103 protein-coding genes and 12 pseudogenes (2 of these 115 running past the window's edge) are annotated in these 115,343 nt (G+C 40.0%); 72 read left to right on the top strand and 43 right to left on the bottom strand.

Annotation, left to right across the window (positions count from 1 at the left end; genetic code table 11):
* The 3 genes in view from C3F22_RS07105 to tusD are tightly spaced (at most 44 nt apart) and all read right to left on the bottom strand, a layout consistent with a single transcriptional unit that may run on beyond the window.
* Positions 1-13 carry the beginning of a DsrH/TusB family sulfur metabolism protein gene (locus tag C3F22_RS07105; protein ID WP_004785940.1) on the bottom strand. Its footprint begins 272 nt before the window's first position, so only the first 13 of its 285 coding nucleotides appear in the window; its start codon is at positions 11-13; the stop codon falls past the left edge of the window.
* Positions 14-30: 17 nt separating this feature from the next.
* Positions 31-381, bottom strand: a complete 351-nt coding sequence (locus tag C3F22_RS07100; RefSeq protein WP_004785939.1) for a hypothetical protein — start codon at positions 379-381, stop codon at positions 31-33.
* Between the two features lie 44 nt (positions 382-425).
* Entirely contained in the window at positions 426-794 is a 369-nt protein-coding gene (gene tusD / locus C3F22_RS07095) for a sulfurtransferase complex subunit TusD (protein ID WP_004785936.1), read from the bottom strand.
* 69 nt (positions 795-863) lie between these two features.
* On the opposite strand from tusD, the gene C3F22_RS07090 reads away from it, so the two are divergent.
* The 7 genes and pseudogenes from C3F22_RS07090 (at position 864) to C3F22_RS07065 (ending at position 6,542) form a co-directional block, all read left to right on the top strand.
* The gene (locus C3F22_RS07090) at positions 864-1,874 is read left to right on the top strand and encodes an NAD-dependent epimerase/dehydratase family protein (RefSeq protein ID WP_004785933.1); all 1,011 of its coding nucleotides are present in this window, start codon (positions 864-866) and stop codon (positions 1,872-1,874) included.
* Positions 1,875-2,013: 139 nt separating this feature from the next.
* The gene (gene fumC, locus C3F22_RS07085) at positions 2,014-3,408 is read left to right on the top strand and encodes a class II fumarate hydratase (protein WP_034171469.1); all 1,395 of its coding nucleotides are present in this window, start codon (positions 2,014-2,016) and stop codon (positions 3,406-3,408) included.
* 235 nt (positions 3,409-3,643) lie between these two features.
* The gene (locus C3F22_RS18260) at positions 3,644-3,808 is read left to right on the top strand and encodes a hypothetical protein (protein ID WP_004785929.1); all 165 of its coding nucleotides are present in this window, start codon (positions 3,644-3,646) and stop codon (positions 3,806-3,808) included.
* Between the two features lie 343 nt (positions 3,809-4,151).
* Complete coding sequence (locus C3F22_RS07080; protein ID WP_004785927.1) at positions 4,152-4,643, top strand: hypothetical protein; 492 nt, start codon at positions 4,152-4,154, stop codon at positions 4,641-4,643.
* A gap of 415 nt (positions 4,644-5,058) precedes the next feature.
* Positions 5,059-5,661: pseudogene (locus C3F22_RS07075) on the top strand (nitroreductase family protein).
* Between the two features lie 131 nt (positions 5,662-5,792).
* Complete coding sequence (locus tag C3F22_RS07070) at positions 5,793-6,158, top strand: hypothetical protein (RefSeq protein ID WP_004785922.1); 366 nt, start codon at positions 5,793-5,795, stop codon at positions 6,156-6,158.
* 15 nt (positions 6,159-6,173) lie between these two features.
* Positions 6,174-6,542 (top strand): hypothetical protein, encoded by a 369-nt coding sequence (locus C3F22_RS07065; RefSeq protein WP_004785920.1) that lies wholly within the window; start codon positions 6,174-6,176, stop codon positions 6,540-6,542.
* Between the two features lie 34 nt (positions 6,543-6,576).
* On the opposite strand, the gene C3F22_RS07060 is transcribed toward C3F22_RS07065, so the two are convergent.
* Positions 6,577-6,858: a type II toxin-antitoxin system RelB/DinJ family antitoxin gene (locus tag C3F22_RS07060; RefSeq protein ID WP_004785917.1), complete on the bottom strand. Its 282-nt coding sequence runs from the start codon at positions 6,856-6,858 to the stop codon at positions 6,577-6,579.
* Between the two features lie 681 nt (positions 6,859-7,539).
* Between C3F22_RS07060 and C3F22_RS07055 the strand changes: the two genes are divergently transcribed.
* Positions 7,540-8,307: an alpha/beta fold hydrolase gene (locus C3F22_RS07055; RefSeq protein WP_104426154.1), complete on the top strand. Its 768-nt coding sequence runs from the start codon at positions 7,540-7,542 to the stop codon at positions 8,305-8,307.
* 64 nt (positions 8,308-8,371) lie between these two features.
* On the opposite strand, the gene C3F22_RS07050 is transcribed toward C3F22_RS07055, so the two are convergent.
* The 5 genes from C3F22_RS07050 to tssH all read right to left on the bottom strand — a co-directional run bounded on the left by C3F22_RS07050 (position 8,372) and on the right by tssH (position 15,486).
* A complete protein-coding gene (locus C3F22_RS07050; RefSeq protein ID WP_004785911.1) occupies positions 8,372-9,298 on the bottom strand; it encodes a M15 family metallopeptidase in 927 nt (308 codons plus the stop codon).
* A gap of 184 nt (positions 9,299-9,482) precedes the next feature.
* The gene (gene icmH / locus C3F22_RS07045) at positions 9,483-10,295 is read right to left on the bottom strand and encodes a type IVB secretion system protein IcmH/DotU (RefSeq protein ID WP_004785910.1); all 813 of its coding nucleotides are present in this window, start codon (positions 10,293-10,295) and stop codon (positions 9,483-9,485) included.
* A gap of 8 nt (positions 10,296-10,303) precedes the next feature.
* Positions 10,304-11,668: a type VI secretion system baseplate subunit TssK gene (gene tssK, locus C3F22_RS07040; RefSeq protein ID WP_104426992.1), complete on the bottom strand. Its 1,365-nt coding sequence runs from the start codon at positions 11,666-11,668 to the stop codon at positions 10,304-10,306.
* Between the two features lie 7 nt (positions 11,669-11,675).
* Positions 11,676-12,797, bottom strand: a complete 1,122-nt coding sequence (gene tssA, locus C3F22_RS07035) for a type VI secretion system protein TssA (protein WP_104426153.1) — start codon at positions 12,795-12,797, stop codon at positions 11,676-11,678.
* Positions 12,798-12,834: 37 nt separating this feature from the next.
* The gene (tssH, locus tag C3F22_RS07030; protein WP_034590192.1) at positions 12,835-15,486 is read right to left on the bottom strand and encodes a type VI secretion system ATPase TssH; all 2,652 of its coding nucleotides are present in this window, start codon (positions 15,484-15,486) and stop codon (positions 12,835-12,837) included.
* A gap of 352 nt (positions 15,487-15,838) precedes the next feature.
* On the opposite strand from tssH, the gene C3F22_RS07025 reads away from it, so the two are divergent.
* From C3F22_RS07025 to urtE, 18 genes and pseudogenes are all read left to right on the top strand, one after another.
* Entirely contained in the window at positions 15,839-16,498 is a 660-nt protein-coding gene (locus C3F22_RS07025; RefSeq protein WP_004785902.1) for a hypothetical protein, read from the top strand.
* A gap of 14 nt (positions 16,499-16,512) precedes the next feature.
* Positions 16,513-17,016 carry a type VI secretion system contractile sheath small subunit gene (tssB, locus tag C3F22_RS07020; RefSeq protein WP_004785900.1) on the top strand — a complete coding sequence of 168 codons (504 nt, stop codon included), beginning with the start codon at positions 16,513-16,515 and terminating at the stop codon, positions 17,014-17,016.
* Positions 17,009-18,345 (top strand): annotated as a pseudogene (gene tssC / locus C3F22_RS07015) (type VI secretion system contractile sheath large subunit). Before tssB ends, tssC begins: the two are co-directional and overlap by 8 nt.
* A 54-nt stretch (positions 18,346-18,399) precedes the next feature.
* Complete coding sequence (locus C3F22_RS07005; RefSeq protein WP_104426150.1) at positions 18,400-18,903, top strand: Hcp family type VI secretion system effector; 504 nt, start codon at positions 18,400-18,402, stop codon at positions 18,901-18,903.
* A gap of 75 nt (positions 18,904-18,978) precedes the next feature.
* A complete protein-coding gene (tssE, locus tag C3F22_RS07000; protein ID WP_104426149.1) occupies positions 18,979-19,458 on the top strand; it encodes a type VI secretion system baseplate subunit TssE in 480 nt (159 codons plus the stop codon).
* 11 nt (positions 19,459-19,469) lie between these two features.
* The gene (gene tssF, locus C3F22_RS06995; protein ID WP_004785889.1) at positions 19,470-21,278 is read left to right on the top strand and encodes a type VI secretion system baseplate subunit TssF; all 1,809 of its coding nucleotides are present in this window, start codon (positions 19,470-19,472) and stop codon (positions 21,276-21,278) included.
* On the top strand, positions 21,242-22,237 hold the full coding sequence (gene tssG / locus C3F22_RS06990; RefSeq protein ID WP_004785887.1) for a type VI secretion system baseplate subunit TssG: 996 nt from the start codon (positions 21,242-21,244) through the stop codon (positions 22,235-22,237). Before tssF ends, tssG begins: the two co-directional genes overlap by 37 nt.
* On the top strand, positions 22,234-23,697 hold the full coding sequence (locus C3F22_RS06985; protein ID WP_004785886.1) for a hypothetical protein: 1,464 nt from the start codon (positions 22,234-22,236) through the stop codon (positions 23,695-23,697). Before tssG ends, C3F22_RS06985 begins: the two co-directional genes overlap by 4 nt.
* A 33-nt stretch (positions 23,698-23,730) precedes the next feature.
* A complete protein-coding gene (gene tssM, locus C3F22_RS06980; protein WP_104426148.1) occupies positions 23,731-27,570 on the top strand; it encodes a type VI secretion system membrane subunit TssM in 3,840 nt (1,279 codons plus the stop codon).
* Between the two features lie 42 nt (positions 27,571-27,612).
* Positions 27,613-28,572: a type VI secretion system-associated protein TagF gene (gene tagF / locus C3F22_RS06975; RefSeq protein WP_004785883.1), complete on the top strand. Its 960-nt coding sequence runs from the start codon at positions 27,613-27,615 to the stop codon at positions 28,570-28,572.
* 1 nt (position 28,573) lies between these two features.
* Complete coding sequence (locus C3F22_RS06970; RefSeq protein ID WP_228203582.1) at positions 28,574-28,957, top strand: hypothetical protein; 384 nt, start codon at positions 28,574-28,576, stop codon at positions 28,955-28,957.
* A gap of 34 nt (positions 28,958-28,991) precedes the next feature.
* Positions 28,992-29,693, top strand: a complete 702-nt coding sequence (locus C3F22_RS06965) for an IS1-like element ISPa14 family transposase (protein ID WP_001223318.1) — start codon at positions 28,992-28,994, stop codon at positions 29,691-29,693.
* 21 nt (positions 29,694-29,714) lie between these two features.
* A pseudogene (locus tag C3F22_RS06960) lies at positions 29,715-30,137 on the top strand (OmpA family protein); the annotation flags it as partial.
* Between the two features lie 450 nt (positions 30,138-30,587).
* Positions 30,588-31,826 (top strand): urea ABC transporter substrate-binding protein, encoded by a 1,239-nt coding sequence (urtA, locus tag C3F22_RS06955; RefSeq protein ID WP_376745101.1) that lies wholly within the window; start codon positions 30,588-30,590, stop codon positions 31,824-31,826.
* 94 nt (positions 31,827-31,920) lie between these two features.
* Positions 31,921-33,558, top strand: coding sequence for an urea ABC transporter permease subunit UrtB (gene urtB / locus C3F22_RS06950; RefSeq protein WP_104426146.1), 1,638 nt, complete (start codon positions 31,921-31,923; stop codon positions 33,556-33,558).
* A gap of 4 nt (positions 33,559-33,562) precedes the next feature.
* Positions 33,563-34,636 (top strand): urea ABC transporter permease subunit UrtC, encoded by a 1,074-nt coding sequence (gene urtC, locus C3F22_RS06945; protein WP_004785875.1) that lies wholly within the window; start codon positions 33,563-33,565, stop codon positions 34,634-34,636.
* Positions 34,633-35,451, top strand: coding sequence for an urea ABC transporter ATP-binding protein UrtD (urtD, locus tag C3F22_RS06940; RefSeq protein ID WP_004785873.1), 819 nt, complete (start codon positions 34,633-34,635; stop codon positions 35,449-35,451). The genes urtC and urtD overlap by 4 nt, the downstream gene beginning before the upstream one ends.
* An 11-nt stretch (positions 35,452-35,462) precedes the next feature.
* Positions 35,463-36,161: an urea ABC transporter ATP-binding subunit UrtE gene (urtE, locus tag C3F22_RS06935; RefSeq protein ID WP_004785871.1), complete on the top strand. Its 699-nt coding sequence runs from the start codon at positions 35,463-35,465 to the stop codon at positions 36,159-36,161.
* An 87-nt stretch (positions 36,162-36,248) separates the two neighbouring features.
* On the opposite strand, the gene C3F22_RS06930 is transcribed toward urtE, so the two are convergent.
* Entirely contained in the window at positions 36,249-36,953 is a 705-nt protein-coding gene (locus tag C3F22_RS06930; RefSeq protein WP_004785869.1) for a phospholipase D family protein, read from the bottom strand.
* Between the two features lie 249 nt (positions 36,954-37,202).
* Between C3F22_RS06930 and ureE the strand changes: the two genes are divergently transcribed.
* From ureE to C3F22_RS06885, 9 genes are all read left to right on the top strand, one after another.
* Entirely contained in the window at positions 37,203-37,685 is a 483-nt protein-coding gene (gene ureE / locus C3F22_RS06925) for an urease accessory protein UreE (RefSeq protein WP_004785867.1), read from the top strand.
* Complete coding sequence (locus C3F22_RS06920) at positions 37,672-38,337, top strand: urease accessory protein UreF (RefSeq protein WP_004785865.1); 666 nt, start codon at positions 37,672-37,674, stop codon at positions 38,335-38,337. Before ureE ends, C3F22_RS06920 begins: the two co-directional genes overlap by 14 nt.
* 81 nt (positions 38,338-38,418) lie before the next feature.
* Positions 38,419-39,033, top strand: coding sequence for an urease accessory protein UreG (gene ureG, locus C3F22_RS06915; RefSeq protein WP_004785864.1), 615 nt, complete (start codon positions 38,419-38,421; stop codon positions 39,031-39,033).
* Positions 39,034-39,046: 13 nt separating this feature from the next.
* Entirely contained in the window at positions 39,047-39,613 is a 567-nt protein-coding gene (locus C3F22_RS06910; protein ID WP_004785862.1) for a HupE/UreJ family protein, read from the top strand.
* A 43-nt stretch (positions 39,614-39,656) separates the two neighbouring features.
* The gene (locus C3F22_RS06905) at positions 39,657-40,532 is read left to right on the top strand and encodes an urease accessory protein UreD (protein WP_004785860.1); all 876 of its coding nucleotides are present in this window, start codon (positions 39,657-39,659) and stop codon (positions 40,530-40,532) included.
* 162 nt (positions 40,533-40,694) lie between these two features.
* Complete coding sequence (gene ureA, locus C3F22_RS06900; protein ID WP_004785859.1) at positions 40,695-40,997, top strand: urease subunit gamma; 303 nt, start codon at positions 40,695-40,697, stop codon at positions 40,995-40,997.
* Between the two features lie 9 nt (positions 40,998-41,006).
* Positions 41,007-41,318 (top strand): urease subunit beta, encoded by a 312-nt coding sequence (locus C3F22_RS06895; RefSeq protein ID WP_004785857.1) that lies wholly within the window; start codon positions 41,007-41,009, stop codon positions 41,316-41,318.
* A 33-nt stretch (positions 41,319-41,351) separates the two neighbouring features.
* Positions 41,352-43,052, top strand: a complete 1,701-nt coding sequence (gene ureC / locus C3F22_RS06890) for an urease subunit alpha (protein WP_004785855.1) — start codon at positions 41,352-41,354, stop codon at positions 43,050-43,052.
* 108 nt (positions 43,053-43,160) lie between these two features.
* Complete coding sequence (locus C3F22_RS06885) at positions 43,161-43,466, top strand: hypothetical protein (RefSeq protein WP_228203581.1); 306 nt, start codon at positions 43,161-43,163, stop codon at positions 43,464-43,466.
* Positions 43,467-43,495: 29 nt separating this feature from the next.
* Here C3F22_RS06885 and C3F22_RS06880 read toward each other — a convergent pair whose 3' ends face one another.
* Positions 43,496-44,428 (bottom strand): IS5-like element IS17 family transposase, encoded by a 933-nt coding sequence (locus C3F22_RS06880; protein WP_000743268.1) that lies wholly within the window; start codon positions 44,426-44,428, stop codon positions 43,496-43,498.
* 41 nt (positions 44,429-44,469) lie between these two features.
* Between C3F22_RS06880 and C3F22_RS06875 the strand changes: the two genes are divergently transcribed.
* The 6 genes from C3F22_RS06875 to C3F22_RS06850 all read left to right on the top strand — a co-directional run bounded on the left by C3F22_RS06875 (position 44,470) and on the right by C3F22_RS06850 (position 49,358).
* Positions 44,470-45,081 (top strand): DUF2971 domain-containing protein, encoded by a 612-nt coding sequence (locus C3F22_RS06875; RefSeq protein WP_228203580.1) that lies wholly within the window; start codon positions 44,470-44,472, stop codon positions 45,079-45,081.
* Between the two features lie 125 nt (positions 45,082-45,206).
* Positions 45,207-46,172, top strand: a complete 966-nt coding sequence (gene puuE / locus C3F22_RS06870; RefSeq protein ID WP_004785850.1) for an allantoinase PuuE — start codon at positions 45,207-45,209, stop codon at positions 46,170-46,172.
* Between the two features lie 141 nt (positions 46,173-46,313).
* Positions 46,314-46,817, top strand: a complete 504-nt coding sequence (gene uraD / locus C3F22_RS06865) for a 2-oxo-4-hydroxy-4-carboxy-5-ureidoimidazoline decarboxylase (RefSeq protein ID WP_004785848.1) — start codon at positions 46,314-46,316, stop codon at positions 46,815-46,817.
* Positions 46,814-47,134, top strand: coding sequence for a hydroxyisourate hydrolase (gene uraH, locus C3F22_RS06860; protein WP_004785846.1), 321 nt, complete (start codon positions 46,814-46,816; stop codon positions 47,132-47,134). The genes uraD and uraH overlap by 4 nt, the downstream gene beginning before the upstream one ends.
* A 33-nt stretch (positions 47,135-47,167) precedes the next feature.
* Positions 47,168-48,523 (top strand): nucleobase:cation symporter-2 family protein, encoded by a 1,356-nt coding sequence (locus tag C3F22_RS06855; protein WP_004785844.1) that lies wholly within the window; start codon positions 47,168-47,170, stop codon positions 48,521-48,523.
* Between the two features lie 121 nt (positions 48,524-48,644).
* Positions 48,645-49,358 (top strand): outer membrane protein OmpK, encoded by a 714-nt coding sequence (locus C3F22_RS06850; RefSeq protein ID WP_004785842.1) that lies wholly within the window; start codon positions 48,645-48,647, stop codon positions 49,356-49,358.
* Between the two features lie 55 nt (positions 49,359-49,413).
* Here C3F22_RS06850 and C3F22_RS06845 read toward each other — a convergent pair whose 3' ends face one another.
* Together C3F22_RS06845 and alc are read right to left on the bottom strand one after the other, a co-directional pair.
* Positions 49,414-49,911: an ureidoglycolate lyase gene (locus C3F22_RS06845; RefSeq protein WP_004785840.1), complete on the bottom strand. Its 498-nt coding sequence runs from the start codon at positions 49,909-49,911 to the stop codon at positions 49,414-49,416.
* A 12-nt stretch (positions 49,912-49,923) separates the two neighbouring features.
* Positions 49,924-50,928, bottom strand: coding sequence for an allantoicase (gene alc / locus C3F22_RS06840; RefSeq protein ID WP_004785838.1), 1,005 nt, complete (start codon positions 50,926-50,928; stop codon positions 49,924-49,926).
* A 213-nt stretch (positions 50,929-51,141) separates the two neighbouring features.
* Here alc and hpxO point away from each other — a divergent pair, with 213 nt between their 5' ends.
* Positions 51,142-52,299 carry an FAD-dependent urate hydroxylase HpxO gene (hpxO, locus tag C3F22_RS06835; RefSeq protein WP_004785836.1) on the top strand — a complete coding sequence of 386 codons (1,158 nt, stop codon included), beginning with the start codon at positions 51,142-51,144 and terminating at the stop codon, positions 52,297-52,299.
* 85 nt (positions 52,300-52,384) lie between these two features.
* On the opposite strand, the pseudogene C3F22_RS06830 reads toward hpxO, so the two are convergent.
* Positions 52,385-53,737 (bottom strand): annotated as a pseudogene (locus tag C3F22_RS06830) (8-oxoguanine deaminase).
* Positions 53,738-53,776: 39 nt separating this feature from the next.
* Positions 53,777-54,718: a LysR family transcriptional regulator gene (locus tag C3F22_RS06825; RefSeq protein WP_004785832.1), complete on the bottom strand. Its 942-nt coding sequence runs from the start codon at positions 54,716-54,718 to the stop codon at positions 53,777-53,779.
* A 280-nt stretch (positions 54,719-54,998) separates the two neighbouring features.
* On the opposite strand from C3F22_RS06825, the gene C3F22_RS06820 reads away from it, so the two are divergent.
* From C3F22_RS06820 to C3F22_RS18780, 10 genes and pseudogenes are all read left to right on the top strand, one after another.
* Complete coding sequence (locus C3F22_RS06820; protein ID WP_004785830.1) at positions 54,999-56,054, top strand: aromatic ring-hydroxylating oxygenase subunit alpha; 1,056 nt, start codon at positions 54,999-55,001, stop codon at positions 56,052-56,054.
* 124 nt (positions 56,055-56,178) lie between these two features.
* On the top strand, positions 56,179-56,664 hold the full coding sequence (locus C3F22_RS06815) for a nucleoside deaminase (RefSeq protein ID WP_004785829.1): 486 nt from the start codon (positions 56,179-56,181) through the stop codon (positions 56,662-56,664).
* A 116-nt stretch (positions 56,665-56,780) separates the two neighbouring features.
* A complete protein-coding gene (locus C3F22_RS06810; protein ID WP_081402725.1) occupies positions 56,781-57,809 on the top strand; it encodes an IS701-like element ISAba11 family transposase in 1,029 nt (342 codons plus the stop codon).
* A gap of 581 nt (positions 57,810-58,390) precedes the next feature.
* Positions 58,391-59,491, top strand: a complete 1,101-nt coding sequence (locus C3F22_RS06805) for a BMP family ABC transporter substrate-binding protein (protein ID WP_004785827.1) — start codon at positions 58,391-58,393, stop codon at positions 59,489-59,491.
* A 111-nt stretch (positions 59,492-59,602) separates the two neighbouring features.
* On the top strand, positions 59,603-61,204 hold the full coding sequence (locus C3F22_RS06800) for an ABC transporter ATP-binding protein (protein WP_171284720.1): 1,602 nt from the start codon (positions 59,603-59,605) through the stop codon (positions 61,202-61,204).
* A 15-nt stretch (positions 61,205-61,219) separates the two neighbouring features.
* Positions 61,220-62,314, top strand: coding sequence for an ABC transporter permease (locus C3F22_RS06795; protein WP_004785823.1), 1,095 nt, complete (start codon positions 61,220-61,222; stop codon positions 62,312-62,314).
* 24 nt (positions 62,315-62,338) lie between these two features.
* Complete coding sequence (locus tag C3F22_RS06790) at positions 62,339-63,259, top strand: ABC transporter permease (RefSeq protein WP_004785822.1); 921 nt, start codon at positions 62,339-62,341, stop codon at positions 63,257-63,259.
* 25 nt (positions 63,260-63,284) lie between these two features.
* Positions 63,285-64,268, top strand: a pseudogene (locus tag C3F22_RS06785) (amidohydrolase family protein); the annotation flags it as partial.
* 100 nt (positions 64,269-64,368) lie between these two features.
* Positions 64,369-65,331: an IS30-like element IS18 family transposase gene (locus tag C3F22_RS06780; protein WP_005233574.1), complete on the top strand. Its 963-nt coding sequence runs from the start codon at positions 64,369-64,371 to the stop codon at positions 65,329-65,331.
* An 8-nt stretch (positions 65,332-65,339) separates the two neighbouring features.
* Positions 65,340-65,798: pseudogene (locus C3F22_RS18780) on the top strand (amidohydrolase family protein); the annotation flags it as partial.
* Between the two features lie 35 nt (positions 65,799-65,833).
* On the opposite strand, the gene C3F22_RS06770 reads toward C3F22_RS18780, so the two are convergent.
* Entirely contained in the window at positions 65,834-66,136 is a 303-nt protein-coding gene (locus C3F22_RS06770; RefSeq protein WP_004785815.1) for a hypothetical protein, read from the bottom strand.
* A gap of 1,099 nt (positions 66,137-67,235) precedes the next feature.
* Between C3F22_RS06770 and C3F22_RS06765 the strand changes: the two genes are divergently transcribed.
* The 3 genes from C3F22_RS06765 (at position 67,236) to C3F22_RS06755 (ending at position 73,435) form a co-directional block, all read left to right on the top strand.
* Entirely contained in the window at positions 67,236-68,498 is a 1,263-nt protein-coding gene (locus C3F22_RS06765) for a carbohydrate porin (RefSeq protein ID WP_104426144.1), read from the top strand.
* Between the two features lie 166 nt (positions 68,499-68,664).
* Positions 68,665-71,067 carry a glucose/quinate/shikimate family membrane-bound PQQ-dependent dehydrogenase gene (locus tag C3F22_RS06760; protein ID WP_004785811.1) on the top strand — a complete coding sequence of 801 codons (2,403 nt, stop codon included), beginning with the start codon at positions 68,665-68,667 and terminating at the stop codon, positions 71,065-71,067.
* 232 nt (positions 71,068-71,299) lie between these two features.
* Positions 71,300-73,435, top strand: coding sequence for a TonB-dependent receptor family protein (locus C3F22_RS06755; protein WP_004785809.1), 2,136 nt, complete (start codon positions 71,300-71,302; stop codon positions 73,433-73,435).
* A gap of 173 nt (positions 73,436-73,608) precedes the next feature.
* Here the strand turns inward: C3F22_RS06755 and C3F22_RS06750 are convergent, their stop codons facing one another.
* Together C3F22_RS06750 and C3F22_RS18520 are read right to left on the bottom strand one after the other, a co-directional pair.
* A complete protein-coding gene (locus C3F22_RS06750) occupies positions 73,609-74,934 on the bottom strand; it encodes an ISNCY family transposase (RefSeq protein ID WP_104426143.1) in 1,326 nt (441 codons plus the stop codon).
* Between the two features lie 267 nt (positions 74,935-75,201).
* A pseudogene (locus C3F22_RS18520) lies at positions 75,202-75,288 on the bottom strand (tautomerase family protein); the annotation flags it as partial.
* Between the two features lie 309 nt (positions 75,289-75,597).
* Between C3F22_RS18520 and C3F22_RS06735 the strand changes: the two are divergent.
* Positions 75,598-75,888, top strand: a complete 291-nt coding sequence (locus C3F22_RS06735; RefSeq protein ID WP_004785797.1) for a hypothetical protein — start codon at positions 75,598-75,600, stop codon at positions 75,886-75,888.
* A 203-nt stretch (positions 75,889-76,091) separates the two neighbouring features.
* Here C3F22_RS06735 and C3F22_RS06730 read toward each other — a convergent pair whose 3' ends face one another.
* From C3F22_RS06730 to C3F22_RS06710, 5 genes are all read right to left on the bottom strand, one after another.
* Entirely contained in the window at positions 76,092-76,535 is a 444-nt protein-coding gene (locus C3F22_RS06730) for a BLUF domain-containing protein (protein ID WP_104426142.1), read from the bottom strand.
* A gap of 136 nt (positions 76,536-76,671) precedes the next feature.
* Positions 76,672-77,535: an IS982 family transposase gene (locus tag C3F22_RS06725; RefSeq protein WP_004729973.1), complete on the bottom strand. Its 864-nt coding sequence runs from the start codon at positions 77,533-77,535 to the stop codon at positions 76,672-76,674.
* 200 nt (positions 77,536-77,735) lie between these two features.
* Positions 77,736-78,743: an HlyD family secretion protein gene (locus C3F22_RS06720; protein WP_004785789.1), complete on the bottom strand. Its 1,008-nt coding sequence runs from the start codon at positions 78,741-78,743 to the stop codon at positions 77,736-77,738.
* Between the two features lie 34 nt (positions 78,744-78,777).
* The gene (locus C3F22_RS06715; RefSeq protein WP_005235637.1) at positions 78,778-78,978 is read right to left on the bottom strand and encodes a DUF1656 domain-containing protein; all 201 of its coding nucleotides are present in this window, start codon (positions 78,976-78,978) and stop codon (positions 78,778-78,780) included.
* 3 nt (positions 78,979-78,981) lie between these two features.
* Positions 78,982-81,057, bottom strand: coding sequence for an FUSC family protein (locus C3F22_RS06710; protein WP_104426141.1), 2,076 nt, complete (start codon positions 81,055-81,057; stop codon positions 78,982-78,984).
* Positions 81,058-81,480: 423 nt separating this feature from the next.
* Between C3F22_RS06710 and C3F22_RS06705 the strand changes: the two genes are divergently transcribed.
* Positions 81,481-82,275: an IclR family transcriptional regulator gene (locus tag C3F22_RS06705; RefSeq protein ID WP_104426140.1), complete on the top strand. Its 795-nt coding sequence runs from the start codon at positions 81,481-81,483 to the stop codon at positions 82,273-82,275.
* A gap of 362 nt (positions 82,276-82,637) precedes the next feature.
* Here the strand turns inward: C3F22_RS06705 and C3F22_RS06700 are convergent, their stop codons facing one another.
* The 4 genes from C3F22_RS06700 to C3F22_RS06685 all read right to left on the bottom strand — a co-directional run bounded on the left by C3F22_RS06700 (position 82,638) and on the right by C3F22_RS06685 (position 84,446).
* The gene (locus tag C3F22_RS06700) at positions 82,638-83,243 is read right to left on the bottom strand and encodes a substrate binding domain-containing protein (protein ID WP_265735212.1); all 606 of its coding nucleotides are present in this window, start codon (positions 83,241-83,243) and stop codon (positions 82,638-82,640) included.
* 16 nt (positions 83,244-83,259) lie between these two features.
* Positions 83,260-83,748 (bottom strand): transposase, encoded by a 489-nt coding sequence (locus C3F22_RS06695; RefSeq protein ID WP_158651686.1) that lies wholly within the window; start codon positions 83,746-83,748, stop codon positions 83,260-83,262.
* Positions 83,749-83,792: 44 nt separating this feature from the next.
* Entirely contained in the window at positions 83,793-84,041 is a 249-nt protein-coding gene (locus C3F22_RS06690) for a transposase (protein ID WP_248115011.1), read from the bottom strand.
* Positions 84,042-84,110: 69 nt separating this feature from the next.
* Positions 84,111-84,446 carry a LysR family transcriptional regulator gene (locus C3F22_RS06685; RefSeq protein ID WP_228203576.1) on the bottom strand — a complete coding sequence of 112 codons (336 nt, stop codon included), beginning with the start codon at positions 84,444-84,446 and terminating at the stop codon, positions 84,111-84,113.
* Between the two features lie 134 nt (positions 84,447-84,580).
* On the opposite strand from C3F22_RS06685, the gene C3F22_RS06680 reads away from it, so the two are divergent.
* From C3F22_RS06680 to C3F22_RS06670, 3 genes are all read left to right on the top strand, one after another.
* A complete protein-coding gene (locus tag C3F22_RS06680; protein ID WP_004785781.1) occupies positions 84,581-85,009 on the top strand; it encodes a DMT family transporter in 429 nt (142 codons plus the stop codon).
* A 12-nt stretch (positions 85,010-85,021) separates the two neighbouring features.
* A complete protein-coding gene (locus C3F22_RS06675) occupies positions 85,022-85,486 on the top strand; it encodes a DMT family transporter (protein WP_104426139.1) in 465 nt (154 codons plus the stop codon).
* 120 nt (positions 85,487-85,606) lie between these two features.
* Complete coding sequence (locus C3F22_RS06670) at positions 85,607-86,305, top strand: DUF1826 domain-containing protein (RefSeq protein ID WP_104426138.1); 699 nt, start codon at positions 85,607-85,609, stop codon at positions 86,303-86,305.
* Positions 86,306-86,370: 65 nt separating this feature from the next.
* Here C3F22_RS06670 and C3F22_RS06665 read toward each other — a convergent pair.
* The 5 genes and pseudogenes from C3F22_RS06665 to C3F22_RS06645 form a co-directional block, all read right to left on the bottom strand.
* Positions 86,371-86,772: pseudogene (locus C3F22_RS06665) on the bottom strand (flavin reductase); the annotation flags it as partial.
* A gap of 189 nt (positions 86,773-86,961) precedes the next feature.
* Complete coding sequence (locus C3F22_RS06660; RefSeq protein WP_104426137.1) at positions 86,962-87,654, bottom strand: metallophosphoesterase; 693 nt, start codon at positions 87,652-87,654, stop codon at positions 86,962-86,964.
* Between the two features lie 447 nt (positions 87,655-88,101).
* On the bottom strand, positions 88,102-89,418 hold the full coding sequence (locus tag C3F22_RS06655) for a PQQ-dependent sugar dehydrogenase (protein ID WP_104426136.1): 1,317 nt from the start codon (positions 89,416-89,418) through the stop codon (positions 88,102-88,104).
* A 174-nt stretch (positions 89,419-89,592) separates the two neighbouring features.
* Complete coding sequence (locus C3F22_RS06650) at positions 89,593-91,317, bottom strand: bifunctional protein-serine/threonine kinase/phosphatase (RefSeq protein ID WP_104426135.1); 1,725 nt, start codon at positions 91,315-91,317, stop codon at positions 89,593-89,595.
* A gap of 52 nt (positions 91,318-91,369) precedes the next feature.
* Positions 91,370-92,179: a formate/nitrite transporter family protein gene (locus C3F22_RS06645; protein ID WP_104426134.1), complete on the bottom strand. Its 810-nt coding sequence runs from the start codon at positions 92,177-92,179 to the stop codon at positions 91,370-91,372.
* A 279-nt stretch (positions 92,180-92,458) separates the two neighbouring features.
* On the opposite strand from C3F22_RS06645, the gene cynS reads away from it, so the two are divergent.
* The 5 genes from cynS (at position 92,459) to C3F22_RS06620 (ending at position 97,978) form a co-directional block, all read left to right on the top strand.
* Positions 92,459-92,908 (top strand): cyanase, encoded by a 450-nt coding sequence (gene cynS, locus C3F22_RS06640; protein WP_004785763.1) that lies wholly within the window; start codon positions 92,459-92,461, stop codon positions 92,906-92,908.
* Positions 92,909-93,250: 342 nt separating this feature from the next.
* Positions 93,251-95,407, top strand: a complete 2,157-nt coding sequence (locus tag C3F22_RS06635) for a TonB-dependent siderophore receptor (RefSeq protein ID WP_104426133.1) — start codon at positions 93,251-93,253, stop codon at positions 95,405-95,407.
* Positions 95,408-95,479: 72 nt separating this feature from the next.
* Positions 95,480-96,091, top strand: a complete 612-nt coding sequence (locus C3F22_RS06630; protein ID WP_104426132.1) for a DUF4198 domain-containing protein — start codon at positions 95,480-95,482, stop codon at positions 96,089-96,091.
* 45 nt (positions 96,092-96,136) lie between these two features.
* Complete coding sequence (locus C3F22_RS06625; RefSeq protein ID WP_104426131.1) at positions 96,137-96,415, top strand: hypothetical protein; 279 nt, start codon at positions 96,137-96,139, stop codon at positions 96,413-96,415.
* A 3-nt stretch (positions 96,416-96,418) separates the two neighbouring features.
* Positions 96,419-97,978, top strand: coding sequence for a PepSY-associated TM helix domain-containing protein (locus C3F22_RS06620; RefSeq protein WP_104426130.1), 1,560 nt, complete (start codon positions 96,419-96,421; stop codon positions 97,976-97,978).
* Positions 97,979-98,356: 378 nt separating this feature from the next.
* Here C3F22_RS06620 and C3F22_RS06610 read toward each other — a convergent pair whose 3' ends face one another.
* The 4 genes and pseudogenes from C3F22_RS06610 to C3F22_RS06595 all read right to left on the bottom strand — a co-directional run.
* A complete protein-coding gene (locus tag C3F22_RS06610; protein ID WP_004785750.1) occupies positions 98,357-99,250 on the bottom strand; it encodes a copper resistance protein B in 894 nt (297 codons plus the stop codon).
* A complete protein-coding gene (locus C3F22_RS06605; protein WP_004785749.1) occupies positions 99,237-101,129 on the bottom strand; it encodes a copper resistance system multicopper oxidase in 1,893 nt (630 codons plus the stop codon). The genes C3F22_RS06610 and C3F22_RS06605 overlap by 14 nt, the downstream gene beginning before the upstream one ends.
* Before the next feature lie 39 nt (positions 101,130-101,168).
* Positions 101,169-101,594 carry a hypothetical protein gene (locus C3F22_RS06600; RefSeq protein WP_004785747.1) on the bottom strand — a complete coding sequence of 142 codons (426 nt, stop codon included), beginning with the start codon at positions 101,592-101,594 and terminating at the stop codon, positions 101,169-101,171.
* 118 nt (positions 101,595-101,712) lie between these two features.
* Positions 101,713-102,543, bottom strand: a pseudogene (locus tag C3F22_RS06595) (MBL fold metallo-hydrolase); the annotation flags it as partial.
* Positions 102,544-102,626: 83 nt separating this feature from the next.
* Between C3F22_RS06595 and C3F22_RS06590 the strand changes: the two are divergent.
* Entirely contained in the window at positions 102,627-103,508 is an 882-nt protein-coding gene (locus C3F22_RS06590; RefSeq protein ID WP_004282326.1) for an IS982-like element ISAba9 family transposase, read from the top strand.
* A 63-nt stretch (positions 103,509-103,571) separates the two neighbouring features.
* Here C3F22_RS06590 and C3F22_RS06585 read toward each other — a convergent pair whose 3' ends face one another.
* The gene (locus C3F22_RS06585; RefSeq protein WP_004785743.1) at positions 103,572-103,988 is read right to left on the bottom strand and encodes a DUF6691 family protein; all 417 of its coding nucleotides are present in this window, start codon (positions 103,986-103,988) and stop codon (positions 103,572-103,574) included.
* Positions 103,989-104,405 (bottom strand): YeeE/YedE family protein, encoded by a 417-nt coding sequence (locus C3F22_RS06580; RefSeq protein ID WP_104426128.1) that lies wholly within the window; start codon positions 104,403-104,405, stop codon positions 103,989-103,991.
* A 104-nt stretch (positions 104,406-104,509) separates the two neighbouring features.
* Between C3F22_RS06580 and C3F22_RS06575 the strand changes: the two genes are divergently transcribed.
* The gene (locus C3F22_RS06575) at positions 104,510-104,821 is read left to right on the top strand and encodes an ArsR/SmtB family transcription factor (RefSeq protein ID WP_004785741.1); all 312 of its coding nucleotides are present in this window, start codon (positions 104,510-104,512) and stop codon (positions 104,819-104,821) included.
* 62 nt (positions 104,822-104,883) lie between these two features.
* Here C3F22_RS06575 and C3F22_RS06570 read toward each other — a convergent pair.
* Positions 104,884-105,135: pseudogene (locus tag C3F22_RS06570) on the bottom strand (ABC transporter ATP-binding protein); the annotation flags it as partial.
* A 197-nt stretch (positions 105,136-105,332) separates the two neighbouring features.
* Between C3F22_RS06570 and C3F22_RS06565 the strand changes: the two are divergent.
* The 3 genes from C3F22_RS06565 (at position 105,333) to C3F22_RS06560 (ending at position 107,447) form a co-directional block, all read left to right on the top strand.
* Entirely contained in the window at positions 105,333-106,202 is an 870-nt protein-coding gene (locus tag C3F22_RS06565) for an SDR family oxidoreductase (RefSeq protein ID WP_004785736.1), read from the top strand.
* Positions 106,203-106,431: 229 nt separating this feature from the next.
* On the top strand, positions 106,432-106,596 hold the full coding sequence (locus C3F22_RS18345) for a hypothetical protein (RefSeq protein ID WP_004785734.1): 165 nt from the start codon (positions 106,432-106,434) through the stop codon (positions 106,594-106,596).
* 173 nt (positions 106,597-106,769) lie between these two features.
* Positions 106,770-107,447 carry a type 1 glutamine amidotransferase domain-containing protein gene (locus C3F22_RS06560; protein ID WP_004785731.1) on the top strand — a complete coding sequence of 226 codons (678 nt, stop codon included), beginning with the start codon at positions 106,770-106,772 and terminating at the stop codon, positions 107,445-107,447.
* Positions 107,448-107,690: 243 nt separating this feature from the next.
* Here the strand turns inward: C3F22_RS06560 and C3F22_RS06555 are convergent.
* Positions 107,691-109,373 (bottom strand): annotated as a pseudogene (locus C3F22_RS06555) (AMP-binding protein).
* Between the two features lie 282 nt (positions 109,374-109,655).
* Between C3F22_RS06555 and C3F22_RS06545 the strand changes: the two are divergent.
* Positions 109,656-110,919: pseudogene (locus C3F22_RS06545) on the top strand (MFS transporter).
* 92 nt (positions 110,920-111,011) lie between these two features.
* A protein-coding gene (locus tag C3F22_RS06540; protein WP_104426124.1) for an IS5-like element ISAba27 family transposase occupies positions 111,012-111,834 on the top strand; the annotation gives its coding sequence in 2 pieces (ribosomal slippage) (positions 111,012-111,392 and positions 111,394-111,834; 822 coding nt in all).
* Positions 111,835-111,871: 37 nt separating this feature from the next.
* Here the strand turns inward: C3F22_RS06540 and C3F22_RS06535 are convergent.
* The 3 genes from C3F22_RS06535 to C3F22_RS06525 all read right to left on the bottom strand — a co-directional run.
* The gene (locus C3F22_RS06535; RefSeq protein ID WP_004785724.1) at positions 111,872-113,368 is read right to left on the bottom strand and encodes a flavin-containing monooxygenase; all 1,497 of its coding nucleotides are present in this window, start codon (positions 113,366-113,368) and stop codon (positions 111,872-111,874) included.
* 14 nt (positions 113,369-113,382) lie between these two features.
* The gene (locus C3F22_RS06530) at positions 113,383-114,222 is read right to left on the bottom strand and encodes an alpha/beta fold hydrolase (protein WP_004785722.1); all 840 of its coding nucleotides are present in this window, start codon (positions 114,220-114,222) and stop codon (positions 113,383-113,385) included.
* 135 nt (positions 114,223-114,357) lie between these two features.
* Positions 114,358-115,343: the 3' portion of an acyl-CoA dehydrogenase C-terminal domain-containing protein gene (locus tag C3F22_RS06525; RefSeq protein ID WP_104426126.1), read on the bottom strand. It continues 817 nt past the right edge of the window; the window shows 986 of its 1,803 coding nt (coding positions 818-1,803); its start codon lies off the right edge, out of view; it ends in the stop codon at positions 114,358-114,360.

Genomic DNA, 115,343 nt, shown 5'->3' with positions numbered 1-115,343 from the left:
TTTGATCTGACATTTATTTATCCTTTGTCCTTACCAATACAATACGTGATCAAATTTTTGAACGAATTCTGAATTGAATTCAATCAACTCAATCTCCTGTTCGCTTTGCTTTACAAAAGGAGAGTCCTGATTTTTCTGTTCAACCAGAATAGGTGTCAAGTCATAAAATTCGAAACTATCCACCAGATTTGAAGCCAGTTTAAAGGCATGTTTAAGCTGGTCAAACTGGAGTTCAGAATGTAAAAGACTCAAAGCAGCACCTTGTAATAGCACTTTCACCTCAGTGCCGAAGGTCGCCAGTACCATCGTAGCAGACAGGCTTTCATGCACCTGCAAGCTGTTTAAGTTGGCTTGGGTTAATATAACAAGTACAGATTTCACACAAGATTCCTTTTAAAAGCAACACATCCTGAAAAATGAAGCATCTAGAATTGAATTAGACGTTGTGAGGACTGAACAGCATCAGCAAGCTCGCCTAGACCGACCAATTCAAAACCATCAGCAAGATTATGTTGCTGAATATTGTGACGTTGAGCATTTTCCTGATCTGTAATCCCACGTGCTAAGGCTGCACTGACACAAACGGGTAAGCGGATATTCAGATCCTGCCAGGAACGTGTGAGATGACGCTGGTCGTCGGGCACCCATTGCAATGCATTTGCGACCGACACGCCATCTTGATAGAAAAATACACGGAAAGCTTCCTGTTTATGTTGTAAAGCTTGGGCGAGTCCAAGCGCATGCCAGGCATAAATAGAAGTCGGTGCGGAGGTAACAAGAATTAAGGTGCTCATCGAAATTCACTACAGGCTTGATCAACGCGGGATGATGATCTTGGCTACAAAGAAAGTAGGTAGTATACAATGATTTTAGTGACGGGTGGTTTAGGCTTTTTAGGCTCACATATTGCTTTAAGTCTGATGGCACAAGGACTAGAGGTCATTGTGGTTGATAATCTGGCCAATGCCAGTCTGCAGACCCTAGAACGCCTTGAATTTATTTCCGATCGCTATGTGCCTTTTGTCAAAATTGATATCCGTAACACTCCAGCATTAAATAAAGTTTTTGAACAGAATTCCGTGCAGGCTGTCATTCATACTGCAAGCTTTAAATCATTAGAAGAATCAGTTTTAAAACCACTTGAATATTATAATGATAATGTCAGCTGTATCATGAGCCTGATGCGTGCCATGCAACGTACCGGAGTACGCAATCTGGTGCATTTATCTTCATTGGCTGTATATGGCCATTCCGGAACGGATTTAAAAGAAGATCAGGCTTTTAATTACACTTATCCAAACCCTTATATTAAATCCCAGCAGATGGTGGAAGAAATCATCCGGGATACTGCCAAGACGGACAATGAATGGCGTATTGCGATGTTACGTCTTTCCAATGTCGCGGGCGCTTTTGAAAATGGCATTTTAGGTGAATGGGTGCCGCCTTTACCAAAGAATATTGTGCCTCTGGCTATGCAGGTGGGTGCGAAGCAGCGTGAATATTTGGAATTGCGCCGTCAGGCCAAGACCGAAGACTATACGGTAGAACGCAGCTTTTTGCATGTGATGGATGTTTGTGATGCGGTATTCAAATCACTACATTGGCTATCGCAGCAGCAACAATGGACTTGCGAAGCCTTTAATATCGCTGGAGAGCTAATCTCAATGCAGACTTTGCTGGATCAGGTTGCAGAAGTCACTCAATCCGCTGTTCCTACAGTAGAGGCCTTGCCATATCCGCATGCTGAAATGGATCAGCTGGGTGCTAATACGGATAAGGCCCAACAGTTATTACATTGGCAACCACGTTATACCTTGAGGAAAATGTTAGAGGATGAATGGCTGTTCTATCAGAATACGTTAAGAGGGCAGTGATTTAGAATCCTATAAGCTAATTATTGATAATAATTATCATTTGCAAAATTAATCAAACTCATTAAGATGAATGAATGAAGTACAGTATTGAAGCTGCTGTCTAAATGAGTAAAACATGGAATAACAATTGAGGTTGAGCATGCAAACACGTATTGAACATGACACGATGGGAGAAGTCGCTGTACCGAGTGAAGCACTTTGGGGCGCACAAACTCAGCGTAGTCTACAGAACTTCAAGATTGGCAATGAGCATCTGCCGCGCGCCATGATTCGTGCCATGGGCTTGGTCAAGAAAGCAGCTGCAATCACCAATGCCGAGTTAAACCAGATTCCTCATGAGTTATCGACCTATATCATCGGTGCTGCGGATGAAGTGATTAGCGGTCAATGGGATAGCCAGTTCCCCTTAGTTGTATGGCAAACCGGTTCGGGCACGCAAAGTAACATGAACTGTAATGAAGTGATTGCCAATATTGCTAACCAGAAACTGGGCAATCCTTTAGGTGCACAAAAGCCTGTGCATCCAAATGATCATGTCAACCGCGCTCAATCGACCAATGATTCTTTTCCGACCGCGATTCATGTGGCAGCTAGCTTACAGATCAATGAACTGTTAATTCCGGCAGTGACACGTTTACGTGATACCTTGCATGCCAAATCTCAGGAATTTGCCGAGATTGTAAAAATTGGTCGTACCCATCTTCAAGATGCCACACCTTTAACTTTAGGTCAGGAATTCAGTGGATATGTCTCTCAACTGGATCATGCCTTGATTCGTCTGTATCAAGCTTTGCAAGGATTATATGAATTGCCACTGGGTGGAACCGCCGTCGGTACAGGCCTCAATGCCCATCCAGATTACGCCGTTAAAGCCGCCGATACTCTAGCTGAATTAACGGGTTTTCCTTTTGTCACCGCTCCTAATAAGTTCGAAGCTTTAGCCGGTCGTGATGCAGCAGTTTTTGCTTCAGGTGCTTTAAAGACTTTAGCGGTTAGCCTGAATAAAATTGCCAATGATATTCGCTGGTTGGCAAGTGGACCACGTTGTGGTTTTGGTGAATTACGTATTCCTGAAAATGAACCGGGTTCAAGTATTATGCCGGGTAAGGTGAACCCAACTCAAAGTGAAGCCATGACCATGGTAGTTGCCCAAGTTCTAGGAAATGACACGACGATTAATGTGGCCGGTGCATCAGGGAATTTTGAGCTGAATGTCTTTATGCCAGTGATTGCCTATAACCTGTTGCAGTCTATTCAACTGCTGGGCGATGCATGTAACAGCTTTAACGATAACTGTGCAGTCGGAATCGAACCTAATCGTGACAAGATTGAACACTTCCTGCATGATTCATTAATGCTGGTCACTGCATTAAATCCAGTCATTGGTTATGAGAATGCAGCTAAAGTGGCCAAGACCGCCTATAAAGAAGGTAAAACCTTAAAACAGGTCGCAGTCGAACTCGGATTGGTGACTGCAGAACAGTTTGATCAAGTGGTGCGTCCTGAGAATATGGTGGCTCCAAACGTAAAATAAGTCTTCTAATTATGGTTAAATAATAAGGCCCTCTAAATGTGGGCTTTATAATATCTAAGGATAATTAATACAAATTTTAATAAATAACAAGCACATGTTTTTGCTGGAAAATTCTCATTCAATTGAGCTTGTTTATTAAATGCTATGAACCATCTATCGTTCAGGTTTTGACAGATATGCAATGAAGGATTACTAATAGAAATTCCCTGATAACTAGAAAAATGAGGTAAGGGTGATGACTGACTTTGATGATGATTTTGATCTGGAAGAGCCCTATCCAGATAAGGATCTATATCCAGATTATACGAAAAAGAAGTGTAGCAGCTGTAGCGGTACCGGCTATAACGTTGTGGAAGCCAGTGTATCGAATGTATGGGAACCGGAAAAACTGGTGAGATAGATTAACTCAAATTATAATTGTTTATTAAGCCTGCTCTGTGAGTGGGCTTTTTTATTCTCCTCATCAGGAGTTGTTAAGTTTATAGATTCATGAGTAAATAAAAGAAAGAATTTAAAATTACGGGTGAAATCGTATTAGAAGGATGTTTAGAGATAACTATTGAAGTTTTTTTAGTGCTAAAGCCTATCCTCATGACTTCTCATACCGAATTAACATTGAATAAGCGTATATAGCTGCTAAAATGCAGTTCGTTTTTACTGCTGTTTTGTCGTTTATTCAGCATGAGTTTCTATGACTTATGAATAAACATCCATAAAATGGCAGGTTGTTTAAGGAAAATTTAATGCTTGATATTTATTTAACAGATGTTCAAAAAAAGGTTCAATTCAAGGATTATCCAGGTGAGCATCCTGTTAAATTTATTCTGAATTTTAAAAAGATTTTTCCAAGCGTAATGGAACTTCTTTTACCTGTTCTCCCGGAAAATGAAAATCTTGATGAAATGACGTGGGAATCAACCACTCAGGACTTTGAAACGTTTCAGATGTTATTAACAGGGTGGGGCATTATTGAATTGCGTTTAAATGCGATCACCCAGTATAAAGATAAGACATTTGCAGATCAGTTGGTGAAAGAGGCACAGCAAAAACGCAGAGAATATCAGAAGAAACATCTTAAGCTTTCTAGTGTGGATCTGGATTACCTATTTATGCATGATGTGCATGGCTTGATTGATGCTGAACTGGTAGAACTAGGTGAAAAATTCTATTTACCAATCTTACGTGATCTTTGGAAAAATAAAGTCTCTGCTCAAGTGCTTAATGCCAAATTCTAAGTAAATTTAAGCTGATTCATTCAATTTCATCCTCCAAATTGGAGGATGATTTTATATGGCGATTTCTTAGGATTGACATTTCCCTTATAATAAATAGCCTAAGCAAATTTCTATATTTATCATCAAAACAAATTTCTGCTACATCATTGAACATAGTGATTTATTTTAAAACAGAAATTGACTCAGAAAAGGGCATTTATTTTATCATTTGATAAACAATAAATTAAAAAACTATTCTTTATCAAAAGAATATATAAAGATATTACTTTAATAATATAGCTATTCCAGTCATATTTTTTTAAGCTATCAGTACTTGTGAGTAAATGAATCATAGAGTTCTTATTCATTAGAATTCCTTCATAAAAATAAGTGAAGGTTCCAGTTTTCCCGAAGATATATCTAAGGATTTAACCGAATGTCGAATCAGTTTTTAGATTTAATTACAAAACGCCGTACTATTTATGCCATTGGTAAAAATGTAGAACAGTCTCCTGAATATTTAACTGATTTGATTCAAAATGCGATCAAGCAAAGTCCGTCATCTTTTAACTCGCAATCATCTCGCGCCGTTATTTTATTCAATGGCGAACATGAAAAATTCTGGGGCTTTGTCGCTGATAAATTAAAAAGCTATGCCAAAGATGAAGAAAGTGCTGCAAAAACGACTGCAAAAATGGCAACCTTTGCTGCAGGTACGGGTACAGTTTTATTCTTTGAAGATCAAAATGTAGTAAAAGGCTTGCAAGAGCAATTTCCATCTTATGCCGAGAATTTCCCCATCTGGGCAGAACATTCAACTGCTATTGCTCAGTTCTCTACCTAGACAGCATTGCATACTGAAGGCCTGGGTGCATCTTTACAACACTATAATCCAATAGTAGATGAGCAGGTTCATGCAGAATGGGATATTGCAGAAAACTGGAAACTTCGTGCTCAACTGGTATTTGGTTCAGTTGAAGGCGAAGCGCGTGCTAAAGATTATCTGGAAGATGATCAACGCTTCAAAGTTTTCCAATAAGCTTAATTTTTGATCTGTCTTTAATCCTTTTTAAGGACAGATCTCCAGGTTGTTTATAAAAATACGCATTAGATTTTTTAAAACTAGGCTAAACTAAAGCGGTATTTAAAGAATTTAATGAGTCAAACCAAATGTCGAAAAACACGCAGAAGTTATCACCATTACAGGAACTGATTGTAGAGCAGAAATTGCTGTGTGAAGAGGTCGGTTCTGCCTATGTAGAAGTAAGTGGTGATGATGTCGTTGCAGTGGCTGTACATACATTGAAGCAGGATCCAATTGTCGGAATCCGTAGAAAGCCTGAAACAGACGAAAATATTAGCTGGTATATTTATGGTGGTGAACTGGCTTCAAATGAAGATGCTTTTGAAACCATGACTGTGCGTGAGTTACAGGATATCGCCCCTGAAGTTTTACCTTACCTGGCTTTAGAGCAGGGCTACCGCTTCATGATTGATGCAGATGATTATGAAGATGTCTGGAAAGAAGAAAACTAAAAGAAGACCTTCGAAATGATCAAATCCTCATCTTTAATATGTACTTTCTTTATTTGCATGCAATTGAACAATATGGCTTTTGCCGAAAAGCTTTCACAAGCGGATTATGATCAGTTTATTGCTGCGCAAACAAAAATAGTCAATGAAACCAAACATATTTTAGATGAGCCAGATCAGAAAGCAGATGCCCAAAGTCAACGTCAGGCATTCTGTCAGCGTTTAACGGTTTATGAAGAGATTCAAAAAGTTTCTGAAGAAAATCAAGAGCTCAATATGGCGCCTACAATGGCGATGATTGCTAAAAACTTTTTGGATCGACAAGCACAGAGTATGAATAATTCAGGTATGACCACCGCAATATTTTGTAAAAGTAGGGAAGTGTAATTAATCCATAAAAGCAAGAGCATTGTATTGAGTTTTAATAGCCACCATCATCATTTAAAAATGCATCCTTCTGTTCTGGAATGGAAACTTTGACAGTTGGAATAGAATAACTCGCTGCTGTTAATCGAGCTATATTGAAATCCTTAGTTCCTACTTGAGGAATAATAGGTATTTGACCTGTTCGAACAATTTCACCATAAACTATCGTAATTAATTCTGCTGGAGTTAATCCGGCTTCTGTGATCACACATTCTGCTGACTCAAAAACGTCTTGATCCACCAAGAATTCAACGCTTTTTTTAACTAAATTGTTCATAAGATAGCCTTAGAATACATTTTATACACTACTTTAAACTATCAGATATGAAGCATATAGAAGCTAATGAAATTAAATCTTCATATCTTATAGGAATGTTGATCTTGATAAAGGTATAGACGGATAAAAAAGGGTAGGGCCAAAAAATTAGCCCCTTTTTTCGACTTTCAGCTTGCTTATAAAATGCATAAATACTCTGATACGTAGCATATGGATTTCATTGCATTTTAAATTATTCATTAAATAAACTTTATAAAAATCTATTTATATACAAATTTTACCGGGTATATATCAGCTACTTTTGAAATTTATTAAGAAATATTAAATATTTATGTGTTTCTTTTTACTCAAACGAAGGGCGGTAAAATCATTCCACACTAAAATAGCCTAAGCAAATCTCTACTTTATATTAATTCTCACAAAATTCCATATCCCATAACTAAAACTTAATACCCAAATAAACCTCTAAAGCTCGTATATTTCCTAAAAATTTTAAAATATTTTTTATTAATGATTTGATATGACACTCAATTATAAACAGATCTTGCAATTTAGCCTAAGCAGATTTTATTTCCATAAAAATAGCCTAAGCAAAATTTTAAATTATGTCATTGGCAATTGATTAACTTCCAATATAACTCCACTATTAACACCTAACATAGGAAATCACGGAATTCTCAAATGATCCTGAATTATCAAATACAAACCCATGAAACATCAACTTTAGCACCAATGGTATTTATTCACGGTTTATTTGGTAGTTTAAGTAATTTAGGTATGTTAGCCCGACATTTTTCAGAGCAGACAACTACGGTTCAAATTGATGTCAGAAATCATGGTTTATCTGACCATTCTAATGAAGTGAATTATCAAATCATGGCTGAAGATATTTTAGAAACTTTAGCCAGTTTAAATATTAAAAAATTTATTGCAGTCGGACATTCGATGGGCGGAAAAATTGTCATGAAACTGGCAGACCTGGCGCCTGATCAGATTGAAAAACTGGTTGTATTAGATATCACGCCAATTCAATATCAAGAAAACCATCATTCTGAAATATTTAAAGCCTTGTTTGCAGTCCAGCAGGCGCAAGTTGCTTCACGGAATGAAGCAGCAAAAATTATGCTTGAATATATTCAAGAGGAAATGGTCATCCAGTTTCTTTTAAAATCATTCAATAAAGGGCAGTGGTTGTTTAATGTGCAAGCACTGTATGATCGTTATGAAGATATTACTGCTTGGGAGAAGATAGAAAAAAATGAACTTCCAGCATTATTCTTAAGAGGTGGAAATTCATCGTATATCTCTAAACCTGAACATTTTGAAGCCATCAATCAGCAGTTTATTCATGCACGGATTGAAGTGATTGAAAATGCAGGGCACTGGCTACATGGTGAAAAGACGGCGGATGTTTTGCAGCATATGCAGAATTTTATTGATGAAAAATAAATAATAGAAATGAGCAGATGTATCTTCTGCTCATTCTTTATGGCTGGGATGTTATTGCATGAGTTTACAGCTGACTTTCATTTATTAATTGATAAGCCATTTCAGGAGTTTTCTTCAGACCAGACATACGATATTCCGTATGCCCATAATCTTGAATGGTTTTCCATCGTCCCCCCCAAGTGAGTCCAACTGACTCTGCGATTTGTCCATACAGTTGATAACCGCGCATAGCCCATGGATCACGTTCACTAATCACCACTTTGCCATGACGCTTAAAAGCAATATCTGCAGCCAAACCAAACTGATGATAACTCTGAAAGCCTTTGGCTTGGGTAATATTCCTATTGGTCGCCAATGAGTTCTGTCTTTCTGGACTCCGATAACCTTCAAGCAATACCAGTTCATAGCCATACTGTTCCTGCATGATTTTAAATACCATCAATAAACGCTGCTTAAAACGCGGATTCATCTTGTGCCATTTGCGATCAGCTTGATTCAGATCTTGATAGTGATTTAAATGTATATCCTGAATATTAGAATTAAATCGTTGCGCTGAAATTACCGGTTGATGGGCATATTGATCTCCCTGTAAAGCTTCCAGAATGAGAGCCTCATCGACTTCTTCAGGTGGAGTCAAAATTTGACCTTCCAAAAGTGCATATATTTGCGGGTCGACTTTTTGTAAATAACGTGCCTCAGACATACTGGCAGAAACAGGCCGAGTCAAAGAAAAAATCAGGATGCTGATAAACAATATAGACCCGGCAATCAAGATCCACCATTGTTGTAAATACCAATGTGATTGTAGATAGTCTGGAGATCCAGCCAGTTTAAATTGATGTATAAATTGCTTAATTGTGATGAACTGTTTTTTAGTTTGTGGCAGCCATGCAATTAAAGAGTTCTGTATATGCTGCCTAAGCTCATAGAATTGCATCAAAACCAAAATACAGCTGAGAAGAATAAAGCTGCTAATAATGATAAAAATCATCTAGCGGTCATCCCATTCGAGCAGTTTAATATCAGCCTGATATTAAAATATTCATAAATTAAAGCATTTTTTTCCAGGAAGAAATGGCACATTATTTGATATAAGCTGCTTTGTTTTATCTTCATTTTGATTTTAAGTCATTATTTTTTTATTACTTTTTATGGATCATTTATTATAGGCTTCATTAAGGTAAATGAATCGTGATGTAGGCCTGTTCCGCTAGTGCACTCATCACATTCTGATATTGAGTAAAAATTTCTGTAGTTTCACTCGAGAGCATATACTTTAGACCCGCGAAACTCATTAGAGTGAACAAAAGCAAAAATACCAAAATCCATAAAAATGGTAATTCACGATGAATAATATGTTTGATCTTGTCAGGTAGTGCTGCAAAAGGGGAAAACGGCGTTTTCTTACCTTTTAGGTAATCAATCTGTTCACTCACTTGGGTAATCAGCTGATTCAAACTATGCACAGACTCAAGCCGATATTTTCCATGAAAACCTAATAACAGGCAGTAGTGATAGACTTCCAGTACCGCTAAACGTTCATTATCTTTATAACGAATTTCCTCTAGATGCTCAAAGAAACGATAACCTGCAAGTTGAGAACCAAATAAATTTAATTGTAATGGATCCATCATCCAGTAATTTTGCAGATCAAAGAAACGGGCATCCTGCTGCGTGACAATGGTTTCATCTAATAAGGCACAATAAGCATATTTAGCATCCTGAATGTCTTCAAAAGAAAATTGCTGTTTACGTGCCTGATGCTCAAAATAGTTTAGCATTTCCAGAATCTTTTCACGAAACGATGCTGGGGGCGAAGGGATATAATGATTTTTTAGCAAAAAGACAATATAAAATCCGTCATAAAGAAGATCAATCAGATTGGTCGTCACATGAGATTTCTGATCAGTCATTTGAGTAAAAATCTGTCCAGATCCGATCTGGCCATCATCAAATAGTGATGGTGCAGAATTTGTAATTATATTCATAATGATACTTATCCTTTCATGACTGCAATAAGTTCAATCCTGATATCCTGAAATCCATTCGGGATATAAATACAAATCGATTCTGAATCGAACATGCGTTGATACAAATCGTTATTCGGTTCAATTTCGAAATAGCTGACTCCAGAACGAACCGGGATCGCTGTTGGTACCTGAACTAAATGTTGAATTGGAATGGCAGGGAGGGCTGCAATGACTCGCTGTTCAACATCAACTGTACTGCCAACTTTAAAACGGATCGGCACATAAGCAATTAAATCTTGGACAGGCATCGCACTGCTTGAAACAGCCAGATATAGACGCGTATCTCGGGTAATCTTGTCGGTTTCCAGACTGCCAAGCCAATAGGATGGTCGGGTTTCTTTTAAGGAGATGCTGATATAACGATTCGAGATAATGGTATCCAGTAGATTTCTTAAAATAATGTCTAACTGATTGAAGCTTTCGTATAGATGATAGTGCTGATATTTAAGCAGTTGATCGACATCATAAGCAGTCGAAAAAGTTAGCAATGAGCCAGTTAGGCGTAATAGTTCACTATAGAGACGTTCAGGATGAATAATCGGATACTGCAAAATATGGTTTAGGCTCGCATATGCAGTATTTAAGGCATTGACCAGCCAGAAAGACACAATATCCCCAGAGCGGAATTCAATCAGTTTCTGTTCATTTTCCCGATTATTACTCTGGATGGTCTTAATCTTTGCCTGAATGATATTCAAGGTGCGTTGTAAATTAACCAAAAGATTTACATTGGCCTGTATATGTAAAATTGGTGGAATAAATTTATGATCAAAAATAAAATTCCCCGAACTTTGCCATTTAATTCGACCTACTGGAAGATACAGATACCCATCCATATGATGCTGAGGTTCTTGGCTAACTTCAAATATTTTTAATTCAGCACGACGGCGCAATAATGTAATCTGCGCAGTACTTGCATCGGTAAATAAGTCATGAGTTGAACTTAAATGGGAATGATAACGGCTAGGTCGGGCTTGATCAGCATGACTGACATTCTGTTTATTTGGCTGTACCATCGGTAAGGCCAAATAAATTTGCATTTCACTTTGTAAATTTAGGGTATCTAGCTGAACCGGTTCAGGTAATAAATCCTTTGCAGGTGCCTGATAAATTTCCCCATCTTGCCAGATCATTTCAACTTTATTTAATGCCAGAATTTGCATTCCAAGTTGAGCTTCATCAAACTCAATCGACTGAATGCCATGAGCAAAAGGGAAGGTCGCGCGAATAGTGTGATTCAGTCGCTGTTCGTGATAGGCATCCTGTAATTGAAAATGTTGAGGTCTTAAAAACAGACCTTCACCCCAAAGTATTTTTTCTGCTTTAAACATTGAGATTTCACCACTCGCAGCTTGATTCATTTTGGGCAGGGACGCCTAATAATTCATGTAGATGTTCTAAAGGATTTTCATTTTTAATCACTTTGGCCAACCACTCATGTAAAGGCATTTGGCTCCATGTAATAGTCTTTTGCAGCATATAGCTTACCGGGCTATGTGGCTCATTCATCTGAAAATAATCGGCAATTTCTTTCAGAATCTGTATAGCCTGTTCACGATTAAAAATATGATTTTGATTATGGAATTGAACAGATTGCTGGAAAGTTGGCAGCACCTGACCTGAAGAAAGGTTTATTTCATTTTGAGCAAGTATCTGAGCCAGTTGATGATCGTCTGGGGCCGGAGATGCAGATTTCGCTGAACTTATGTCTTTTTTATATATCCGCTGAATATTGGCAAAAATAGATTCTAATTGAGCATCAGCTGTAGCAAAACTTGGCCCATCTATTCCAAGAAGTTCATCAAGTGCAGACTTGAACTGTTGCCATTGATGTTGAATATCTAATAGATACTGATAATTTTGCTGTTGAACTTCTTTAGGAATATTAAGCAATAACTGCTCAAAATGCTCTAACTTTTGCTCGGAGCCTTCTTGTGCTTCTAAATCATCTACTTGTTGTTTACGTTTTTGATTCTGTAAATATAGAAAATTGTCATAGTCTTTCAGACTATAAAAAGGGGATTGCTGAATAAGAGAAACCCGCTTGGTTAATCTCGGAAGTTGAGCAATAAAACCTTCTAATAATCCCAAGCGTTGATCCAGATCATCCTCTTCAATTTTTGGATGCAGTTGCAACCAGTATTGCTTCAGGCTACGATGGTAAAGTTCCAGGCCTCGGGCAATACCTTCAAAACCATATAGATGACTCCAAGCTTCAAGCAGCCAGGTATATAAACGGATATCTTTGGTTTTTTCGGTCAGTAGTTCTATCGACTTTATTTCTACTAAAGCCCAATCTGCTTGCTTGGGTTCGGCAACCCATTCTCCCTGATCCAGTAAAGGATCATCCTGTATTCTGGCACTTTTAATACTTAGAAATTCGTTCGAAAATGAGCAATCTATACCGCAAGGATGCTCTATAGAAATTTCTTCAAATAAATATTCAAATTCCAATGTCATTATGAATCCTAATCATTCTTATTTTAATTTTTGCTGTTTAAGCAACATTTGTCTTATTTTTCTTGGAATGCCTTTTTTTAAGCACTGATAATTCTGTATCCAGATGATAATAGAAAGTATCTTTCTGAACATCGATATGAATCAGTTTTGGCAGTTGGTTTTCACTCATAGCCACCAGTAATTTTGTCGCCAGATCTGGCAATATGGATGCATTTAAAATGTGATCAATATTTCGTGCACCACTATCTATTTCTGTACATCGACTGAGTAATAATTCTAGTACCTCATCGCTATAGCTCACTTGAGTCACATACTGCTGCTGAATCCTCTTGGTAATTTTCCCTAATTTATGCTGAATTATCTGGATTAACAGTTCATCTGAAAGCGGATAATAAGGAACAATTCGCATGCGTCCTAAAAATGCTGGTTTAAACTGCTTATAAAGGCTTGGTTTGAGATGTTCAATTAAGGTATCTGCATCTGGCCATTGATCAACTTCTTGATTTATACAGGCTTGCATAATGACATGTGAGCCGACATTCGAAGTCAGCAATATGGTGGTATTTTTAAAGTTAATCAGGCGACCTTCGCTGTCTTCGAGCACACCTTTATCGAAGACCTGATAAAATAATTCTTGTACATCTGGGTGGGCTTTTTCGATTTCATCCAGAAGTACCACACTATAAGGATTGCGGCGAACGGCTTCTGTTAATACACCACCTTGACCATACCCAACATAGCCCGGGGGTGCACCTTTCAAAGAAGAAACTGTATGTGCCTCTTGATACTCGGACATATTAATCGTGATTAGATGCGATTCACCACCATAGAGTTCCTGAGCAAGAGTAAGGGCTGTTTCGGTTTTTCCAACTCCACTTGGACCGGTGAGTAAAAATACACCTTGAGGCTTATTTGGATCTTCCAATCCAGCCTTGGATGTTTTAATGCCTTGAACCAGTTGTTCTAAAGCATAATCCTGACCCATGACTCGCTGTGAGAGTTTATTTTTTAGATCAAGAATCTGCGAAATATCATCACTCATCATTTTACCGACTGGAATTCCAGTCCAGTCCGAGATAATCTCATTAATAATGTCGGCATCTACACGTTCATAAACCAACGGACTTTGCGCCTGAATCTTAGCTAATGTTTGACGTAGTTGATGAATCTGGTATTGATCAATCGATGCTTCAGATTTAGTTAAGCCATGAATCTCATGAATAAGCTGCAGCTCTTGTTGCCATTGATCATGAGTCTGGTTAATCTCTTGTTCAATGGAATGAATCATATCTGACAACTCTTGTAACCGATCGGTTCGAGATGAAGTTGTCTGTTCTTGATCAAGAAGGTGATATTCTAGCTTGAGATTATGCAGCTGAGCCTGTAACTGATCTAATTTGGCTGGTTGAGCATTTTGGCTCAAGGCCACCCGTGCAGCCGCAGTATCTAATACACTAATTGCTTTGTCCGGTAACTGACGGCCACTGATATAACGATGTGATGCATGCACAGCGGTACGAATGGCTTCATCATCAATCTGGATTTGAAAATGCTGGCTCATCACAGGAACCATAGCACGAAGCATATCGATGGCAACCTGCTCAGTTGGTTCTTCAATTTTGATTACCTGAAAGCGGCGGCTCAGTGCAGCATCTTTTTCAAAATAATGTTTATATTCAGCCCAGGTAGTCGCTGCAATGGTTCTTAATTCACCACGTGCTAGCGCCGGTTTTAATAGATTTGCCGCATCATTCTGGCCAGCTTGGCCACCAGCACCAATCAGCGTATGTGCTTCATCAATGAAAAGAATAATAGGGTGGGTAGAGGATTGTACTTCTGCAATGGCCTGCTTGAGGCGATTTTCAAATTCACCTTTGACACTGGCACCTGCCTGTAATAAGCCCATATCCAATACGTGCAACTCAACTGTTTTAAGAGCATCCGGAACTTGGCCATTTACAATTTTCAATGCTAAACCTTCAACTACAGCAGTTTTTCCTACGCCTGGTTCACCAGTGAGAATAGGGTTGTTCTGACGGCGGCGCAATAGAATATCCAGCATTAACCTGATTTCAAATTCACGCCCAATCACCGGATCAATATCACCACGACGAGCCTTTTCAGTCAGATTAATCGTGTATTGGTCAAGCGCTGGTGTCTTTTTTGGAACACTAGATAAATCAGGGGAAGGAATAGAGGGTTGAGGCACTTTAAGTTGTTCAATACTTTTCTGGCAATGTTCCAGAAATTGATGTTTCATGCTATCCACAGGGAATTGTGCAAAAAGAGAAGATGCCCGAAGAGCCATTTGATAAAGCTCTGGAGAAATCAGTAAAGCGACTAACAAGTGGCCACTACGAATCACTGGGTTTTGATCTGCGGATGCCAGCAACCAGGCCTGTTCCAAGAGTTGAATAATTGATTTGGCAAAAATAGGGGTACGGGAATTTCCCTTGCTAAGCTGCTGGATACTTTGTTCAAGCTGATTAATCAGATGGTCTTTATCAATACAATGTTTTGCTAATAATATTTTTAAATCATTCAATTCTGGATGCTGGAGTAATTCTAGAAAAAAATGCTCGATCTCAATTTCATAATTTTTTTGATGGATACAGGTATTGGCAGATTTCTCAAGACATAGGCGTGCATGTTCAGAAAGTTTCAAAATCAAAATTTTTAAATTATTCATGAGTTTCTCATTATTGTTAGCATACACAACTTTATAATTTTTAAATGGATAGCTGTGTTTTTTTATATTTATTAAAATGAATATTTCTCTATTTTTATCCGGCCCATATTTATACTTTTTATGAAAATTGACCGAACAATTTTGGCTCATTTTACTCAAATAAAAATAAAAGTCTGTATCTTTCATCAGAATTTTGTCAATTCTTAAAATTTTTAGTCACTAAGTCCGTTAATCTTTTTTAGCTTGACTTCTCCTTAATGTTTTATGTTAAATCCGCCAAACGATTGTCAAATAAAAATAATATTTAGACATTAAAAAATATAACAACAAACAAAAACAACTGAGGCTCATTTTGAAAAAGTATATAAGTTTCATATCATTATTTATATTTGGTACAGCCTGTCTTTACCTTCCACAAGTACATGCTGCTGAATTAAAAAAATCATGTATTAAGGCCAATCCTTATGCTGCGGGTGAAACAGACCCAACATTAATTGGCTTATATCAACAGCTTTGTGATAAATCGGCGAAGAAAAATATTTCTTTACAATATGAACTAAATACACAAATTGCTAAACGTTATGTGGAGTTAGGTTCTCATCTCAAAGCACTCAATTTGATTGATCAATTGCATCGTCAACAACAGCATAACCAGACTTTAACAGACTTGGGTTTTATGGCAGGAGTCGCTATTTCATCGAATGCTTTGCAACAAATGCGTAGTACAGAAGTTCGTGCCTTAAATGAAACGACCTATCCTCAAGCTAAACTGTTGGCTGAGAATATTCAGTTTGCAAAACCTGTACCAGCATCGGTTGAGCCTAAATCATATACTGCTTCAAATATTAAGAATATCAAGAAACAGACTGCTGTAAGTATGAAGCGATCTATTACGTCCAGCACTAAAACAAAAAATGTAGTCAAATCTGCCTCTATTAAAAAGACTGAAAATATCAGTACTCGCACCAATACAGCCAGTTCTAATCCATTTGGTTCATTAAAGAATAATTAATAAGGAAACACACAATGGCCAAACGTGAAAGCGTACAGAAAAAATTACAGCGGATCCGACCACCACGTGTGCAGCTAACCTATGATGTGGAAGTAGGTGATGGTAAAGAAACCAAAGAACTGCCATTTGTTGTAGGTGTTTTAGGCGATTTTTCTGCTTCCTCTGAGCTGGAAAAAACCAAATTAAAAGATAAAAAATTTATCAATGTCGATTTAGAAAATATTGATGAAGTGATGGAATCACTTGCTCCGCGAGCAAATTTTCAGGTTGAAAATACTTTAACCCAAGCCGGCGGCACTATGGCGATTGACCTGGTATTCAATGGGATGAATGATTTTCGCCCAGAGCAAATTGTGCAACAGGTGGAACCGTTACGTAAGCTGGTTGAAGCACGTGGACGTTTGACTGATCTGCGTAATAAAATTTCCAATAGTGAACGTCTGGAAGATTTATTGGATGAAGTGCTGAAAAACACGGATCAAGTACAAAAGATCAGTGTGGAGGCTGGTGATGAATAATTATAATGCTGCAACTGCCATAGATACTGCACTTGAAGAACATTCACTTTTGGATTCAATTGTCGAGCGTAGCCGTATTGCTCGTACTGAAAAAGAACATGATCGTGCTAAAAGTTTGATTGGTGAACTTGCTAAAGAGGTTATGGCAGGGACCATTACTGTTTCTGAGAATATGACGCTGGCACTTGATAAGCGTATTGCTGAAATTGATGCCATGATTTCAAGTCAGCTTAGCAAGATTATGCATCATGAAGCTTTTCAAAAAGTTGAGTCTACTTGGCGTGGTTTATATTATTTCTGCCAGGAAACACCAGCACATTCTTTAATCAAGATCCGGATGATGAATACTACAAAAAGGGAACTAATTAAAGATTTCCAAAGTGCGACCGATTTTGATCAAAGTACGTTATTCAAGAAAATCTATGAAGAAGAATATGGTTCATTCGGTGGTGCACCTTATGCAACGCTGATTGGTGACTATGAATTTGACCGCACACCTGAAGATACGTACCTTCTGGAACAGATTTCTCATGTCGCTGCGGCAGCACATGCGCCATTTATTTCTGCTGCAAGCCCATCAATGTTTGGACTAGAATCATTTACTGATATTGATCGTCCACGTGATGTTTCTAAAATTTTTGAAACAGCAGAGTATGTACAGTGGCGTTCTTTCCGTGAAAGCGAAGATGCTCGCTATGTGGCACTGACTATTCCTCGAGTACTGGGACGCTTACCTTATCATCCACGTGAAGGTACAGTGACTGAGGGCTTCAATTATATCGAGGAAGTTTCTGGTGAACATCATAATGAATACCTCTGGATGAATAATGTCCAACAGAAATTGCCATTACCGATCGGCGTGAAAAAGAGCTGAGTGATCTTGGTTTTATTCCTTTAGTCCATTGCAAAAATACGAACTATGCTGCGTTCTTTGGTGCACAGTCTGTGCAAAAAGCCAAAAAATATGACAATGATATTGCTAATGCCAATTCTGCATTATCAGGTCAAATTCAATACATTATGGCAGTTTCACGTATCGCTCATTATTTAAAAGCCATGATGCGGGATAAAGTGGGCAGTTTTGCCTCGGCTGGAAATGTTGAAGCCTTTCTTAATGACTGGCTGTCTCAGTACATTTTACTAGACGACGGTGCTTCACAAGAAGCAAAAGCTCAATATCCGCTTCGTGAAGCTTCGATCAAAGTTGTAGAAAATCCAGCTGAACCTGGTCACTACAAGTCTGTGGTTTTTTTAAGACCACATTTTCAGTTAGATGAGCTCTCTGTATCACTCAGGCTGGTCACTGAATTGCCGCAGTCAAGTCAATAGGACTACTGCGATTAAAGAACTATAAGTATTTATAACAATAGGATAATTATTAAAATGAAAGACATTTACGTCCAATTTCGTGGCAAATATAAAGTCGATGGCGAATCACGCGATTCTGAACATAAAAGCTGGTTAGAAGTAAATTCATGGGCACACCATATCCGTCAGCCTAAATCCGCGACCTCTTCAAGTGTGGGCGGCCATACTGCAGAACGAGTTGAGCATTCTGATATGGTCTTTGTAAAGGATCTGGATGCAACGAGTCCAAAGCTTTGGGAGGCTTGCTCTGCAGGGTATACCTTTGATGAAGTACAAATTGATTTTTATTGTGCCAACGGTGACAAACGTATCAAGTATTTGCAGATCAAACTCAAGCATGTCTTGGTTTCTCAAGTGACACCAAATGTGAATCAGGAAGGCGTTCCAACTGAAACATTTGGTTTGAAATATGCTGCAGTTGAGTGGACTTATAATCAGCAGGATATTAACGGTTCGCAAAAAGGTGCAGTTACCAAGAAATGGTCATTATCAAATAATACTGCTTCTTACGCAGCTTAATTTACATAGCCTGGATAAAGGCTGATATCCCTAGCCTTTATCTTTCTCTTTTAGAAAATATCTAATGAAAAGAATATGAATCTGGATCAACTTTATCCTTATGGATTTAGAAGTACGTTATTCGAACGTTTATTACCTGTAGATGATCAATACAATGGACAAGGTTTGTCTATACAAGAATTAAGACAATCCATTGCCCATGATCTCGAAGATCTTTTAAATAATCGGATGACTCGCCTGAACCAAACGGAAGAGCATTATCCTGGGATAAAAAATTCAATTCTGCAATTTGGAATTATTGATTTTGTTGGCTTGTCGACTGCGAATCCTACAGATCGTGACAAAATTTGCCGTTCAATTGAGCAGTCTATCAGTGCACATGAACCGCGTTTAAAACAGGTAAAAGTAGAGATGCTCATTAATGAAAACAACATGGGTAGCCTGTATTTAAGTATTTCAGCCTACTTAAATATTTCACCTTTATATGAGGCGGTGATGTTTGATGCATTACTTAAACCAACAACACAGCAATACGTTATCTTGGCTCGGAAATAAGCAGGCTGCATGTGATTGAAGATTTACTACCATATTATGAAAAGCAGTTACAGGAGTTTAGCCAGCAATCACGAGAGTTTGCTACTAAATATCCTAAAATTGCGCAACGCTTATCTTTAAATCAAGAACATATTGATGATCCACATATTGAACGGCTGATACAGGCATTTTCGCTGATTTCCGCACGTATTGATAAAAAGCTGAATGACAGTTATGAAATCTTTACACGCTCAATTTTTGAGGTGATGTTTCCACAATATCTAAAAACTTTTCCTGCCTGTTCACTCGTCAGCTTCGAAGATAGCAATAAGACAAAGAACTTAAAAGAAGACTATATAATTCCGAAAAATACAGTCTTAAAGGCGCGCAGTATTCGTGGTGTCCAGTGTGAATACCGTACCGTGAATGATGTCACTTTATTACCAATCCAGTTGAAAGAAGTGAGCTTTAAAACGCATCCTTCTGCCTATATTCATTTGAATCGTAATGCCACACTTATTATAAAATTTGAAATATTTAATCAGCAACTTGAACTATTAGCCCGACAAAAATTGTCTTTATATCTGGATGCGATTTCTAATTTTCCCTTACAGGTTCTCGATACGATTTTTAAGTCTGACACCCATTTTTCTTTAAAATATCAGAATCACGAAGTTGATATTGCTCGTCCATTTGAAGTGATGGGTTTTACTGAGGAGGAAAGTATTCTTCCGATTGATCAACATACACATCAAGCTTATCGTCTGTTGACTGAATATTTCTGTTTTCCAGAAAAATTTAATTTTTTAAATCTCAATTTAAATTTTTTAAAATCTGTGATGGAAGATATTACAGATTTCGAATTGCAGATTCATTTTAAGGTAGACCTGAATGATCAAGCGGTCATCCGAAATTATGCAGAGTTAAATAGTGCAAACTTCAAGCTGTTTAGCACACCAATCGTCAATTTGTTTGAAAAACAGGCTGAACCTCAAAAAATTGATCATCAACAACTCGAATATCCTTTAATCAGTGATGCTCATCATCCTGAATATTTTCAGGTTTACGGCATTACTGAGATGAATCTCTTAAGAGAAAAGAGTGACAAGAATCAACTGATTTATAAAGTATTGCCATTTTTTGCCATGAGTCATTCTCATCAGGAGAACCAACAGTTTTTCTATCAGCTTTTACCAGCAGCGAATAAAAATAACAGTATTGATTTTAAATACTCGATTATTTCCAAGAATTTAAAACCGGGAACGACGACTTCTGATTTTATTAGTGTACGTTTACTATGTACTAATAGGGATTTGCCTTATCAAAGTTATCATCAGGATCAAAACAGTTTATCTCTCAATGAAAATCATCTGGTACGGAAAGGTAAATTATTAAAACGGCCGAACTTACCTTATCGTTTTCAGCAAAAACAGCTAGAACAATGGCGAATCATTTCTCATCTGTCTTTGAATAATTTGTCTCTGATGAAAGGGGATTCAGTTAGTCATATGAAAGAGCTGTTTGAGCTTTATAACTTACCACAAACGAAAGAAAATCAGCACATTATTAATTCAATTCAGGCGATTGAGTTTTCCTTGGGACAAAAGCTGATTGATCATCATCCATTTCCACTGTTTGTTCGAGGGGTTAAAGTCGAGATCCAGCTAGATACCCAAGTTTTTCGGGGTACAAGTATTTATATTTTTGCCCAGATTCTAAATCATATTTTTAATTTAAAAGTTCAGATGAATAGTTATGTGGAGATGACTGTGCTGGACTCAGAATCAAAACAGGAGTTATACCAATGCGTGCAGAACGTTGGTGGCAAGAGACTTCTGTAATTGATCAGCTCTATCAGCGACCGACTGCATTTGAACTGGTTCAGGCAACGCGGTTACTACGACATGATCCTCAGCAGCAAAATCAACAAAAATGGAATAATACTTTTTATTTCTTAAGTTCATTGAATCTGAATTTTCCAGTATCTGAAATTGAATCACTTCAGCTAGACAATGAAAGGGTACAAATCACTAATCTGATGCTGGGGCTGACGGGGATTCAGGGGGTATTACCTTATACCTACACCCATAAAGTCAGACATGCAGTACGCCAACAGCGTGAACAAAGTCTGTATTTTTTAGGGCTGTTTAATAACAAACTCACTGTGCAATATATAGATGCCTGCCTGAACTACAACTTGCCTGTGCGGTATGAAATTGAACAGGATAATCACTACTTAAAAATTTTACATGCCTTAAATGGTTATGTGGAAGAGCAACAAGACCAACAGTACATAGATGATTATTTTGCTGAATTTGCAGGTTTAATGCAGGGACAAAATAATAGTGAATATGCTTTGAAAACCATTCTGTCCTGTATTTTTCAATTTGATTTTGAAATCAAGCAGCTGATGCCAGAGCAATTCCATTTAGATGATCAGCAGAAAAGTTCTTTGAGTGAAGCTCAACCAGTTGCACTCGGCATAAATAGTTTTTGTGGTGAAAATATTACTCAAATAGATGAAAGAATCGAAATTATGATTGGTCCTTTACGCCGAAAGGATTATCTAAATTTCTTAGCCCAAGGGACATACAGCCTTAAATTACAAAAAATGATCAACACTTGGTGCAGTCCGACTATGCAAGTCGATATTCGACTGATTCTGGATAAACAAGATCTTTTATCTATAGAGCTTGGTAAAGACAGTTCAATGACATTGGGTCAAGGGGCCTTCATCATGCCTAAACAGGCTGAACATAATAATGAAACGTGTTATTGCTTAAAGGGGAGCATGGCATGATCAAATTTATCATTTCTGCTTTTCTGGTCCTTACTATTTTAATTGGCACTTTAGTGATCTATTACTGGCGAGATAGCAACTACGATCCATCCCAAATGGATCTGATCTGGTCTTTTATCTTGTTACCAATTTCACTTTGTCTACTAATTCTAAGCCCTTATTTTATTTATAAAACTATTCAATATTTCCGCAACAAAAAACTGCAGCAACAAAAAGATCAGGAATTATCTATTTTAATACAGCAAAAAGAAAAACAAGCTGCGAATTTAGCTAAGCAAACAGCCCAGCATTACACTTTGAACATTTTATCTAGTGCTGCTTGGCATTGTTTTGGAGAAAATGAAGAAATCATACAGTTTATGCAACAGTTTAGAAGCCCTGAACTGGATTTCCAACTGAGCAATAATTATGGCCTGCCACTTTTATCTTATCGTATTACAGCACTCGATCAGTGGCTGGAAAAAACTCAAAATGATGATGAAGATCAATCTTTAATTTTGACTACACGTGAACGACGAATACAGCAGTTAATTTGGCAGCAACTGCAACAGCATGAACATAGCTTGCAAGGGATTTCCCAGCAATTAAAACGTTCTGCACTTTTTTATGAGAGTGAGTTTACCTACCAATACCGTATACATCCCGGATGGAATCCAGAAAATCTTCATGAAAATTTCAATGAGAAAGAGGATATTTCTCATAAAGAGATAGAAACTGTAGTACGTTTAAATCGTCTCAATGTTTATATCTTATTAGCAGAAAATCTGATTCACACTTGGGATGATCAGGCTTTTCAAACTCAACTTTTACAGCAGTTAGAAGATAATTACTCATTCTTGGCAGATCATTTGCATATTGAATTCTATTATTTCAGCCAACCAAAGGCTTATGCTTCTTATATTGAACTTTTACAAGAGATTGCTCAGCAGCCTGGACAAGCAAACCTGATTATTATGGTGGATTCTGAAATCGATCAGGACTGGCTGGATGAACAACTTTGGCAAAATGAGCAATATATTGCTTCAGAATATGCTGCCAGTTGGTGCTTAACTGCTGAACAGGTCGTTCTTGAGGTAGTTCCTGTATTACAAAAAATAAGAATAAGTACTCAGATCAAAGAGTTAAAAAATTATTTAACTGAGCAGCAGTTAGATTTAGCTGGTCAGATCGAAAAAGAACAGGCCTTTGTATTGCTCTTAGATGAAACAAAAAAATCCAAAAACCTTCATCAATTACAGCAAACTTTTATTCCGATTGGAGTTCATCCAGAATTTTTTATTTATATCCAATCTTTTATAGGAAATACGCAATGTTTAGGACATATTTTTGGGATGATGTTAGTGACACAGATGCGGGACAATATTATTACGATAACCTATAGCCTGGAACAAGAAAACACATATATTTATTGTGAAAATAAAGATTTAGAAAAATTTGAAGCAACAGCTTTAGTCGCATAAATAACTAAAAATATAGAATAATTAGAGATTATAGTGAATACATTAATTTATACGATCCTAGGTTATGTCTGGCAATATGTCACTCATCCTAAAGTGATCATGGCCCTATCTTTCTTAGTTGTTCTGATTTCAATGAAGAATACGGTATCTGATCGGATCTTCTGGAGTCTGGCAGCTATTTATATTGCTGTTCTGGTTGGCTGGGGAATTTATGAGCTGATTCAACGCTATCGCCATGGCAAAAAGGGTAAGGCGCTAGCTGAGGCCATGTCCAAAAATGCTGAAGCAGAAAATAAATATAAAAATAAGGAAGAACTGCAACTGATTAATCAGCAAATGAAGCAGTCAATCCAACTTCTCCGAAAATCTAAATTGGGGGATCGTAAAGGCAATGCAGCCCTTTATGAATTGCCTTGGTATATGGTCATTGGCAATCCGGCGGCAGGAAAAAGTTCAGCGATTTATCATTCTGGATTAAATTTCCCGTTTGAAGAAACCCATCGTAAAACGGTGTCTGCTGGTTTAAGTGGTACACGAAACTGTGACTGGTTTTTCTCTACAGACGGTGTTTTACTGGATACAGCCGGACGTTATTCAGTATATAGCGAAGATCATTCCGAATGGCTGGGTTTTCTCAATATTCTAAAAAAGAGTCGTTCTAAAGCACCAATTAATGGGCTAATTGTCATTGTCAGCATTGCTGAGCTGGTGAGCCAGAGCCCGGACAAATCAATTCAACTGGCAAAAAAATTGCGTGCCCGGATTCAGGACTTGACTGAACGTTTAGAAGTTGTAACACCCGTATATCTGATCTTTTCTAAAATGGATCTGATTGCCGGCTTTACTGAATTTTTTGATTGTTATAGCGAGCATGAGTTCAATAAGACCTGGGGTGCTACCTTAGCCTACGATCCTCAGTCCAGTGAGAATGCGGTTCAGCTCTTTGAGAAGCATTATAATATTTTATATGACGGTCTAAAAAATGTCAGTCATACCCATTTGTCTCGTCGTCATTCTCAATATATTTCACCAAGTGTGATGACTTTTCCGCTTGAGTTTAAAAGTTTAAAACCGGTATTAAGAACCTTTATTTCAGCCCTATTTCAGGAAAATCCTTACCAGTTTAAACCAGTATTTCGTGGCTTTTACTTTACTAGTGCCCTGCAGGAAGGAACCATTGAAAGCCCAAAAACCGAACAGATTGCTGAAGATTTTCACTTGATTCGAAGTGAAGATGCTGAATTTGGTCTACCTACACGATCGATATCTCAAGATCATGGATATTTTCTAAAAAACCTGTTTTCAGAAGTGATTTTAAAAGATAAAAATCTGGTTAAACAACAGATTAACCCGCTGCGTAAACGTCAGCGTTTTATCGGGTTTATAGGCACTCTGCTGACAGTTGCGATTGTACTCAGTTTATGGATCTGGTCATATCGTAATAACCAGCAACTAATGAGCGAAATCCAGAATGATTTAAATAAAGTTGTACAGCTGCAACAGCAATCTGGTCATGAACTCTCGACCCAACTGGATGCTTTATTGATTTTGCAAGAACATTTACAACAATTGGATCAATATGAACAGCAGCTTCCATTAAAATACAGTTTTGGACTCTATCAAGGTGATCAAATTCGAGAACAGCTCGAAACTGAATATTTAAAAGGGATAGAGTTGCTGGTACTGCAACCCACACAACAAAATATTGCCCAATACTTACAACAGCTCAAATTAAATGAAGCTCATCTGAAAGCCAATTATATCAATGTACCTGTACAGCAAACTGTTCAAGTGCAACAAGTGATATCAGAACCATCTGAGCAGAATCCGCAAGATGCTTATAATGCCTTGAAAACTTACTTGATGCTGAGTAATCGGCAGTATATCGAGGCGGGACATCTGAGCGATCAGGTCACCCGTTTCTGGCGTTCCTGGTTGGACACCCATCGTGGTGAGATGCCTCGTGCCGAGATGATTCAGAAAGCTGAACAGCTATTAAGTTATGCCATGACCTTAACCAATCGCCAGCATTTTCCTCAATTAAATTCTAATGCAGTGTTGGTCGAGCAAAGCCGTCAGATTTTAACCGCGATTACAACAGGCGTTTCGGCACGAGATCGCGTCTATAACGAGATAAAAATGCGTGCTTCTGTGCGTTACCCCACTTTGACATTGAAACAGATCCTAAAACAAGATACTCAATCCACGATGTTAGGTGGTTATGCCATACCGGGTTTTTTTAGCTATCAAGCCTGGAACGAGTATGTACAACCTGCGATTGAAAAGGCGGCACAAAATCCGACCGAGAGTAAAGACTGGGTACTGAATGTCTCAAAATCTGATGATCTCAGTTTTAGTGGCAGTCCGGAACAAATCCGTAAACAGCTCACAGAGATGTATAAAAAAGAATATATTGCCGAATGGCGTAAGTTCCTGAATGGTATTCATTATGCTAAAGCAGCAGACATGAACCAGCAAATCCGCCAAATGGATATTCTGGGAGAAACAGAACATTCTCCAATCCGAATCTTATTGCAACGTGTTGCCAAAGAAACCAGTTGGGATAATCCAATGGTTCAAGCGGAATTAGCGACGCCACAAAAAGGTTTCATGGCCTGGTTTAAACGAAAAATTTTAAGACATGATGAGAAAAATCTGGCACAAAATGCAGATGCTCATTTGTCTCAAGGCATAATTGCCCAAGATTTTCAGATGCTATACCAAATTGTCCGCCAGCGAGATGACCTGCAAAATAAATCATTACTAGATGAATATCTTGAGTTACTGGGCAAGATGCGTAGTCAGTTTAATGACCTGAAAAGTTCTGGTGATATTGGTCCAGCAAGTATGGCTATACTACGACAAACGATTCATGAGCAGAATTCTACCTTTAATTTAAGCCAGAAATTTGTCACTGAAAAAATGTCGGCAGGAAGCCAGGAACTCGATCAGCAAATCCTGCAAAAGATTTTAGTCGCACCACTGACACAGGCCTTTTCGAGTCTGATTCCACCAGCACAGGCTGAAATCAATAAGTTATGGCAGATTTACGCTTATCAGCCATTTAACAATAGTCTTGCACATAAATACCCATTTAGCAGCCAAGCCAGCCTGCAAGCAACGACGGCCGAGATTAACCAGATTTTTGCTGAAAATGGCAGTATTGCCCGCTTTGTAAAAGAATATCTGGATCCTTTAGTAATTCGTCGTGGCTATCAGCTGACTTCTAAAACCTGGCAGGATTTAGGTGTCGGTTTGAATCCTGCTTTTGTGTCAAATTTTCAAAATTATGTTGCACCTGTACATGGGGTCGCTACAGGTGAATTAAACCAAAGTTCGAATAGAGCAATCTCTTCAAATCAGTCAAATTTCCAGTTCTATCCTTTGGAAAATCCGAATGTATTGTCCTATAGCATTGAGATTGATGGACAGCGTATGCATTTTGAAAACGGCATTCAACAATGGGTGAATTTTATCTGGCCAAATCCCGGAACAATTCCAGGTGCACGGATTAGCGTAGTCGATCTTGAAGGGAAGACCCATACCATTTTTGATGAGCCAGGTGAATATGGGATTAATCGATTAATTGATTCAGCGCAGCGGCAGCAAAAAGAGAATATTTTTGAAATGGTTTGGCAGAGCAAAGCGCAGCCGAACCTAGCAGTAAAAGTTAATTTCCGTCTGGTCAGTGGAGATACTTCCAGTTCGATTGCAGGAGGTGCGGGGTATCACAATTTACAGCTGGTTGATCAGGTCATGTCAAACAAGGCGGTTCGAGTGGTTGCTGCACAGTCGGCAACTAACAATGGTCAGTTAACGTCATCTTTAACGATGGCGACTAGCCAGCAACAGTTAGAGGCAACTGCACCATGATGTGGATCAATTTATGGGAGCAGAATTTTGAGGTGAGTGGCGATGTATAAACTATCGACCCAGCCTTTTTATTATGGAAAATGCCCAGCTCATGGTGACTTCTTAAAATCCCAAGGCCAGCATGGGCTGATTCAATCTATAGACCGTTGGATCAGTAAAGCGCTTGAATATGCGATGCAGTCTAACAATTTCAAGCAGTATTATATCAAATTGCCATCTTTAGATTTTTTCCTAGTCAATCTTCAGGTAGGTCAGTTTTTGGTGGCAAACCTGATCAGCAGTGAAGATTATTCAGGCCGTCATTTTCCAATGGTTTTAGGACAAGTTATTGAAACGGATCAGTCTCATGAAAACTTGATGTATTTAACTTACCGGTTTAAACCGACGCTGATCGAGCTTTATCAGCGTAATCGGGTGATACGCTCGATTCAAAGTCCGGATATTTTATTGGATAAATTAAGTAAATTAACAGATCAAAGTTCGGTATATAGTGCTGAAGATGTTCAGCATTTTTATGATATGCAGACATTGAATTCGCTGGCTAGGCTCATGGGGGGTACAGTATATGAACTGGTACAAACACTGATTGCACTCGGATTATTACTGCAACCCATTATTCAGCAGGGTACAGACCGGTTAAATAAAATTCTGATTTTACCTATTCATAATGTGCCCTATTGCTATGAAATCGCTGCATTTTGGATCAATCTGATTAGCCTGTTTATACAGAAACAGTCTAGTCATTTATTTATTGGATTGTTGCATGCAGATCAACCGGTTTTATTATGTGGCTTCCAAGGTACTGATAGTATAGCTTTGGGCGATATTTTTAATCAAAATATGCAGAGTCAGCATTGGGTGTCCTTGGTGCACGCGGCTTGGATTGATCCTTATCTAGAACAAAATGCAGGACTAGCAGTGTTAGAACAAATACTGAATCAACAACGGATGAGCCTGACTAATATTATTCAAATTTTTAAACAAACATTTATTGAAGAATAAGATGAAAAAAAAGAACTATATTGACCCAATAAAAATACTAATAAGTGTCTTAGGGCTAAGTACAAGCTTTATGATTTTTGCTCAACCGATTGTGATTGAAGGGGTAGTGCCAAATGAGAAAATAAAGACTGAGATTTTGGCTAAAGCTTATAGCATTTATGGACAGCAAAATGTGGTGGATCAGATTCAGGTTCGCCAGGTTACAACACCGAGTGACTGGATAAATACAGTAACGAAAGTGATTAATGATGATCTTAAAAAGGTGAAACAGGGCAATTTAACGGTAAAAGGAACAGAGATTAAGCTGACAGGAAAATTGCCCAACTCTGAAGATTTACAAACAACTCAAGTTAAATTTCAGGTGGTGTTTCAAAAAGTATGCTGAAACAAAGCAGGTTGAATTTTGATAAAATAGAGAAATGCGAATAACTCTAGAAATCAAATGTCCAACCTGCCTCAGTGACAGTATAAAGAAAAATGGCATCAAAGTAGATGGGAAACAAAACTATCAGTGCAAAGACTGTAAACGTCAGTTTATTGGTGACCATGCTCTGAGCTATCTAGGATGTAATTCAGGCATTACTCGAAAAATATTACAGTTGATGGTCAGAGGTAGTGGTATACGAGATATCGCTGAAGTTGAGCGAATCAGTATCGGTAAAGTTTTACGTACTTTAACCGAATCGACCTACCAAATTCAGCCTAAACAAAGTCATTATGAGTCTCTTGAAGTTGATGAGTTTTGGACTTTCGTGGGAAATAAAAATAATAAACAATGGCTTATTTACGCCTACCATCGAGAAACAGGTGAGATTGTTGCTTATGTTTGGGGTAAAAGAGACTTAGCTACAGTTCAACGATTGAAGACAAAGCTTAAACAATTAGGTATTCACTACACCCGAATTGCAAGTGATCATTGGGACAGTTTCATCACTGCTTTTAAAAACTGCAAGCAAAGTATTGGTAAATTTTTTACTGTAGGTATTGAAGGTAATAATTGCAAAATAAGGCATCGAATTAGGCGCGGTTTTAGAAGGAGTTGTAATTTTTCAAAAAAGATTGAAAACCATTTTAAAGCTTTCGACTTAACCTTTTTTTACATCAATAATGGCTTCATTTAATGTCAGCATACTTTTTGAAACACCACCAAATTTCAAAGTTTGATACCAGTAAATTTTCGCTTAAATACCCAGTTTTCACTGAATCAGGCAGAACAGCAGATTATTGATGCTGTATTAAAAAATCGTATTATTGAATTTGAATCTGGTAGTGCAATTTTAGCGGCATCAGGGGTGCAGATTTTAGATGAAATGGCAGTTGTATTGAAACGTGTGCGTGGAAAAAAGGTCAAGATTTTAGGGCATACAGACAGTTCTGGAGATGCTGATAAAAATATCATCTTGAGTCAGCAACGTGCAGATGCGGTTAAAACTTATCTAATTCATAAGAATATTCCGGCTGAATCTTTAAGCACTGAAGGCCTTGGTTCGAATAAACCAGTTGCTGATAACACAACTTCCGAAGGGCGTAAAAAAAATCGCAGAATTGAGTTTGAGGTGCTTTAATAAGAAGAGTGAGTAGTCAAAAAATTTAAAAATATGAACGGATTTTTAGAATAAGCCAAAAAGTTATGCTTAAAAAAGAAACAATATGGAGTTTTAAAATTTAGAAATGAACTCAAGGTTAGAAAACGCATCATAAATAAGCATTATTGAAATTTAAGTTTGAAAAGCCTGCACTTTTTTGAGGTTTTATAGTCTAATTAATTGATTTTCAGCCTCAGACTTTATTTTCTATTTTAGGGCAACATGTATTTATTGGTGCAAAATTTAATCTCTATTTTTATTCGAAGTAGATAATCATAATGAAATTCAGTGGTTTAAAATTATAAATTAAAAGTGGCACAGTATTTGAATAGCTTCTCTCAAATTTTCTAAAAAAGCCTAACTAGGGTTGGAGAGAAGTAAATGAAAGTCGAACAAAAAAAGTTTTCTAAAAATTTAATTGTTGCTGCGATGTTGGGGACACTGACTTTAACAGGTTGTTCGAAGTCGCCTGAAGATAAAACGGCCGCTACCTCTGAGCCGAAAGCAGCTGCAACTAGTGGGGAAACGATTAAAGTTGGTATTTTGCATTCTTTATCTGGCACGATGGCCATTTCTGAAACTTCATTAAAAGATACAGCAATGATGGCGATTAATGAAATCAATGCCAATGGGGGTGTCTTAGGTAAAAAGCTTGAACCGGTTATCGTTGATCCAGCATCTGACTGGCCACTATTTGCTGAAAAAGCACGTCAGCTCATCACTCAGGATAAAGTTGCTGTTATCTTTGGTTGCTGGACTTCAGTATCGCGTAAATCGGTATTGCCAGTGGTTGAAGAGTTAAACGGCTTATTATTCTATCCAGTCCAGTACGAAGGACAGGAACAGTCTAAAAATATTTTCTATACCGGTGCTGCGCCTAACCAGCAAGCGATTCCGGCTGTTGAATATCTGATGAGTGAAGAAGGCGGTAAAGCAGAACGCTTTGTCTTACTAGGTACCGATTATGTTTACCCACGTACCACCAACAAAATTCTCCGTGCTTTCCTGAAATCTAAAGGCGTCGCTGATGCTGACATCATGGAAGAGTACACACCATTTGGTCATAGTAATTATCAAACCATTGTCGGTAACGTGAAAAAATTTGCTGCAGGCAAAAAGACTGCGGTGATCTCAACCATCAACGGCGATTCAAACGTACCGTTCTATCGTGAATTGGGTAATCAGGGCATTAAAGCTTCTGATATTCCGGTGATGGCATTCTCTGTAGGTGAAGAAGAGCTTCGTGGTATTGATACCAAGCCATTGGTCGGTCATTTAGCGGCATGGAACTACTTCATGTCCGTGAAAAATCCTAAAAATACCGAATTCAGCGGTAAGATGAAACAGTATGCAGTGGAATACAAACTGCCTAATGCAGATAAGTTTGTAACCAATGACCCGATGGAAGCGACTTATGTCGGTATCAATATGTGGAAACAGGCGGTAGAAAAAGCCGGTTCTACTGAGGTAGATAAAGTTCGTGAAGCAATGGCAGGTCAGACCTTTGATGCACCATCTGGTTATCAGTTACAAATGGATGCTAACAACCATCATTTACATAAACCGGTGATGATTGGTCAGATTCGTGGCGATGGTCAGTTTGATGTGGTTTATAAGACACCGAAAACCATTGCTGCTGAGCCATGGAGCCCATACATTCCTAAATAATTTTCTCCGAAGCCTGCTGCTTCGGCAGTAGGCCTTTCTTGTTTTTCATTTCCCGGACGGGATAGCGTTAAATATATAAATAGGGAGGGCACTCATGTCCACTCGCCTAAATCTCGCGGCCATTTTTTTAATTTTGAGTCAGTGTTTATGTCTCAATATGGTGCATGCGGAAACTCAATCTAGCGAAACAACCGTATCACAATCATCTCAACAGTCACTTGATGCCATTCAGCAGTTTGTTCGTGGGGACTTTGCCACTCGTCGTGCTTTATTAAATCAGTGGCCAGCCAGTGTTGAACAACTTGATCAGCTGGCAGAATTTGTTGAAAAAGATCAGCTTTATACTGACAGTGCAGGCAATACTTATATTCTGGAAGCAGAAGACAAATTGGTCAGCTATCCGGATAAAAAAGCCGTTGAAACCTGGCCATCTGATGTAACGCAAATTACGTTGGTAAATACCTTACATAAAGCACTGACCTTCGGTTTAGCAAAAAAGAAATTAAATTCAGACGAAGCCTCTCAGCGACTTGAGGCGATTGATATTCTGGAAAGTAACTTGTCTGAACTTGATGCTCAAGCTATCAATCAGATGTATTTAAATGAAAAAAATAATACGGTTAAATCACGTTTTGCCCAGTTAAAAGCACGTCTGGATTATCAGTCTGAAGATGTGCTGACCAAAATAGAAGCGGCAGAAGTTTTAAAAGACTCCAATAGACCAGACGTTCTTGCACTGGTTGAAAATGAACTGGCTCAGCCAAATCTGCATCCCGATTTAAAAGCAGCGCTGGTCGATGCCAGAAGCAGTATCAAAACTCGAATTCAGGCCAGTGAATGGGCTGGACATGTATTTTCCGGTTTAAGTACTGCCAGTATTTTATTGCTTGCGGCTTTAGGATTAGCCATTACATATGGCTTGCTCGGTGTCATTAATATGGCGCATGGCGAGCTGATCATGATCGGGGCTTATACCACTTATGTAGTGCAAAGTTTCTTTAAATCCCATTTTAGTGGTTGGGTAGATTGGTATCTGATTGCAGCGATTCCTGCGGCATTTATTGTCAGCGCAGCGATTGGCATGCTGATCGAACGTAGCGTGATTCGTCCTTTATATGGCCGTCAACTGGAAACCTTATTGGCAACCTTTGGCGTGAGCCTGATCCTGATGCAAGTGGTGCGGATGATCTTTGGTGCACAAAATGTCGAAGTGTCCAATATTTCATGGCTTTCAGGCGGGATCTCGATTACTCCAAGCCTGATGCTACCTTATAACCGTATCGCAATTATTGTCTTTACTATTGGTGTCTTACTGTTGCTGGTTTATCTACTCAATAAAACCCGTTTTGGTTTATTTGTCCGTGCCGTAACGCAAAATCGTCAGATGGCTCGTGCTGTCGGTATACGATCCAGCCGAATTGACATGATGGCATTTGGTCTAGGTTCAGGTCTTGCCGGTCTTGCCGGTTGTGCCTTGGCGCAAGTGGGTAATGTGGGGCCAGATTTGGGCCAGAACTATATTATTGATGCTTTCCTTGTGGTTGTTGTCGGTGGGGTTGGTCAAGTATGGGGTGCAGTTCTTGCCGCTTTGGGACTAGGTGTCAGTGGTACCGTACTGGAAATTGGTATGAGTGCAGTATTGGCGAAAATTATTCTCTTGGTTCTTGTGATTTTGTTTATTCAGAAACGTCCACAAGGTTTGTTTGCCATTAAAGGACGCTTTGTGGAGTAAGCCTATGAAAATCACATCATTACTTTCAGATAAACCTTATAGCACACTCGCAATTGCGATCTGTTTTGTTATTTTACTGGCCTTGCCATGGCTGCATTTATTGCCAGCAGATTCGAGCCTGCATCTGTCTGCTTATTGGGTCACTTTGATCGGCAAGATCATGTGCCTAGCGTTGGTGGCGTTGGCGCTTGATCTGGTCTGGGGCTATGCCGGTATTTTAAGTTTAGGTCATGGCCTGTATTTTGCCTTGGGGGGGTATGCCTTTGGCATGTACTTAATGCGTCAATCAGCAGGCGATGGCTTGCCTGACTTTATGCGTTTTTTGAGCTGGACTGAGTTACCCTGGTTTTGGGTGGGGACCAATCATTTCTGGTGGGCCATGATACTTGTGGTTCTGATACCAGGACTGATTGCTTTTATTTTCGGCTTCTTCGCTTTCCGCTCCAAAATCAAAGGCGTTTACTTTTCGATTATTACTCAGGCGATGACCTTTGCGGCAGCGCTTTTATTCTTCCGTAATGAAACAGGCTTTGGCGGGAATAACGGATTTACCGGTTTCAAAACCATTTTAGGCATGGACATTACCTCAGCACCAATGCGTGCTAGCCTATGTTTTATCACGGCTCTGGTGTTATTGCTGTGCTTTGTTGGTCTACGCCATTTAATGAATAAACCTTATGGTCGTGTGCTTGGCGCAATTCGTGATAGTGAAAATCGTCTGCAATATTTGGGTTACCGCACCTTATGGTACAAGCTTTCAGCCTGGGTATTATCTGCTGTGATTGCAGGTATCGCTGGTGCACTGTATGTACCACAAGCCGGGATTATTAACCCAAGCGAAATGAATCCAGTGAACTCGATTGAAATGGCAGTCTGGGTAGCGGCTGGTGGTCGAGGTACCTTGATTGGGCCGATTCTGGGTGCAGGCTTAATTAATGCAGTAAAAACTTATTTTACTGTCGCTTATCCGGAAGCATGGTTACTAATTCTGGGGGCATTATTTATTGTGGTCACCATCTTCCTGCCTAAAGGTTTGATTGGTTTATTCGACCGTTTTAAAAAGGAGCGTAGCGAATGAGTGAAATTTTACAACCTCATGGCGGCCATGCTTCTGAAGGCTATGGCCGACCAAAAGAGCAAGGGCCAGATTTTAGCCATGGGATCGCACTTTATCTGGAAAAAGTCAGTGTCTGGTTTGATGCTTTCCGTGCCTTAAATGATTTATCGCTGTATATCGAAGAAGGTGAATTGCGCTGCATCATTGGGCCAAACGGCGCGGGTAAAACCACATTGATGGATGTCATTACTGGGAAAACCCGTCCTACTGAAGGTTCTGCATTTTTTGGCCAGACCTATAATCTGGCGAAAATGAGTACTGAAGAAATTGCCGAAGCTGGCATCGGGCGTAAATTCCAGAAACCGACAGTGTTTGAAAATTTTACCGTGATGGAAAATCTGCTCTTGGCTGCACCTAAAGATAAACGGGTGAAAAAAAGCTTTTTCAGCAAGCTCGATCCGGATGCACAAAATGCCTTGGATGAATCTTTACAGCAGATCCGCTTGCAGGAATTTATTCACAAACCTGCAGGGCTTTTATCTCACGGCCAGAAACAATGGTTGGAAATTGGCATGCTGCTGATGCAACGTCCAAAACTGATTTTACTGGATGAACCAGTGGCAGGGATGACTGATGCTGAAACTGAACGGACTGCTGAACTGTGTCTGGAACTGAAAAAGAATCATACCCTGGTAGTCGTCGAACACGATATGAGCTTCATCGATACTATTAGTGAGAAAGTCACGGTGCTGGCACAAGGGGCGATTCTGGCTGAAGGTACATTGGCAGAAGTACAGGCCAGTGAAGATGTTATTGAAAAGTATCTTGGGCGTTAAGGGGCTGACTGATGCTAGAAGTTAAAGACATAAATCAGTTTTATGGCGGTAGTCACATTTTACGTGATGTGTCTTTCAATGCGCCTGTCGGTGAGTGCTCAGTGGTTCTGGGTCGTAACGGCGTTGGTAAAACGACACTACTTAAATGTCTGATGGGGATTTTGCCCATCAAATCAGGTCTGATTCTTTTAGATGGCAAAGATATTGCCAAACTGAGTCCTGAACAGCGCGTTCGGGCAGGTTTGGCCTATGTGCCACAAGGTCGGGATATCTTTTCGACTTTAACCGTTGAAGAAAATATTCTGATTGGCATGGCGAAATTTAAAGGAACCAAAACTCGTAAAGTACCGGAACATCTCTATGAGATTTTTCCGGTATTAGAGGAAATGAAATATCGACGCGGTGGTGACTTATCCGGTGGCCAGCAACAACAACTGGCGATTGCCCGCGCATTGGCATCTGAACCGCGTGTGCTCATTTTGGATGAACCGACTGAGGGGATTCAGCCATCTATCATTAAAGATATTGGTCGGGTAATTCGTAAACTGGCTGATGGCGGTGAAATGGCGATTGTTCTGGTAGAACAGTTCTATGACTTTGCTGAAGAACTGGCAGATGGTTATACCGTTATGGCACGTGGACAAGTGATTGCTCAGGGTGTTGGAAGTGAAATGCCGGAAAAAGGGATTCGGGATCTGGTGGCGATTTAAACTCCCTCTCCCTGACCCTCTCCCAAAGGGAGAGGGAAAGACGCCTCTCTTTATAAAAGGGAGGTTTGGAGGGATTTATAAATATAATTAAATCTCTGTATTCTCACTCCATAAAAAATACATGCCATATTGTCCAGTTCGGAATTCTCCACCTGCAGATTTACCTTCATCTGTTAAAAAATGCTTTCCATTTTCATTGAGTGTTAGATAACCTTTGGCAATCAATTTCTCAAAAGTGTCTGCTGTTTTTAAGCCTAGTTTTGCTGCAAGCTTCGCTGTGGTCAGCTTCGTGAACGCTGTATTTTCTTCTGATTTATTCTCTTCAGTTGGGATGGTCTCTGCTTTTACCTCATCTAAAGTAATACGGACTTCATCACTAATTCGAATAATCCGTTGTGCTTCTTCATAAGCTTCTTTAAATACATCATTATCTTCGTACTTGCGGATTAGAATCCCCATTTCATTGTTATTCACTTGGCTAAATTCATAGAGATTCAGGCTTGAAATGATGCACTCTGATTCATTCAAATAGCATTTTGCATGTAGATTTTTACAAAAACTTAGACGCACATAATCCAGCTTTTGCATCCATTTAATTTCATCAGGATGCAGATCACTTTTACCGTAAACAATACGGATATCAATTTTTAGCCGATCTTTGTCTTCCAATAGCTCTTTAATACGATCATTGAGACGCAAATATGGACTAATTAAAATTAAACGCTCTTTGGCATTTTTAATAAGTTCTTCTAGAAAGAAATTTGTTCCGCTTGTGTTTAAAAATTTTGCCATTTATTTCTCATATTCTTATTTAATCATTGTAGAGATATTAGCTTAAATTTTTGAATCAAGAAAATAATTTAACTTACGGATTAGCTCAACAAAAAAATTTGAGATTTTATCTTTCATTCAATTTTAGATCTTCTAACAAACCAAGTTGGCACGATAACTGCTTTATTTTGATGCAAATTTTAAATGCTAAAAAATATTTGGTTTCAATTTGGAACAAATACAGGATTTATCAGCATCAGTAGGGTAGTTATGAAAATTTATACGCAACGTTTGGAAAACATTGCACCAGAAAGTGATTTTGAGTCTCTTGAACTCACATTCGATACACGACAAAAGAGCCGTTTTCGTGCAACTTTAAAAAATGGTGTCGATATTGGTGCAGATTTACCACGTACTGGAATCTTGCGTAGTGGTTCTTTTATAGCAACTGCACAGGGTGACATTCTTCGGGTCGATGCGAAACCTGAAAAATTGATGCAGGTGACTACAAACAATAGCTTTGACTTATTAAAAGCAGCCTATCACCTAGGGAACCGTCATGTTCCTCTCATGTTAACACCTACTGCATTGTACTTTGAACCGGATCATGTACTGGCTGAAATGGTGCAGGGTTTAGGCCTTGAAGTTCAGGAAGTCATGCACCCATTTGAACCAGAAAGCGGTGCTTATGCACAGCATCAGCATGACCACCGTTTAAGCCCAATCAAGGCTTTACATCATGTCCATCACTAATGCATCTCAGCTACTCAGCTTGCTGACTCTATCTTCAACGGCATTGCCGATTGGAGCGTACTGTTATTCGCAAGGGGTGGAAAGTGCGATTGAAAAAGGCATGGTACATGATGAAGCCTCTTGTGTGAGCTACTTCCAGGAAGTATTGGAAATGCTGCTGGTGCGTTTTGAGCTTCCAGTACTCAAGCGTCTGGTAGAGACTTTTGATGATGCAGAACAGTTTCAGTATTGGGCAGAACTGTATCGAGCCAGCCGAGAATCCAAAGAATTACTGGCTGAATCTCAGCAGTTGGCATTTTCCTTGAATGCATGGATTAGAGATGTTTTAAAACAGTCCCCGAGCGTAAAAAAGCAATTAGGGTTTGTGCCGGTGTATGCACATTTATGTGGTGAACTGGGTTTAGATCTTGCAGATGTATTAACTGCTTATAGCTTTACAGTTTTGGAAAATCAGGTGCTGGCAGCAGTAAAAACCATCCCACTCGGGCAAATGAGTGGGCAGCGGATTATTTGGCAATTACATCAGGAAATTCCTGAAGCTGTACAGGCAGCACTAGCTTTGGACGATCATGAAATCAGCAGCGCATTACCGCAATATGCCATGTTGAGTATGTCGCACGAAACCCAGTATTCACGCTTATTCCGGTCTTAGTTTTCAGATTAGAACAGCAGTAAAAAATTTGAAAAGCATCATTAAAACTGATGCCCAGAAAATGTAATAAAGGAAATCAACATGTCAGAACGTAGTCCATTACGCGTTGGAATTGGTGGTCCGGTTGGATCAGGTAAAACTGCTTTAACCCTGAATTTATGTCTTGCACTGCGTGAAAAATACAATATGGCAGTGGTGACCAATGACATCTACACCAAAGAAGACTCGAACTTTTTAACCCGGCATGAAGCGATGTCGCCTGACCGCATTGTCGGTGTAGAAACAGGCGGCTGCCCACATACTGCGATTCGTGAAGATGCGTCCATTAACTTGGCTGCGATTGATGATTTGTGTGAAAAGTTTGATGGGCTGGAGCTGATCATTATTGAAAGTGGTGGCGATAACCTTGCGGCAACCTTTAGCCCGGAATTATCTGATCTCACTTTATACGTGATCGATGTTGCCGGTGGCGAGAAAATTCCACGTAAAGGCGGTCCCGGTATTACCAAGTCGGATCTGCTGATTATCAATAAAACGGATTTGGCGCCAATGGTCGGTGCCAGCCTCGAGGTGATGGATCAGGATGCGAAGCGGATGCGTGGCGATAAACCATTTTTATTTTCTAATATGAAAACACAAGATGGCTTGAACGAGATTATCAGCTTTATTGAAAAACAAGGTTTATTTAAGTCTTAAGGGGAAATTCATCATGCGTCTATTCAAACAGTTACTGGTCGCAGGTATTGCTGCTTTACCTATGTTGGCAATGGCTCACGCGGGACATGACCATCACAGTGGATTCTGGTCTGGCTTTGTCCATCCTTTTACCGGTTTAGATCACCTGATGATGGCGATTGCCTTTGGTGTATTGATGTGGACTGCAAATCAACGCTGGAAAATTTCGGGTCTCATCGGTCTGGCAGTAGCGATGGTTGCAGGCTTTGTGCTCGGTAGCAAGGGTCTGCTTTCAACTTCACTGGCTGAGTCAGGCATCATCGCTTCACTGGTCATTTTAGCTGTTGCGCTGTGGACTAAATCGAATAAGGTTTTGCCTGTCGCTGCAATCTTATTGGCCAGCTTCCACGGCGTGGCGCATGGAAGTGAATTGGGACAAGGCGGACATGTATCCCTATTAATTATTGGCATGGTTTTAGCAATGGCTTTGATTTATGGCGCAGGCTTGGCTCTGGGTGCATTCGTAAAAAAATATGTGCCTTATGGCAAGCAGATCGTTGGTGGTCTAGCTGCAGTTGTTGCTGTCATTGGCCTAGCTTAATGCCTGGAAAATCATTTTCAGATGAAATTGAGTTGATTTGTTGATGCATGAACTGGCAGAAAAAAGCACACAGCAGAACTTATGGTATGCACGTCTGGAAATGGGATTTCAGGCGCAGCAACAGACTACGCGAACCATTTTGCAGCACCGCAAGCATCATGGTCCGGTACGCATCCAGAAAATGTTATGGCCTGAATCTAACGGAATCTGTCATGCCATTATCGTGCATCCGCCAGCAGGGATTGCCGGTGGGGATCATCTCACTTTTGATATGCAGGTGGATGCCAATGCCCATGCTTTGGTCACAACACCGGGTGCGGGTAAATGGTACAGAACCAATGGCAAGCAGGCTTTTCAGCACATTCATATCCGTTTAAATGACAATGCCATTTTTGAATGGCTACCTCAAGAAACTATGCTATTTGATGGGGCTAATGCCAGTTCCGAAACAATCGTCCACTTAGATACAGCAGCCAGTTTTATTGGTTGGGATATGCTGGTGATCGGCCGTCAGGCACGAGATGAGCAGTTTGTACAGGGGGCTTATCAAAACCGTTTTCAACTTTGGCGCAAAGACAAATTGCTGGTCGTAGATACTTTGAATTTTAAAGGTAATGACCGTTGGCTCAGTTCGTGTCTAGGTATGAATGGACATGCGGTGATGGGCAGCTTCTGGGCTGTACCGCCTGAAAAATACCGTGCGAGTTTTTATCTGGAACAACATCTCGATTTAATTCGTGAGCTCATTATGCGGATGGACGTACCGGTTACCTTGACCTTGCTTGGCGATGTAATCAGCGCCCGTTTTCTGGGAGATGATGTTCGTCAATGCCATGATGGCTTTGCCGCGATTCGCGCCCGTTTAAGACGATATTGGTTCGATCTGGATGAAGCATTTCCGAGAATTTGGCGGACGTAATCCTTTAATTCCCTCTCATTATAGGAGAGGGTTAGGGAGAGGTGATTAAACATTTATTAAAACCCTCCCTCTAACTCCCTCCCAAAGGGAGAGAGAACACCAAATATCGAATCTTGCACATATTTTGCTTAGAAATACATATATATCAATGAGGAACCAGTTATGGAACTCAACCCTACAGAAAAAGATAAACTGCTGATTTTTACTGCGGGTCTGGTGGCAGAGCGTCGTAAAGCCCGAGGTTTAAAGTTGAACTATCCGGAAGCCATTGCCTATATTTCTGCGGCATTGCTTGAAGGTGCGCGTGATGGCATGACGGTCAGTGAATTAATGCATTACGGTACGACCTTATTGACACGTGATGATGTCATGGAAGGCATTCCGGAAATGATTGCAGAAGTGCAGGTCGAGGCAACTTTTCCAGATGGATCAAAGCTAGTCACTGTCCATCAACCGATCGTATAGGAGCAGCATATGATTCCAGGGGAAATTTTTACACCTGAGAGCGATATTGAAATGAATGTCGGTCGGGAAATCTTGAAAGTGACTGTTGCTAATATTGGTGATCGACCGATTCAGGTAGGATCACACTTTCACTTTGCTGAAGCGAATGATGCCTTGCAGTTTGACCGTGAATTGGCCAAAGGCTTTCGCTTAAATATTGCTGCTGGTACGGCGATTCGTTTTGAGCCAGGACAAAAACGCGATGTGGAATTGGTTGCATTAGCAGGTAAACGTGAAGTTTATGGCTTCGCCGGGCGGATCATGGGCAAGCTCGATTCATAAAAATTGCAGCAGAATTATAAAGGTTTATAAATCATGAAAATGTCACGTCGTGCTTATGCCGAAATGTTTGGACCAACTGTAGGAGATCGTGTTCGTCTAGCTGATACTGAATTATTCATTGAAGTCGAACAGGATTTCACCACTTATGGTGAAGAAGTTAAATTTGGTGGCGGCAAGGTCATTCGTGATGGTATGGGTCAATCACAACTTTTGTCATCCGAAGTAGCTGACACTGTCATTACAAATGCACTGATTGTTGACTGGTGGGGTATTGTAAAGGCCGATGTGGGCTTAAAAAATGGCCGAATCTGGAAAATCGGTAAAGCCGGTAACCCGGATATCCAGCCAAATATTACCATTCCATTGGGTGCTGCAACTGAAGTCATTGCTGGTGAAGGACAAATATTAACAGCTGGCGGAATTGATACCCATATTCACTGGATCTGCCCGCAGCAAGTTGAAACGGCACTGATGTCTGGCACAACCACAATGGTCGGTGGCGGTACGGGTCCGGCAGCTGGAACTTCTGCGACAACCGTGACTCCAGGGCCTTGGCATATTGCCACCATGTTGCAAGTGATTGATGATTTACCGATGAATATTGGTTTATTAGGTAAAGGCAATTTAAGCCAGCCAGAGCCAATTGCAGAACAAATTAAAGCTGGTGTAGTTGGATTAAAACTGCATGAAGATTGGGGCTCGACACCAGCAGCGATTGATAACTGTCTGACTGTGGCCGATCAGTACGATGTGCAGGTTGCTATTCATACTGACACACTAAACGAAAGTGGCTTTCTGGAAGAAACTTTGGCAGCTTTTAAAAACCGAACCATTCATACCTATCATACTGAAGGTGCAGGTGGCGGACATGCTCCTGATATTCTAAAAGCCATTGGTCAACCGAATGTATTACCATCTTCAACCAATCCAACCCGTCCATATACGGTAAATACCATTGATGAACATCTGGACATGTTGATGGTTTGTCATCATCTAGATCCAGCGATTGCAGAAGATGTGGCCTTTGCAGAAAGCCGTATTCGTCGCGAAACCATTGCTGCAGAAGATATATTGCAGGACATGGGCGCAATTGCCATGATGTCTTCTGACTCTCAGGCGATGGGCCGTGTCGGTGAAGTAATTTTACGGACTTGGCAAACGGCGCACAAAATGAAAGTGCAACGTGGGCCTTTGGAAGGTGATACTGCCTATAAAGACAATAACCGGGTTAAACGTTATATCGCCAAATATACGATTAATCCTGCAATTACTCACGGTTTAAGCCATGAAATTGGCTCTGTTGAAGAAGGTAAGTTAGCTGATTTGGTATTGTGGAAGCCTGCATTTTTTGGAGTAAAACCATCTATGATTATTAAAGGCGGGATGATTGCAGCAGCGCCAATGGGTGATATTAATGCTTCTATTCCAACGCCACAGCCTGTGCATTATCGTCCGATGTTTGGGGCTTATCCGCGCGGGGTACATAACACCTGTATTACATTCCTCTCACAAGTTGCAATTGATGATGGCGTACATGAAAAATTAGGTCTGAAAAAGTTGATTTCACCATGTAAGGCGACACGCCAGGTCACCAAACAGGACATGAAACATAATAGTTATTGCCCTGTAATGGAGGTGCATCCAGAAACTTATGAAGTTCGTGCCGATGGTGTGCATCTGACCTGTGAGCCAGCAGAAGTGTTGCCGATGGCGCAGCGGTACTTTTTGTTTTAATTGCTTCTAAAATCCCTCTCAAAAGAGGGATTTTTTTCAAAGTATATTTGAGTTATATAATTTAATCTTTAGTGTTAATTTATCAAGACTAAAAAAAATGATTTTATTATGAACTTAGAAAAAATTTTACATGTACTTATGCAAGAAGTCTCAAGACCAGATTATTTAAGGCAATTTGAAAATATTAAATGTGATGATCAGTATTATTATCTCTATAAGCATTTAAGCTTTGATCCAAAGCTTCAAGTGTTAAATTTATTTAAAAAACTTCAATTAAAGTTTACCCATCCTGATAATTTTAATGATCCATATGATTGTATGGCATCTATTGAATTCAATAATGCGCCGAATGATGTTAAAGAAATTCTACATCAACATTTCTCTACAGCTAGGCTTTGTTGCACAAAGATTTGAAATGCAAAGCGCCCCTAATTGAGCCAAATTTAAGGCGTAACTTGGGTAAGTGGTCGACCTAATTCCGTAAATCTGTTGAGGACTGCTACACGTGCATGAATTTCATTCACCTGACTAGGAAAGCTTCTTGCCATTAATTTATCGCCTAATAATTTGATGCAATGCATCTTGGTTTCCACCAAACTGCGGCGATGATAGCCTGACCATTTTTTCCATAATGTCCTGCCTAAACGTTTAACTGTTCGAAGTAATTCATTTCGCTCTAGCGAGCTACTCTTTGTATCTTTCCATGGTTTCGCATTTTTTCTAGGTGGAATCACCGCATGTGCTTGCCGATCTGCAATGACCTGACGGCATTGCTTGGTGTCATAAGCTCCATCGGTATAAACAGAGTCAATCTGCTCATCTTGTGGAATCTGATTAAGTAAATCACCAAGCACCTGTGAATCACTGACATTATTGGTTGTGAGCTGAATAGCGCGTATTTGTAGGGTTTTGGCATCTATACCAATATGTAGTTTACGCCATTGGCGACGATATTCAGCTCCATGTTTCTTGCGTTTCCATTCGCCCTCACCTAGAAACTTCATGCCTGTAGAGTCTACGAGTAGATGCAGCCCATCGCTACTTTTTTGGTAGCTGATTGCAATATCAATATGCTTTTGTCTTCTACAAAGCGTACTGTAATCTGGTGCGGTCCAATTTAATCCGCAAAGTTTAATCAGACTTTGCACAAAGCCAGTGACTATACGTAAAGATAGACGGAATAAGGATTTAATCATTAAGCAGCATTGGATAGCTGCGTCGGAGTAGGTTTGATTTCGCCCTTGTTTGCCTTTTGATGGCGCATACCATTGCGTAGCAGGATCAAACCAAATGGCAATATTTCCGCGACTCATGAGTGCTCGGTTATATGCGGGCCAATTGGTTGTGCGGTAGATTTTGTGTGTAGGCTTCTTCATTTGAAAATTATATCGCTGAAAAAGCCTTTACAGATAGGTTTGTGCAACAAAGCCCTACAGCTATAAAAGCAAAGCTGAGTGTAACTTGTTTTAATAATAATCCATTAAATATGCTTATGTGGTCTCATTATGCTCAAAGCCATAAAGGTTTTTTAGTTGAATTTAAAATCCCACATCCTAATCCTAAAGCTATGGTACATGAGGTATTTAATGTCCAAGCTGTAAAATATCAGAATGAATTTCCAAAAATTCCTTTAGATATATCAAATCCATTAGCAATGTTTGATGTAGCAAATGGAGCAAAATTGCTGAATTTCGTTGCGAATCAATATTTAATAAAATCAACGGATTGGTCATATGAAAATGAATTTAGAACATTAGCACATGATTATGATTCTAGTAATTTTAATTCACTGTTAAAAGAAATTCCTGCAACTTATATATCTTCAGTGATTTTGGGGGCAAAGCTCACTAATCATGACCCAAATAAAATGGCTTTAATTGAATCAATTAATTATTTTAATAAATACTACCAACAAGATATTAAAGTTTATGAGGCTGTTCTAAAACCTAATAGTTTTAAAATCACTGTTCCTAATCACCCAATTCTAGATAAAAATACTAAAACTTTAGCAGCATTTTTATCTAATTAAACTTGTGGAATGATAAGAAATATTAGGAATATTTTTAAATTTCATAGATGTTCTATTATGGCGCATAAATTGCTTGTCACGATTATTCAATTTTACTGTTTGATATAACACATCAGGGATTAAACGTGACCAGCACATATCTACGCGGACAAGAACTCATAGATCAAATTCGAAACCAGCCTTATTCACGTGATTTGATTGGCTATCATGGCGATGTACCAAAAGTAGAATGGCCTAATCAGGCCCGTGTCGCAGTTCAGTTTGTACTGAATTATGAAGAAGGTGGTGAAAACCACATTGAACATGGTGATGCCGGTTCAGAACAGTTTTTATCCGACATTATTGGCGCAGCCAGCTTTCCAGACAAACACATGTCGATGGATTCTATGTATGAATATGGCTCACGTGCAGGTTTCTGGCGGATTCACAATGAGTTTAAAAAGCGTAATCTGCCGATGACTATTTTTGGGGTTGGGATGGCTTTAATCCGCAATCCTTATATAGTCGAAGCGATTAAAGAAGCCAATTATGATGTAGTGTCACATGGTCAGCGCTGGGTGCATTATCAGGACATGCCGATTGAACTTGAACGTCAATACATGGATCAGGCGATTAGCGTATTGGAAACCCTGTTCGGCAAAGCACCGATTGGCTGGTATACCGGTCGGGATAGTCCAAATACCCGTCAATTGCTGGCTGACTTTCCTCAGATTCAATATGACTGCGACAACTACGGAGATGACTTGCCATTTTGGAGCACATTGACCAATCAGGCAGGTGAAACACGCCCTCATTTGATCATCCCCTATACTTTAGAAAGCAATGATATGAAATTTAGTTCACCGGGCGGCTTTAATAGCGGGGAACAATTCTATCAATATTTAAAAGATGCCTTTGATGTACTCTATGCTGAAGGTGAAACTGAACCAAAAATGCTATCGATCGGGATGCATTGTCGTATTTTAGGGCGGCCGGGACGCTTTAAAGCCCTACAAAAGTTCCTCGATTATATTCAAGGTTATGAAAAAGTCTGGATTTGCCGACGGGGCGATATAGCAGCACATTGGTATAAATATCACGCACCAAAATGAGAAAAATATATTAAAAAAGAGAACCTTGAGTTCTCTTTTTTGCTTTATAAATCATATAAAAACACAAGATTAAGAAGATTTGGCACTGATATTGCAAAACCTGTACTGAACAAAAAATGAATATCATCAGGCGATTTAATAGTGCAACTCGTTGAATTTAATCAGGCATCTCCAGAAGAGGCCATTATCTTTTTAAAGCACTGTGTGCAAATACCGAGCTGGTCGACCCAGATTGAAGCAAAGCGTCCTTATGCAGCTGTTGAAGATGTATTGAATATAGCCAGACAACAGGCTGCAACTTGGACCTGGGACGAAATCAAAGCAGCTTTGGATAATCATCCACGTATTGGTGAAAAAAAGGCACAGGCTGAATTAAGCGAAGTTGAAAAAAACTTTTCCAATCGTGAACAGGCTGCGATAACTCAGGACGAAGCAACTCAGCAAGCTTTGCTAGAAGGCAATATCGCTTATGAAAAAAAATATGGCTATATCTTCCTGATTAAAGCGGCTGGTCTAAATAGCCAGGAAGTGCTGAATGCCTTGAAAGATCGTTTAGCAAATGATCCAGAAACCGAAAAAGGTATTGTCCATACGCAACTGGCGGAAATCGCTTTATTAAGACTGTCACAGGAGCTGCAAGCATGATCAGCACTCATATTTTAGATACGCATCTCGGCAAACCTGCATCACATGTGTTGATCAAACTTTTTGATGAAGAAGGTGCATTACTCGGAAAGGCATTTACCAATGCAGATGGTCGAGTCACCGATTTTGGTTTAACCGAATTTGAGGAAGGTGAATACAGTCTTGAATTTGCTACTTCTGATTATTTTGAAGGCTTAGGTCTGGAAACTTTCTTTCCTAAAGCAGTCATTCATTTTCAGGTGAAAGATGCCTCTCAGCACTTTCATATTCCTTTACTGATCAGCCCATTCGCGTACTCCACATATCGCGGAAGCTGATTTTTTATTTAAGCTTTGAGGGAGAGAGAAAGAATGACAGAACAAAGCACAAACATTTCACCTGAACATGAATATCTGGGTGCAGGCAAAAGTGCAGCTTATGGCTTGCAACATGTATTGACCATGTACGGCGGTATTATCGCACCACCACTCATCGTGGGTACTGGCGCAGGTTTGGAAGCTACACAAATCGGTTTATTGATTGCGGCTGCATTGTTTGTTGGCGGTCTGGCTACGATTTTACAAACCATTGGAGTGAAATATATCGGAGCCAAATTACCACTGGTACAAGGCGTTTCCTTTGCGGGCGTGGCGACGATGGTGGCGATCGTAACCACAGGTGGAGGCCTATCAGCTGTTTATGGTGCAGTCATCGTAGCTTCATTAATTGGTTTCTTCTTGGCGCCTTATTTTTCTAGAATTATCCGCTTTTTCCCGCCAGCCGTGACCGGCTGTGTGATTACTATTATTGGTTTATCACTTTTACCCGTAGCTGTTCGCTGGATGATGGGGGGTAATAAAAATGCACCTGAATGGGGAAGTGTTGAAAATATCAGCCTGGCCGTGATGACCTTGGCTATTGTGATCTGTCTAAACTTGAGCAGAAATGCCTCGATTCGTCGCTTATCTATTTTATTGGCGATCGTAATGGGTTCAGTGCTGGCTTATCTGTTTGGTTTTGGCGATTTTAGTAAAGTCGGCCATGGTGCATGGGTACAATTTCCGAGTTTCTTTGCTTTTGGCATGCCGACCTTTGAACTCAGTGCAATCATTTCCATGCTGATTGTGACATTGGTGATTATGACTGAAACAACGGCTGATATTATTGCTGTAGGTGAAATTGTTGGAACCAAAGTAGATTCAGAACGTATTTCCAATGGTCTGCGTGCAGATATGTTCTCAAGTGCAGTTGCACCGATTTTTGGTTCATTCATGCAAAGTGCTTTTGCACAAAACGTCGGGCTGGTTGCCATTACCGGGATTAAAAGCCGTTTTGTGGTCGCTGCTGGCGGTATGATTTTAGTGGTTTTGGGATTACTTCCAATTATGGGCCGACTAATCGCCGCAATTCCGGTTCCGGTACTTGGCGGTGCAGGATTGGTGCTATTTGGTACAGTGGCTGCGAGTGGTATCCGCACCTTGGCGAAAATAGATTATAACGAGCAGAAAAATCTGATTATTGTTGCAACTTCAATTGCAGCAGGCATGATCCCGATTATTGACTATTCTTTCTATGCCAATTTCCCTAAATGGTTCCAAACCCTGTTCCATTCTGGCATCAGTTCAACCTGTTTAATGGCGATCCTTTTAAACATTCTGTTTAATCATCTGCCAATGTTTAAGCCAAAAACAGAGGTTCCGGAAAAAGTCGCAGAAACGCTGCATTAAAGTTTGATTTCCTCCATATGCCCATGCCAGTCATGGGCTTTTTTATCAAAAATTAAAAAAGTTGGCTTTGTTCTTGCTTAATCCAGAATGAGATTTTTAATTCCATTGGGGAACCTTATTTATGAAATTTACTCAAGTTGCTGCTGCAACATTACTTGCATTAGGTGCAGCATCTGCACAGGCAAAACCAGTCTGGCAGGATTTTAGCGTTACTGGGCTTTATGGGGAAAACTATGAAGTTGTAGATGAAAAACAGGCAACCCTAACTGTTGAATACGCTGCAAAAGTTAAATATGCAGATGTCTTCTTTTTCATTGACCGTATGCGTGGTTCCGATGATATTAAATCAAGTTATTTTGAATTTTCACCACGTTTAAGTCTGGGTGAAGTTTCAGGCCAAAAGCTGGCATTTGGTCCAGTGAAAGATGTGCTGGTGGCAACGACTTGGGAAGGTGGTGAAGGTTTTGATAACTTCCTGTACGGTGTAGGTTTCGACCTGGCTATTCCAAAATTCAATTATGCCAGCGTAAATCTTTATCGTGTAAATAACGAAAATATGGAAGACGACTATCAGCTCACCTTGACCTATGGTGTACCATTTAAATTGGGTACTGAAGAATTCCTGGTAGATGGCTTCCTGGACTGGTCAACTGCTGAGGATGATCATGCGAGCGAGATGAACTGGACGACCCAGTGGAAATGGAATGTTGGCAAGCACATTTCTCCAGATACCAATTTATATCTCGGTATTGAGCATTCGGTTTGGAATAACAAATACGGTATTCCGGATGCAGATGAAAATAACGTGAGTGCTTTAGTGAAATATCATTTCTAAATACAACAAATAAGAAATTTAAAAGCCCTTATTGATAAGGGCTTTTTTAATGGGCTTAATTTTCAATAAAAATCTTTTCAGGAAAAGTATAAACGTCACAATTTGGACCAGTACCGATGCGATCGATCACCACAAAATCACTCGGAGCTTCAAAGGTCAGCAAAGGATGATGCCAGGTTCCGGCACGGTAATTTACACCTTGTGTGCCATTACTGATAAAAGCCTGAATTTGACTGAGATCAGGCTTTTCATGATCCAGATTAGGCGCAACCACAATTAAAAATTTCTGGCCATGCATTGGGATGAACGCTTGTGAACCGACAGGATGACGCTCCAGCATTTCGATTGCAAAGGGAATTGCTGTAGTCTGAATATTTCTAAAAATACTTAGACCAACTTTAGCATCTGTTTCAGCAACCGCCAGAGCATGATAACGCTCAGTCTGCTGATCATTAATATGGAAGAAATCATTGCCTTCACAAGCAATGACCTCGCCATAAGGCAAGAAACTTTCAGCAGTTAAGGGCTGTATTTTTATGCTTTGTATGCTCATAGATATAATTACTCAGGCAACTTTTCCCCACAGTCGAATCCGGCTAATGCCACCATCCGGAATCATGTTCACCCGAATATGGGAAATCTTTTCCTGTTTTAAGATTTCTTCAACAAAGCTATGAATATGATCCATCTGCATATCTTGTGCTTCAAGCAGGAATGGCCAGAACATACTTTGCGGAATTAACTGCTGATCAGTCGCATCTTCAATATAAATCGCTTGAATAGAAACTTGTGCAGGGAAGTTGCCTTTAAAATGCGCAGTATCAATCTCAATTTTTTCAATCTGACCACTTTGACCCAGAGCCAAGATACACCAGTCAAAGCCGGGTGCACGACGGCGCTTGGTTTCCCAGCCATCACCCATATTGATGCCACGCCCCGGATTAATCAGATTACGTGGATGGCCAAAGTGCGCATCACTATAGGCAATGACACGGCCGCCATTTTCCAGAGCGACCAGATCAACCACCTGATTGCTGTCCTGAACCTGAATTTTTACTTCACCATAGACTTTAAAGCGCGCCACACCACCGTCAGGGAAAATATTTAGACGCACATGCGTAAAGACTTCGTCTGAAGCAATATTAAAAATATGATGCTGGCTCGGACCTAGTATACTGTTTGGTAAAATTGAGTGCCAGGTTGCAGTGCTTAAGTCACCATTTGGTGCATAGCAGGCTTCAACTGCAGCAGAAGCCGGGTAGTTACCGGTAAAGAACGTGGTGTCGATATCCAAAGCTTTAATGGTTCCAGTCACACCTAGTTTGACAATGGCCCAGTCACAGCCGGCATGGCGCTTGCGGCGAGTTTCCCAGCCATCCATCCATTTGCCATGATCATCAAATTTATCTTCAACAAAAATTGGTGCATCAAATTGCAACATTCGTTTTGCTTCAGCAAAAAAATCATCTGAACATTCAAGAATTTCTGCACCAATCCGGCTATCAGCCAGGTTGGTAAGCTGCTGGATATGCGCAGGGATCTCGAAAATGGGTGCAAATAATGTTGCCATAACTATGTTCCATTCAAATTATGTTTAACGTGAATCTAATTTTTTATAAAAGTCTGTAATTCTGCTGAAAGACCTTATAAAAACAGGTTTTTAATGAATAGATGAATGCACGGCCTGTGCCAACTTTTGAGAAAAATCAGTGCATTATTTTCGAAATGGCACGCTTTTAGCTACACAGGGAGGAAGAAATACAATTTTGAGAGGAGTAAATAGATGGAGATTACAATTATTGGTGCAGGGATGGGGGGATTGACCACAGGAATTGCACTAAAAAAGTTTGGGCATAAAGTCACCATCTATGAACAGGCAGAAAAAATTTTACCGGTGGGCGCGGCAATCTCACTTTGGTCAAATGGGGTAAAATGTTTGAATTATCTGGGCTTAACTGAACAGGTCGCCAAGCTTGGTGGCCAAATGGATCAGCTGGCCTATATTGATGGCTTGACGGGCGACACCATGACCCAGTTTAGTTTATTGCCGTTAATTGAAGAAGTGGGACAACGTCCATATCCGGTGGCACGTGCAGATTTACAAAACATGTTGATGGACGAGTTTGGTCGTGAAGATATTCAGCTTGGCAAGAAGATGGTTGAGCTGCAAGAACAGGAAGATGGTGTTCTGGTTAAATTTGCTGATGGTACAGAAATCAAAACAGACCTACTGATTGGTGCAGATGGAACCCATTCCATTACCCGTACCTATGTACTGGGTGAACAGGTTGCTCGTCGCTATGCCGGTTATGTTAACTGGAATGGTCTGGTAGAAATTTCAGAAAAGCTTACTCCGGCAGATCAATGGACCACATTTGTCGGACAAGGTAAGCGTGTTTCGCTGATGCCTGTGGCAGATGGAAAATTCTATTTCTTCTTTGATGTGCCGTTGCAAGTTGGTTTAGAGAATAATCGGGCGGAATATAAAACCTTGTTGAAACAGTATTTTGAAGGTTGGTGTGCGCCGGTTCAGCATCTGATTGATGCGCTGGATGAACAGAAAACCAATCGGGTTGAAATTCATGATATTGAACCGTTTGCCCAGTTCTATAAAGGTCGTGTCGTAATTGTTGGTGATGCCGCACATAGCACCACACCGGATATTGGTCAGGGTGGTTGTCAGGCCATGGAGGATGCGATCTATCTGGCTCGGTCTTTACAGATTAATACGCTGGGTCTGGAAGATGCCTTGAAACGCTATCAGAACAAACGTAATGAACGTGCCAATGAGCTGGTCTTGCGTGCACGTAAACGTTGTGATGTCACACATATGAAAGATGAAGCCGTGACCAAAGAATGGTATGAAGAACTGCGTAAAGAGCAGGGACCGCATATCATGAAAGGGATTATCAGCAATATTATTGGCAATCCTTTAGATTAATTCTACGTTTAACCTCTTGGCAAAAAGCCCTTCATATTGAAGGGCTTTTTTATATTTAAATATTAGGGATTCGCTAATAGATTTTTTAGGCAGCAAGTAAAGCTTTCGCTGCCTGACGATGTGCAGCCTGAACCGCTTCAAGATCCAGATTTAGAATTTCCCGGTCTTTTACGACCCATTGTCCATTGACCATGACATGTTCAGCACGGTCTGCACCGCACATTAATAGGCCGGCAATCGGGTCATGAATCCCTGAAAAACGGACATCATCTAGGTTATAAAACGCTAAATCTGCCTGAAAATCTGGTGCGATTTGTCCTAGGTGCTTTTCACGTCCCAATAACTGTGCCGAGCCTTGTGTAGCCCAGGTTAAAGCACGTTCAGGTGTAATCACTTCTGCACCATATTTTAAGCGCTGTAAATACATCGCTTGGCGGGCTTACAGAATCAGGTTAGATGCATCACCTGAAGCAGAGCCATCCACACCTAGACCAATGACTGCACCTGCTTCCAGTAAATCTATGGTTGGGCAAATCCCTGAAGCCAGACGCATATTGGAATGTGGACAATGACAGATACCGACCTGAGCCTGTCCTAAGCGTTGGATCTCATCAGCATTAAAATGAATGCCATGCGCCAGCCAGGTTCTGGAATTAAGCCAGCCTACACTTTCCAGATAATCGACGGTACGCATGCCAAATTTGGACAGGCAAAATTGTTCTTCATCCAGTGTTTCAGCCAGATGGGTATGCAGACGTACATCCAGTTTTTCTGCCAGTGCAGCACTTTCTTGCATAATTTCTTGTGTGACTGAAAATGGTGAACATGGTGCAAGCGCAATATTGACCATGGCATCAGCACTACGCTGATGGTATTTCTGCACCAGTCGTTCTGAATCCAAAAGGATCGTATCCATATCCTGTACGGTATGTTGTGGTGGCAGGCCACCAGAATCTTCACCCAGACTCATGGAACCACGGGTCAGCATCACACGAATCCCTAATTGTTTTGATGCTTCAACCTGAACATCAATGGCATCGGACAGCTGCTGTGGAAATAGATAATGGTGATCCGCAGCAAAGGTACAACCGGAAAGCAGTAATTCAGACAATGCAATTTGTGTGGCTAGATAATGCTGTTCAGTATTCAATTTGGCCCAGACTGGATATAAGGTTTTTAGCCACGGAAATAGCGGAGCATTTACCACAGGAGCCCAGGCACGGGTTAAGGTCTGATAAAAATGATGATGGCTATTAATCAGTCCCGGTGTAATCACTAAATTCTGGGCATCAAAGAATTGGTCATAAGGCGATGCTGGGGTTCGTCCTAGAGCCACCAGTTCAATAATTTTGCCATCACAAATGACCAAGCCACCACGGGTATCCAGATCATTCTCGGTAAATACAGCGAGAGGATTTTTAATCCATAAGGTTGTCATATCTTTTTTCCAATAAGTTTTATTTGTCCTGCATATGAATCAGGCAGCACATGAGGCATTAAGCTGTTGTAATTTGATTTTCAAATCTTCCATCTGGTCGATCAGATGGTTCATCATGATTTGTGAGATACGGGAAATTTGCCGTTTCGGTGCCACACAAAGGGCAAGGGTCAACGGATGCATCCCTTTTTCAATGATCGGTTTAAACACCAGTTCATCACGCTCTAAATAAGGCAAGGCATCGATGTAGGACAGTACCCCAATCCCTAAGTTGCGCTCTGCCAGAGAGGTAATCATGCGAATGTCATTACACTCCAGCTTTTGCTGTGGCATAAATTGGTGATGTTTATACAGGCTATAGACATAGTCATGAATGATTAAAGGGGCACAGGGAATGAGATGCTTAAAGTATAAAGTGTCGGAAAAATAGATTTTTTCTGCCTGAGCTAAAGGATGAGATTTGGCCATCACAAATCCAACCGGGATTTCCACAAAAGACATGACTTCGAGCTGATTATGACTTTTAGGATTGAGCAGAATGCCAAAATCAACTTCAGCATCCATAATCATTTTAGAGACGGTATCACTTTCCTGAATCTGGATATTGAAATTGATCCAGGGATAGTTTTCATACATATATTGCAGGGAATCTAAAACGAAACCGTCACTGAGTGCCGCAATGAGCCCTAGTTCAATGCTGCCGCGTGATAAACCCTGAATTTCATCAAAACGTACACAGGTCTGCTGGAATTCTTTTTGCCATTTGAGTAGATCCGCATACAGTAATTCACCCGCTAAAGTTAGCTTCAGGCCACTCGGTAACCGTTCAAAAAGCACGATACCAAATTCTTCTTCTGCCAGAGTGATCTGACGATGAATCGCGGAGACGGAAATATAAAGCTGATCAGCTGCTTTTCTGAGGCTGCCTGTTTTGGCTACGGCAATAAAATATTCTGAAAATCTTGAAAAAGTAATATTCATAAAATCACGTCAATCCACCTGCACATCGTTTTAATCACATAATTTTCAGCTAGAAATTAAGTGATTCTGGTTCTATCAAGTGGATAAGCGATTTCTGTGCCAATTTTCAAAGAAATGGAACGGTAGAAGTTTTGTGTTCTATTTTTTGGAACATGGGCTACGAAACATTCTAATAGACAGCAGAACAGGCATTTGGCTAATTTTATTAAAGAACAACAAGGCAGCTTAATGAGAGAAAAATTTAAGCCGTTGTAATGCGATAAATATTTGTGAGTGAACTATGAATGCGATCCCGGTGCTTAATTTATTCAGTCAACCGCACTGTAGCGGCTTTGACCCATCAGACTGGAATATCCTGGCTCAGCATTGGTATCCAGTTGCCCGTATTCAGGATGTGAGTACTACGCCACAACAGGTACAACTACTGGATGTAAAGATGGCCCTATATCAAACTGAGAGTGGCAGCATTCATCTGGTTCGTGATATTTGTCCGCATCGTGGTGTGCCATTAACCAAAGGCTGGGTAAAGGGTGAAGAAATCATTTGTCCTTATCACGGCTTGCATTACAACACACAAGGAAAATGCACCAAAATACCGGCTCAACCAGAACTGACTAACATTTCGGATCGTTTTACTTTAACCAAGTTTCCAGTGGTCTTGAAATATGGTCTGGTCTGGACCAGCTTATTTAGCCGGAATGAATCCGAAGCTAATTTCCCTGATCTGGATACCTGGGACAGCGCAGAGCATCAATCCATCCTGCCTCCATTTGTTGATATCAGCGGTTCAAGTGGCCGGCAGTTGGAGGGCTTTATCGATGTAGCGCATTTTGCCTGGGTGCATCATGAATCTTTTGCTTCACGTGATAACCCGATCGTGCAAAAGTATTCCACTGTGCGCACCCCTTATGGCTTGCATACGGAATATGTCAGTGATGTCAGCAATTATCCGCATGGCCTGCAGCATCTGGCACCAGAAGGATTCCTGTGGAAACGTGTGTTTGATGTTTATCCACCATTTTCAGCGATTTTAACGGTGCATTTTCCAGAAAATGGCATTCTGAAAATTCTGAATGCCTGCTGTCCGGTATCTCACAATAAAACCCGCTTATTTGTGCCGTTGACCCGTAATTTTGATACGACTGGTGATCTGCAAGCAGTTTACGATTTTAACGCACAGATTTTTTCTGAAGATCAGGACATGGTCGAAAGCCAAAAGCCGGAGGAGTTACCTTTGGATATTACGATGGAAGCGCATTTTGAAGCTGACCGTTCTTCAACGACCTATCGCCGCATTTTGGCGGAATGGGGGCTAAGCAAACGTTATATTGTTTAAATTAAATTTCCTCCTTTATGCACTCTGGTCTGTTGGGGTGCTTTTTTTATTCCATGTCATCTGTTCAAAGTCCTATTTTATAAAGCATATATGACCTTTGAACTCTCAATTGTTAGAGTGATTTATGCCACAGCCTAGTCATGAGCAAATGCTATCTTTTTTAAAATTATCCAATGAAGTTGCCAAACGAGCAATGTCTTTAGGCCATCATCCTTTTGGTGCAGTCCTAGTTGCACCTGATCATGAAACGGTTTTATTGACCCGATGTAATATCGACACGGTCAACCATGCAGAAAGTACCTTAGCCCGGATCGCAGCCAGCAATTTTACGCCGGATTATTTAGCTGAATGCACCTTATATACGGCAGTTGAACCTTGCTGCATGTGTTCTGGAACGATCTATTGGGCCAATATCGGACGGGTAGTCTATGCCATGACCGAAGAAAAATTATTGCAATGTACTGGAAACCACAATGAGAATCCAACCATGAGTGTTTCTGCTAAATATATTTTTTCTCATGGTCAGAAGAACATTGAGCTGCTTGGGCCAATTACGGAACTTGAACAGGAAACGGTTCAATTGCAAAAAGACTTCTGGTCATCTCGGTGAAGATTTGAAATTATTCTTTTTATAATCCTGCTTCATTTTATTTATAAGACCATAAATATATAGGACTTACGCATTGACGGATTCAAAAAAGTATTAAAATACTTTATAAAGTATCTGTGATTAGACGAATTAAACATGCTTCTACAGCAACTTGTACATTACCCATTTATATGGGCTTTCTCATGACAGAACCGAACTCTATTAGCTGCACACAACTTGCCGAGACTTATAATATCTCGCATGATAGTGTAAATCGCTTTCTAGAGCGTGAAGACTACACACCTCACGACCTATATCAAGAATCAATTCAACATATTGATAATAATAAACTTATAGTCAGTATTGATGATACTGTTTTAGATAAACCATATAGTCAACATATGGACTTGGTTAGCTATTTTTGGTCAGGCAAACACCACCGATCCGTCAAGGGTATTAATCTCATTACCTTGTATGCGACAGATCAAAATGGTCAAAATATTCCAATTAATTTCCGAATTTATGACAAATCTGAAAGTAAAACCAAGAATGATTACTTTATGGATATGTTAAGTGAAGTACTCAGTTGGGGTGCAAAGATTCAATTTATTACAGGTGATAGTTGGTATTCATCGACTGGAAATCTAAAAACCATAAGAAAATATGGTATTCGATTTATGTTTGGTATCGACTGTAACCGTAAGGTTTCCCCAGAAAAAGGACAATGGTTTCAACTGCGTTTATTGCCAGATTTCCATCAGGGTCAAGTGGTCTGGCTCAAAGATTTTGGCTTTGTACAATTATTTAAGACTCAGTTAAAAGAACAGCAGAGGTTTTATATTGTGCATCAAGATGAAGATGATTTATTGTCCTTTGAGGGTTTTCATGAATTACATTCAAGTCATTGGAAAATAGAGCAATATCACCGGGTGATTAAACAGGTTTGTCATATTGAAAAGTTTCAAGTAAGACGATCTAAACTGATTTTGAATCATATTTTTTCAGCCTTGATGGCCTACGTTGAGATACAAAAGAACCAGTTTGAGCGGATCTTTGAAAATGTATATCGTTGGCAGAAGAAATTATTTAGACCAATTATCAAAAACTTCATTGATGACTTTATTCTCGATAAAAATCATCTGCTACCACAGAGAATCTATAAATAATAGTGCGTAAGTCCTAATATAGATTTTTTGGATTGTAAGCTCAATTTAAAACGCTGCAATCCAGTTTCTGTATTTTTTCAAATTACTTTGCTAAATTTGTTTTTCTATTTTTAAAAATCTATTTCTATCCATTCAGTACATTGCCAACTATAAGCCATTTATTGGCGCACACGATTTAGATCTGACGCACTTATCTAGCGCAGATCAGAAGAAAATCACAAGAAATTTTAAATATTCAATCTTATTAATTTCTCAATCTTGAGCTGAGCCTGGTTTTCTAGCAGCTTTGTTTATTGACTTAGATTGGAGTTTATATTTCTCGGCTTATTTTCTTAACTGTTAAACTTTTTTATATCAAATATTTGGTAGTAAATAATTGTAATTTATAAAAATAAATAAAAGAACAGATCATTCTAAAAATTATAACTGTCTTGCAATCCACCTGTTCTATTTTTTGAACTGAATTGGAATAGAAGTTGCTAATTAATAGAAATATAGCAACCAGTAAAATTTTTGATTTCGATTCAGATCTTTTAAAGCCGCTATTTATAAAACTCAAATGGCATTCACGGAGGCAATTTATGCTGAATATGTCCAAACATAAAAAGATAATGAAAAAATTTTCACTGCCTGTAATTGCGGCTGCAATTATTGGTTTGGGGATCAGTAGTCAGAGCTTTGCAGTCGATAAAGCTGCATTTGTCTATATTGGACCAACCAGTGACCATGGCTGGACATATTCTCATGATCAGGGGCGTATTAAAGCTGAAAAAGCTTTGGGCGGAAAATTTAAAACGACTTATATCGAAAATGTGCCTGAAACGGCCGATGCTGAACGTGTGATTCGTAATCTGGCACAGCAGGGCAATAAAGTCATTTTTGCGACCTCTTTTGGTTATATGAACCAGATGGAAAAAGTCGCGAAGCAGTTCCCCAATACTGTATTCATGCACGCGACTGGTTATAAGCAAGGGAAAAACCTCGGCATCTATGATGTGCGTACCTATGAAGGTGCTTACATGCTGGGTGTAGTGGCGGGGCAAACCACCAAAACCAATACCTTGGGTGTCGTAGCCTCATTCCCGATCCCGGAAGTGGTTCGTAATATTAATGCTTATACCTTGGGTGCACAAAGCGTCAATCCTAAAGTCAAAACCAAAGTCATCTGGGTGAACTCATGGTTTAACCCGGGTAAAGAACGTGATGCGGCTTTGGCACTGATTTCTCAAAAAGCTGATGTGCTGATGCAAAACACGGATTCGCCAGCAGTGGTGCAAGCGGCTCAACAAAAAGGCGTTTATGCCTTTGGTTGGGATTCAGACATGAGCAAATTTGGTCCTAAAGCACATCTGGCTGCTTCAGTATTGCACTGGGAAAAAATTTATACCCCAGCCATGCAGCAAGTGGCTAATAAAACCTGGAAACCTGCCGCTCTCTGGTATGGCGTAAAACAGGATGCAGTGAAAATTGAAAACTTCGGGCCTGCTGTTCCTGCTAAGGTGAAACAGTCCGCTTTAAATGCACAAAGTGCGATTCATAAAGGCACATTACATCCATTCCAGGGTCCAATCTATAAACAGGATGGAACTTTGGTGATTACCAATGACAGCAAAATGACAGATGAAGCGCTTGGAAAAATGAACTTCTATGTGAAAGGGGTTGAAGGTTCATTACCTAGATAATTCTTTCACTATGTGTATGACTTAAAAATAAAAGAAAGTAAATCCTGAAAAATCATCCCCCAGTCCATGAATCACTTTATGGACTGGGCCAAAATGAGTGGAGACTGAGTTATGAGCGATCTGCCTCACATGTCAAATGACATCGAAACGTCATCGCTCAATGAGCAGCAAATTCCACGACTGGAGCTGATTAATATCAGCAAAAGCTATAACTCATTGAAAGCAAATGACAGTATTCATTTAAAAGTCCAACCTGGGCAAATTCATGCCATCTTGGGTGAAAACGGTGCTGGTAAAAGCACCTTGATGAAAATCATCTACGGCGCCACCAAAGCAGATAGCGGTCATATCGTCTGGAATGGCAAAGAAGTACAGATAGAAAGTCCGTCGATGGCCAGAAAACTGGGCATCGGCATGGTGTACCAGCATTTCTCCTTATTTGAAACCATGACCGTGGCTGAAAATATTTTATTAGGTCTGGATGAAAAAATAGATCTAAAAAGCTTATCGGCTAAAATTACCGAAGTATCAGAACAATATGGCTTGCCGGTAGATCCACGGCGTGAAGTTTTTTCTTTATCGGTTGGTGAACGACAACGGGTCGAAATTATCCGCTGTCTACTCCAAAATCCGTCCCTACTCATTTTAGATGAACCGACTTCAGTCTTAACCCCACAAGCGGTACGTCAGTTATTTAAAACTTTGCGACTGGTGGCTTCGCAAGGTGTTTCAATTCTTTATATCAGCCATAAATTGCATGAAATCAAAGAACTCTGTGATGAAGCTACAATTCTGCGTAATGGCAAAGTCACCGGCTATGTACTGCCTTCTGAAAATAGTACCAGTGAACTGGCCAAATTAATGATTGGCCGGGAATTGCCGACTTATGCGCATGCTAAATATACAGGCGAACATCGCACGCTGTTCCAGGTAAAAAATCTGAATTATGAAACTGATGATCCTTTTGGCGTGTCCTTATCCAATATTCAACTCAACCTGAATTCGGGTGAAATTCTGGGCATTGCCGGTATTTCGGGTAATGGTCAATCTGAATTACTGGCTCTGCTTTCCGGTGAGCAAACGGCGAAAAAAGGCCAAGTCTTTCTATTAGATCATGACATTTCTGAACTCAGTGCAGGCCAGCGACGTGATCTAGGCTTGGGCTTTGTTCCGGAAGAGCGTTTAGGTCGGGGTGCTGTGCCGAATATGACATTGGCACAAAACACCTTACTGACTGCTTTCCGTCAGGGTTTAAACAAATGGGGCTTTATCCAGTTTGATAAAACTGTCGCTTTTGCCCAGCAATGTATCGAAAAATTCGGGGTAAAAGCAGCAGGACCACAAGCTGAAGCGCGCAGCCTTTCGGGCGGGAATTTGCAGAAATTTATTGTAGGACGTGAAATCCTGCAACAGCCTAAAGTGCTGATTATTTCCCAGCCAACCTGGGGCGTTGATGTCGGCGCATCGATGTTTATCCGTCAAACCCTGATTGATCTTTCCCGCCAAGGCGTTGCGATTTTAGTAATTTCGGAAGAGCTGGAAGAACTGTTTGAAATTAGCGACCAGATTTGTGTTCTGGCTGGTGGAAAGCTGTCTGCACCCGTTCCAGCTAAAAATACCAATACAGAACAGATTGGCCTGCTCATGTCAGGTATTCAGGCAGATCCAGCAATATTAGCTGAGTCCGAGCCTGTCCATGAAGCACACGCGTAGAGAAGAGGTGTAAATATGCATTTATTAGAACCTAGAGAACATCCTTCTCAATTAATGAAATGGCTTTCCCCCGTGCTTGCATTACTCGCCATGCTAGTGGTGGGTAGCCTATTGTTTTTAATGCTTGGAGTGAATCCTGCTCAGGCTTTATATATCTTTTTTATCGAGCCGCTAAGCTCAGTCTATAACCTGAGTGAGCTGATAATTAAAGCCAGTCCGCTGATTTTAATTGCCTTAGGTCTAGCTGTTGGGTTTCGTGCCCGTCTGTTTAATATTGGTGCCGAGGGGCAGTTGGCTATGGGGGCCATCTTTGGCGGTGGTATCGCCATCCTGTTTCATGAGCAGATCGGCTGGTGGATTTTACCGTTGATGGTGATTATGGGCGCGATTGGCGGTGCAATTTGGGGTCTGATTCCAGCACTGCTAAAAACCTATTTTAATGCACAGGAAACTTTGACGACCTTGATGATGAACTATGTCGCGTTTTTTCTGCTCATGTATCTGGTCAATGGCCCATGGCGTGATCCGGATGGTATGAATTTTCCACAATCCGTAATGTTCTCGGAAAGCGCGACCTTGCCGCTGATTATGGAAGGCACACGGATTAACGCCTCAATTTTTATCACGATCATCGCAGTGGTGCTGTTCTGGATTTTTATCCGTAAGAGCTTGATGGCCTATAAACTGGAAGTCAGTGGTCAGGCGCCTTTAGCAGCCCAATATGCAGGATTTTCAGCTAAAAAAGCCATCTGGTTAAGTTTAGGAATTTCAGGTCTGATGGCGGGGATCGCCGGAATCTGTGAAGTAGCAGGGCCAATCGGCCAGCTCAATCCGAACATTTCGCCAGGATACGGTTATGCGGCCATTATTGTGGCTTATCTCGGCCGACTAAATCCAATTGGAATCGTACTTTCAGGTTTCCTGATGGCGCTGATCTATTTAGGTGGCGAACTGACACAAATGCAGTTGCAACTCCCAGTCGCGATTACCGGAATTTTCCAGGGCCTGCTTTTATTTTTCCTGCTGGCTTCAGATGCCCTGATTGAAAACCGCTACCGTTTTGCCAAAAAGAAAATCAAAAAAACCATGACCACTGCGCAAGTAGCCTGATCCAGACAGAAGAAGGATAACAACATGAGTATTGAATTAACCGCAATTGTTGCCGGAACTGTCGCCGCGGCAACGCCATTGATCTTTGCCGGGCTGGGTGAGCTGGTAGCAGAGCGTACCGGTGTCATCAATCTTGGGGTAGAAGGCATGATGCTGGTCGGTGCCATTGCTGGATTTGCTTTCGCTAGCCAGTATGAAGCCAGTGTCGCCAGTGCCTTATTTATGGGCGGATTGGCAGGCACATTGATGGCACTAATTTTTGCATTTTTTACTTTGTCCTTAAGTACTAACCAATCCGCCTGTGGTCTGGCACTCACTATTTTTGGGATCGGGATTTCAGCCTTTCTTGGACAGAATTATGTCAGTACCGCCTTACCGGGTCTGGAAAATCTAAAAATTCCGGGACTCGCAGATATTCCATTCATAGGGCCAGTCCTGTTCCAGCAAAACTATGTAGTGTATCTGTCCATTCTTGCTTTTGTGTTGGTGTGGTGGGTACTGAGTAAAACCCGTTTAGGCCTGTTACTGAAAGCAGTAGGGGAATCTCCAGAAAGCGCACATGCCATGGGCTATAACGTGCTGGCGATTCGCTATGGTGCAGTCATGTTTGGCGGTGCAATGGCAGGTATTGGCGGTGCATTTTTATCTACGGTTTATACGCCGATGTGGATTGAAAATATGGTTGCAGGGCGCGGCTGGATTGCAATTGCATTAGTGGTTTTTGCTGCATGGAAACCAACACGTTTGATGTTGGGTGCATATCTATTTGGTGGTGTAACGATTTTGCAGTTTCATGCTCAAGCGCTGGGTCTAGAAGTACCGAATGAACTGTTATCGGCATTGCCATACATCGCAACCATTATCGTCTTAGTCCTCATTTCACATGACAAGAAGTTATTGAAACTCAATTTACCAGCGTCACTTGGCAAACCCTTTAGCCCTTAATCGGATGAATCTCAGGAATTACTTTATGAAAATTATAAGCGCAGATTATGTCCTGACCATGAACTCAAACCTGGACTGTATTAAAGGTGATGCCATCCTGATTGATGGTTTTCTCATTAAACAGGTAGGAACATTACAGGAAGTAACTCAGTAATATCCTGAAGCTGCAGTTACCCAGTATCCCAAAAGTTTATTGATGCCGGGTTTGATTAATCCCCACTGCCACTCAGGCCTGCTCCGCGGTACTGCCGAAGGTTTACCAGTCTGGGACTGGCTGCAGCAGTTTATTGACCCGATGCATCGGGTAGTGACTCCGGAAGATGCCAAAATCGCCTCTTATCTCTGTTATGCAGAAGCGCTGCTATCCGGCACAACTACCATTGTGGATATGTGGCGTTATATGGAAGGTAGTGCCGAGGCTGCACAGCAACTCGGTATACGTGCAGTGCTGGTGCCATATGTGGCTGAACATTCAGATCACAACTATTTTGAAACCCTCAATAGCAATGAAGCTTTAATTCAAAAATGGCATCAAGCCGAAAATGGGCGAATTCAGGTCTGGGTTGGCTTGGAACATCTGTTTTATGCTGAAGAAAATGCATTGGCACGTATCCAGAAAATATGTCATGAATATCAGACTGGTTTTCACACGCATAGCAATGAAAGCAAGTTTGATGTCGAAGAAAACCTTCGACGTTATGGCGTGCGCCCGATCCAGACGCTGGAGCAAATGGGTATGCTGGATGTGCCTCAATGTCTGTTAGCGCATTGTGTCTGGGCTGATTCAACAGAGATCGAAATCTTAAAACACTATAATATTGGTGTCGCACATAATCCGATCTCGAATATGAAACTCGCCTCGGGGGCTGCCCCCATTACGGAAATGCTTAAACACGGCATAGCAGTAGGACTAGGTACAGACGGCGAGAAAGAAAATAATAATCTGGATATGTTTGAAGAAATGAAAACTGCTTCATTATTGGCGAAGTTTTCCGGTTTAGAAAACGCAGATTCAAATCCCAAGTGCAACACATTTGTAGTTAGTTGAAAAAGTTAGGTGTATTCATAGAATCATTAGACTTTTTCAACTCGCAATTGGAAAGCACACAATGAAGAAATACACCCAACTTTCTCAAGATGAAAGATACGAAATTTATGCTACTTTGAAAAGTAAAAGTTCAATCGCTACCCTTGCTCGGGAATTAGGACGTTCACGATCAACCATCTACCGTGAATTAAAAAGAAATACTGGGCAACGTGGATATAGAGCTCAACAGGCAGCTAAATTTGCAAGTCAAAGACGGTACCGTCCTTCATCATCAATGACAGCATTTGCCTTCGCTTATATTGATTATTTGATTGGTTTGGACTGGTCACCCGAACAAATTTCAGGTGCTTTAACACAACGCGGTTGGCTGGATGTACCTTCACATGAGTGGATTTACCAGTACATTTATCAAGATAAATCAAAAGGCGGTAAACTTCATCTACATTTAAGGCATCAGAAGAAATATCGAAAACGCGGTTACAAAAACACGGATCGTAGGGGTCAAATCATTGATAAAACAAGTATTCACTGCCGAGACCAGGTCATTGATCAACGACAACGTTTAGGAGATTTCGAAGGTGACACGGTGATTGGTAAACATCATAAAGGTGCTTTATTGACTCTCGTTGATCGAAAGAGCCTGTATGTACATATTGTTCATTTAGGGCCAACAAGAGCATCCTCTCAAACGATTACTTGTGCATTAGATCGTTTACAAATGAGCCATGCTTATAGTGTGACATTTGATAATGGCAAAGAATTTTCCGAACACAAAAGAATTACTGATGCTGGCATAGAGACGTATTTTGCTGATCCTTACAAGTCTATTCAGCGAGCTAGAAATGAAAATACGAATGGTTTAATCCGTCAATATCTGCCAAAATCATCATCGTTGGATGGCGTGTCAAACGAACAAATAGAGCAGATAGAATTTGCACTCAACCATCGTCCTAGAAAAACACTAGGTTGGTATACACCGAGTGAAGTTATGGCTGGTTTTTATACTGTTGCACTTGCCGCTTGAATCCGCCAAATAATAATCTGGATATGTTTGAAGAAATGAAAACTGCTTCATTATTGGCGAAGTTTTCCGGTTTAGATGCCGCAGCACTCGACTCATGGTCAGTCTGTCAGATGGCAACTCGGACAGGTGCCAAAGCCTTAGGTATGCAGGATCAGATTGGTTCGCTAGAAGCTGGAAAACTTGCCGATATGATTGCAGTAGATATTGCGACCCCAAGAATGACACCCTTGATTGATTAAGGCCCGTTATTTAATTTACATACCAATCTGGTACATGCAGTACAAGGACAGGATGTGCACATGACCATGGTGAACGGTCAGATAGTAGTAGAAAACCGAAAACTGGTGCGTGCTGATCTACAAATCTTAATTGATCAGGTCAATCAGGCTGCTCCAGCCTTGTTCCAGCGCCGCGCGAAATGGCTCGCAGAACAGGGAAGTACGGTCAATGAGTTACAGCGCCTATAAATAGAACTCAAAATTGCCCCTAACTTTAAACAGGCTTATCTATGCTCTAGAATGGATAAAAAGGCTTCGATAAAGTTAGGCAGTCTTTTATGATGAATCTGGCCGACCTTGATCACTTCATAGGTCAGACCATCAGCCAGAAGGTTGTTACTTTCAGCTTTTAATTTCTGCAATGTTAACTGTAAGCCTTTTAACCATTCTTCAAGCGCCTTGCTCGGAATATCATTTTTAAGATTTCCACCTTGCATGGCAGTTTTAAAATGACTCAAGGTCGTACTATCTTTAAAGCAGGCTTCCACCTGATGTTCAGTACTTTCAAACAGGTCATGCTTAATCACAAATAAAAATTTTCCAATCGCTGGTTTAAGCGCACTGAGATAAATATTTTTTTTATTCAGGGTATATCTTTTTTCTGGTATTAATAAATTCTGAATTCCAGCCTTGAGATTCTAGAAAATGATCCATTTCAGCGAAGATGAGATCAGTGACTTGTTCCTCAATGCGTTCTGCGATTTCCTTCAGTTTATGACTGAGCACGATCAGGTTATTTTCCAGCTTTGAGCGCTAGGATTTTTCTTCATCATGCTGCTTGGATTGGGCCAAAATGGCTCGGAGCGTTGTTCAGACGTCATGATTTTACTCACTTGATATGCAGCCTTGATCACTTAATCATGTGACTGAATAGCTTTAATTGCAAGTAGGAAAAGAGGAGGGAGAATTGGTAAGATTTGAAAAATAAAATATATACTTTTATCGATGCAAATTATTGTTTTTAAATTTTATATTCTATATTAAATCATTTTTTATTTAGTTTTAAGCTCGAATCATTACATATTTTGTAGCGATTCAATGGAGTTATTTATAATGACTCATTTTACTTACAATTAGCTGATCAAAAGATGAAGCCAATATAAAGTGGTTAACGAGAATATTGATAGAAAGGATTAAGAAAATATACATCTATAATCAACTATAAAGAGTCAATAATTTTAATTCTTACATATATTTAAACTTTATTTAACAGATATCACTTTTTATCTTATTTAATGGTTTTAGATACCTTTATAGAACCAGATTTTTCAATTTTCCTCGGTAACAAATTCAAGAATAGAAGGCGATGACCATCAAGTTTTAGTATAAAAAACGCACAAAAAGACCAAATGCTTTTTATTACGCAATTTGAATTGGTAAATTTTTGTACAAAAGAACTGATGTAGAAAAAATATTTATAGGTAGCACTATTTTTACTAATATTATATTTAATTCCTCTTAAATTATTGAATTTAAAATTTAAAATTTTCTTAAATTAAAATTAACAAAAGGATTAGATTAGCTAAAATTCATAACATTATTAATACTTTTCCTTCATTATTTGAAACTAAAAAATTAAATGAGTGTACTATATTTAGTAAAAACGTGATTAAGGTGAAGCATTTAATGTCTATTTCTCCCTTATCTAAGGCTGTCTATACATCCTTAGTTGGATTGCTATTGGCAAATACAACTACTCAGGCCGCTGATGCATTTAGTGCAGAAAGTCCGTGGATGTTGGGTGACTGGAATGGTCAACGTATTCAGCTTCAAGAGCAGGGCTATGATTTTAGCTTTGGATATACAGGTGAAATGGCAACTTTGCTTGACGCGAAACGCTCAAATAGCCATGGCACAGAATATACAGGTCAGTTAAACCTGGGTACTCATCTGGATCTGGAAAAAATTGCTGGCTGGCAAGACACTGAAGCACAAATTACAGTAACTCATCGTGATGGTCGCAACCTTTCGAATACTTCTGATGCGCTTACAGGACATTTAAGTTCAGTTCAGGAAGTGTGGGGTCGCGGTCAAACTTGGCGTCTAACAGATTTCTGGATCAAGAAACAATTCTTGGATCAAAAACTGGATGTAAAAGTCGGACGTTTTGGTGAAGGTGAAGACTTTAACAGTTTTGATTGTGACTTCCAGAATCTGGCATTGTGCGGTTCACAAGTGGGTAACTGGGTAGGGGATCAATGGTATAACTGGCCAGTTTCTCAATGGGCTGCTCGGGTTAAATATAACGTTACCCCGGAAGTTTATACTCAGGTAGGGGTTTATGAATACAACCCTGAAAATGTTGACAATCGTGGCAAAGGCTTTAACCTGAGCACAGACGGATCTAAAGGCGCGATTATTCCTGCAGAAGTGGTCTGGACACCGAAACTGGGTGAGCAAAAACTGCCAGGTGAATATCGTGCCGGTTATTACTACAGCACCGCTGATGCCAAAATATTTGATGGCGTGACTCCACAAGATGAACAAACCCAAAATGGTCATCATCACGGGGGGTGGATTGTAGCTAAGCAACAGCTGACTTCACATCAAGGGGATACATCACGTGGTTTAAGCGGTTTCGTGAACGTCACTGTTCATGACTCTAAAACCAACCAAGTTAGTGATATGCAAAATATCGGTCTTGTCTACAAAGGTGCGATGGATGCCCGTCCACAGGATGAAATCGCTTTGGGTGTTGCCCGGATCAATATGAACAATGATGTATTGGGTAACCGTAGTGAAGAAGTCGATGCAGAAATCTATTACGGCATTCATGCAACTAACTGGCTAACCATCCGTCCAAACCTGCAATATGTCCATCATGTCGGCGCATATAAAGACGGTGAAAATGTCTGGGTAGGCGGAATCAAGTTTAATACGTCGTTCTAAACGGAGTTTTTAGTTGCAAATACACAATTGATTCTTCCTTTACTTTGGGGCATTGATGAACTGATACTCCAAGTATTCATGTATTTATAACTAAGAACTTAACAATATGGTGTCTATGCCGCTTAAGTGCTTAGACGTTCAAGAAATCAAAAAAAAGGTGTTCAATATGAATACTTCGTCTTCAGGTTCAGTACTGAAAACGATTCTGGCAGCTATTGCTGCCATTTTCGGTTTGGTTCTGCTATTTGGAGGAATATATCTGGCAACACTTGGTGGGTCTTGGTACTACATCATTGCCGGTCTGTTCTTCCTGGCGACAGCAGTGTTATTACAAAAACGTAAAAGCACAGCTCTTATTGTTTATGCAGTATTGGTCCTTGGTACAGTGGTATGGGGGCTTTGGGAAGTGGGTTCAGACTTCTTTGCACTGGCACCACGTCTAGATATTTTAGGCCTATTCGGTCTGGCTCTGCTGATTCCTGCAGTGACTCGCGGTTTTGGCGACAGCAAAGCGGCAAAAATGGCGCTGACTGGCTCCCTCGCAATTACGATTGCTGTCATGATTTATTCTGTATTTAATGACCCGCAAGAAATCCGTGGCGAATTAAAATCACAGCAGCCTGCAGTCCATCAAGCCATTCCGGGTATTGCCGATGAAGATTGGCCTGCTTATGGTCGTACTCAGTCAGGTTTACGTTATTCTCCATTAAAACAGATTACTGCTGATAACGTAAAAGATCTGGAGTTAGCTTGGGAATTTCATACCGGTGATGTAAAAACGGATAAAGATTCTGGTGAAACTACGAATCAGGTAACCCCGATTAAAGTGGGTAATAACCTGTTTATGTGTACCACTCACCAGTACCTGATTGCACTTGATCCTGCGACGGGTAAGGAAAAATGGCGTTTTGATCCTAAGCTGAAAGCGGACAATACCTTCCAGCATTTAACTTGCCGTGGAGTGTCTTATTACGATGCCAATAACACTACCGGTTTTGAAAGCAGTCTAGCTGCTCGTTCTACAACGTCTGCCGAATGTCCTCAGAAAGTAATCTTACCAGTGAATGACGGACGTTTGGTGGCGGTCAATGCAACTACTGGTAAGGTATGTTCCGACTTTGGTAATAACGGCGAAGTCGATCTGCAAAAAGACATGCCATTCCCATATCCAGGCGGTTATAACCCGACTTCACCTCCTGTGGTGACAGGTACAACCATTATCATCGCCGGTTCAACCACAGATAACTATTCAACTGAAGAACCTTCAGGTGTCATTCGTGGTTATGATGTAAATACTGGTGAATTGCTCTGGGTATTTGATACTGGCGCAGAAGATCCAAACGCGATTCCAGCTCCTGGTCAAAAATTCGTAAATAACTCTCCAAACGCATGGGCGCCATTGGCCTATGATGCACAGCTGGATATCGTCTATGTACCAACAGGTGTAGGTACACCGGATATCTACGGTGGTCACCGTACTGAGCTAGACGAGCGTTATGCGAACTCTATGCTGGCGATTAATGCATCTACCGGTAAATTGATCTGGAACTTCCAGACTACTCACCACGACTTGTGGGATATGGATGTACCCGCTCAACCGACATTGACTGATATCAAAGACAAAAATGGGAAAATGGTTCCAGCGATCTATGTGCTGACCAAAACCGGTAATGCCTTTGTATTAGACCGTCGTACAGGTGAAGCGATCGTTCCGATTACTGAAAAACCAGTACCTCAGTCAGTAAAACGCGGTCCACAAACTAAAGGTGAGTGGTATTCAAAAACTCAACCGTTCTCTGACTTCAACCTGGCTCCTCAAGATAAATTGACGGATAAGGACATGTGGGGTGCCACCATGTTTGATCAGTTAATGTGTCGCGTATCGTTCAAGAAATTAAACTATGACGGTATTTATACACCACCCTCTGAAAATGGGACGCTGGTCTTCCCGGGTAATCTGGGTGTGTTTGAATGGGGTGGTATGTCGGTGAATCCGGACCGTCAAATTGCATTAACCAACCCGATTGGCCTGCCATTTGTATCAAAACTGATTCCTCAAGATCCGAACCGTCCTAAGACGGCTAAAGGTGCAGGAACTGAAGCGGGGGTACAGCCAATGTATGGCGTGCCTTATGGTGTTGAAATCAGTGCCTTCCTCTCTCCATTCGGCTTACCATGTAAGCAACCAGCATGGGGTTATGTGGCTGGTGTTGATCTGACCAATCATGAAATCGCTTGGAAACGTCGTATCGGTACGATTCGTGACAGTATGCCGGGCATTCCATTGCCTCCATTTAAAATGGGTGTACCAATGTTAGGTGGTCCAATCTCGACTGCAGGTAATGTGATGTTTGTCGGTGCAACTCAAGACAATTACATCCGTGCGATCAACGTGACTAATGGTGATGAGCTGTGGAAAGGTCGTCTACCTGCAGGTGGTCAAGCGACGCCAATGACTTATGAAGCCAATGGTAAGCAGTATGTTGTGATTATGGCGGGTGGTCACGGTTCCTTCGGTACCAAAATGGGTGACTCTTTGGTTGCCTATGCACTACCTGACAATAAATAATGAAGTTTTATAGTTAAGTAAAAAAGCCTGATTCGTCAGGCTTTTTTATGCAAAATACAGGCTGTTATGACAATAAAGCTTGATTAGAAAATCATGAACCTTTAGCTCAGCTTTCCTGCAAGTATTCAGTTTGATCTTATGCAGATGCTGAGTCTTTAAAATTAATAAGACACTTTTAAAACGTTTGAACTCCCATGGCATGAGTGAATGCCAGATATCAGGAATATTAGCTATGCACCTTTATACCACGCGGTTGCCGATGAAATCGACTTTATCCTGTCTGATTGCTTGTATCAGTCAAGGAATTTATGCGGAAGAACCGGTTACAGAGGTACAGCGACTAGCTCCCATTGTGGTTGAAGCAACCCGTACAGATCGTGCCATTCTGGAAACACCGGCATCTACCTATTATCTGAATCAGGAACAACAGAATAGCCTGAATGTAAATCTGTCTGAAACCTTAAAAGGTGTACCAGGGTTGCAGCTGAATAACCGCGAAAATTATGCTCAGGATTTACAGATATCAATGCGGGGCTTCGGTGCACGTTCGACTTTCGGTGTGCGAGGAGTACGTTTATATGTAGATGGTATTCCAGCCACCATGCCGGATGGGCAGGGGCAAACCTCGAATATTGACCTGAATAGTCTGGATCATATTGAAGTGCTGAGTGGTCCATTTTCCTCGCTATATGGTAATTCTTCTGGCGGAACCATCCTGACACAAAGCCGTGAAGGGCAGGGACCGGATTCAATCACTTTGGGATATTCGGGTGGCAGTCAGAATAAAGGCCAAACTAATCTGGTACTACAAGGTGGTTCAGAAAATGTTTCTGAACCAAGCTATATCATCAGTTCATCTTATTTTGATACGGATGGTTTCCGTGATCATAGTGGTGCACATAAAGTACTGAACAATGCCAAGCTGACTTGGGATCTGGACGATGGCTCTAAAATTAACTGGGTCAATAACTATGTCAAAATTGCAGCAGATGATCCAGGTGGTTTAACTCGAGATCAATGGCGAGAAAATCCTAAACAGGTCGCAGCGAATGTGTTGCTATATAATGCACGTAAAGAAATTGAGCAATTCCAGACAGGACTGACCTGGAACAAGCCGGTCAATGATCAGCATGAATTGTACGGTATGGCATATTGGGGACAGCGTGAAGTCACTCAATATCAATCTATTCCAAGTACAGCACAAGGTGGTCCAAATCATGCGGGTGGTGTCATTGATTTTGACCGTCAGTTTTATGGAGCAGATCTTCGCTGGACCGGAACAGATATTTTACAAAACACTAAATTGATTGCTGGTGTGGCTGTAGATGGTATGACCGAAGACCGTAAAGGCTATCAAAACTTTGTCGGTAATACTTTAGGCGTTAAAGGTGAACTCCGTCGTAATGAAGACAATACGCTTTGGAATGCAGATCCTTATATTCAAGCATCTTATAACTTTGCGCCAGATTGGACGCTAGATGCTGGTTTGCGTTATAGCAATGTGCATTTTAAATCTGAAGATCGATACCTAAGCAATGGCGATAATTCAGGTAAAACGACTTATGAGAAATTACTGCCTTCAGTTGCATTAAGTTGGAAAATTTTTCCTGATTTAATGACTTATGCAAGCTATGCACAAGGTTTTGAAACACCAACATTTACCGAAATGGCTTATCCGGCTGATGGTAGCAACGATGTACTAAGCTTAAAAGCGGCTGAAAGTGAAACTTATGAGCTAGGATTAAAATCTGCGAATCGCTTTGGTGATATGACCTTAGCAGCATTTCAGACTCAAACCAAAAATGACATTGTTTCTGCGGGAAGTGATGGCGGGCGCTCAACGTTTCGTAATGCAGATAAAACTCTAAGAAAAGGATTAGAGCTATCTTGGAATAAAGATCTTTGGCGTGATCTAACAGCTCAAGCCAGCTATAGCTATATTGATGCAACATTTGATGCAGATATTCCAGAGCTTCTTGATGATGAAGGAAAAGTTGCAGTATCTAGAGTTGCCGCAGGAAACTATATTCCCGGGATTGCTAAAAGTCAGGCTTTTGTCAGTCTAGGCTGGAAACCTGAAAATGGTTTAAGTGCCGGTATAGATGTGCGTTATTCAGACCGAATTTATGTTAACGACATTAACTCACAATATGCACCAAGTTATACCGTTGCTGGGGCTAATATAGGATATAGCTGGACAGTGAATGATTGGGCTTTTAATACTTTTACACGTATAGATAACTTATTTGATAAAAACTATTCAGGCTCAGTTATTGTGAATGATATGACCAAACCAATAGGCCGTTATTTTGAACCAGCAGAAGGTCGTAACTGGAGTGCTGGTTTAAGCGTGACAAAAGAGTTTTAATTTAAATCTGACTTAAGCTTTATCCATCTATTCAAGATTAATATTCACATATGAGTGTCCGCCAAGATAAGCAATAAGTGCAAATCTAAGGCGGACATCTCTATTTAAAGCTAATATATAATTCTGTTATTCCTAAGTAGAAATGTCCTACCTTAAAACCAAATAGAAATGTCCTATACAGACATTTCCAAGTCAAGCACAGGATTCAGATTTCGTTCTTTGATTACTGTTTTCTGTGCACGTCTGCTTGGCATCTTTTGAGAACGATTGCGTTTATTTTGTTGTTCTAGTTCTTCATGCTGCTGTTGAATATGGGCTAATACAGAACCCAAACGCTTATTTTCAACAATCTCTCGCTGGTTGAGCTGACTTAATTTATCGAAGATGCTGTAATTGATTTTTCTTCCCTGATATTCAATCGCGACTGTACTATCCGGGTATTCCAGAAACTCAAGATACTTGCCAATCAATCTTTGGTTTTCTTCCGTGTTTTCCAGGAGATATACGCATTTATCATAAGTGATCGTCAGGCTATTCGTGACCCTGCGGGGTTCACGCCAGGTAAAAATATCATCTAATTCTTCGGCTGTTTCAGTGACAGTCCGGTGTAGATCCTTGGGATTAAAGGCCATCTTGGCAAACTTCTGATTGAACTGCTCAATGAAGCAGGGTAGCCAGGCATTGGCTTCGGCAATCGAACTGATGCCTTCCAGACGCATTTCTTTGATCAGACGGTCCTGAAGCGTTCTATTGGCTCGTTCTACACGGCCTTTGGCCTGTGGTGAATTAGCGAAGATAATATCGATATTCAGGGTGCTGAGTACGCGCCCAAACTGGGTAATCTTGGTGTCTTTCTTACTGCTTTGATTCACCCTGAAGACTGAATGTTTATCGCTGTAGAAGGCTAAAGGCTTACCATGCTGCTCAACATACAAACGTGTTGAAATCATATAGTCAAAGGTTGATTCCGACTCACAGAAGCGTAAATGCTGTAATTTGCCTGTGGCATCATCGATAAATACCAGCAGACAGCATTTAGGGGCTCGACCTTCAAACCAGTCATGGTGTGAGCCATCGATTTGGATCAGTTCACCATAACAGTCCCGGTTATAACGAGGCTGATATGGGCGTTTCAGACGCTTGGCGCGAGGAATCCATAAATCGGCTGCAATCATCCAGGAACGCAGTGTTTCCACTGAAATATCAAAGCCATGAACGGTGGTGAGCTTTTCATGCGCTAAAGTGAGTCCGAAACCATGGAATTGTTCAGCGACCAGATTGAGGCACTTGAGTCTGAGCTCTTCAGAAAGCCTGGAATTGCTGATTTGACCACGACCGGCATGGGCTAATGCAGCTGGGCCTTGAGCTTTGTATTTTTGCAATAAACGCCTGATCTGACGCTCTGAAATATGAAGTAGCTGAGCAGCTTGGGACTGGGTTATGCGTTGATCACAGATTTCCTGCAAGACCGACAATCGTTTAAGTTCTTTATCCGACATAGACACCAACATATCAAACCGTCCGCTAAGGAAATTGCAAAAGTGCATATTCTAAAAGCGGACATTTTTACTTTGGAGAAACCGGACATTTCTACTTTGGACTTACAAAACTCATTTCGTATAATGTATATTATGTTAAATAAAATATTATGCATATAGCCTATTTCTGTATGCAGCACTCACCAATTAGTTAATATCTCTTTTTCATCTAGTCGTGTTAAACGTAGATATTGAGATTAGTCTTAAGGTTTTCTTTATATAAATCAATTAAATATTTATCTCATAACCTAGATGAAGCTCATCCGCAATTTTCCCTCGAATACCCCAGTTTTCTTTAGGAGTTTCAAATAAGGTATAAATCGTTGAAAAATATTTTCCTCGAGATAACTTAGCTCTTTGATTAAAGCTTGATGGATAGCTTTATTCAAAGCTATATACTTCGATTGTTTCATTTAAAGCATAAATTTTTATTTGAGACATTGTTTTCTACGCTCTTATAGTTACAGTTTTAATTATAGTGTGGGCTTTAATCTGGCTGGCATTGTTGTTCAGCATCATTCATAAAAAGTTCAATTATTTATACAAAACAACTAAATGCTGCCCTGTCTAAATTGTTAAAATTCTGGTCCTCTATAAAAAACTTGAAGATTGATAAGGACTAAAGTGAACAGACAACATGATTTACCTGAACTAAGTAAATATAGTGAGCTAAGTAGCGATGAACAAGTAGCTATTCATCAAATGCTTATCTCTTACGTACGCTCAGATCACTTTTATAATATTATCTTGACTCACAATGTTGAACCTTATGACTTGGTTAAGCTTGTAAGTATTAGTTTTGAGAATAGAGACGCAGCTATCTGGGTTCATTTTGAAACAATAACTGCTGAAAGACTAACTATGCCTCTCGATTTTATTTCAAGAATAGAAATATGTAATCAGGAAATATTTTAAATACTGAGACTTGAAGTGCTGAAATTTATTTAAGTTGTCTCGGAATTTTAAATCCATTAGAAATAGAGGTGGTTAACCATCTCTATTTTTTTAAACTGAAAATTTAATTATTTTATAAATTTCAAAAACTTAAAATTATAAATATAACATGTAATATAGCAATTTCTTTAAATTAACATATCACATGTTACATCTTAATCTGACTAAGCCATCACCTGAGCTTTGTATAAATCATCTTCGTGCTGTCTGAGTAATTCTATAAAAGCAGGAATAGTGTCTGGTTCCAGGAGATAAGGATTAAATCCATCATGATGATTCTTGATAAAGAACTCAATGAGATCATTATGGACATTGGCATACTTCATGTGCCAACTGGAGAAAAGATATGAGTCGATTATTTCATAAGAGAGAATTTCACAGTTCTTATGGCGTGGATCTTTGACTATTCGATTGTAGAAAAGGTCTTTTACATCTTCTTCAGTACCTTCCAGACACTGGACAAAATAATTATTACCAAAATAGAGTGCGCCATAAATTTTGTGTAACTCATTAAATTCTAAGGCTTCTGTTAAAATATTATAAAGTTCAGAAGTAGAGTATCTCTCATCTTTGAACTTACTTACATATAAAAGCCTTACATCATTCATAATAAAAATTTCCTCCTGCTTAAAAAAGATCCATACGAAAATATAAAAATTTGAACGAATGGTCAATAAAAATGTAATGACAAGGAAATTTAATGGTCAAATTACATACTTCTTAACCTGAGTTCGATGAAATATTTTAGCTTTTTAGCAAGTTTTGGAAAGTTGGCTTATTTGGATTTAAGCAATAAGCCACTATAGCAGCCATAATATTCACCATAAAGTTATTCACCGAACGATGACGTGAATGGTCAATTTGATGTAAGTTTTTTAACTGATCATTCACTGTTTCGATCAATCCTCTTCTGCAAAGCAATTGTTTTTCTTCTTCAGTTTGGATGGGTTTATTTTTCATATTCTTGCGTGACGGGGTTAATAGTCTGAGCCCCCTTGCTGCTAAAGCTTCAGTTTTTGCTTTACTCAGATAGCCTTTATCGCCCAGTAAAATACCTTTTAACTCTTGGGTTAAAGATTCAAGTACAGCAACATCATGAACACTTCCCGATGTAATCTTGAGATTAATAATTTCACCCAAGTTGTTGATAACAATATGGACTTTAAATCCATAAAACCAACCTGTGCTACTTTTACCACGACCAGCTAAGCCTTTAAATACACGATGTCTTTTAATTCTAAGATTATGGCAAACGACCAATTTAGTCGAATCAATAATACAAATTCCGGTATCTTCTCCTTTAACTTGATGGAAGAAACTACTCAAAGCTTGCAAACAACGCGGCATAATTTCAATAAAACGATTGTAACTAAGAAGCTTGGGAAAAGCTGATTTCCAAAATGGGATGATCATATGACAATAAAAATATTTGAAAAATCTAAACCCGGATTTATGAAATAAAATGACAATGGTCATGACTTCAGACAAGCTTAAAGCTGACTTTTTCATTGTTGTTTTTTGATCAGAAATTAGAGCTTTCTCTAAAGATTCATTAAACTTTTTGCAGAAATCATCCAAGATACAAAATAATTCGGTAATATAGTCCATGAAAAAGCCTTGCTCTGAAATGTTTTGTCTTCGTAACCAAGATATTACAGATGCTAAGGCTTTTTTTTATTTATTTTTTATGTCGAACTCAGGTTTCTTATTATTACTGTTTTTATATAGCTATTTGATCTTTTAAATCAGGATTCATGACAAGGTTCTCTTTTCGTAAAGAACCTTGTGTTATTGAATTACAGGTCAGTTTATTTTTCTTGCTTTTCTATATGTACTGTTGCTGTTCGCCCTGCAACGAAGGCAAGTTCATTCTTTGGTAACTCATCCAGAATAATCTTAACAGGGACACGTTGGGCTAAACGCACCCAGCTAAAAGTTGGATTCACATTCGCTAAAAGTCCTGAACCAGCAGTACGCTCACGATCTTCAATCCCCGAGGCAATACCTTGCACATGGCCCTTAAGTTTTTGCGAATCACCCATCAGCTGAATTGTAGCTGGTGCTCCCACGTAAATTTTATCCAGTTTGGTTTCTTCAAAATAACCCACTACATAGAGCTGCTTGCGATCTAGTAATGCGGCAACTGCTTGGCCAACTTTGACATAGTTCCCTTCTTTTAATTCAAAATTTGATAATGTCCCATTTGCCGGGGCAACAACTTCTGAACGATGTAAATTAAGTTGCGCGAGATTGAGGTTATTCTCGGCGACTTGTATTAATGCTTTTTGCTGTTCGATATTCGCTTTGGCCTGTTCGATTGCAGCTAAAGACTGCTCATGCTCGGCATGTGATTCATCTCGTGCAGCAAAAATTTGATCCTGTTCTTGTTTTGAAATAGCACCATCCATTAAGCTTGAATAACGACTTGCATTCTTGTCTGCCAGATGAATATTTGCTTGGGATTTCACGACATTGGCTTTAGCATTCACCAGTTCAGCCTCAGCTTGCGCTAGACCTGCTTTTGCTTTCGCAAGATCCGCACGAGCTTCTTGAACATCCAGTTCTTGACGTTCAACATCAATTTTAAATAAAGGCTGCCCTTTCTTGATGGTCTGGTTATCCTGCACCAGGACTTCTGTGACCAGGCCTGAAATATCTGATGACACCTGAATTACATCACCACGTACACGCCCGTCCCTCGTCCATGGCTCAGAATTATAATAATTCCAGATATGTCGAATCACTAAAATGGCGAGAACAGCCACTACCGTCAAAAGTACAGGTCGCAAATATTTGCGTAAATTGACAGATGTCATATACGGTTTTCCTCAATCATTTTAATATCAGACCTCATAGTAATAAGCCTGCCCAATGGACGGCGCCCAGCAAAAGTACGTAAGTGCATAAGTAGAAAATATTCGGCATGATGATCCAGTCATTTGCGACTAGTCTGTCTAGCCACTTCATCAAGATTCTGAGCAGTACATAGGCAATCACAGCTTGAATCAATAAAATCGGCACATACACACCATAGATATTCAGCTCTCCCATGTATTAATCTCCTGCGCCTGCATATCTTGGCGGTGTCTTGATATGACATAAGCTGCTACGAATATTGTTGAGTGAAATATGCAGCCGTTCTACAACATCTGTATGTTCCTGCATGATGAGATCTGCTTCCAAAGCCTGTATTTTGTTAATTAACTGTGTGAAGGCAGCATCATAATTTTGTCCAATTTCTTTGGCACGAAAATATTCATCCAGCTGTATTTGAAGATCTTCGAGTTGCTGGGTCAAAGGCTGCTGTTCAGGTAACTTGAGTATGAGTTCTTGTAACCGTGCCAGATCCACGACGGCGCTGGATTCAATGAGTGCTTGATTGATTTTATTTTTTAGATCTTCAGATTCTACTGTTTTAGTATTTAATACCCCGATGCGGTCAATCATCGTACGTAAATGAATACGGAACCGTACCCCATAAGGAATATGCAGTGCCTGACGAATGGCTCGGTTATGAATGGCCAAAATGCGCTGTACGGTTATATCTGGAGACATTGCACGGATCATATGGATAATAAATACAGCGATGATTGGCCCAATCACTGTACCAATCGCTGCATCGAAGAAAGAAATTTGATCTAGGGTATAACGGTTATGAAAATTCAGCCCCATGATCGTACCCATCAACAAAGGCAAACCAATTCCAACCAAGGGTGGATGCAAAAAAAGCATCAGGCAATATATGCAGAATGGTGCAAGTACAAGTGCTAACTGCCAGAACTCTATAATATTTGGAAAAATTCCATAGGCATATATGAAGATCACGATCGAAGCATATAAGCTACTACGAATAAACAGCTTTAATGCAGGCACCGGATTATCCAGCGCCGTTAATATACATGCACTAATTGCAGCCATTTCAGCTAGCATAAATCCAGCTTTCCAGCCGCTTAGGATCCAAAAGGCAGTAGCAATAAAAACAGTGAGGCATGCAGAAACCCCACCCCGCACTGCTACACCATGATCACGATGCAGAGTTGGATAGTTCGTAGTAAGTGGAACAATCATTTCAGGCAGTGAAGTATCCCCTTGTTGGATTCGCTGCCAGATCAACTTAATTGCATGGATATTCTGAATGAAATGACGAATATCCATTTTCAAGCTTTTCAATATTACAATTTGATCATCTTTTGAATGTTCAAAAATTTTCAGGAAATCTGTTTCAAAATCAGCAGGAAGCTGATTCAATTCAGACTCTTTTAATGTATGTTCATCAGTTAGATATGTATTAATTTTGGAATGTAAATCTGCTAATGACTGGCGATATCCTGTATCAATGAAGTCTAACTGTTGCAAGCGTTCTGACATTGCCACCAAATTACTCACCAGCATTGTGATCTGGTTCAGCATTTCCTGCAGTGGTTTGGTCATTCCCTGTAGAGCCGACTTTTCATAGCTTAAATGCACAGCCATGACATGAATATCTGCAATATCTGCAGCCAATTGGCTTAAAGCTTTTGTATAGTTCTGGTCTTGACGTGGTTCTAATAGAATTTTATTAAAAATCTGCTGAGTATCCACTAAGGTTTTACTGACACGACTTTTCACTGCGGGGCCAATATGCATTGGAAATATCGTCATTGTCACAATCGCGCTGCAAACGACGCCAATTGTAATTTCCAGAAAGCGTCCTACTGCCATATCAAATAATGAAGCAGTATCAATAAAGTAAATTATATTGAAGCAGATAATGACAGTCGTATATCCAGCCAGCATCAGTATATAACTGCGCGGTGTACGATCAAGCAGAGAGAAATATAAGCAGAGGCCAACCCAGCAGGATAAAAACAGCGTAAACAACCACGGTGTATTGATTAGCCAAGGAGTAACTGCAACTGCCACAATTGCGCCTAATAAAGTACCTAGTACACGATAGATACTTTTTGAAGCGGTCATACCCGTATAAGGATTGGCAATAACGAAAACTGTGCCAATAGCCCAAATCGGATAAGCAAGATCCAAACTCAACGCAATGTAGAGCGCCAAAATACCAGCCACAAACGTTTTAGTCGCAAAAATCCAGTCCATTTTATTTGGACGAAATGCGAGTAAAGATTTTATAAGCAGCATGGTTTCTCTCTAAAAGCTTATTTTATTTTCTAAAGCAAATAACCTGCCCACCAAGCCCAAAGAACTCAGTGACAAAATTTTTACTTGTTGAAAGGCTATAAAATTAGAATATTCAGCTGATTAAACTGAAACTGTCTGATGAAAATATAAAAAGCAAAAGAGAACACTTTGCTTAATTATTCATCATTGGATATTTACGTAATTAATTTTTTCAAATAAGCGCTTTATTGTCAATAAAAATATCTCTATATGAGAATAAGTATGATTTTTTATCATTGCATAGGCCATTATGCTGAATATTTATTTCTTTTCTTCCTATATCCTCATGATTCGAGAATTTAAGATAAATAATTGCCTCTACTACCCTCTTTTAAGCTAAAGTGAGTCATCATCTTTTTCAATGGTCAGCATTTCAGGTTTTTTATGGCGCAAGCAAGTTTTGGAAAAATTCTTAGGGTTCTCGATCTATTTTCATTATCACGTTCAGTGATTAATGTAGATATCATCAGTGAAGAATTAAACCTCTCCAAACCTACCAGTTATCGCTATTTAAAAGAATTGGTATCGGCTGAACTTTTACAGCGAATCAGTGGCACATCCGGTGACTACACCTTGGGTTCAAAAATTGCTGTTCTGGATTATATTTCAAGAAAAACTGATCCTTTGGTACAGATCAGCATTCCCTTTATGCAGGAAATCGTCGAACGGACTGAGTTCTCTTGTATATTGACTCATCTCAATTATGATTCTTGTATCGACTTACATGACGAAGTCTTTAAAAATGCACATCTGCTTTCATTCGGACGCGGTTGTCCACGTCCTGTCTATGTAGGCTCATCGTCAAAAGTCATCATGGCACATTTACCGAAGCAAGCTTTGCTTGATTATTATCAACGTTATGCAGATGCATTTGAAGAAGTGGGATTTGTGCAGAATGAAGCCGCTTTTCTGGAACAAATGAGAAATATTAAAAAACAGGGTTATTATTATTCTAGTGGTGAACTTGATCCTCAAGTTGCCGGTTTGTCTGTACCAGTTAAATTCTCTCTTAAAGAACCACCTTTAGCGCTTACTTTATTAGCTTCAAAAAATAGATTTGATTTCGTAAATCTGGACAAATTAGTACAAATTCTTCAGGAGAAAGGACAGATTATTGAAAATAAGTTCCTCCACCATCCTGCAAGCACAAGTGACATTCGTAATAATTTAACCAAATAAAATTTAAATTATGTTTGAAAAACTATTCATATTCTCATAATATGATTATTAGTCTTTAAGTCATAGCATTCTTACTGAATTAAATGGCGAGAAGATTCCTCAGAGGTAAAAAAGCCTATTTCGAATGAGATAGGCTTTTTTATTTTAATTTTGGATTTATAACAATAATGCGGATACATTTAAGGAAAGTTAAGAATTTTACAATTGCGATGTGTAGATAAAATCTAAAGTTAGGAATTTGAAATCGTATAAATTCATCCATTTTATGCTTTTAATTTTAGCTCTGCTTTAGAATCCTTCTTGATCAAAAACGAGATAACTAAGAAGCCCATTAAGCTTCCTATAATTGAATCATAAAATCTTTATAGCTTAAGAATATTATCCCAGTACGGCGGATCTCCAATTTCTTTTAAAATAAAATCAAGCACAGTTCTAACCTTTTGCGAACGAATTCTGTTTTCAGGAGAAACCAGATGAATCCCTATAGAATAAGGTTCCACTGTACTGATCCAGTCAGGAAGGAGTTGAACCAGTTTATGTGTTTTGAAATAGTCTTCCATAAAAATCCAGGTTGGAAATAATACAATCCCCCGTCCTTCCAATGCCGCATCTACCAGGACTTCTGCATTATTACTTCTTAAAGGCCCTTGTGGCTCAATTAAAAGCGGAGTGTCATGCTCTTGCTGACGGAAATACCAACGTTGGCTTCCGGAAACGCCCTTATACACCAGACACTGATGATTCTGAATCTCGTATGGGGAATGTGGAGTTCCATGTTTTTCAAGATATGCAGGGCTTGCACACAGTACATATTTTTGATCACAGACCTTGCGTGCAATTAATGCTGAATCCTGTAATGAGCCAATCCGTATGGCAATGTCTACGCCTTCTTGTACAGGATCAATAAAAGTATCCGTCAAGATCAGCTCGACTGAAAGATCTGGAAAGCTATCATGCAGTTTATTCACTATGCGTGATATATAGCTAAATACTAAATAAATCATTACAGTAATCTTTAAACAATTTATCAATATCTTTAACTCTAAATTTATTGCGAATCATTTTTACTCGTGACCACATTTTTTCTATAGGATTTAAGTCCGGGCTATATTTAGGAAGCCACACAATGTAATGGCCTGCACAACGTATCAACTCCTGAAGCCTTGTTCCTTTGTGAAAGGTGGCATTATCCATAATCAATACACTGGTTTTTTTCAGCTTTGGCAATAAATCCTGTTCAATCCAGCATTCAAATACCTCGGTATTCACTGAACAATCAAATACTCCAACTGTAAGCAATCTATTTTCGATTAATGCGCCAATCGCATTGCTACAATTTTTTAACTGCCAGTTAAATTCAGCTTCAGCTCGCGCTCCTTTATAGCTATAACTATGCGATCTCGTACTTTCGCTTTGAAAACCACTTTCATCGATATAAACCAGTGGTAATTGTTGTTCTAAACATTCAATCAAGTTCTGAAATTGCCGACGTTGATTTTGATCTGCTTTAGGGTGCTTTAACGTCTTTTTTTACGCGATATTCCTGCAGCATGTAGCGCATTAAATACTGCATGTGTACTGACACCAAAACGTTCTGCCCGTTCACTGATGTAATCATCGGGATATTGTTCAACATCATTCAATATTTGCTCTTTGCTAATTTTAGCTGGGCGACCAGGAATAGGTTTAGTTACAGTGGACTTTTTCCAATTCTGAATCGTCTGTATACAGACGTTAAAATGCTGTGCTGCTTTTCGCACAGACATTTTATCTCTAGTCATAATTTCTATGACTTTGTCTTTAAAATCTTTTGAATATCCCATGTTTCTATTGTTCTATATTTTTAAGTATTTGGCTATATGTAGTCTCCCCAGTGCCACCGCCGTATTGATACGAATCAACCCTCTGATCGCGTTTTTACCAGAAATTTCTTCATTGGCCAGATCTAGCGTATCAAGCACTTCCTTAATTTGCACAAAGTACTTTTCTCCTATGTCAGTCAGCCGGACAGAGCGTGTATTACGATAAAAAAGTTGCTGTCCAATTTCCTGTTCAAGTTTGGAAATAAAACGAGATACTGAGGAAGATGGAACCTGAAAATGCTTTGCGGTGGCTGAAAAACTGCCTGTGGTTGCTACCATCACAAAATAGCGTAATGCATTGAGTTGCATACCTGATCTATCCCTGAATTTAATTTAATCATTTTATTATTGTCATAATAGCAATTATGTTTTGAAAAATTACGGAATTGTAGCTTTTAGATAAGAGAATATAATTCGGTGCTTTCTTCCTTTGGAAAGCATATATGAAACAGTTGTGGATTTTCCCATTAGTCGTTCTTGCAGGTATGGGGTTATCTGTTGAAGCGGGTTTACTGGGTCCACTCGGTGAAGAAATTGGCCATTTCTGGGCAACCTTGGGAATTTTCGCGATCGGCTCACTGCTCTTAACCTTCGGACTGATCTTTAGCCGTCCAAAACTTTCTCTCATGTTCAAGCAGCCACGGTGGCAACTGACTGGTGGCATATTAGGCCCTATATATGTAGTAGCTTTAACTATAGCAACACCTCATATTGGCGTTGGCCTTACCATGGTGGGCATCCTTTTTGGCCAGGTTGCGACCAGTCTTATTATTGATCACTGGGGTTTGTTAGGTAGTCATAAACGGGCTGTAGATAAATATCGTATTGGCGCGCTGGTGGCTATTTTAGCTGCATTATGGCTTATTCAATAAGGAAGCTTCTCCATGATTTATATAATGTTATTAGTCGTTATTTTTGGCGGAGCAGTTTTATGTGCTCAATCTTCAATTAATGGTCGTCTAGGTGCTAAAGTAGGTGTATTAGAAAGTTCTTGGCTGACCTTTGTTTTAGGTGCTTTAGTCAGTTTTCTAATTGCTTTCTTTCTTGAACCAAACCATGCATTGAATTTATTCACAGCCCCAAGATGGCAATTAACAGGTGCATTTTTTGGCGTAGCCTATATGCTCACGATTGTATTTTCCATGCCTAGACTGGGCACTGCTGCCACCACTGTCGCCGTCATTAGTGGACAGTTATTAATGAGTCTGCTCATCGACCATTTCGGATGGTTGAATAATCCGGTGATTCATTTAGATGGTTCCAGACTAGCAGCAATTGCACTATTAGCCGTTGCACTATTTTTTATCTATAAAAGTAATATTGCAGCCAAAGCACAAGCTGAAAATTAAGATGCTATGAAAGGAAAGAGATTTTAGGTTTTAAAATCTCTTTTTTTATGCGGTCATAAAGTTATTGTGAGGAATCTAAGGGTAATATTAGGCATAGTTCATAAGTCACTTCACTTAAGCATGCATAATCAATTTTCAGGCAATAAACAAATTCTTGTAGTTTCAAAATTTTCTGAACTCGTTAATTCGGATTTTGAGGGGGAGATGAATGCGATTTGCTGGTCTAGAAATTTAGCGGGTGATTTTGCCGAGATCGTGAGTAAGTTTCATTTACAGGAAAATATAACTGAAGTTTCAATTGATGATCTGATGACACTCCAGCTGTCAGAAAGCGGTCATCTGGCAAGAAAGATTGTCTTAGAAGATATACAGCGACTGACTGACTACGGCGCTTCCCCTTCACTCAATCTGCTTAAATGCTATGAACGGGATGATGAGCTTGATTTCATTACTACAGATGTCTATTCATTCCATGTTGACCGCTCACCGATTGAAACAGATACTTTCTTATGTACCTATCATGGCGCTGCAAGCGATATCTTGCCCAATGATCAGGTGGAACAAAAGATTCTGATTCCAGAAATCAGGGCAAAGCTGAAAGAATTATATGATGGCCCAGAAGCCGGATTTGAAGATTTTCTGGAAGAATATTTCTTTGATCTGCATTATCAACCTAAGCCTAATGCAAAACCTGTAAATTTAGGTCAGGCACATCTTTGGCGTTTGGCAGTCGATCATCCAGCCCAAAGAGCCCTACCTTGTGTACATCGGGCTCCAGTCGAAAATGAGGGTGAATACCGATTGCTTTTGATTTGTTAAATTCGATACAAATCTTAAAAATGAGAAAATCCACATTATCTTATTGTCATTTTTTTCATTTATATTCAAGCAAATTCTAATTGTCCAACCGAATGGTAAGTACGATTAAAATACACCAGGCTCTGATCCTGTTCGCTCCGTTGAATCGCAACCACTCGACACATAAAGATACTATGTGTCCCCACTTGTTAGATATTCTCGATTTCACAGTCAAAACTCACTAATGCATCGTCTAATACAGGTGAACCTGTTTTTAGCGGTGTCCAAGAACCTAATTGAAATCTTCGTTCAGAACTGAATTTGCTGGATGCGAATGCATTGGAAATCTGTTCGTGCTGTGGACCTAAGACGTTCACTGACAAAATTTTGTTCTCAATAAAATGCACATGTGATCGAGATGACTGATTCATACAGACCAGCAATGTCGGTGGCGTATCGGTCACGCTGCATACCGCAGATGCCGTAAAACAAAGATGAGATAAATTCACTATAGCCGAATTATTTGTATGAATACTTACTTAAAATTAAATAGGACAAAATACAGTTTCTCATTCAAACATTAATGTAGATCGACTTTTGTAAAAATAAGCTATCAAGTTAATTTTAAAGGCAGAAGTTATTGATATATTTTTACAGCTGGTTCTTAGCAATAGTACCTAGTTTGCATCTTTTATTTTAACAACACACAACTTCTGCGTATAAGAAGAACCGACATCGATATAGTAGCAATTATCAATTTGGATATATTCTTTTACAATCGTATGACCCAGATAGATCTCATCGATATTTTTAACGGTTCCATAGCGATAAGAATGATTGCGAATTCTCCCTCTACCCCAAAGTGCATTGGTATATGCTGAAGTTAAGCCTGGAATTCTACTTTCACCTTTTGCAATTTTCTTTTTAAATACATTCCAGTCATTTAGCGCAATATCTGCGTGCAAAATGCCAATCTTTTTATGTTTTAGGTTTAGTTCAATGGCCAAAGGAAGTGCCGAAAAAATTTCACTGAGTTCATCCTGTTTTTCGGTAGATAAAAGATAGAACCACTCACCGCCATTCTGTGCATGTATATCTTGAATCCATGCATCGTCACGGCCCTTAATACACATTTCCTCATGATTACCGCGAACGCAATAAAACCAGGGTTGACTAACCAATGAAACACATTCTAGATTTTCATTACCACGATCGACCAGATCTCCGGTACAAATCAGTAGATCTTTCTCAAAATTAAAATGGACTTTCTCCAGTTCTTGCATGAGCAAGCTGTAACAACCATGCAGATCCCCGACCACATATATGGCAGAGAAATCAGATCCATCAATTAGCTTAGTTAAAGTGTTCATAAATATCTTCTATAACCTGGAACCCTAGCTGCCAAACCTGAAGCAAAAGATGATTTTTAAATCATATCTTTTAATTTTAATGCTGTTTATAACTGGAAAGTAGTTATTTATACAGTACTATTGACTGATTTTTATCTTCAAAAGCCTTTGTAAAATATAAGAATATTCACATAATGTTAACTTTTGTATAAATATATTATTTTTTGTAAGTTTTAGCTTACATAGATTGGAGTAAATACTCTATATCCTGATTCCTCAATTTTTGACATTATGTTTCACATAAAGAGTCAGCAAGGAAAGCTGATAATAATCGCATTACAACGATAATAAAGTCGAAAGACAGCGAACTTACTGGGATGGTAAGTGATAAAAGTAGAGACTACAGCCGCTAAGCCTTATAGTTTTGGGAGAGACTATAAGGCTTTTATTTTATTAGTATCTAATTATTTATTGATTCGGTGATACTCGCCAAATCACGTTCCCTACATCATCAGCAACTAATATTGCGCCTTGGGCATCTGTAGCCACACCCACAGGTCGGCCAAATGCATCTCCATTTTTGCTTAAAAATCCGGTCAGAATATCTTGAGGCTGCCCAGAAGGCTGACCATTTTGAAATGGCACAAAAATAACTTTATAACCGCTATGAGGTTTCCTGTTCCAGGAACCATGCTGGCCAATAAGTGCTCCATCACGATATTGAGGCATTAAATTGGCTTTATAAAATGTTAGTCCCAAAGAGGCAGTATGATTCCCCAATGCATAATCTGGCTTAATTGCCTGTGCGACCAGTTCAGGCTTTTGTGGTTTTACTCGTGTATCTACATGCTGGCCATAATAACTATAAGGCCAGCCATAAAAAGCACCATCTTTAACCGAAGTCATATAATCAGGAACCAGATTATTACCCAGCTCATCGCGCTCATTCACTACAGTCCATAAGGCTCCACTCTGAGGCTGCCAGTCCATGCCATTGGGATTACGCAGGCCTGTAGCAAACGGCCGGGCTTGACCTGTAGAAAGTTCCAATTCCATGATCAGGGCGCGTCCTTCTTCCTGAGCTATGCCATTTTCAGCCACATTACTATTGGAGCCTACCGTAATGTAGAGCTTCGTGCCTGCAGGATTGGCAATAACATTTTTCGTCCAGTGATGATTTAAAGGGCCTGCGGGCAAGTCTAATACATTAGTTCCTTTTTCTTTGATCTGGGTCATACCTGGCTGATAAGAGAATCGCACTAAAGCATCTGTATTTGCGACATAAAGCATATTACCCACTAAGGTCATTCCAAACGGCGAGTTTAAATTTTGCAGAAATACCGTTTTCTGGTCAGCAATGCCGTCTTGATTACTGTCACGCAGCAGGCTAATACGGTTGGCGCTTGGATAGGATGATCCTGCTCTTCTCATCACCATTTTCATGATTTTACCTTTAATCCCTTTACTGTCTTCAGGCTTAGGTGGAGCATCAGTTTCAGCTACGAGTACATCTCCATTCGGCAATACATATAACCAGCGCGGGTGTTGAAGGCCTTGTGCGAATGCTTGCACTTTTAAACCTGGTGCTGGTGTCGGCATGACACCTTCAGGCCAACCTTTTGCAGGGGCAATGTTGACGACCGGAAACAGTCTTGATTTTGGTTCAGGTAAAGACGGCTGGGAGCCATAACTATCTGTTGCAGGTGTTTTGGATGAAACTGTACAGCCGGTAAATGCCAATATCATTACGGTACTTAAGGCTGATAGGAGAAATTGAGCCGTCATGGTAGTTCCTTGCTTTTTGTTTTTATCTTTCCCATTTTAAAAGGTGGTTGAAGTTGTAATGATATAGTTCTTGTAGTTTCTGGTTGTGGATTGATTGCCATAACTATACTAGTGAGGCAAGCTGTCCAAAGCATAGAACACGGTCTAATTTTTTACTTATATTCACTCCAACCTTTAAATAAATGGCCATGCAATACTTAATAAAAGTAAAAGCCCTAATACAGCACAACTGATTTGCCAGAAACGTAAAGGATCACGTTCAATAATGGTAGGGGCCTTGGATTTTAATAATTCCTTGGATGGGTGTTCCAGATCATGGATCAATTCAGTCAATGCCTCATAACGATACATTGGCTCGATACTCAGAGCCTTTTTTAGAATCTGGTCTAACCAAAATGGTAAATCTGGCCGATATTTTTGAATGGAATGATATTGAACTTTCTTCAGCTGCTTCAGCGTATTACAACGAGCCAAATCTGTACCATAAGGAAGCTGTTTAGTCAGTAAATAATAAGCCATTGCCGCCAAAGAAAATTGATCAGACTGCACGGATGGTGAATGTTCAATGAAATATTCAGGTGCCATAAATGCTAAGGTACCAAGTGGCCGATTCACATGTTTAGGATTAATTTCGACTAAACCTCGTACAGCAGTTGAACCATAATCAATCAGTTTGACTTTAAGTGTATTATCAACGTTTAAGACCATGATATTTTCAGGACGTACATCTTGATGCAACATTTCCAGTCGGTGCATTGTACTTAAGGCCAATGCTGTTTGCTGCAAAATAGGGAGAATATCTTCCATCTGCAAAGGCTTTTTCTGTTGATGCAGCCAGCGATCTAAGGTTTCTCCCTGCAAATATTCATAACTCTGGAATAAATATTTTTTCTCTGATTGATGCGTATAACATTGCAGCAGATTTTCGTGCTTAAGACGCTTTGAAACCCAGTCTTCAAGTTGAAACTGTTCAACAGCCTGTTCATCTTGTTGTAAATCTACTGCCAGAGTTTTAATCACTAGCGGTTGCCGATCATGATCGTGTGCCAAATACAGGCAACTGCGGTGATTTTGGTGCAGGATTTTGTCAATGGCATAGCCTTCAAATGCTTCACCTTTGCTGAGCTGGGGTGGAAAGACATAATCCTGGGGCATATAAAACTGATCTGGTTCAGGCAACTGCTCAATACGGAGCACTTGAAGACTTAAATTATCATCACTGCCCTGTTTTAAAGCCTGTTCAACCAGGAATTTGGCAAGCTGATTTAAGTGATCTGCTGCTAAGGTGAAATCTAATAATTGTTGGTCTGTAACAAACTCATAAACCCCATCAGTCATGAGTAGAAAGACATCTTTTTCTTTTAGTTCAAGGCTTTGATAATCAATTTCAATACGATAATCCACGCCTAAGGCACGACTGAGATAATATTCTGTCGAAGACAGACAGACGCGATGATCATGGGTTAATAATTCAATTTCACCATCTCGGATTCGATAAATACGACTATCACCGACGTGAAGAATATGCGCCTGATGCTGCTTTAAAATAAGTGCGGATAAGGTGCAGACATAGCCCCGATCTTTATCGAAACGTCCCTGACTTTGTTGAGTTTGTGCATATAACCATGAATTAGTGGCACGAATCACCCGTGCTGCTGAAGTCTGAGTGCTCCAGGCATCCGAAGTCGAATAATAATCAGAGAGAAAACTGCTAACGGCTGTTTCTGCGGCAATGTGACTGACATTGCTACTACCGATCCCGTCGGCAATCGCACAAGCTATACCTTTTTGCTTCAGTACATGACCTTCTGGTAAAAAGATGCCATAAAAATCCTGATTCTGATCTTTAATACCAGCCGTAGAATATTGTCCAATAGCGACTTTTAATGTTTTTTTCATATTGAAAACTCAAAAAAGGGATCATATTGATCCCTTTAAAAATGATTCATTATTAGAATTCTTTTTTCGCGCCAGTACGTACATGTGTGGTGTAAAGTGCCAGACCTGTTAAGGCTAAACCACCGACCAGATTACCTAAAGCAACCGGTAATTCATTCCACAGGAAATAATCTGCAATCGAGAAGTCACCACCCATCATCATGGCAAATGGGAACAGGAACATGTTTACCACTGAATGTTCAAAGCCCATGGCAAAGAACAGCATCACTGGCATCCACATTGCGATGAACTTGCCACTCACCGTAGTTGACATCATTGCGCCAATCACACCTAAAGACACCATCCAGTTACACAGCATGCCGCGAATAAAAATAGTCATCCAACCTGAGAAACCATAAGCCGCATAACCCAAGGTCCGGTCTTCACCGATATGAGAAATTTTTTCACCAACTGGATTCGGATCAGTTGCAAAGCCCATGGTATAAACCGCAGCCATCAGGACTGCAACGACTAAACACCCAGTAAAGTTACCTAAAAATACCAGCCCCCAGTTTTTTAAAATGCGTGCCCAGGTAACGCCAGGACGTTTATCCAGCCATGCCAGCGGTGTCAATACAAATACCCCAGTCAGCAAGTCATAGCCCAATAAATACAACATGCAGAAGCCAACAGGAAACAGTAATGCGCCAATCAGTGGCACACCAGTTTGCACTGCAATCGTAATTGCAAATACGGCTGCCAAGGCCAAAATTGCACCTGCCATAAAGGCACGAATCAGAACATCACGGGTTGCCATATGAAGCTTGGATTCACCCGCATCTACTACTTTTTTTGCAAACTCCGCAGGAGCAAGATATGCCATGTTGTCGTCCTCTTTTTCAATATACGGACCTGTTTTTCGAAAAAAAGACGCCTAAGATCACTGAAGACCTTAGGCGCCGTTGCCTTGAATATTAGAACAGGTAATGATGAATGGCGTCGTTGCCATGTATATCGAAACAGAAGCAAAAGCTGTGCCATAAATAATAACAATCGCTTAAATATTCATTTTCTATTTAGCATGAACTCTAGAATGCTGTTGGCATGATATCTGCATCATCCGTTCTGCATACATTCATTTGAGAATAATTTGGAGAGGATTATGATTACCCATCGTCAACAAGTAACTGACATGATCATTTCAGCGAAAGTTTTAAAGTCAATTAAGTGGTCAGATGTTGCCAAAGAGATTGGTCTTTCTAAAGAATGGGTAACCGCTGCATGTTTAGGTCAGATGGCGTTTAATAAAGAGCAGGCAGAAAAGATTGGTCAGATTTTTGGCTTAAGTGATGAAGCCGTTGCATGGCTACAGATCGTGCCATATAAAGGTTCCCTGCCAACCAGCGTACCGACCGATCCTTTAATTTATCGTTGGTATGAAGTGGTGAATGTATATGGTTCTACCATTAAAGAACTGATTCATGAAGAATTCGGTGACGGTATTATGAGCGCGATTGATTTTAGTATGGATATTCAACGCGAAGAAAATCCGAATGGCGACCGCGTCAATGTCGTATTGTCTGGCAAGTTCTTGCCTTATAAAACTTATTGATCAATTCCATTTATAAAAAGCCATCAATGTGATGGCTTTTCTTTATTTCATTTTTCTTTTTATATTTGAGCATTAATCGCATTCTATACATGAAAAACATTTAGCAAATACTTTATAAATTTAAAATTAATATGAGATCAATAATTTAAATATTATTTTACTAAAATGAATCGTTTTTATTTTAAGCAAAATCTTAATCCCTTCTTTTAATCTGCTTTAACTGCAAAGTATTCCCCTATCAATGAGTAATTTTTAATTTAAATTTCCTATTGTATTTAGATTGATTTAAAAATATCTAATCAATAACATTAGCGATAATTATTATCATTTACATTCATTAAAATGTTTTATACCAATCATCCAACTTTCAAGCTATCTTTGCTCAGTTTTGCTATTTTGATGACCCAGCAAAGTTTTGCAGAAAATAGTCAGCAGCTTCCTACCATCACGATAGTCACTGATGCAGCACAAACAACAGAAAGCTCTGAACAGACTAAAAGCTATATTATTCAAAATTCTGCAACAGCTTCTAAACTAAATATTCCTCTTAAGGAAACGCCACAAACAGTGAATGTAGTGACGCGTCAACAATTAGATGACTTTGCACTGGATAATACCCGTGATGTACTCCGTAACTCACCGGGGATCACTGTAAGTAACCAGGAGACCGAACGAACTTCCTATCTATCACGTGGTTTTGAAATCTCAAACGTATTGGTAGACGGCGTTGGGATTCCGCTTGAAGGCTATAACTACAATAATGACAATCCAGACAGCTTTTTATTTGACCGTATTGAGATCGTTAAAGGTGCAAATGCCTTAAATAATGGTATTGGCGATCCGGGCGCTACCATTAATATGATTCGAAAACGCCCTACTCAGGAGCTTCAAGCCGCGTTTAATACCAGTTATGGTTCATGGAATACCCAACGTTATGAAGCAGATGTTTCCTCTCCCCTGACACAGGATGGAAAAATCAGAGGCCGAGTATTTGGCTATCAGCAGACAGGTGATAGTTATCTGGATCACTATGAACTCGAAAAAAATGGCATTGGTGCAGTTGTTGAGGCTGACCTGACTGATTCGACCTTAATAACTGCTGGTTATACCGAAACGAATCATAATCCAAATGGTGTCAATTGGGGTTCCAATCCTTTAATCAGTACAGAAGGTGAACAGTTAAGCTATTCAAGAAATTATAATTACAGTCCGGACTGGGCCTACTGGGACAGTAATATTAAAAACTATTTTGCCGAGATCGAACAACAACTTGGTGCTGATTGGAAAGCTAAACTGAGTTATGAGGAAAAACGGACTGACCGGGATTCAAAACTTTTATTCCTGTCCGGTAAACCTGGTGCTGACGGTACTTCAGGTATTTTCTTATATCCAGGCAGGTATATTGATGACAATAAAGAACAACAAGCCAGCCTGAGTTTTAGCGGCACCTATCCGCTTTGGGGACAACGCCATGAAGCCTCATTGGGCTATGTCTGGGCCAAAAATCGTCTGGATGAATTGGGTTATGCTGGCAGCTTTGTCAATCCGCTGACCACAGATTTAGCCAGCTTTACACCCGAAGAACCAAGCCGGGATATGTCGAAAACCAGTGGTGAAATGCATATCCGGCAGAAGAACCAGAGCCTTTATGCTGCGACCCGACTGCATCTGAATGATGATCTGAAACTGCTTTTAGGTGTGAACTACGTTCAGGCTGAAAGCAGTGGCAGTAGTTATGGAAAAGATACTGTTTATGATGAAGATAAAGTTTTACCCTATGCCGGTCTGACCTATAATTTTAGCCCTGAATATACAGGCTATCTGAGTTATACCTCGATTTTCCGTCCGCAAACCACCAAAGCAGATGATGGCAGCATTAACAAACCGATCGAAGGTGAAAGCTATGAAGTCGGAGTCAAAGGTTCTTGGCTAGATGACAAGCTTACCGCCAGCATGGCTGTGTTCAGAACGGAGCAAAGTAATTATCCGCTTCGTGATTCTGATGGTATCCCGACTTTACGCACAACTCAGGTCAGTGACCTGCGTTCCCAAGGCTACGAGTTTGGCTTGGCGGGACAACTGACCGACCATTTTAACTTAAGCTTTGGTTATACCCAGTTTAGCCTGAAAGATCTGATCAATGGCGGTGATGCGCGTACCTTCAATCCAACCCAGTCTTTTAATCTTTTAACTACCTATCAGGTGCCACAACTTCCAAAACTGAAACTGGGCCTTGGTGTGCAGTGGCAGGATCAAACCTATCTGGATGTGCCTGAAGCAACCACCAATGGAGTGATTACCCAGAAAGCTGGAGTCATTGAACAGGATGCCTATGCGCTTGTGAATCTGATGGCCAGTTATGAACTCAATGATCACATTACTTTGCAGGCCAACGGGAATAATCTGACCAATGAAAAATACTTATTTAATTTCCCGAATCAGCAAGGCTTCTATGGTGCACCGGCAAATTACAGTGTGGCCGTAAAATTCAAATATTAATTTTTCGCTTGAGCTTTGAAAGAATATTCGGAGCTCATTTTCTTATATGCAAACAATCATCAGGCAGAATTCATGAAAAAAATCATTACTTTGACAATTGGACTGTCAATGACCCTTTCTACTCAGGCCCATATGCTTTGGCTAGAACGTGCTTCAGATGCAAAAACACATGCATTCTTTGGTGAATATAGTGAACAGCTCAAAGAGACTCAAGAAGGTGCCTTAAAGTCATTCAGCCAAGCAAAAGCGATTCAGACTAAAAAACAATTTAGTCCCCAACTACACCAGGATCATCTGGTCTACTCTACAAAAGATCAAGCAGATGTAGAGCTCCATCATGAACTGATCTATGGGGAATCCTTACTCAGCTATCACGCGAAATCCGGCAGACAAAACTTGAAAGCAGAGTCCGAACTGGATATTGTCCCAACCCAGATCAACAGCAATACATTTACGGTACTGTATCAGGGTAAACCCGCTGCGGATGTCAAAGTGACTGTCTATTCCCCACAGCACTGGCTTAAAAACTATACGACCAACAAGCATGGCCAAATTAATATTGCTACGCCATGGAAGGGTCAATATGTACTAGAGGTGAGTCAAGAAGTAGACAAGACAGGAAAATTGAATCAGCAAGTGTATAAGAAACAGTACCTGGTCACTACTTTAAGCTTCGTGCATTAAGTTGCCTCAATATTTATTTATACAGATTCATATAAAGGCCTTTCCATGATTTCTACCCTTCAGCCACTTGCTATCCTGTATCGATTAAGCATGAGCTTTGGTATTGGTTATTTATGTAGTTATCTGATTGCTCTCGATCTGGCCTATTTTTTACAGGCGAGTTTACCTAAAGCTGAATCGGTTTATCTGGCTGCCTTTATTGCCCTCATTTTTTATGTCTGTTTTGTGATTGGAATCTTCTGTATCCAAAGTCTTAAAACACTTTCAGTCTATAGCTTGATTCCTCTCATTGTTTTATTTGTCATTTCCCGCTTCATAGGTTAAACCATGCATAAATCTGTCCGTCAATCTATGGCATGGCTACATTCATGGCTAGGTTTAAGTTTTGGCTGGCTCCTCTTCGCGATCTTTTTAACAGGTGCGGTCACTTATTATCGCCATGAAATTACAATGTGGATGCAGCCACAATTTGCCACGATGCAGGTTAACCAGGAAATTGCTTTAAAAACTGCTTATAGCTATTTACAGCAACATGCACCTGATGCACAGAACTGGTATATCGGGGTAGCGAATCAGGATTTACCGGTTAATAAAATTTATTGGCAAACTGCAGAGGGTGCTTATCAACTTAAAACCTTGGATGCTATGACAGGTAAGGAATTAACGCTTTCGGCTACACAGGGCGGAGATTTTTTCTATAACTTTCATTTTCAGCTATATGGCGTACCTTATACCATTGGCCGTCTGATTGTCACCATTGCTGCATTCATCATGTTGATGACCCTGATTTCAGGAATCATTACTCATAAAAAAATTCTGACCGACTTCTTTACTCTGAGAGCTTTTAAAGGACAACGTTCCTATCTGGATTTTCATAATGTCAGTTCCGTCATTGCGCTACCGTTCTTTTTAACTATGACTTTTACTGGACTGGCTATTTTCTTTTATATTGTTTTGCCTTCTGGCATGAAGCAGCTATATCCAGAAAATCCATTTCAATATTTTGAAGAAATCCGAACCAAAAATGTGCTTGCTCCCTCTGCTGTGCCCATTAAAACGGAGATGTTACCGATTCAACATTTTATCACTACGGCGCAGCAGCACTGGGGGAAATCAGAATTTGACAATATTACCGTGAAGCAGCCGAATACCCAGCTGGCAAAGATTACCTTAACCGAATTGAAAGATCATTCTATTACCCGCAATCAGGCACAACTCGTATTAAATGCGACGACGGGCAAATTGCTTGAAAACACTCGTAATGACAGTGCAATTGCTACCCTGAATGCCGGAGTATATGGTTTGCACATGGCACGTTTTGCTGAACCTGTTTTACGTTTAGCCCTATTTTTCTCAGGCATATTAGGCTGTGCCATGATCGCTTCCGGATTATTGCTCTGGAGCCTGAAACGGCAGATGCAGAAAAAATCGGATCGTTTTCACTTTGGATATTATCTGGTGAATCGTCTGAATATCACCATGATAATTGGTTTACCTATTGCCATGCTGGCTTATCTTTATGCAAACCGTTTAGTTCACATTCCTGTAGGCACAACAAATTATGAAATCTATATCTTCTTTGGTATTTGGCTGAGTAGTTTTATCTTGGCCTGTTTAACGCCACAACAGCATTTATGGAAAACGCAGCTTAAAATTCTCATCTGTGCCGCTTTTATGCTTCCATTCATCGACCTATATTATTTATGGTCTCAGCATTATCTGGATTCTTTTGCAAACTATTGGCTGTTTTTGCGTATCGATCTGATGCTTTGGATATTGGCACTTCTCGCTTACTTCCTACATCAGAAAATTACACCTATCCAGCAAAAAGCTGTTCATAAAATTCAGGCCAAGCTTAAAACTGCACAGCAGGAGTCTTCTTCATGATATGGATGGCAATAGTAGGACTGATCTGGATGGCCTGTTTTGGTTTTTATGCAGTGAGTGAAAAACAGATTTTAAAAACCAGACAATCTCGATATTCTTTTCTTGTGAGTTATCCGGTCATCGTTAAATTGATCTCAGGCAGTCTTTTACTATTGGTATTGTCCCTTTTACGAACTCAATTCAGTAATAGTATTAGCTTTATGGCACTTTGGGTTTTTATAAGTCCAATCGTATTTATATTTATTCTGAAGATGAATAATTTAAAACAAAGAAAAATTTAAAAGTTTATAAAGACCTTAAGAATAAGATATAACTGAGTATATGAGGCGAGAAAATGATTTTTCCGCCTCATAAATATTAGCTTATATACATATCTGTTTAGAACATCATTCTTAAACCGATTCCATAACGCCAGCCCTGTTCAGAATCAGATGCGTCCTGCCATGAGGTTTGCTCATTACCCTTGGAATACTCATAAGCAATATCAAGATAAGGCATGATCTTTTTATTGATTTCATAACGAGTTTCCAGACCGAATGCCGCATGACTTATTCCAGTCTTTTTGGCATTGGCTGCTTTATCCTTCAGAATGAGGTCAACTTCAAAATAAGGCTGCAAAATCAGTTTTTGTGTGAGTAGCAGATCACGTTCTGTTTCCAATTCAAGCCCGATAAAATCATCTTCACCAAGATACAGATGTGTATTGGTTTCAAAGAAATACGGCGCCAGTCCATGGAATCCAAACACTGCATCTACATGTTCACTATCTTGCCCAGCATTAGGCTGCCCCAAACTTTCCTGACGATAGCGAAGACCCGCCTGAGCATCCCAGAAATCTGAAATATTCCGGCTATACAGAGCTTGGACTGCATATTCTGTTGTTCTGGATTCTTGTTTGTCAGCTTTGAGTTTAATGAACAGTTTATTTTCATCCGTGCCAATCCGAAGCTCATTCTCAGACTGTAAACCTCCCTCACCTTCTGAATTTTTGATCCATGTATTGTCCAGTTTGACCCACGTATAAATTTGCCCTCCATGTTCCTTGCGATGATCATGCTCATTGGAATAGGTTGAAGCTGAATCTGGAATTAAATTTTCAGCAACTTCCGGTGCTACTGAAGTTAAATGATGCTCTGACGATTGGAGTGATTGTTGATGATGCATCGAATGATCAGCATGCTGTTGAGAACTTTCTTCAGCAAAAACAGCAATATTTCCCAACGCCAATACACTAGCCAAAACAGGTTTCAAACAAAGATTAATGGTGCGCATGAGCATCTCCTTGTTTTTCTACTGGTTTTGTCATGTGATGATTGGAATGATTTTCCTGCACAGTATCCTGAGTCGAAACGCCATTTTCCTGAACATTTGCTACAATCAGTTTATTCATCATGCCGGCAGTCATGTGATACAGCAGATGACAATGAATCGCCCATTCACCTAGTTCATCTGCAGTCAGCAAAGTCGTAACGGTTTTTCCAGGTGGGACAATCACTGTATGTTTATTCGGCATATCTATTGCAGACTGGCCATTTTCGAGCTGCATGAACATGCCATGTAAATGCATCGGATGCGCCATCATACTGTCATTGATAAATTTCAGCCTGATCCGTTCCCCAAATTTCACTTTGAGCGGCTCTGCTTCATTAAATTTTTTGCCGTTCATGGTCCAGATATACCGTTCCATGGTACCGCCTAAACGAATCACTAATTCGCTTTCTGCTTCGCGAATATCTTTTTGCGGGGTCAAAGATTTTAGATCGCTATATTGCAAAGCTTTATGCCCTACCGGTGTAGAGGCATTAGCCCAGCCGTAAACCGGTTGCTGCGTAGAAGTTTTGGCATCTTCTTCATGTTGCTCATGCCAGGTCATATTTGTGTGATTCACATAATCTAAAGCGGATGAAGTATCTGAATGCTCGGCATGATTATCTTCCCCTTGCTCGATCACTTTGGCTGATACATGCTGCTTATACCCCATCATCGTATGTTCAGTATCTTTTTTGACATTTATGTCATGACTAGCATGATTCTGATGATTCATCTGCTCGTGTTCTTCACCCTGCATGTTGCCATGCCCCATATCTTCCATGGTCAATAAGGCACGAGGACGGGATATAGGTTTGTGTATGGCATGATGAACTGGCTTTAACTCATTCTGTAAGCTGCCAATCGCCAAACCAGAACGGTCAATCGATTCAGCTTCAATCTGATAGTGTTCCGCAGTGGGCTCCACAATCACATCATAGGTTTCTGCGGCACCAATGCGGAATTCATCGACAACTACAGGTTTGACAGGCTGCCCGTCTGCACTGACGACTGTCATTTTTAACTGTGGAATACGCACATCGAAAAATGACATGGCAGAGGCATTGATAAAACGCAGTCGCACTTTTTCATTCGGTTTAAACTGTGCCATCCAGTTCTGTTCAGGCGTTTTTCCATTCACTAAAAAGGTATAGCCGGTTACATCAGACAGATCGGTTTTCAGCATGCGCATCTGATTCCACATTTTGCGATCATTCCAGGTGGCTTTAAGCCCTTCCCGTTTGATTTGCTGAAAAACATCGCCCAGAGTTTCACGCTGATTTTGATAATACTCGGCAGATTTTTTTAAATTATTCATGATCTGCTGGCCGGACTGCTCATGAAATTCTGAAAGCATGACCACATAATCACGTTCGGTCTGCTCATGTGCAGGAACTTCCGCCTGGTTTTTGGGATAGATCACAAAGGCGCCATAAAGACCGTCCTGTTCCTGACCCTTGGAATGGGCATGATACCAGTAGGTTCCACTCTGACGAATTTTAAAGCGATATACAAATTCCTGATTAGGTGCAATGCCCTGAAACCCGTTAAAACCCGGGACACCATCCATCAGACCGGGTAGCAATAAACCATGCCAATGCAGAGAGCTTTCTTTATTCTTTAGCTTGTTTTTGACGCGAATAATCGCCTCATCACCTTCCTCAAATTCCAGTAAAGGTGCAGGAAATTTTCCATTCACTGTAATACGTTGTACCGTTTTACCGGTGAGATTGACTGGACCTTCTTCAATAACCAGCTGATATTCTTTTACAGCAGCAAATAATGAAGACGAAATCACTAAACTTAAGCCCAATAACAGGCTTTGACTAATTTTAATCGACATAACTTAATCCTTGATTTATTAAAATATAAATAACGAGGATTAAGCTTTAGGTGGGCGCAGTATTTCCTGCCAATACCCGGCAAGGTGCTTGGCTTGATAATTAGAAATAAAAGTAGTTTCTAAGGCATGAATCTCAGGGAGAGTTAACTTTGAAATTTCTACATCGATCCAGCTACTCAGGTTATGGCAAGAGCTATAAATACAATCCGGACAGTCATCTTTGTGCTCGTTTAAGTCGGAGTGGCAATCCATGTCCTGACTCATATCATGAGCAGAACCATGCATAGCTTGATGCTGGCTATGTAACTTCTCTATTTTTGCCATTTCCTGACAATGGGAACTCATCTGCTTGGCTGATGATTCCAGATGCATCGTTTTTACTGAAGCAACAGACATGCCGCTCCAGCCTACGGCGAAGACCATAAGCATCACAAACCAGATCTGTTTAAAGAACTGTCTGAGCACGATGCACCCTGAAAATATAAAAATGAGTTAACCCAAATAGCATAGGGTGGAATATTAAAATTCGCAAACTTTATAAGCGCTTAATTTAAAGATTAATATTTTGTTCCTGATAAATTGATCACTTCTTAAAATAATTTAGCGGCAGCTTCAAATAAGACATACCATTGTTTTCTGGCATTGGAAACTGTCCTCCATTCATATTGATCTGGATCGCAGGCAAAATCAGTCTAGGCATACTTAGACCCGCATCACGCTGCTCTCGCATCTGTACAAATTCAGATTTGCTAATCCCTTCACGGATATGAACGTTTTGCTGTTTTTGCTGCTGAATCGTCGTTTCACATTGATATTCATGACGTGACTCTGGCAAATAGTCATGACATAAAAATACCCGGGTACTTTCCGGGAGTTGAAATAGCTTGTGAACAGAATCATATAAAACCGAGGCACTGCCATTTGGAAAATCACAACGAGCCGTGCCATAGTCAGGCATAAACAGTGTATCCCCTACAAAGACGGCATCACCAATCACATAGCTTAAACAGGCAGGTGTATGGCCTGGCGTAGGAATATTATAAACTTCCAGTTCGCCAATCTTGAAATGCTCACCATCTTCAAACAGATAGTCAAAAGGCTGATGCGCATTGATCTGTTTCATGTCCAGATGATAAATCTCGGCAAAAGTTTCCTGCACCAGCGAAATTTTCTTACTGATTGCAATCTTGCCGCCTAATTGCTGTTTCAGATATGGGGCGGCTGTCAGATGATCAGCATGAACATGGGTTTCCAGAATCCATTCCACGGTCAAACCTTGTGATTTTACATAGGCAATCATCTGATCGGCATGCTCGGTCGATGTGGTGGCAGACGCAGCATCGTAATCCAGCACGCTATCAATAATGGCACATTGGGCAGTTTGAGGATCACTCACTACATAACTAAAAGTATTACCCCAATCTCAACTTTTTAAGTGATTGAAATAAAAAGGACATAACCCTATTTTAGTTTCCACCAAGAAATTAAAGCAAAGTTATGTCCATTGAAGAATTTATCATTTTTGTCTATGTAATCATAGAAGAACTTTATCCCATTGTTGTTACTCAGCCCCTGAGAACTCGTGGTTTTCCGCCTGCTGTTACTGATGCAGAAATCATCACTATGCAAATAGTAGGTGAATTTCTTGGTTTAGATACAGACAAAAATATTTGGATGTATTTCAAAAACAATTGGTTAGAATGGTTTCCAAAATTAGGATCTTATCCCAATTTCTGTAAACATTGTGCAAACCTGTGGCATGTCAGTCAATCCATTATGGCACAGCTCATTCAGCGTTATGGTTCAGATAACATTCACTTTATTGATGGCTTCCCACTCCCTGTCTGTAGTTATACCAGAGCTAGAAAGCATAAAAACTTTAAAGAATACGCAGGTTTTAGTTATTGTGCTGCAAAACAAGAAAAATATTATGGTTTCAAAGCTCATATCGTCATTAATCTTTCAGGCATGATTTCGGGTTATACCTTTGCACCTGCTCATTGTGATGAGCGAGATGTTGCACCTGAAATTACGAATGATATTTACGGTTTACTGGGAGCAGATAAGGGCTATTTAAGACCAGAATTGAAACGATATTATGAATATCAGGGTATTGATTTACAAACACCCTTTAGAAAAAACATGATAGATTTCAGACCTAAAGAGACACTGCAAATACTGATGAAAGCCAGAAGAAAGATTGAAACAGTGATTGGTCAATTAACAGATCGCTTTCACATTCAGAAAGTGAGGGCAAAAGATCTATGGCATTTAACCCACCGCATAACTCGTAAAATTCTGTCGCATACAATTTGTGTGGTGCTAAATAAAAAGCTTGGTCATTCACCAATTCAATTCGAAAATCTTATTTTAAGTTGAGATTGGCGTAAGTATTGGTATTTTTATCAAAAAATGCTTTGACGTGTGACTGCTGTGTCATATTTATACTCCTGCCCATTTACGGTGAATCCAGACCCCAAGCATCATAGCTGCCATAAAATACAAGGCTTGATAATGTCCCAAACCAATCAGGGTAAAACTGGGTGCCGGACAAATGCCTGCAATTCCCCAACCGATACCAAATAATAAACTACCCGACAGCAGTTTAGGGTCAATCTTTTGATGCTTTGGTAAATCAATGGGTTCATTAAATAAAGTGGTTGGATTTGGATTATGTTTAGCTTTCTGGAAAGGAATAAACGCCACCAGAATAGCCCCCATCATGACAAAGGCAAGGCTGGCATCCCAATCCCCAAACAGATCCAGAAAATCCAGAACTTTTTCAGGATTAGACATGCCTGAGAGCATTAAGCCGACTGAAAACAGGCCACCAAATAGAAAAGCGAATAGATTTTTCATTTAAATAGCTCCAACCAGATGACGAACAACATAAACCGTGATAAATCCCGCCAGCATAAAAGACCCGGTCGCAACAAAGGAGCGATTTGACAGACGGCTAATCCCACAGATGCCATGCCCACTGGTACAACCTGAGCCTAAACGTGTACCAAAACCGACCAGCAAACCGGCAATGACCATCATCCATGGGCTGGCATTCAGCTCAATTTCTGGCTGAAACAAAACGCCGTAGATAAATGGAACTATAAATAGTCCTGCTAAAAACCAGACCGCAGGAGTTTTGAAAATCGTCTTTCGATTAAGTACTTGCCCAACCAAACCACTCACGCCCGCAATATGGCCATTGACATACAGATAGCCGATCACTGAAAGACCAAGCAGTAATCCACCGAGAAACGCTGCCAAAAAGTCATGCATGAGCATATCCTACTTACAATATATATTTTTATATTATATAATTAAAAATATTAATAAAGACAGTTTTTGAATATTGCGTGACTAATACAAATACAGGTTTTTATATGACAGCAGATGAAACTCAGACACGTATTGATTTTTCTCAGGCTCATGTAGTGAGCGAACGCTTAAAAGTGTTGTCGAATTCTGACCGTCTGAAAATTCTATGTGTACTGGTCGATAGTGAAATGAATGTACAACAGATTGAGCTACAAACTGATATTCACCAACCTACTCTCTCGCAACAACTTACCGTACTCCGAAAAGCCGAAATGGTCAGCACGCGTCGTGAAGGCAAACAGATTTTTTATCAGCTTTCCGACCCCAAATTACTCACCCTGATGCAAACCTTATATCAGCTTTATTGCAAGGCTTAAGTGATAAGAAAAATCTTCATTTATCTATAATTGAAGAATAAAACTTCTTAAATATTTAAAAGTTAAGTATTTTCAGGAATATCTGCTGGAGCTGTTTTGGTATCACTTTGAATCAGACCTTCAACTAACTTGATAGTGCGGTCACCACTAACAGACAAGCGCGGATCATGAGTCACCAGCAAAATGGCACAGCCCTGTTCCTTATTTATTTTACGAAACAGTTCAAAAACTTCAGACGCGGTCTGGGTATCCAGGTTCCCGGTTGGTTCATCGGCCAGTAACAAGGCAGGTTCTGTAATGAGGGCACGAGCAATTTCTTAAAAGAAACCCGATATTTCATTCTAGAAGTCGACTTTAAATAACTCAAACATACAGTTTTAAAGTGTCAATTTAAGCTAAATGTATAAATGCTAAATCTTGCACAGATTCTGTTATGAAGTGTTGAGTCTGATTTAATCCCAACTAAAAGCTCCTAATATATTTTTTCATCAAGAGCAATCAAGGAAAAAATATGAATAACTATCCTGAAACTCCAGCTTCAACTGAAACCCAAGCCCATCAACCGGGTGACCAGACTAAAATGAATCCTATCCCGGAAGTCATTAAAGAAAATTATAAAGGTAGCGATAAATTAAAAGGCAAAGTAGCACTCATTACAGGTGGTGACAGCGGGATCGGTCGCTCTGTATCAGTATTGTTTGCCCGTGAAGGTGCCGATATTGCCATTTGCTATCTGGATGAAGACCGAGATGCGCTTGATACCAAAAAAATGGTTGAAGCAGAAGGACGCCGTTGCATGTTGATTCAATGCGATTTACAGCATCCTGATGAAATCAAAAAAATGGTTGAGCAGACCCTTCAGGAATTTAAAACCATTAATATTCTGGTAAATAATGCGGGTGTACAGTATCCGCAGGACAGTATTACTGATATTTCTCCAGACCAGTTATTCAAGACCTTTAATGTCAATATCCTGTCCATGTTTCATCTAACTCAGGCGGTGCTTCCGCATATGCAGGCAGGTGACAGTATTATTAATACGACCAGTATCACCAGCTATCATGGGCATGACACGTTGATAGACTATTCGAGTACCAAAGGCGCGATTACTTCATTTACTCGCAGCTTATCTACCAATCTGGCGAAAAATAAAACCGGAATTCGTGTGAATGGTGTTGCACCAGGCCCAATCTGGACACCACTCATTCCAAGTAGCTTTGATGAAGAACAACTGGAAGATTTTGGTAAACAGACACCAATGGGACGTATGGGACAACCGAGTGAGGTCGCTCCTGCCTATTTATTTCTGGCCAGTGAAGAAGCCAGCTATATTTCAGGTCAGGTTATTCATGTAAATGGCGGCAGTATTATTAACGGCTAATCAAAGTTTGAAAGTAGATAGCGGTCTTTTAGGTCGTTATCTACTTTTTTATTAATTATTTGATATGTTTTAGATTCAGACACCTTTCAAAGGACAGAATTTGATGAATATCAATAAAATTCATCTTAAAGCTATAAAACAATTCAAACAAATCCTGACAGATGATTACCCGCGCCAAAATCATCCCTTGTTATAGTGATTTCAGACCCTACCTGATGAGGATAGTAAAATGTCTAGAGGTGATAAATCGGCTTATACCGAAAAGCAAAAACGGCAGGCTAAGCATATTGAAGACAGTGAAAAAGATCGTGGTCGTTCTGAAGACGAAGCAGAACGTATTGCTTGGTCGACTGTGAATAAGCAGGACGGCGGTGGCAAGAAAAAGAAAGGCTAAACTGTCTAAAATTCAAGGAAAGTGATGCTATTGATTTAGCATCATTTTAACTATCCAGATTTTATTCTTTTTATTTTTAAACAATCGAAAAAATCTGATTGCGTTAGGAAGTCAGATTCGTTCCTTTGTTTCGTTATTTCATCAAGTCATTCAAGATAATTTTAAGGAAAAATATGAAAATTCTGATTGTATTAACCTCACATGATCAACTTGGCGAAACGGGTAAAAAAACCGGATTCTGGCTCGAAGAACTCGCCGCGCCTTACTACACTTTTATTGATGCAGGCGCAGACGTAACATTAGCCTCTCCTGCTGGTGGCCAGCCACCACTTGATCCAAAAAGTAATGAACCTGATGCGCAAACCGAAACAACCAAACGTTTTGAAGCAGATGAAGTGGCTATGCAGGCACTTGCCAATACGCATAAATTAAGTGAAGTGCTAAATCAGGATTTTGATGCGGTCTTTTATCCGGGCGGTCATGGACCGTTATGGGATCTGACCAAGGACCAGCATTCTATTTCCTTAATTGAACAGACTCTACAGACCAATAAACCTGTGGCACTTGTCTGTCATGCACCGGGTGTACTTCGCGATGTTAAGAATGCAGAAGGCCGACCTATTGTCGAAGGCAAATCAGTGACCGGTTTTAGTAATACCGAAGAAGATGGTGTTGGGCTGACTGATATTGTGCCATTCTTAGTTGAAGATACGCTGAAAGAAAAAGGCGGACAGTATTCCAAGGCTGAGGACTGGCAGGTGCATGTACAGCAAGATGGCCTGTTAATTACCGGACAGAATCCGGCATCTTCTGCCGCAACGGCTGAGGCGCTGTTAAAGTTATTAAAATAAGATTTCATCCAGATATAAGTCATTGTAGGTCAGTTATTTATTTACTGGTTAAAAACCCTGATGTGATGTCACATCAGGGTTTTTATTAGTTTTATGCCGAAATTCTAATTCGCTACTGCTGCTGTTGATGCAGTTTGTTTGCACTCATATTTTAACTGTTAGGACTCAGGTTTTTTTATTTAAAGCAAACTATGGGACAGCAGTGATCGAAAGATTCCTTTTTTATTTTGACTATGTCATTCCTTAACAGGCTTTGGCATCCGGCTGCACGGTTTTAGGCAACTCACGACGTAGAATTTTACCGACTGTAGACTTTGGCAATCCAGACACAAACTCAATATATTTTGGCAGCTTATAACTGGTCAATTATAGTCTCAGATAGGTCATGACTTCATTCTCGGTCAGACTGGTATCCTGTTTTACAATAAAGGCTTTCGGAACTTGTCCAGATTTTTCATCATCCACCCCAATGACGGCACATTCCAGTACTTTAGGATGTTTAGATAAAATACCTTCCAACTCATTTGGATAGACATTAAAACCCGAGACCAGAATCATGTCCTTTTTACGGTCCAGAATGGTGATATAACCCTTCTCATCCATACAGCCGATATCACCTGTCAGGAAGAAACCATCTTTGGTAAATACCTGTGCTGTTGCTTCCGGTTGCTTCCAGTAACCTTTCATCACCTGAGGGCCGCGAATAGCAATTTCTCCAGCCTGATGAAGTGCTACAGGTTTTCCTTCGTCATCCAGAATCTGAATTTCTGTGCCTGCCAATGGCAAGCCAATACTACTGCTAAAGCGCTTGCTTAAAGGCGGGTTAAATGTTGCCGTTGGTGAGGTCTCAGAAAGACCGTAGCCTTCATAGATATGACAGCCTGTGACTTCATACCATAATTCTGCCGTGTTTTTTAAAACAGATGCACCACCGCCTGTCGTGGTTTTTAGGCGTGAGTGATCCAGCTCGCGGAAACGTGGATGATGAGCCAATGCATTAAACATGGTATTCACGCCCGGAAACACCGTCGGAGGATGTTTATGATATTGATCCACTAAAGCGTCCAGATCTCTTGGATTTGGAATCAGCACATTGGCAAAACCTCGACTTAGTCCATAACTGAACAGGCAGATGGTAAAACCATAAATGTGATACAGCGGCAAGGCACAAAACACATATTCATCTTCTGTGGCATAACGATCGTCAAAATGGCTGATAAACACTGTACTGTTCTGGGCAATATTAAATAAGATATTGCGATGACTGAGCTCAGCACCTTTGGAAACACCTGTAGTTCCACCGGTATATTGCAGAATAACGGTATCTTCTTGCTGCTGTACAGGGGCTACAAAATCAATCACCTGTACCTGATCAATCACCTGTTTAAAGTCAGAAAACTGTTTTTCTGGATGTTGCTCCATTTGGCTATAAATTGATATCGACTGATCCTGAATAAAATCGAGCGGATGAGTAGAAATTACATGTTTCAGTGCAGGACATTCATCCAGATTATTTAACTGTTTTAAGGTTGAGCCTAGAATAATCAAGGCTTCTGCTCCTGAATCCTGAACTTGATGATACAACTCACGCTGGGTGTACATCGGGTTTACATTAACCAGAATATAACCCGCACGAATAATCGCGAAAGTCGCAATCGGATATTGAATAATATTCGGCAACATCACCGCGATTCGGCTACCGGCTGCTAGGCCTAGATTCTGTAGGTAAGTAGCCAGTTTCTGGCTATATACATCAATCTCCTGATAGCTGAACTTTCGATCCAGATAAAAGAAAGCAGTCTTATCCTTGAACTTAAGTAGATTCTCAGCAATTGTCGTGCTCAAAGTTTTATCAGGGTCAGGCCGGGTAAATTCCGGATTGACGTTCCATTTTTTATATTCTTCCATCCATAGCTGACTTGTCATTACAGCACTCCTATCCTTGATTTTAAAATTTATTTTGTATCGTGAAACTTTATTTTGATTAAAAAATAATAACGTTATCTTTCCTTCCAAATCAATCCAATATTTGGCTAATTTCAAATTTTTACAAATGAAATCACGAATTTTATGGCTAATTATTTGTATATATTTTATCAATTAATAATATTAAATTTCTTATAGTGAAATAGTAAATCATTAAAAGCAAAAAAAGAATGTGGATTCATTCTTATAAAACAACAACGTAACAAGAAAAGGATGTCGATGATGACGTATGAAACTTCAGTGCTAGAAGCTGAACGAGTTACAGTTCAGCCTAAAAAAATATGGATGACCGCGTTTATTCTATGTTTTCTTATTTTACTTGCAGACGGTGTTGATCTGGCTTTCTTGGCCTATAGCCTTACCAGTATCAAAGCTGAATTTAATTTAACCACAGTTCAGGCAGGTGCTTTAGGGAGCTGGAGTCTGGTCGGTGGAGTGATTGGCGGTTGGGCCTGTGACCATTTTGGCCGGGAGAAAGTTATTGTATTTTAGATGATTTTTGCTTCAAGTTTATCTTGCACTTTGGGCTTTGTAGAATCTTATCATCAGTTTTTAATTATCCGCAGTATTGCAGCTATTGGACTGGGTTCCCTATACACCGCCTGTAATACCTTAATGTCAAAATATGTTCCGACAAAATACCGGACGACTATTCTGGCGGCACTTATGACCGGTTTTACCTTAGGTTCATTATGTGCAACTTTACTGGCGGGCTGGATTATTCCTGAATATAGCTGGCGTATGCTGTACTGGATTACCATTTGCCCGATCGTTCTGGCTTTTCTGCTTTATTTTCTTGTTCCTGAGCCGGATTCATGGCTACGTTCACGTAAATTAAAACGTCAGGAAGCAGCTAGCAAAGTTAAGGTGAAAAAAGAGAATCCTTATAAAGTCATTCTCAAAGATAAAAATCACTGCTGGATATTTTTACTATGGATTTTAAGTGCTGGTGCCCTGAAATTTGGCTATGCCGGTTTAAGTAACTGCTTACCTGCCTATCTCGAATCGGATCTGGGCATCAGCTTTAAGGCTATGACTGGCTATATGGTTGGCACGTTTATGATCATGATTTTTGCCAAGATCGTCGCCGGGATTCTGGCAGATCGTTTCGGACGACGTGCCTTGTTCGCTTTTGGAACCATGAGCACAGCTCTGTTTCTTCAGATTGTAATTTATTTCAATACACCGACCAATATTTTGTACCTGATGCTCATGTTCGGCTTCTTGTATGGTATGCCATTTGCCATTAATGCCACGTATATGACTGAAAGCTTCCCTACTTCGATTCGTGGTACGGCTGTAGGTGGTGCATTCAATATAGGCCGTATCGGAGCAGCATTTGCACCACTCACTATTGGTTATTTTGCTCATGGAGGCTCAATTGGAACGGGTCTACTGGTAAATGGCAGGTGCCTATTTTATTTGCGGTCTGATTCCTGCACTGTTTATACGTGATCGCTTATATGATCCGCAAAAAGCAGATTAATCTCTATCATCTTTTGATAAAAAACCAGTCAAATAGACTGGTTTTTTTAATAGACCTCTTGCGAAAGTAAAAACCACCTCAATCTAAATTTCATGAGATATCACAAATTAAATCGTTTTTCAGATTCTGAATTCCAGCGCTTGGTTGGTGTACCTCGACCAGTTTTTAGTGAAATGATCGAAGTTTTAAAAGAAGTAGAATCACTTAAAAAGAAATCTGGGCGTCCTCATACTTTAGCTATAGAGGATCAATTATTATTAACACTCAATTACTTACGGAATTACAGCACTCAATTGGAGTTGGCTGCAAATTACCATATCGCTGAAAGTAATGTGAATCGAACCATTAAAAAGGTTGAAGATGCATTGATGAAATCAAGACGGTTTACTCTGCCAAAACGAAGCATTACCACAGCAGACGAACAGTTTAACTGGGTCATTATTGATGCGACAGAATGTTCAATAGAACGTCCGAAAAAAAAATCAGAGTAAGTTCTACAGTGGTAAAAAGAAGAAACATACGCTAAAAGCACAAGTGATCTATCATCCGAACAGCAAACAAATCATAGGGCTAGATATATCGAATGGCAGTCAGCATGACATTAAATTGGCAAGAAGAACGGTTAAAAAATTCAAACATTGTAAATATGTTATGACCGATTTAGGGTACTACGGATTAGAGCAAGATGGCTTTAAATTATTGATGCCAATAAAGAAAAAGAAGAATTTACCCTTATTTGATGTTGAGAAAAAGTACAATAAAATGATTGGAAAAATACGAGTTGTGATCGAACATATTAATAGTCAATTGAAAACATTTAGAATATTAAGTGAACGCTATCGAAATAGACGGAAAAGATTCGGTTTACGCATTAACTTAATCGCTGCACTGGTAAATCGGATGAACTTGCAATAACGACTTTCGCAAGAGGTCTAATGAATAAATTTAAAAATCAGACAACTTTTCTCTGAGCATTTTCTATATATTCATAATGGTAACCACTGCGAATAAAATGCTGGTTTTTATCTCTGAAAGAATGTGCATAATCCGGCCAGACCAAAGTCAGTTTGCGACTCACCGGGTCCAGATACCAGCTTTGACAGCTTTCTGATAACCAGACACTGCCTTGGGAAAGTTGCTGTAATTCCTGCATATAGCGATTTTCGGCGTTCTGATCGGCTTCAAAAACCTGAATCTGTTGCTGTTCAAAAAATTGCAAGGCGTCCAGTACCAGATCAAATTGGGTTTCCAGGAAATAAAGCGCTGAGTTATGCCCACTTCCGGTATTGGGACCATTCAGAATGAACAGGTTTGGAAAATTATGGACTGTCGTAGATTGATAACCCTGCATACCACTAGACCATTGCTGCTCCAAGCTTAGGCCATGTTTACCCACTACCTTTGCGGCATAAGGTGGTCGTGCTGCTTCAAATCCGGTAGCAAAGACAATAATATCTGCAGAATATTCATTGCCTGATTTGCTGATTACGCCATCCTTATTCACTTGAGCCAAAGCTGAATCTTCAAGCGTGACATTCGGTTTTAGAAAAGTCGGATAATAATCATTGGACAGCAATAAACGCTTGCAGCCGGGTTCATAATTCGGTGTAAGTTTTCGCTGTAATTCAGAATTTGGAATCTGGTGTTTCAAGAATTGTAGGCAGTTTTTTTTGACCCGCTCGATCTGGCTTTTCAGATTACGGCGCTGGGCAAAATTGTATTCATTACCCCAGAACAAGGAATGTCTTAACGCCGACATGCTGTCCGGATCTTTGCGGAAAAGCTGTTTTTCTGACTCAGAATAAGGTCGGTCCGGTCGCGGCAAGATATACGCTGCACTACGTTGCAATACGGTCAGACTTTTTGCTGTTTTGGCAATTTCCGGTACAAGCTGGATCGCAGAAGCGCCTGAACCTACGACGACCACACGCTGATTATCCAGATTCACTTCGTGATTCCAGCGTGCAGAATGCATTACCTGACCTTGAAATTCATCCAATCCCGGAATTTGTGGCAGATGTTCATCTGCCAGATGCCCGGTTGCTGTAATTAAAAAATCTGCCTGATACAAACCGTTAGAGGTCTGGATTTCCCATATACGTTTTTCGGTATTCCAGCTGGCTTTTTCCAGTTGTGTATGAAAATCAATATGTGGCCGGATATTTTCCTGATCACAGCATTGGATTAAATAACGCTGAATTTCTGCCCCTTGCGGAAAGACACGTGACCAGTTAGGGTTTTTAATAAACGAGAAAGAATATAAATGCGATGGTACATCACAGGCGACACCGGGATAGGTGTTATCACGCCATGTTCCGCCTACTTCTGCTGCACGTTCAATGATTTTAAAATCGTGAATGCCCTGCTGTTTAAGACGGATCGCCATTCCTAGGCCACCAAAACCGCTGCCTACAATTAAAATCTTGCTGCGCTGTCCTTGAGCTTGCATTATTTTTCTCCTTTTTAAGGCATCATGGGCTGGATTTTTTGATTCGCCGGATACTGCTCTGGATGCTGGCTAAACTGATTAATTAGCTGCACAACTTCTGCTGGCGCTTCAATATGAATCGCATGTCCCGAAGAAATTTCGATATAACGGCTATTCTGAATCGAAGCAAAGAGTAATTTTGCTTGCGCTAAAGGCACCATACGATCTTCACGACAGGCCACGATCAAGGTCTCAGCAGAGATGTCCGGCAAAATGGCGGTGATATCAATGCGATAATTTAGTTCACGCTGTTTAGCTGCATCTTGAGAAGGTTTGACGAAACGTGCCAGATCAAGCACCTGTTTTTCAGTACGAGCTGACAGATAGTCATCGCTATATAGGCAATAATTCACGAAATGCGGCAATGCTGCAGATTGATCATTAAATAACTGTTGCCAGATGGTGGTTCGTAGTTGTTGCACCGAACTGGTTTTTGCCCAACCGGCTAACAAAATCAAACGTGCCACGCGCTGTTTAAGACTTGCAGCCAGTTGTGCAGCAATCACGGCACCGAGTGAATAACCCACCACAGTAATAGCTTCATCTTCTTCAACTGCATGATGGATCAGGACTTCAACTTGGTGACTAAAATCAGTCACTGCCAGATCAGCTTTATCCGGGGTATACAAATCAATGGATAAAACCCGCTGATGAATACCGAGCATGGGGAAAATATAACTGAAATGTTTGTCGGTATTTCCACCTGTGCCATGAATCAGAATAATGGTGGGATATGAGGATTTGTGTCCGACTTCATGATAAGTGAGTTGTTGATCACCATAAGGACATTGTCGTGTAATCGTGTCTAAATCCATATAGACTCCTGATCTTGTTGTTTTATGGCCGATGTAATACTGAAAAGTACCCATCGATATTGAATATTGTGCAGGATGAAAAAATAGAAATTAAAAAAAGACCCACGATCGAGAGATTGATCGTGGGTAAAAGGATTAATCGAATTTAAACTCTTCAGGAGTCAGTAGGAACAAGCTCTCACCACCGGCCTGAATATTGGCAATGTGGGTTGAAGTTCTTGGCAGAATACGTGCAAAGAAGAATTGTGCGGTTTTGATCTTCGCTGCATAGAACGGATCAGTATTGCCTTCTTCAATCTTTTGCTGAGCCGTAATCGCCATTTTTAGCCATAAATATGAAGACACTACATAACCAGAGAAATATAAGTAATCGACTGATGCCGCACCGATTTCATTGGCAGACTGTTGCGCCTGAGACTGAATGGTTTTGGTTAATTCTAGCCATTGCTCAGTCAACTGGCTCACTTGTGCCACTTGCTGGTTAAACTGGGCATGTTGCTGATGTTCTTTTACAAAGCCCTGAATCTCATCTGTTAATGCAGTCAATAAACCTAGTTTCGAACCCAGCACTTTACGAGCCAGTAAATCAATAGACTGAATTTCAGTGGTGCCTTCATAGAGGCTAGCAATACGTGCATCACGGGCAATCTGTTCCATGCCATGTTCAGCAATATAGCCGTGTCCACCAAAAACCTGCATACCGTGTTTGGCTGCTTCTACACCCGTTTCAGTCATTAATGCTTTAGCAATTGGGGTTAATAATGCCAGACGATCTTCTGCGGCTTTTTTCTCTTCAGGATTATCTGTTGCTTCAGCAATATCTGCATACGTAGCCAGATAATAAGCCAAGGCACGTGAACCTTCTGCAAATACTTTCTGAGTCAGTAACATATTACGTACTGCTGGATGCACGATGATTGGATCCGCAGGCAGATTTGGCTCTTTAGCACCTTCAAGTGAACGCATCGCCAGACGGTCTTTGGCATAAGCCAATGCACCTTGATAAGAAGATTCAGCTGCAGCAAGACCCTGAATCGCCGTTCCAATACGCGCAGAGTTCATAAAGGTAAACATGCAGTTCAAGCCGCGGTTTTCAGGCCCGATCAGGAAGCCTTTGGCAT

This window comes from Acinetobacter sp. ACNIH1, from assembly GCF_002934695.1.
GTDB lineage: Bacteria > Pseudomonadota > Gammaproteobacteria > Pseudomonadales > Moraxellaceae > Acinetobacter > Acinetobacter variabilis.
The sequence above is the reverse complement of the archived record's forward strand: the minus strand, read 5'-3'. Positions and strand labels throughout refer to the sequence as shown.

Bases quoted from the DNA above. Each gene is read 5' to 3' on its own strand.
- tusD (WP_004785936.1), bottom strand. From the start codon at position 794: ATGAGCACCTTAATTCTTGTTACCTCCGCACCGACTTCTATTTATGCC.
- C3F22_RS07090 (WP_004785933.1), top strand. From the start codon at position 864: ATGATTTTAGTGACGGGTGGTTTAGGCTTTTTAGGCTCACATATTGCT.
- fumC (WP_034171469.1), top strand. From the start codon at position 2,014: ATGCAAACACGTATTGAACATGACACGATGGGAGAAGTCGCTGTACCG.
- C3F22_RS18260 (WP_004785929.1), top strand. From the start codon at position 3,644: ATGACTGACTTTGATGATGATTTTGATCTGGAAGAGCCCTATCCAGAT.
- C3F22_RS07080 (WP_004785927.1), top strand. From the start codon at position 4,152: ATGCTTGATATTTATTTAACAGATGTTCAAAAAAAGGTTCAATTCAAG.
- C3F22_RS07070 (WP_004785922.1), top strand. From the start codon at position 5,793: ATGTCGAAAAACACGCAGAAGTTATCACCATTACAGGAACTGATTGTA.
- C3F22_RS07065 (WP_004785920.1), top strand. From the start codon at position 6,174: ATGATCAAATCCTCATCTTTAATATGTACTTTCTTTATTTGCATGCAA.
- C3F22_RS07060 (WP_004785917.1), bottom strand. From the start codon at position 6,858: ATGAACAATTTAGTTAAAAAAAGCGTTGAATTCTTGGTGGATCAAGAC.
- C3F22_RS07055 (WP_104426154.1), top strand. From the start codon at position 7,540: ATGATCCTGAATTATCAAATACAAACCCATGAAACATCAACTTTAGCA.
- C3F22_RS07050 (WP_004785911.1), bottom strand. From the start codon at position 9,298: ATGATTTTTATCATTATTAGCAGCTTTATTCTTCTCAGCTGTATTTTG.
- icmH (WP_004785910.1), bottom strand. From the start codon at position 10,295: ATGAATATAATTACAAATTCTGCACCATCACTATTTGATGATGGCCAG.
- tssK (WP_104426992.1), bottom strand. From the start codon at position 11,668: ATGTTTAAAGCAGAAAAAATACTTTGGGGTGAAGGTCTGTTTTTAAGA.
- tssA (WP_104426153.1), bottom strand. From the start codon at position 12,797: ATGACATTGGAATTTGAATATTTATTTGAAGAAATTTCTATAGAGCAT.
- tssH (WP_034590192.1), bottom strand. From the start codon at position 15,486: ATGAATAATTTAAAAATTTTGATTTTGAAACTTTCTGAACATGCACGC.
- tssB (WP_004785900.1), top strand. From the start codon at position 16,513: ATGGCCAAACGTGAAAGCGTACAGAAAAAATTACAGCGGATCCGACCA.
- C3F22_RS07005 (WP_104426150.1), top strand. From the start codon at position 18,400: ATGAAAGACATTTACGTCCAATTTCGTGGCAAATATAAAGTCGATGGC.
- tssE (WP_104426149.1), top strand. From the start codon at position 18,979: ATGAATCTGGATCAACTTTATCCTTATGGATTTAGAAGTACGTTATTC.
- tssG (WP_004785887.1), top strand. From the start codon at position 21,242: ATGCGTGCAGAACGTTGGTGGCAAGAGACTTCTGTAATTGATCAGCTC.
- C3F22_RS06985 (WP_004785886.1), top strand. From the start codon at position 22,234: ATGATCAAATTTATCATTTCTGCTTTTCTGGTCCTTACTATTTTAATT.
- tagF (WP_004785883.1), top strand. From the start codon at position 27,613: ATGTATAAACTATCGACCCAGCCTTTTTATTATGGAAAATGCCCAGCT.
- C3F22_RS06970 (WP_228203582.1), top strand. From the start codon at position 28,574: ATGAAAAAAAAGAACTATATTGACCCAATAAAAATACTAATAAGTGTC.
- C3F22_RS06965 (WP_001223318.1), top strand. From the start codon at position 28,992: ATGCGAATAACTCTAGAAATCAAATGTCCAACCTGCCTCAGTGACAGT.
- urtA (WP_376745101.1), top strand. From the start codon at position 30,588: ATGTTGGGGACACTGACTTTAACAGGTTGTTCGAAGTCGCCTGAAGAT.
- urtB (WP_104426146.1), top strand. From the start codon at position 31,921: ATGTCCACTCGCCTAAATCTCGCGGCCATTTTTTTAATTTTGAGTCAG.
- urtC (WP_004785875.1), top strand. From the start codon at position 33,563: ATGAAAATCACATCATTACTTTCAGATAAACCTTATAGCACACTCGCA.
- urtD (WP_004785873.1), top strand. From the start codon at position 34,633: ATGAGTGAAATTTTACAACCTCATGGCGGCCATGCTTCTGAAGGCTAT.
- urtE (WP_004785871.1), top strand. From the start codon at position 35,463: ATGCTAGAAGTTAAAGACATAAATCAGTTTTATGGCGGTAGTCACATT.
- C3F22_RS06930 (WP_004785869.1), bottom strand. From the start codon at position 36,953: ATGGCAAAATTTTTAAACACAAGCGGAACAAATTTCTTTCTAGAAGAA.
- ureE (WP_004785867.1), top strand. From the start codon at position 37,203: ATGAAAATTTATACGCAACGTTTGGAAAACATTGCACCAGAAAGTGAT.
- C3F22_RS06920 (WP_004785865.1), top strand. From the start codon at position 37,672: ATGTCCATCACTAATGCATCTCAGCTACTCAGCTTGCTGACTCTATCT.
- ureG (WP_004785864.1), top strand. From the start codon at position 38,419: ATGTCAGAACGTAGTCCATTACGCGTTGGAATTGGTGGTCCGGTTGGA.
- C3F22_RS06910 (WP_004785862.1), top strand. From the start codon at position 39,047: ATGCGTCTATTCAAACAGTTACTGGTCGCAGGTATTGCTGCTTTACCT.
- C3F22_RS06905 (WP_004785860.1), top strand. From the start codon at position 39,657: ATGCATGAACTGGCAGAAAAAAGCACACAGCAGAACTTATGGTATGCA.
- ureA (WP_004785859.1), top strand. From the start codon at position 40,695: ATGGAACTCAACCCTACAGAAAAAGATAAACTGCTGATTTTTACTGCG.
- C3F22_RS06895 (WP_004785857.1), top strand. From the start codon at position 41,007: ATGATTCCAGGGGAAATTTTTACACCTGAGAGCGATATTGAAATGAAT.
- ureC (WP_004785855.1), top strand. From the start codon at position 41,352: ATGAAAATGTCACGTCGTGCTTATGCCGAAATGTTTGGACCAACTGTA.
- C3F22_RS06885 (WP_228203581.1), top strand. From the start codon at position 43,161: ATGAACTTAGAAAAAATTTTACATGTACTTATGCAAGAAGTCTCAAGA.
- C3F22_RS06880 (WP_000743268.1), bottom strand. From the start codon at position 44,428: ATGAAGAAGCCTACACACAAAATCTACCGCACAACCAATTGGCCCGCA.
- uraH (WP_004785846.1), top strand. From the start codon at position 46,814: ATGATCAGCACTCATATTTTAGATACGCATCTCGGCAAACCTGCATCA.
- C3F22_RS06855 (WP_004785844.1), top strand. From the start codon at position 47,168: ATGACAGAACAAAGCACAAACATTTCACCTGAACATGAATATCTGGGT.
- C3F22_RS06850 (WP_004785842.1), top strand. From the start codon at position 48,645: ATGAAATTTACTCAAGTTGCTGCTGCAACATTACTTGCATTAGGTGCA.
- C3F22_RS06845 (WP_004785840.1), bottom strand. From the start codon at position 49,911: ATGAGCATACAAAGCATAAAAATACAGCCCTTAACTGCTGAAAGTTTC.
- alc (WP_004785838.1), bottom strand. From the start codon at position 50,928: ATGGCAACATTATTTGCACCCATTTTCGAGATCCCTGCGCATATCCAG.
- hpxO (WP_004785836.1), top strand. From the start codon at position 51,142: ATGGAGATTACAATTATTGGTGCAGGGATGGGGGGATTGACCACAGGA.
- C3F22_RS06825 (WP_004785832.1), bottom strand. From the start codon at position 54,718: ATGAATATTACTTTTTCAAGATTTTCAGAATATTTTATTGCCGTAGCC.
- C3F22_RS06820 (WP_004785830.1), top strand. From the start codon at position 54,999: ATGAATGCGATCCCGGTGCTTAATTTATTCAGTCAACCGCACTGTAGC.
- C3F22_RS06815 (WP_004785829.1), top strand. From the start codon at position 56,179: ATGCCACAGCCTAGTCATGAGCAAATGCTATCTTTTTTAAAATTATCC.
- C3F22_RS06805 (WP_004785827.1), top strand. From the start codon at position 58,391: ATGCTGAATATGTCCAAACATAAAAAGATAATGAAAAAATTTTCACTG.
- C3F22_RS06800 (WP_171284720.1), top strand. From the start codon at position 59,603: ATGAGCGATCTGCCTCACATGTCAAATGACATCGAAACGTCATCGCTC.
- C3F22_RS06795 (WP_004785823.1), top strand. From the start codon at position 61,220: ATGCATTTATTAGAACCTAGAGAACATCCTTCTCAATTAATGAAATGG.
- C3F22_RS06790 (WP_004785822.1), top strand. From the start codon at position 62,339: ATGAGTATTGAATTAACCGCAATTGTTGCCGGAACTGTCGCCGCGGCA.
- C3F22_RS06780 (WP_005233574.1), top strand. From the start codon at position 64,369: ATGAAGAAATACACCCAACTTTCTCAAGATGAAAGATACGAAATTTAT.
- C3F22_RS06765 (WP_104426144.1), top strand. From the start codon at position 67,236: ATGTCTATTTCTCCCTTATCTAAGGCTGTCTATACATCCTTAGTTGGA.
- C3F22_RS06760 (WP_004785811.1), top strand. From the start codon at position 68,665: ATGAATACTTCGTCTTCAGGTTCAGTACTGAAAACGATTCTGGCAGCT.
- C3F22_RS06755 (WP_004785809.1), top strand. From the start codon at position 71,300: ATGCACCTTTATACCACGCGGTTGCCGATGAAATCGACTTTATCCTGT.
- C3F22_RS06750 (WP_104426143.1), bottom strand. From the start codon at position 74,934: ATGTCGGATAAAGAACTTAAACGATTGTCGGTCTTGCAGGAAATCTGT.
- C3F22_RS06730 (WP_104426142.1), bottom strand. From the start codon at position 76,535: ATGAATGATGTAAGGCTTTTATATGTAAGTAAGTTCAAAGATGAGAGA.
- C3F22_RS06725 (WP_004729973.1), bottom strand. From the start codon at position 77,535: ATGGACTATATTACCGAATTATTTTGTATCTTGGATGATTTCTGCAAA.
- C3F22_RS06720 (WP_004785789.1), bottom strand. From the start codon at position 78,743: ATGACATCTGTCAATTTACGCAAATATTTGCGACCTGTACTTTTGACG.
- C3F22_RS06715 (WP_005235637.1), bottom strand. From the start codon at position 78,978: ATGGGAGAGCTGAATATCTATGGTGTGTATGTGCCGATTTTATTGATT.
- C3F22_RS06710 (WP_104426141.1), bottom strand. From the start codon at position 81,057: ATGCTGCTTATAAAATCTTTACTCGCATTTCGTCCAAATAAAATGGAC.
- C3F22_RS06705 (WP_104426140.1), top strand. From the start codon at position 81,481: ATGGCGCAAGCAAGTTTTGGAAAAATTCTTAGGGTTCTCGATCTATTT.
- C3F22_RS06690 (WP_248115011.1), bottom strand. From the start codon at position 84,041: ATGTCTGTGCGAAAAGCAGCACAGCATTTTAACGTCTGTATACAGACG.
- C3F22_RS06685 (WP_228203576.1), bottom strand. From the start codon at position 84,446: ATGCAACTCAATGCATTACGCTATTTTGTGATGGTAGCAACCACAGGC.
- C3F22_RS06680 (WP_004785781.1), top strand. From the start codon at position 84,581: ATGAAACAGTTGTGGATTTTCCCATTAGTCGTTCTTGCAGGTATGGGG.
- C3F22_RS06675 (WP_104426139.1), top strand. From the start codon at position 85,022: ATGATTTATATAATGTTATTAGTCGTTATTTTTGGCGGAGCAGTTTTA.
- C3F22_RS06670 (WP_104426138.1), top strand. From the start codon at position 85,607: ATGCATAATCAATTTTCAGGCAATAAACAAATTCTTGTAGTTTCAAAA.
- C3F22_RS06660 (WP_104426137.1), bottom strand. From the start codon at position 87,654: ATGAACACTTTAACTAAGCTAATTGATGGATCTGATTTCTCTGCCATA.
- C3F22_RS06655 (WP_104426136.1), bottom strand. From the start codon at position 89,418: ATGACGGCTCAATTTCTCCTATCAGCCTTAAGTACCGTAATGATATTG.
- C3F22_RS06650 (WP_104426135.1), bottom strand. From the start codon at position 91,317: ATGAAAAAAACATTAAAAGTCGCTATTGGACAATATTCTACGGCTGGT.
- C3F22_RS06645 (WP_104426134.1), bottom strand. From the start codon at position 92,179: ATGGCATATCTTGCTCCTGCGGAGTTTGCAAAAAAAGTAGTAGATGCG.
- cynS (WP_004785763.1), top strand. From the start codon at position 92,459: ATGATTACCCATCGTCAACAAGTAACTGACATGATCATTTCAGCGAAA.
- C3F22_RS06635 (WP_104426133.1), top strand. From the start codon at position 93,251: ATGTTTTATACCAATCATCCAACTTTCAAGCTATCTTTGCTCAGTTTT.
- C3F22_RS06630 (WP_104426132.1), top strand. From the start codon at position 95,480: ATGAAAAAAATCATTACTTTGACAATTGGACTGTCAATGACCCTTTCT.
- C3F22_RS06625 (WP_104426131.1), top strand. From the start codon at position 96,137: ATGATTTCTACCCTTCAGCCACTTGCTATCCTGTATCGATTAAGCATG.
- C3F22_RS06620 (WP_104426130.1), top strand. From the start codon at position 96,419: ATGCATAAATCTGTCCGTCAATCTATGGCATGGCTACATTCATGGCTA.
- C3F22_RS06610 (WP_004785750.1), bottom strand. From the start codon at position 99,250: ATGCGCACCATTAATCTTTGTTTGAAACCTGTTTTGGCTAGTGTATTG.
- C3F22_RS06605 (WP_004785749.1), bottom strand. From the start codon at position 101,129: ATGTCGATTAAAATTAGTCAAAGCCTGTTATTGGGCTTAAGTTTAGTG.
- C3F22_RS06590 (WP_004282326.1), top strand. From the start codon at position 102,627: ATGTCCATTGAAGAATTTATCATTTTTGTCTATGTAATCATAGAAGAA.
- C3F22_RS06585 (WP_004785743.1), bottom strand. From the start codon at position 103,988: ATGAAAAATCTATTCGCTTTTCTATTTGGTGGCCTGTTTTCAGTCGGC.
- C3F22_RS06580 (WP_104426128.1), bottom strand. From the start codon at position 104,405: ATGCATGACTTTTTGGCAGCGTTTCTCGGTGGATTACTGCTTGGTCTT.
- C3F22_RS06575 (WP_004785741.1), top strand. From the start codon at position 104,510: ATGACAGCAGATGAAACTCAGACACGTATTGATTTTTCTCAGGCTCAT.
- C3F22_RS06565 (WP_004785736.1), top strand. From the start codon at position 105,333: ATGAATAACTATCCTGAAACTCCAGCTTCAACTGAAACCCAAGCCCAT.
- C3F22_RS18345 (WP_004785734.1), top strand. From the start codon at position 106,432: ATGTCTAGAGGTGATAAATCGGCTTATACCGAAAAGCAAAAACGGCAG.
- C3F22_RS06560 (WP_004785731.1), top strand. From the start codon at position 106,770: ATGAAAATTCTGATTGTATTAACCTCACATGATCAACTTGGCGAAACG.
- C3F22_RS06535 (WP_004785724.1), bottom strand. From the start codon at position 113,368: ATGCAAGCTCAAGGACAGCGCAGCAAGATTTTAATTGTAGGCAGCGGT.
- C3F22_RS06530 (WP_004785722.1), bottom strand. From the start codon at position 114,222: ATGGATTTAGACACGATTACACGACAATGTCCTTATGGTGATCAACAA.